The sequence below is a fragment of the Nitrospirillum amazonense genome (assembly GCF_007828035.1).
Taxonomy (GTDB): domain Bacteria; phylum Pseudomonadota; class Alphaproteobacteria; order Azospirillales; family Azospirillaceae; genus Nitrospirillum; species Nitrospirillum amazonense.
The window spans coordinates 113827-225343 of sequence record NZ_VITV01000003.1 but is presented as its reverse complement, the minus strand read 5'-3'; the positions used below and the strand labels follow the sequence as shown (position 1 = coordinate 225343).

The window sequence follows — 111517 nt, the reverse complement described above, 5'->3', positions numbered from 1 at the left end:
CTGTCAGCCGCCACCGGAACGGTAGAACCTCATAAGGCGCCCGCAGGGACCCGGCCAAGCTGCCGATCAAGGTGCCGGCAATGACATCCGCATGCAGCGGGCCCTGGCCGGCCAGGCGCAACAGGCCGTTGAAGATCATCAGGCCCACGGTTACACCTGCCAGGGTGCCGACGCTGTGACACAGCAGTTGGCGCAGGGACTGGAAGATCAGGACCTGACGCCATCGGGGCAGAAGGCACTGCATGTTCGACCTGCCGTTCCTTTCAGCCGGTGCTTACGTCATGGATAGCCGAACCTAATAGGTTTTGCAACTATACCGTTTATAGAGGCTTCTAGAACACCTGCCTGATCCCCACCGGGCCATACCTTGATATGATGGTTTTAGCGGGCGCGAGGGGCCATGGATGGCGGCGCGGGCATCACGCCAAACAAGGGGGCGGGCTATGACAGGGTCGGTTGCGGCATCGGCGGAAAGCCTCATCTGCGTCATCGACGATGATGCGGAGGTGCGGGGCTCGCTGGAAAGCTTTCTGAGGTCCTGCGGCTATGCCGTGCGCACCTTTGCCAGCCCCGACGCCTTCCTGACCTGCGACGCCGCCGACGCCGCCGCCTGCCTGGTGCTGGATGTCCAGCTGGGTGACGCCAACGGCCTGGATTTCCAGGAGCAGCTGCTGGGCAGCGACAGCCACCTGCCCGTCATCCTGATCAGCGGCCATGGCGACATTCCCATGACGGTGCGCGCCATGAAGGCCGGCGCCGTCACCTTCCTGCCCAAGCCCTTCGAAGAAGACGACATGCTGCGGGCCATAGCCGAAGCGGTGGCCCGCGATCGCGAGCGGCGGGCCAAGCGGAACGAAAGCGCCCTGCTGCGCGCCCGATATGACGGCCTTACGGGGCGCGAGCGCGATGTTATGGGCCTGGTCACCGCCGGCCTGATGAACAAGCAGATCGCGGGCCGGCTGGCGCTAAGCGAGATCACGGTAAAAATCCATCGCGGCAATCTGATGCGCAAGATGGAGGCGGAATCGCTGGCCGACCTGGTGCGCATGGCGGAGGCGTTGGGCGTGCGCGAGGCCGTGTCCCGCTACAACCACGGCTGACACGTCCGGCACCGCTGAAACGTCAGGCGTTCTTCAAGGCGCGATGCAGGTGCCGCACGGCGATACGGGCGCCGATGATGGTGACGTCAGCGCCATGCACGCGTACCTCCACCCTGCATTCCCGCCAGCGCAGCCAGGGGAGCGATGGGGCGGGAGCGAGGCGATAAAGGATCCGCCCGTCCGCGCGTTCCGCCGGCAGATAGTCGATGCTGGCCAGAAGCACGGCGGCCCTGTCCGCGAACAGGCCGGGATAGGCACTGCTGACGCGCCACTGCACCGGCTGCACCTCATAAGGAACGCGCAGGGAGATGGCGATGGCGAGGGCCAGCGTTCCCGCCAGGACGTCGGGCGGGATGGCACCATAGCCCATCAGCCGCGGTAGTCCGATGAACAGGCATAGGCCGGTCGCGGCGGCCGCCAGGGTTCCGGCCCCATAGGAGGCCAGTTGGCGGGGGGACTGGAACAGCAGGATCTGGCGCCAGGCGGGCAGCACGCTATGCATGATGACGCATCCCAAAAGGCCGCCGACGGATCGGGGCGACACGGGGGCCCCTGGATGTCGGCGGCAAGTTTGTGGGAGGGGTAAAGAGGCGCTATCGGCCTCAGGCCGGAAGGATATCCCAGCGGGCCTTGTTGAATTGCCGGATCAGGTTGGGATCCATGTTGGTATGTTGGGCCACCAGTTCCGGCGGGGTACAGGCCAGCCACTGGGCCAGCGAGACCTCCTGGAAGCGGTCGGCCTTGAAGATTTCCAGGAACACCAGATCTTCGGTGCCGGTGTTCTGGACGTAATGGCCGAAGCTTTTCTTCACGTAGCCCAGGTCGCCGGGGCGGAAGTCCGCCGTCTGGGCGCGGGGGCCGGTGTTGAACACCGTCATGCGGCCCTGCCCCTTCAGGTAGTACTGCCACTCGTCGGCGTTGGGGTGCCAGTGCAGTTCCCGCAGGCCACCTGGTTTGATGGTGACCAGGGCGGCGGCGATGGTCTTGCTGACCGGGAAGTTGCGGGTGTCCACCACCTTGACCGAGCCGCCCTTGGTGACGCGGGTGGGCTTCATGGTGCCCATGGAGAAGGTGAACTCGAACTCCGGCTCACCATCCGGCGAGCGCACGGCCTTCTGCACCTCCTCCAGCGGCGGAATGGGATCCTTGGCCTGATAGATCCACAGGTCGTCCACCGGGATGTTCTTGAAGGCGCTCTGCGGCAGGCCGAAATTCTCGGCCAGCACTTCGGGCGGGGTGTGGGCCATCCACTCGGTCAGCAGCAGGGTGTTGAACTCCGACGCGCGGCCGTTGTCGAACACCAGGGTAAATTCGGCCCCGCTGGTGCCGATGCCCTGCAGGGAATGCGGCAGGCCGGGCGGGAAGTACCAGAGATCGCCCTCCTTCACATCACGCACGGCGGGCCGGCCGTCGGCATCGATGACGGTGATGCGGCACTTGCCGTCGGTCATCACCGCCCACTCCGCCTGCTGGTGCCAGTGCAGTTCCCGCACGCCCCCCGGCCCCAGGCGCATGTTCACGCCGGACACCGCCTCGGAAATGGCGAAGTCGGCCTGGGTCACCTCGCGCGCCCAGCCACCGTCCTGGATGCGTTTGTGGGCGTTGTTGAACGAGGCCCAGAACAGGTCCATGCCGGCGACGTCGGTGGCGGGCGGATCCTGGAAGGACGGAAACTGGCTGGCCAGCGCCGGGTTCTGCGGCCCCGGCTCCTGCCCGGCGATGGGGTTGGACAGGTTGACGCGGCCCTGGGCCGGCCGATCGGGATTGCCGAAGGTGGCGGCGCCGGCGGAGTTCGCGGCGGCAGCCGCCGCGGCCACGGCGCCGGCCGCGATGATGTTGCGCCTGGTGAAGTCGGTCATGACGGATACCTCGGGCAAGGCACGGCTGGCCCCTCACCCCGGCTCATACCTGAGGATGATTTTCAAAGAGGGTCGGGGCTGCTGTGATCTTCTGGGACGATTTGCCGCCGGGTGGCCTGCCATTAATTCCAATGACTTGGTCCCGACACACCCAATATGGCTAAGGCACCGGACGATGTGCAGAAATAACAGTTATTATTGGATGCAATGACGGTGTTCGATCTCAATCAACTGCGGACCTTCCTGGCCGTGGCCGACGCGCGGCATTTCACGGCGGCGGGGGCGGCCCTGGGCATCAGCCAGTCCACCGTCAGCCAGCATATCCGCCGGCTGGAGGCCGCCTGCGGCCGGCAATTGTTCGAGCGCGACACCCACACCGTGGTGCTGACGGCCGATGGCACCGTGCTGGCCGAACTGGCGCGCGATATCGTGGGCCTCAGCCGGCAGGCGGCCGATTATTTCACCGACAGCGCACCGCGCGGCCGCGTGCGCCTGGGGGTCTCGGACGACCTGACCCTCACACGCCTGGCCGACCTGCTGCGCGACGTGGGTCGCGCCAATCCGACTTTGAGCGTGGAGCTGACGGTGGGCCTGACCAGCCTGCTGTACCAGAAGCTGGACGCCGGCCGGCTGGACCTGGTGTTCGCCAAGCGCCAGCCGGGCGACGATCGCGGCACGCTGATCCACCGCGAACGTCTGGCCTGGCTGGCCCACCGAGACCTGGCGCTGGGCGCGAACGAAGCCGTGCCCCTGGTGCTCTACCCCAACGCCTCCATCACCAGCACCCTGGCGATGGAGGCCCTGAACGGCGCCCGTCGACCCTGGTTCGTCGCCTGTTCCAGCGAAACGCTGGCCGGCTTGCGCGCGGGTGCGCAGGCGGGCCTGGGCGTGATGGCGCAGTCGCCCCTGCTGATGCGGGCACCGGGATCCGAACTGGTGGAGATCGACGACCGCGCCGCCCTGCCCCCCTTGGGGGAGGTGGAGTTCGTCGTGCTGGGTCGCAGCCGCCGGCTGCAGGGTGCGCCGTCGGCCCTGGCCGACCTGATCATCAGGAAGGGCCCCGGACTTTGGGCCTAGTCAATTGCGTGCGGTGACCCGCAGGCGTCCATCGGCCGCCACCGTCGCTTTCAGCGGCTCATAGTTGGGCACCAGCGGGTGTCTGGTTTCCAGGGGTTGGTGGTGCGTGGCGGTGATGACGGCCACGGCGGCGCCGGCCGCCTCCCCCGCCGTGATACCGGCGGGCGCATCCTCCCACACCAGGCAATCCCGCGGCGCCACTTCCAACTGGCGGGCGGCCAGCAGGAAGGGATCGGGCGCCGGCTTGCCCCGGCTGACATCATCGGCGGTGACCATGACCGGCGGCGGGGTCAGGCCGGCGGCCATGAGGCGCACTTGGGCCAGGGCGCGGGGGGCCGAGGTCACCACCGCCCAGCGCGCGACCGGCAAGTCCGCCACGAAGGCTGGCGCGCCAGGGATGGCTACGGTGCCCGCCACGTCGTCGATCTCGTCCCGCGTCAGCTGGGCCACCTCCGCCTCCACGTCCGTGCCGGGCGGTGCCCAGCGGCGGATGGTCTCCACCGCGCGCACGCCGTGCATGGTTGCCAGCAGGGGTGCCGGGTCCAGACCGTGGCGCAGGGCCCAGCGGGACCATGCCCGGTTGGCGGAGGCGATGCTGTCGATCAGGGTGCCATCCATGTCGAACAGGAAGGCGGCGAAGGTGCGGTCGGCATGGGGAATGGCGGGCATGGGTCCAGCGGCGTGGTCGGGGTGCCGACATCCTGCGATAGGGAGGGCAACCCTGTCGATGCACGCGGACGCAAGGCACCGCCGATGCCGGCGGGCTTGTTTTCTCACATCGGCAGTGGGTTGCCCGGCGACATCCGTTCCCGGCCATGCGGCTTGCCATAGTCCAACGCCGGGCCTACGGGCACGATGCCGGTGGGATTGATGGAGCGGTGGCTTTCGTAATAGTGGCCCTTGATGTGCGTCAGGTTGACCGTCCCGGCCACGCCCGGCAGCTGGTACAGATCGCGCATGTAGGGGGAAAGGTTGGCATAGTCGGCGATGCGGCGGATGTTGCACTTGAAATGGCCGACATAGACGGGGTCGAAGCGCACCAGGGTGGTAAACAGACGAATGTCCGCCTCGGTCACATGGTCGCCGGTCAGGAATCGGCGGCTGGCCAGGCGGTCGTCCAGCCAATCCAGGGTCTCGAACAGGGGGGCGATGGCCTCCTCATAGGCGGCCTGGGTGGTGGCGAAGCCCGCCTTGTAGACGCCGTTGTTGACGGTGTCGTAGATGCGGGCGTTCAGCGCGTCGATCTCCGGCCGCAGCGCCTGGGGATAATAGTCGCCCGGCTTGGCGCCCACCCCGTCGAACGCGCCGTTGAACATGCGGATGATCTCGGAGGACTCGTTGCTCACGATGGTCCGCTGCTGCTTGTCCCACAGTACCGGCACCGTGACCCGGCCGCTGTAGCGTGGATCGGCAGCCTGGTAGACCTGGTACAGCACGCGGGCGTTGTTCACCGTATCGGGCACTGTGCCGGGGCCCTCGGCGAAGGTCCATCCCTCCTCCAGCATGCGCCAATGCACGACGGAGACGCTGATGGCGTCTTCCAGCCCTTTCAGCGTCCGCATGATCAGGGTGCGGTGGGCCCAGGGACAGGCGAGGCTGACATACAGGTGGTAACGGCCGGCTTCCGCCTTGAAGCCCCCGTCCCCGCTGGACCCGGTGGATCCGTCGGCCGTGACCCAGTTGCGGAAGGCGCTGTCCTTGCGCACGAAACGGCCGCCCGTCGACTTGGTCTCATACCAAACGTCGCGCCATTCACCTTCAACCAGCAAACCCATGGTCCGTCTCCTGTGGTCCGGGCCGGCGTTTTGGCGCCGGCCGTCGGATGGTAGATAGCGCCGACGCGAGCCGGGCGGCAGGCCCTTAATTGTGCGGCTATCATTCAGGAAACCGGAACGGTGCGGCGCGGTTCCGGAGCGCCGCTGCCGCGCGCGCGATCTCATCAATGCGCGCCGCAAGGTGGTTGAGGAATCCCGCCTTGATTTCTTGGAGACGCCGCTGGATCGAAGCTTGAATCCCGCTGGAACCATCTATGTTGATGGCCATGCCCAACCCCTGTTTCCGCGGATCAGTAATCAAGTAGGCTTTGGCCGTTGGAAAATATGGCCTTCAGATTAGATCATTGTCAGGCTTCAGTTTGACCAAGAATCAATCGGGTCGGAGCCATACACCGTAAATCACGTGCCACCATGGAAATGTAATTATTCGCACCCGGGGTGCGAATGGCGCCGGGTGGCGGGATTTGGCTGGGGGACGTCATGGACAAGGCGCAGATACTTCCGCTGATTCTATCGGGAGGCTCCGGAACGCGGTTGTGGCCGCTGTCGCGCGAACTCTACCCCAAGCAGTTCCTGCCCCTGACCGGCGAGGTGTCGCTGTTGCAGCAGACCCTGCGCCGCTGCCACCAGGCGGGCTTGGGGGCCGCCATGATCATCGCCAGCCATGAGCACCGCTTCGTGGTGGCGGAGCAGGCGCGCGCCATCGACCTGCGACTGGACAGCCTGTTCCTGGAGCCGCTGGCCCGCAACACGGCGCCGGCTATCGCCGCCGCTGCCGTGGTCGCCGCCGCCACCCGGCCCGACCGGCTGATGCTGGTCCTGCCGGCCGACCATTCCATCATGGATGAGGCCGCCTGGCGTGCGGCGCTGGACATCGCCATCCCGGCGGCGGTCGATGGCGCCTTCGTCACCTTCGGCATCGAGGCGACGCGCGCGGAGACGGGCTATGGCTACATCCGCAAGGGTGACGGATTGGCGGGGTGCGCCGGCGGCTTCCGGGTCGCGGAGTTCGTGGAAAAGCCGGATCGCGTCACGGCGGAGCGCTACCTGGCCGGCGGCCAGCACCTGTGGAACAGCGGCATGTTCCTGTTCCGCGCCGACCGCCTGGTGGAGGAACTGGGCCGGTTCGAGCCCAAGCTGATCGAGGCGGTGCGCGCGGCGGTGGAGCGCCGCGCCGGTGATCTGGACTTCCAGCGCCTGGACGCCGACAGCTTCGCCAAGGCGCCTTCCATCTCCATCGACGACGCCCTGTTCGCCCGAACGGCCCATGCCGCGGTGGTGCCCTGCAGCATCGGGTGGAGCGACGTCGGCTCCTGGAAATCCCTGCTGGACGTGCTGCCCGTGGACGACAAGGGCAATTTCCTGCACGGCGACGTGGTGCTGGAGGATACCACGGGCAGTTATGTCCGCACCGACGGCATCCTGACCACCGTGCTGGGCATGGACAACGTCATCGTCGTCACGACGCCGGACGCCGTGCTGGTGGCCAACAAGGATCGCATGGATGGCCTGAAGGGCATTGTCGCCACCCTGAAGAAGGGCAACCGGCGCGAGGCGCTGGCCCGTCCCCGCGTCTACCGCCCCTGGGGCTACTACCAGACCCTGCATGAGGGGGAGCGTTTCCAGGTGAAGCGCCTGACGGTGAAGCCGGGGCACAAGTTGTCCTTGCAGAAGCATTTCCACCGGGCGGAGCACTGGGTGGTGGTCAACGGCACCGCCACCGTCACCCGCGACGGCGAAACCCACATCGTGCGGGAAAACGAGTCCATTTACCTGCCGCTGGGCTGCACCCACCGGCTGGAGAACGCCGGCAAAATTCCGCTGAACCTGATCGAGGTTCAGTCCGGCCCCTACCTGGGGGAGGACGACATCGTCCGCCTGGAAGACAGTTACGGCCGCGTCTGACGGCCGAGGCGGCCATGCAGGAACCAAGCGCAGGCGCCCCTCTCAGCGCTGGGCGGCTTCGGTCCCATCCGGCGCCACCGCGCGGATGACGGCCCGGGTATCTCGGCCGGCTTGGCGCATGCGGTCGGCCACCAGGCCGGCCAGCTTGGCCTGCTCCGCCGCCGGGGCCTGGCTTGACAGCGCATAAAGGTCGGCGTCCTTGCCATCCAGGTTGGTGGCGGCATCCGAGACGTAGCGGGCGGGGAAACTGCGCTCCACCTGGGCGTCCAGCGCGTCGGCTGCGGCCACTGACTGCACGCTGCTGACATCACGCAGGGTGGTGGGCTGCAGCCGCTGCACCGCCGCGTCGCCGCTGGTGTCGCGCAGCGCCGCCAGCAGCGGGTCAGCCTTGTCGCCCCGGGCCAAAGCGGCCGTCATGCGGTTCTTCTGGTAGTTCTCCAGCGCCGTGTGGCGGTTGGTGACGCGGTTCAGGGCCGCGACCCTGGGCCCATGCACCCCCACCTTGTCCAGCACGCTGGTCCATAGCATGGAAATCGTGCCGACCCCCGGCAGGACGCGGGCGTGGTAGGGCTGCGCCATGTCCTGGACATAGTGGGCGGCCCAGCCGGCGAAGCGCCAGCCCCAGTAGGGGTGGCCCTTGGCGAAGGCGAAGCGCGACAGGGTCATGTACAAATGGACCCGCGCCTCCGGGTAGGTGTGCTGAAGAAAGGGGGCGGCCTTATAGAGGATGCCGGCCTCGTGATAGAATCCCATGTGGAAGGGCGCTTGGCTGCCATAGTCCAGCAGCGGATTGCCGAAGGGCTGAGGACCGAAATTGTAGAGCGCACCCTGCTTCTGGCCATTGTCCTGGAACAGGCCGATATCCAGGCCGAAATCGGGCTCGTCGGTGGCGGTGGCGACCACATCGGCCACGCCCAGCACCTCCCCCTCCTCCACCCGCTCCATCCGCTTTTGGTCGACGTCGCCGGCGTCCTTCAGGATACTGAGCGCCGGCCACGTCATCTCCCGGCCCGCCGCCGCGACGGTGCCAGGCTGGCGCTGCACATAGAGCGCGAAGGGCACGTCCTCGTTGACGCGGATGGCATGGACGAAGGCCTGCTTCAGCGCCGCCGGCCCCGCCCCGTCCGCCGCCTTGAACGCCAGGCTGTCCGGCCGGGGCGCGTAAAACGGCACGTTGGTTCGCGCCCACTGCTCCTCCTCCTCCAACACCTTGGGCAAGGCCGCCGCCTCCTTGGCCAGGAAGGTGGTCAGCGCCTCGGCCGGCACGCTACGGCCGGCCACCTGCGGCATCGCCTCCACCGCGTCCCAGGTGCACAGGGCGTGGCCGCTCCATGCCCATGCCGCCGGCTGGGCGGCGAAGAAGAAGGCGGCCGTGAGGCGCAGGCAGCGGCGGACGGAGCGGAGGTAGCGCATCTAAGACCCTGTTTTCTTGGAACATCAAGGATGGTGGGACCATACCCGGGTTCAGAGTCATTTCCGCGACATCGCGCTTCAAGTTTCCGGGCCTGATGCGCAACCCCACACCGAATTCAAGATTGAAGCGGTGACTCTTGTCGAAGAGGGGGCGTCAGCGCGGCCCAGGCGGCCTCCCATCGGTCTCACTCCTGGCCCCTTCCTCGACGAGCCAATCTCTGAATGCAGCGATCATTGGATCATCGAAGTCCTGTGGTCGACAGACCGCATAGTAGGCCAGCGGTGATTCCAGCGTCGGCCCAAAGGGACGCACCAGGCGCCCCTCAACCAAATCCTGGGTAACAAGAGTGGTCCGGCCCAGCGCGACACCGCCCCCGTCAACTGCGAGGCGGTAGGCTGCGGTGGAATCATTGACCCGCAAACCTCGCGAGGTGTCGGGTGCCTTGCGCCCAATATTCTCGAACCAGTCGCGCCAGGTTCTGAAATCAGGCAACAACGCCAGGGACACGTCATGGATGAGCCGAAAATGTGCCAGGTCTTCGGGCGATCGCAGTGGATGGACGCCATCCATCAGGCCCGGACTGCATACCGGGAAAAAGGAATCGCGCGTAATATATGTCGCCGACAGGCCCTGCCAATTTCCGGCGCCGTAGCGTAGACCGACGTCGATATCGCCCTTCGAGAAATCGCTGAGATTCGTATTCATGTCGATGAGCAATTCGCACGCCGGATACCGGCGGCGGAAACCGTCGAGCCGGGGCATGAGCCATCTGTCGCCGAAGGCGAAGGATACGGTAACGGTCAGGCCTTTGCGTCTGCGCCCGCCCGCCGCGCGGAGCCGAGCCATCCCGCTTGCCAGATGCTCGAATCCGGCGCGCAACTCCGGTAGCGCAGCCTGAGCGGCCTCTGTCAGGACAAGCCTGGCCGCGCCCGATTGTGAGCGATGGAACAGCTCGAACCCGATGACCTGCTCAAGGCGCCGCACGAGCTGACCGACAGCTGCCGGCGTCACGTTCAGCTCGTCGGCAGCCATGGCGAAGCTCAGGTGCCGGGCCGCCGCTTCGAAGGCGCGAAGCGCGTTGAGATGCTCTGGGGCTCGCATGCCGCTAAAGATATTCTATTGCGCGAGCCTAGAACATCTCATTTGTCGGGCAGGCCCTCGAAAAGCGATACATCTTCTTACGGAACGCGCGCTCCGACTTCGTAACACATTCGAAAGTCTGGAGAATTCCAATGTCCAAGTTCAATGGCAAAATTGCACTCGTCACCGGGGGCACGTCCGGCATCGGTCTCGCCACAGTTTCTCTTCTCCGCGCAGAGGGTGCCGAGGTCATCGCCGTCGGTACCAATCCTGAGCGTCTGGCAGCGGCCCGAAAGATCGTCGGCGATAATGGCCTCGTCCTCGCGGCCGATCTGCGGAAGCAGGCCGATATCGACGGCGTGATCGAGGCGGTGTCCCGGAGGTACGGCAAGCTCGATATCGTTCATGCCAATGCCGGTCTCGGCCTGGCGGCGCCGCTGGAAGCGGTCACCGAAGAGCAGATCGATGAGCAGTTCGACGTCAATTTCAAAGGCCTTTTCTTCACCATCCAGAAGGCGGCTCCCCTGTTGGTGGAGGGCGGCAGCATCGTTCTCACGACCTCATGGCTGAACGCAGTCGGCACCCCAGGCCTGTCGATCCTCTCGGCGACCAAGGCCGCCGTGCGCTCCTTGACCCGGTCGCTCGCCGCCGAATTCGCCCCGCGCGGCATTCGCGTCAATGCCGTCAGCCCAGGTCCTATCGCCACGCCGTTCGTCAGCAAGGTCGGTCTCGACGAAGCTACGGTGAAGGCCTTCGCCGATGCCATCGTTACCAAGGTTCCGCTGCATCGCTTCGGCGGCGCCGAAGAAGTCGCTCGGGCGGTCCTGTTCCTCGCTGGTTCGGATAGCGCCTATGTCACCGGCACCGAAGTGGTCGTTGATGGTGGTCTATCGCAAATCTAGGACGAACTAAGGTCCCGGGGGCGGCCCATGGCCGCCCCGGCCCCATCAAACGGAGCCGATAATAATGGCTTCCCCCGAAAACATGCCCAAACGGATATCGTTGACCCGGCGCACCACACTCGGCGCAAAGCCATATCGGCGACGAAGAGCCCCGCTTCGCCGCCGACACTGGCAATGTCAGCGAATAACTCGCTTGGCAGTTGAGCTTGGTTCCGACCTTACGCCGCCGTCTCCGGCTGCTTGCCCCGCTGCTTCACCAACTGGTCCAGGCCGCCCTGGGCCATCAGCAGGCTGATCAGGGCGTCCACCAGGGTGCCATGGCCTGCCTCGCCGCCACCCATGGCCACGGTGGGCACTAGCGGCACCTTGGCCTGGGTGATGGCGCCGCTCAGCATGGCGGCCACCTCCTTGGACAGGGCCATCTCCGCACCACCGAAGGCATCGACCTGGGCCTTGGCCGCCTGAGCGTTGGCGTCGCCGATGGCGGCCACGCGGTCGGCCTCGGCGCGGCCCTCGGTGCGGGTGCGCATGGCGGTCGCCTCGGCCATCACCTTGGTCGCCTCCGCCTCCTGCGTCTTGCGGGCCAGTTCGGCGCGGCCGTGGTTCTGCGCCACCTCGATGGACACCGACGACTTGGTCAGGTCGCCCTGCGCCGCCGCCCGGGCCTCGGCCGCGCGCAGCTCCAGTTCCTTGGCGGCCGCCACCTGCTGGCTTTCATAGGTCTCCACCTTCTCCCGGGCGACCTGGCGGGCGCGCAGCTGTTCAAAGATGGTGTCGATGTGGGTGTCGCCCTTGGCCGCGCGGGGCGTGCCGATCATGACCTCCTTCACGTTCAGGCGGTATTTGGCGAAGCGCCCGGTCATGGCGGCCAGGGCCTCGCGCTGCACCTCGGCCCGCTGGTTCACCAGCTCGATCAGGGTGCGGCTTTGCGCGGCGTCCTTGAACCAGGCGCTGACCATGGGGTCCAGGGTCTGCTCCACCAGTTTCTTGATGTCCGCGAACTGCTGCACTACCCAGGGGGCGTCGTCGTAACCGATGTGCACGACGATGGACAGGGGCAGCACCGGTTCGAACGCGTCCTTGGTGATGAGCTTGATCTCCGCCAAATTGTCGTCGAAGCCGTGGGCCTCGCTGCGCCCTTCGATCCAGCGCAGGACGAAGTTGGTGGTCGGCACCGTGCTGACCTTCACGGCATAGGGGTTGATGGCGTACTTGCCGGGGTGCAGGGCCGTTTGCCAGACGCCGCGCTGGCCCTGCTGCACCAGCTCGCCATGTTTATGATCCGTGCCCGACACGTCGGTGCCGCGCGGGCCGGTGAAGCTGACCACCACGCCGACATTGCCGATTTCCACCTGGGTCTTGGGTCGCACCTCGATGGTGGCGAACAGACGGTTGATGTAGTAGGTGCCCTCCACCAGCACCTGTTCCTGCCGGCCCCGGCGGCCGCCAGCGGCCAGGAAGGTCTCCGGATCCTGGAAGGAATTGTGGAAGGTGGCGCCGTCGGCGGCATGGGTGCCCACCGTGGGGGCGATGATTTCACCATGGTCCAGGGCGGGGCCGTCATGGACGGTGACCACGCCCACCGCGTCCTCATGGTCGCGGATGATCAGGGGGCGGAAGCCGTTACGCTCCTCGATCATCTCGCGCATGGTCTCCACGGCGCGCGCATCGCTGGCATCGCCCAGCACCACGGCGTGGGTGGCCGATTCCGTGAAGACGATGAACTGCGCCGTGTTGATGGCATAGACGCCCTCACGCAGGATGCGACGCTGGGGGCCGCGCTGGCCGCCTTGGCTCACGAAGGCGCGGGCGTTCTCCACCCCCACCCCCGCTGGCCAGCGGGCCAGCGCCTGGGCGTTGGGCAGGGCCTGGCCGCCGCGGGCGAAGATGTAGGCCAGGCTGCCCTGGGGTACCGTCACCAGGTTGGCGCGGTGCACGCGGTATTGCAGCGGCATGAAGAAATGAAAACCGCCGCGCAACGTTTCCGGCCGGAAGCCGGCCTCGCCCGCCAGCGCCAGGAAGCCCTCTTCAACCGAGCCGCCCAGTGCCCAGAGCTTCTCCACGATGCCTACGGCATCGTTGCGGATGTAGACGATGGTACCGGTAAGAAACGCCAGGATGAGCACGCCCAGGACGCCGCCCACCAGATAAAGCGTGGTGAGCGCCCAGGAAGGGAACTCCAGCATGGAAGCCTCGTTCAACGGATCAGGTCGTAGGCGCCCGGTCCGGATCCGTGACGGAATCCGGGCGCAGTACCGCCGTTGCCGACGCCCAAACATAGGGGCATTCCGGCAGGCGGAATAAGGGGAACTGGGGATGTGTCAGGAGGCCGCCGGTGTCAGGGGCGGCGCTGGCTCAAACCGATGTCGATGAAGCCTTAGACACGAGAGCCGATCGCGGCGTGGAAAGGCCGCAGGCGGGAGGGACAGGAACCGGAACGCCGCATTCTTGGGCACCCGAACCGTTTGTCGATGGCAGGGATTTTACCATGACGGCGGTGTGACACAACGCACACTCGCAATGCGGGCATTTTTGCCCAGCACCGCGCGCCGCGCATACCGGTTGCCATGGACAAGGCGGGTGATTGGAGTCCGCCAGGCTGATGGCCGTTGATCCATATCGAAAACAGAGTATTTTGATATGCGCAAGGTATAACTTGCCTCAATATTAGATATTATGATCGAACGATCGTAAAATACTATCAGGCGCATGCAATAAAGATATAAATATAGCGTCTAGAATTGACCCTGCATCCCGATCAGGTGCGATCGAATACAGATGAAGGGTCTCTTAAATGTTCAAGCAAACGCGGACGTCCCCGCATGGGCGAGCCGGCGTGTTCCTGCTCACCGCCGCCTGTGGCCTCATGGCCGGCCTGCCCGCCCATGCCGCCGAAAGCGCTTCCCAAGAAGTCCAGCTCCTGCGCGCCCAGCTGGAAGCGCAGATGAAGGTCAGCCAGGCCATCCAGGCTCGATTGGAAGCGCTCGAGGCGCGCGAGGCCGCCGACGCCAAGGCGCAGGCGGAAACCAAGATCCAGGCGGAACAGGTCGCGGCGCAAGCGGCCACCCAGGCCAAGACCATCGCCAAGCTGGAGGCCAGCAGCGGCGATAACGGCAGCTTCACCATGGCCGGCGGCCGCCCCACCTTCACCGCCTTCGGCGGCAAGGGTACGCTGCAGATCGGCTTGCAGGCGCAGTTCGATGCGGCAGCCTATTTCGAGGACAACGCCAGCGTGAAGCGATCGGGCGTGGATCTGGGCGATGGCGTCAACGCCCGCCGCATCCGCATTCCCTTCGTTTTTCGCTATGGCGATGTCACGGCGACGGTCACGCCCGACTTCGGCGGGTCGCCGGACGGCCGCCAGAACACCCAGTATCTGTATGAGGCCAACCTGGCTTACACGCCCTTCAAGGGATTCACGGCGGCGCTGGGGTACTTGCAGCCCAACATCAGCCTGCAGGACGCGCCCAGTTCCAACGACTTCATGTTCATGGAACGCCCGGCCATCATGGATGTGGAGCGCAACATCGCCGCCGGCGACGCCCGCGCCGCCGTGGGTGCCCGTTATTACCAGGACCGCTTCTTCGTCTCCGGCTTCCTGACAGGCCAGGCGTATGGCGGCCAGTCCACCACCACCGCGACCTCATCCGTCGGCGCCACCGGATCGGTCACCACCGCCATCTCCACCACCCAGCCCTCCAACGGGCAGCAGACGGGTGCCGTGATGCGCGTGGCGGGCCGCCCGGTCTACGGCGAGGACTACGACGTCCACCTGGGCTTCAGCGGGTCCAAGGTGTTCAGCATGAACCAGAACGACAGCAACCGGCTGGCGCAGAACCTGGCCCTGTCGGTTCAGCCGGAATTGAGGGTGGACACCAGCAAGCTGATCAACACCGGTTCCATGCCGGCGACGGGCGTCTACACCTGGAACCCCGAAGTGGGCCTGCGCTACCAGAATTTCCTGGTCCAGGCGGAGTATGTTGAGATCGGTGTGAACCGCCAGCATCAGGCCGGGGCCGGCCTGGGCGGTGCCACCCAGACACCCGACCTCACCTTCCATGGCGCCTATGTGGACGCGTCCTGGGTGCTGACGGGTGAGCCGCGCCTGTACCAGTCGGCCCGCGGCGGCTTCGGCGGGCTCAAGGTTGCCCACCCGTTCAATCCCGAAACGGGTGACTGGGGCGCGTTCGAGGTGGCGGCGCGCTACAGCGATATCAACCTGAACAGCCATGTCCAGCGCTTTCTGGCCCAGTCGGTGACCGGCGGCGTGGCGGGCGGTCAGCAGGATGTCATCCAGTTGGGGCTGAACTGGTATCCCAATGATCACCTGAAGTTCATGGCCGACTACCAGATCGTGGACGTCAGCAAGCTCAGCGGTGCCACGCTGCAGAACCAAGCCGGCCTGCGCTACCAGGCCGTGGGCTTCCGCGCCCAGGTCGCCTACTAAGGCGGCACCTCAGGACGGTCTGGTGCCGGGTGGTCAGGCCATCTCCAGCACCAGGCCGTCATAGGCCGGTTCCACTCCCTGGGGCAGTGTCGCCATCAGGGTGCGGTAGTCCATCTGGTGGTTCATGTGGGTGAGGTAGGCGCGCCGGGGCTTCAGCCGGTCTATCCAACTGAGCGCCAGGTCCAGGTGGGCGTGTACCGGGTGGGGTTCGATGCGCGTGGCGTCCACGATCCAGGTGTCCACGCCCGCCAGCACGCTCCAGGCCCTCTCATCCAGGTGCACTACATCCGTGGAATAGGCGAAGTCGCCGATACGGAATCCCAGGCTGGGGAAGCGGCCGTGGTCCTGGTGGAAGGGAATGAAATCCAGGTCACCGATGCTGAAGGGGCCGGTAATGGTGTGTGGCACCAGGCAGGGGCGCGGGAACCAATCCGGCCTGTCCTGCGGCTTGAAGCAATAGTCGAACCGCTCCTGCAACTGGCCCAGATTGACTGTATCCGCGTAAATGGGCAGCGGCCGGCTATTCATCCAGTTGACCTGGCGCAGGTCGTCGATGCCGTGGGCGTGGTCGGCGTGCGCGTGGGTGTAAACCACGGCGTCGATACGGGTGACCTGCGCGTCGAGCAACTGCTCCCGCATTTCCGGACCGGTGTCGATCAGCACGCTGGTGCTGTCCGTCTCCACCAGGATGGACGCGCGGCGGCGACGGTTGCGCGGCTCATTGGGGTCGCAGTCGCCCCAGACGTTGCCGATCATGGGCACGCCGCCGGACCCGCCGCAGCCCAGGATACGCACCCGCATGCCGTTCCTCACGCCGGGAACCCCGCGACGAGGGTGCCGCACTCGGCGGGGGGGATGCGGTCGAACAGCGTCAGCATGGTGGCGGTGGTGGCCCGGGCCAGGTCCGCCGGATCCATACCCTTCACCTCCGCCAGCAGGCGGGCGGTATGGGCCACGAACGACGGCTCGTTGGTCTTGCCGCGCATGGGCACCGGCGCCAGGAAGGGTGCATCGGTTTCCACCAGCATGCGGTCCAGCGGAACTTCCTTGGCGAATTCCCGCAGTTCGTCCGACTTCTTGAAGGTGACGATGCCGCTGAAGGAGATGTGCAGGCCCATCTCCAGCGCCTGGCGGCCCAATTCGGGGCTGGAGCTGAAGCAGTGCAGCAGGCCGCGCAGCTTGCCCTCGGCCCCGCCCTCCTCCCGCAGGATGCGGATCATGTCCTCATCCGCGTCGCGGGTGTGGATGATGACCGGCAGGCCGGTTTCGCGCGCCACGGTCAGGTGGGCGCGGAAGCTGGCCTCCTGCACCTCTTGCGGGCTCTTGTTGTAGTAATAGTCCAGGCCCGTCTCGCCTAGGCCGACGACCTTGGGGTACGCCGCCAGCTCACGCAGCCTCTCGACGGTGCACAGCTCCTGCTCTTCCAGGGCCTGGTGGGGATGGACGCCCACGGTGCACCAGACGTCGGGATAGGCCTGCGCCACCGCATGCACCTGGGGAAAGCGGCTGAGATGGGTGCAGATGGTCAGCATGGCGCCGACCCCGGCCGCCCGCGCCCGCTCCACCACTGCGTCGCGCTGTTCGGCGAAGTCGGGGAAGTCCAGGTGACAGTGGCTGTCGATCAGGAAGGGCTTCTGGATCAGACCGTCCGGCATCAGGCGGCCCCCTCCGTCTCCTCGACGTGGCGAGGGAACACGCCCTGCGGCGGCGGCAGCGGCGTGCCGGGCACCAGCGCCTGGTCAAGGTGGGCGAAGTCGCGGGCGTCCACCGGCACGGCCAGCAGATCCAGCACCTTGGCCATGGAACCGGGCATGAAGGGCTGGGTCAGGATGGCGACGTGGCGCACGGCCTCCGCCAATACGTACAGCACCGTGGCCATGCGCGCCGGATCCGTCTTCTTCAGCGCCCAGGGGGCCTGTTCGTCGATGTAGCGGTTGGCGTCGCCCACCACCACCCACAGGGCGTCCAGCGCCTTGTGGAAGGCCTGGATGTCCAGCTCCGCCCGCATGGTGGGCAGCAGGCCGCGCGCTGCGGCCAGCAAGGCGTGGTCCGCCTCGGTGAATTCACCGGGCGTGGGCACCACGGCGCCGCAGTTCTTCTGGATGATGGACAGGAAGCGTTGCGCCAAGTTGCCGTAGCCGTTGGCCAGCTCGCTGTTGATGCGGGTGACCATGGCGCGGCGCGAGAAGTCGCCGTCGTTGCCGAAGGGAATCTCGCGCATCAGGAAATAACGGGTCTGGTCCAGGCCATACTTTTCCAGCAGCTCGGACGGCGCCACCACGTTGCCCAGCGACTTGGACATCTTCTCGCCCTCCACCGTCCACCAGCCGTGGGCGAACACGCGGCGCGGCGGCTGCAGGCCGGCGGACATCAGGAAGGCCGGCCAATAGACGGCGTGGAAGCGCAGGATGTCCTTGCCAACCACATGCAGGGCCGGCCAGTAGCGGGCGTACGGCGTGCCCTCCCCCGTCTCGGGATAGCCGATGGCGGTGGTGTAGTTGGCCAGGGCGTCCAGCCAGACATACATGATGTGCTTCTCATCGCCCGGGACCGGAATGCCCCAGTCGAAGGTGGTGCGGCTGACCGACAGATCCTTCAGGCCGCCCTTCACGAAGCTCATGACCTCGTTGCGCTTGCCGGCGGGCAGGATGAAGTCCGGGTTGGCCTCATAGAAGGCGATCAGGCGGTCGGTCCAGGCGCTGAGGCGGAAGAAGTAGCTGGGCTCCTCCACCCATTCGCACTCGGCGCCGGTGGGCGCGAACTTGCGGCCGTCGGCCTCGGTGCGCAGCTCATCCTCGCCGTAATAGGCCTCATCGCGGACGGAGTACCAGCCGGCGTAAGAGCCGAGGTAGATGTCGCCGCTGTCCACCAGCTTCTGCCACAGCGCCTGCACGGACTTGATGTGCCGCGGCTCGGTCGTGCGGATGAAATCGTCGTTGGAGATATTCAGCAGGCCCGTCAGGTCGCGGAAGTTCTGCGACACGCGGTCGGTGAAGGCCTGCGGGTCGACGCCGGCCTTCTCGGCCGACTTCTCCACCTTCTGCCCGTGCTCGTCCGTGCCGGTCAGGAACTTGACGTCATAGCCGTCCAGGCGCTTGAAGCGGGCCATCACGTCGCAGGCGATCGTCGTGTAGGCGTGGCCGATGTGCGGCACGTCGTTCACGTAGTAGATCGGCGTGGTGATGTAGAAGGGCGGGCGCCCGGACATGGCAACTCTCCGGCTAACAGGCTGTCGGTTTATTATTTAGGTCTGTGCGACCGCTTTTCAGCGTTCAGGAGGCCGCCGCCTCGATCGTGCGCAGCGCGCTCAACATCACCTGCTTGCGATCGAGATTGGCGCCTTCCGCCTTGGCGAACAGGCGGTTGACGTTGTCCCATACCTCCATCCAGCGATCAAGCGCACGATCCCGGCGTGCCGCGAAGGACAGACGTTCCATCAGGGCCGCTTCGCCCTCCACGATCTCGGCCGCCGCCTGGTCGCGGGCCAGCGCGCGGTTGAAGCGGGCCAGCCACCACAGCAGCAGGTCGGTCGTCGTCTCCCACACCGTGTCCTGGCCGGCGCGGGCCACCTGGTCGGCCAGGGCATGGGCGGCGGCCAGATCCAGGCGCGGCAGGGTATCCAGCACGCCCAGCAGCACGCGGTAGAGGTCCAGTCCGCCGGCGGCGGCCAGGTCCAGGCCCCGGCCGATGCTTCCGTCCGACAGGGTGGTCAGCGCCGCGGCGTCGCCCATCTCCAGATCCGGCATCATGCGGTTGACCAGGCTGCGCACCGTGGTGGTGGGCAAGGGCTCCAGCATCAGGGTGCGGGTACGCGAGCGGATGGTGGGCAGCAGTGCGCCGGGGTTGTCCGCCACCAGAAGGATCAGCGCGCGGGGCGGCGGTTCCTCCAGGATCTTCAGGATGGCGTTTTGGCCGCTGGGGTTCATCTGGTCGGCGCCGTCCACGACCACGATGCGCCAGCCGCCCTCCGCCGCCGTCAGCCGCAGGAAAGGGGCGATGCGCCGCACCTCCTCCACCGGCAGGTCGCGCTTGAAGCGCTTGCGCTTGTCATCCCAGGTGCGCTGGATGGTCAGCAGGTCGCCGTGCGCGCCGGCGGCCACGCGCCGGGCAATGGGGTTCTCGGGCGAGACGTACAGGCTGGTGGGCGGCGGCGGGGCGCCGAACAAGCCATCATCCTGCGGTTCCGCCCCGCCAGACAGCAGGAAGCGGGCGAAACGATAGGCCAGCGTCGCCTTGCCGATGCCGGGCGGCCCGCCGATCAGCCAGGCGTGGTGCAGCCGTCCGCCGGTGGCGGCCTTCAGCAACGTCTGCTCCGCCGCCGCATGGCCCATCAGGTCGTGCGTGGCGATGGGGGCCGGCACGCTTTCCCGGTCGAACGCCGGCGCCGGCATCAGGCGGCCCTCCCGAGCGGGCCCAGGCGCTGCTCCACCACCGCCAGCAGTCGGGCCTGGATGGCGGCGATGTCGCCGGTGGCGTCGATCACGGCGCAGCGGCCGGGGTCGTGGGCGGCGATGTCCAGGAAGCCCTGGCGCAGGCGTTCATGGAAAGCCCGGCCCATGCGCTCATACCGGTCTTCGGCGCCGGGCCGTGATCCAGCACGCGCCAGACCGGCCTCGACCGGCAGATCCAGCACCAAGGTCAGGTCGGGCATAAGGCCGCCGGTGGACAGGCGGTGCAGATCGGCCAGGACGCGCCGGTCCACGCCCATGGCGTAGCCCTGATAGGCCACGGTGCTGTCGACATAGCGGTCGCACAGCACCCAGGCACCCCGGGCCAGGGCCGGGCGCACCAGCGCCTCGACATTTTCATGCCGGGCGGCGTTATGCAGCAGTGCCTCGGTCAGGCGCTGCCAAGGCGTGTCACCGGCCACCAGCAGACCCCGGATGGCGGCGGCGCCGTCGGAACCGCCGCCTGGCTCGCGGGTGGTCACCACCTCCAGCCCCCGGTTGGCCAGGGCCTGGGCCAGCAGGCGGATCTGGGTGGACTTGCCCGCCCCCTCCCCGCCCTCAAGGGTGATGAACCGGCCGGTCGCCATCAGCCGCCTCAGCTGCCGAAGATCATGCGGTGCAGGCCGGCGCCCATGCGGCCGAACAGGCCCAGGCGCGGCACATCGTTGGCCGCCTGCAACGGGATCTCCAGGGTCTGCAGGTCCGGCGCCGTCACCTTCAGGGTGGCGACGGTGGCGCCCTTGGCAACCGGGGCGGCCAGCGGCAGCTGCGTCACCACGGCCACCTTCATGGCACGGCGCTGTTCGGCGGTCAGGGTGATCTTCAGGGCGTCGGGGAGGACCACCGGCACGGTGTCGGCGGTGCCCAGCGACACCGGCAGTGTGTCCACGGTCTCGCCCGCCTTGAATAGGGCATAGTCGTCGAACTCGTGGAAGCCCCATTCCAGGATGCGGGCGGGTTCATCCGCGCGGCTCTGCATGCTGGTCAGGCCGTTGATCACCAGCACCAGGCGGCGGTCGCCGCGCTTGGCCGAGGCGATCAGGCCGTAGCCGCCCGCTTCGGTATGGCCGGTCTTCAGGCCGTCCACGCCCATGTTGCGGTACAGCAGCGGGTTGCGGTTGCCCTGCTTGATCTTGTTGTAGGTGAACTCCAGCTCCGAGAAATAGTGATAGTACTCGGGGAAGTCGTGGATGGTGCGGATGGCCAGGATGGCCAGGTCGTGCGCGGTGGAATAGTGGTTGGCGTCCGGCAGGCCGGCAGCGTTGGTGAAGTTGCTGTCCTTCATGCCCATGTCGTGGGCGCGCTTGGTCATGTTGCGGCAGAAGGCTTCCTCCGTGCCGCCCAGGCCTTCCGCCAGAACGATGGTGGCGTCATTGCCGGACTGCACCAGCACGCCGCGGATCAGATCCTCCACCTTCACGTTGGCGCCCAGCGGCAGGTACATGGTGGAGCCTTCGGTCTTGGCGCCGCCCAGTTCCCAGGCGCGGCGGCTGACCGGCAGACTATCCTCCAGCGACAGCTTGCCGTTCTTCAGCCGGTCGAAGACCATGTACATGGTCATGACCTTGCTCATCGACGACGTCGGCATGTGCTGGTCGGCGTTCTTGGCGAACAGGACGGTGCCGGTGTCGGCATCCATCAGGATGGCCTGGCGCGCCTCGGTATCGATGGTGGCCGCGTGCCCCACGCTGCTCAACAGACCGCCCAGCAGCCCTATAACCAGGGCGGCCTTAACCGCGCCGCGCGACGCCAAAACCTTCAGTTCCATGTCTCTTCTATCCCGACTGCGTGTCCGATAGCTCTAATAGCCTTAAAGCATGCGGGGGCACTGATGCCCCATGAATGGCCGTCCATGCCAGTCTCCAGACGGCCTATGGCCAAAATGTCCCAACCGGCGGCGACCCTGGTGAACAGGGTGCGGCGGCCGGCGGCGACATTTCAAGCTTAACCCGCGCCTTACTCGACGATCACCCGGGCGCCGTTGTTGCCGGCGGCCACCACCTGGTCCAGCACCTGGTCGGCCTGTTCGGGCGTGTCCAGCGGGCCGACGCGGACGCGGAAGAACTGCGTGCCATTGACCATGCTGGGCGCCAGGAAGGACGGGCCGATGCTGGCCAGCCGGGCGCGCAGCTTGTTGGCGTTGTCGAACAGGGTGAAGGACCCGGCCTGTACATAGATGCGCTTCGGCCCCGGGCCGACAGCGACCTGTTGCACCACCGGCGCCGGCAGGAAGCGGCCGTCCGGCTCCGTCGTGCCGGGAACGGTGGTGGGAGCCGGGACGGGCCGCGCCGGGGCCGGATTAGGCCCTTGCGCCGGCGGCAAGGCCTGGCCCTGCACCGTCACGCTAGGGCGCGGGGCGGCCTTGGGCACCGGGCTGCCATCCGCCATGGTGGTGGGCACGGGTGCCGTGCTGCTGGGCGGCGCGTTCAGGGCCACCTGGCCGCCGCCGGCCTGCATGGCCGCCGCCGCGATGGCGCGGCTTTCATCCGCCAGGATCTGCACCCGCACCTTGGCCGTTCCCTGCTGCTCCATGCCCAGCAGCTGGGCGGCACGACGGGACAGGTCGATGATGCGGCCGGCGGCGAAGGGGCCGCGGTCGTTGATGCGCACAACGATGGAACGGCCGTTGTCCAGGTTGGTCACCCGCACCAGGCTGGGCATGGGCAGGGTCTGGTGGGCCGCCGTCAGCTCGTTCTGGTCGAAGGTTTCGCCGTTGGCGGTGCGTTCCTGGTGGAACCCCGGGCCGTACCAACTGGCGATGCCGGTCTGGTCGTAATCATAATCGGCGCGCGGATAGTACCAGATGCCGCCGATCTGATAGGGGTTGCCCACCTTGTAAGTGGGCTGGCCCGCGCCGGCGGTCGACGGCGCCTGGGTCTTGATGGTGGCGGCGGGGCCGGGCGCCTCCTGCTTGTGGGCGCAGCCGGTCATCAGCAGCCCCGCCAGCGACGCCCCAGCCAGGGCGGACGCTTTCCAGGGGAACTGCCACGTCGATTCGTTGGCGGCGGCGGCCATCGCCGTCCGCCTCACCAGATTTGCCCGGCTCATCACTTGCACACCGCTATGGATTGTGGCTGCACCCTACAACATCTCACGGCGCCGCGCCAAGTTGATCGGCCAGCAAACCAACGGTGGTCGCGAAATAAGTGGACCGGTTCCAGTTCATGATGGTGCGATAGTTGTCATAGACCAGGAAGGCGCGACCGTCCGGCCCGTCAGGAATGACCAGCGAGGCCGACAGCGCGCGGGCCGGCAGTGGCTTGCCGTCCAGGGATCGCACCCCGGCCTTGGCCCATTCCGTCAGCGTGCGCTTCTTGTCCAGGCCGGCGGCCGCAGCCGCGTCCAGGCCTTTCGCGGGCAGCTTCACCTCACGGCCCCAGGTGGTGCCGGCGTCCCAGCCCACGGTGGACAGGTAGTTGGCGGCCGAGGCCAGCACGTCCGGTGTCCTGGTCCAGATGTCGCGCCGGCCGCAGCCGTCGAAGTCCTGCGCGAACTTGAAGAAGGCGCTGGGCATGAACTGCACCTGGCCCATGGCGCCGGCCCACGACCCCTTCATCGTGGCGGGGTCGACCTTGTCCTCCTCCACGATGCGCAGGGCCTGGATCAGCTCCTTGCGGAAATAAGCCGGGCGGCGGCCATCATGGGCCAGGGTCGCCAGGGCGTCGATGATGCGGAAACCGCCGGTGACACGGCCATAATTGGTCTCCAGCCCCCACAGCGCGACGATATACTGCGGCTGCACATGATACTTGGCGCTGACCTGGGCCAGCAGGGCCGCGTTCTGGCGCATCATGTCCCGCCCGCGCTGGATGCGGTCCTTGGTCAGGACGCGGTCGGCGTAGGTGGCGAAGGTGACCGTGCCTTCCGGCTGCTTGCGGTCCAGGTCGATGACGCGCGGCAGTTCCTGCACATTGGCCAGCGCGAGGTCCAGGGTGGCCTTGGAGATGCCCTGGGCCTGCGCTTCCTGCCGCACGCCGTCCAGCCAGCGCGCGAAGTCCGCCTGCTGTTCCGGCGTGATGACGGTGGGGGCGGGCGCCGGGGGGGCCGGGGGTTGCGCCGGCGCGGGCGGGGGTGCCGGTGGCTGCTGGGCGTTCGCCGCCGCCGGCGGCCCGCCGGCGCACCCTGTCAGCAACAGCGCCGACAGCAGGCCGATGCCGGCGCTGCGGGACAGGAGGGGGCGGCTGGCGGGAAAGCGGGTCACAGGCGAAATCCTCGGGCAAGCGGGAAAGGTGGTCGAAAACTAGAAATGAAATCAGGGCGTTTTGGTGGCGCCGTCCGGCGCCGGGAACAGGCTGTCGGTACGGCCCAGCAGTCGGTAGGCCAGCAGTCCGATGTATTCGTGCACCGACTGCGACAGCAGTTCCAGCCCGCGCAGCAGATCGAAGTCCGGCCGGTACAGCAGGGTCTTGGGCGCCCGGATGTCCACCGGGTAGGCCACCACCGGCCAGCCGACATGGCGGAAGATGCCCACCGAGCGCGGCATATGGAAGGCCGATGTCACCAGTAGCCAGGTCTGACCGGGCTGCGGATGCATCAGGTCACGGCTGAACAGCGCGTTTTCCCAGGTGTTGCGCGACTCCCCCTCGAAGGTCACGCGGGTGATGTCCATACCGATCTCTTCCAGGGCGGCGCGGGCCACCGGCGCCTCCTTCTCATCGGGATCGCGCAGTTCCCCAGAACCGCCGGAGAAGATGATGCGGGCGTCGGGATAGCGGCGGGCCAGGTCGGGGATCACCATCAGCCGCTCCGCCGCGGCGTTCACCTCGGGCTGGCCCGTCTCGGCCGTCGCCACCTGGTCGACGGACCCGCCCAGGACGATGATGCCGTCGACATGGGCGGGCAAGCCCGCAGGCGCCGGAAAGCGCTGCTCCAGCGTGCGCATGCTCCACGCCCCGACGGGCAGCACGGCGATGATGGCCAGCCCCACGGCCGCGGACCGGGCGCAGAGCAGGGACCGGCGCGCCCTGAAGCCGCCGGTTGCAAAAAGGCCAACCAACAAAAACAAAAGCAATAGGTTGCCGGGCGCCGTCAGCGCCCAGAAGATCTTGGACAGGGCAAAACTCAAGGCATTTGCCTCCCATAATCATTGAGCGGGAAAGCCTAGGCCTGGCAGGCCTACTCCTGTAACCGCCCTACCCCTGTAACCGGCGCTTCAGGCCAGAGCTGCCCGGATACCGTCAGATTCCATCGTATTTTTCGAATATTGCATGGATGGCGCAGTTTCCTCATGCGGTCGGGACAGAAAATGGTCTAAGGTCAAACCCAATCGAGAACAAGCCGGCCTAGCCCTGATCGTGACCGATGCCTGCCTGACCGTCGTCGCCAGAACCGACGCTGCACCTCCCGGTGCCGGTGCCATGCAGGATATTTCCGTCTTCACCCGCCGTATCGATGATCATTTGGCCAGCCACAGCGGCCCCTGCGCAGTGCTGGTCATCGAGATCTCCCGCATGGCGGAGCTGTACAAGCTGCTGGGCCAGCAGGCGCTGGACGCGTCCATGGCGGTCATGGCCGAGCGGGTCCTGGGCCTGTGCGGCAGCGCTGACGCCGTCTGCCGAATCGCCCGGGCACAGTTCGCCCTGTTCCTGCCCAACCTCAGCCATGCCAGCAAGGCGCTGTTCACCGCCTCCGCCCTGGCCGCCCGCATTGGGGAGCCCATCCTGGTGGAGGGGCGGCTCCTGTACATGGTGGCCAAGATCGGCGTGGCGGTGTCGCCCGACGACGGCACCAGCGGCCAGGCGCTGCTGCGGAACGCGGCCATCGCCCAGGGTGAGGTGGCGAAGTCCGGCTCCGCCCATTACCTGCACTATACCGAACAGATGCGGGAGCGGCTGCGCCACCAGCTGATCACGGAGACGGAGCTGCGCCAGGCCATCCTGGATGAGGCCTTCGTCCTGCATTACCAGCCCAAGGTGGCCATCGCCGACGGCACCCCCATTGGGGGGGAGGCGCTGATCCGCTGGCGCCATCCCACCCGCGGCCTGATCTATCCCATGGAATTCATTCCCATCGCCGAGGAGACGGGCCTGATGGTCCCCATCGGCGAATGGGCCCTGCGCGCCGCCTGCCGGCAGATCCAGACCTGGATAGAGGCCGGCCGCCAGCCGCTGCAGATCGCCGTCAACGTCTCGGAACGTCAGTTCCGCTGGGGCCACCTGCCTGCGCTGATCGACGTGTTGCTGCGGGAAACCGGCATCCCGCCCCACCTGCTGCAGCTGGAAATCACCGAATCAGTGCTGCCGGAGGATCTGGAGGGGGCCCTGCGCCAGATGGCGTGGATCGCCGATTGCGGCGTGGCCCTGGCGCTGGATGATTTCGGCACCGGTTATTCCTCGCTGTCCTACCTGCGCGAGTTGCCGCTGGATTGTTTGAAGGTCGACCGCAAGTTCGTGCAGGACATGGAACAGGACAGCGGCACCCGCCATATCGTCCAGGCCATCGTGGCCATGGCCAAGGCCATGGGCCTGAAGGTGGTCGCGGAGGGCGTGGAGACGGAAGGGGAGCGCAGCCTGCTGCGCGGGATGGGTGTGGAGGAAGGCCAGGGCTATCTGTTCGCCCGCCCCCTGCCCGTCAAGGAATTCGAGCTGTTCTGCGGGCTGTAGGCGCCGCAGCCGCGCCACCGGCGATCACTGTCATAGTTCGGGGCCAAATCGGGGCCAAGGCCCCTCAAGTGGGGGTGTGCGCGGCATCATCCCGGGCCGCCGAACCCGTGCCGCTGACGGCGCGAACCCAGCCGGCGACGATGGCGCCCACGCCGTCGCGCAGGAACTCGATGCCCACGCCGTTTTCGGTGCGGCGCACGATGCGGACGGCGGCGGCCACAGGCGCGCCCGGCAGGCGCAACACCCCCTCCGTTCCGATGGGCAGGTCAGGGTCTGGGACAAGAAAGGCACCGCCGGCGGAAACATCGGCGATACGGCAAGATACAAGGACGTCACCGCAACTCAACTGCACCTGGCTGTCAACGGACAGGCGGTCGTAGGTCCGGCGGTTGCTGGGCCGAACCAGATTGGACAGCACGCGTCTGATACCGCCCCAGGCCATTAACCCCTCCCCTGCAAAGTCAGGCGGGCCGACGGTTTCCCGAAAATAGGGTAGCGTAAGCCATACCGTGGCTGAAGTGTGCCGCCAAAGGCGTCGCGATACAAATGCCCGGGCGGAATGCCTTTCCCGCGAGGTTCTTGCACGGCGCGCATCTTTTGGTTCAGCGCCTGGGCCGTTGCTGTTGCGGAATGAGCGGGGTGATTGGGATTGAGCGCCAAGGTCAACCGAGATGCGCCCGCGCGGGGTGGTTCACGGGCCGTCCGTCGACCAGCTCCAGAACATAGGACTCAAGTTCCAGCCGTTCCTCAGGAGTGGCGTCGGCATACGCCCGGGTGCCGCGGATGCCCAGAAGCATTTCCGCTGCCCGTGTCAAGGCGATATCAGCCGCCATGCACGGATGTGCCGATCGGTTCTTGGGGGAGGTGCTCCCTATCGTTGCTGTGGGACCACCCCCGCGACCGTCATGAAGATCGGACATGGTCCACGGTCTCCTAGACAATTGTGGGCACTGATCTACAACGAAAGTTATTTATACAGGCTGCGAAACGGCCATGGAATTGTGACGGGCGGGCTATCTCCAAAGTGGCGCGGGGACGGGACCGCGCAGCAGCGCCGACGCCTCAGTTGGGCCGGGCCGCGGTTTCCACGGGCCCCAGCGCATACGGGGACGGATCGGCGTCGCCGTGATGGGCCTCCAGCACCTTGTGCACGGACTGGCCGATCATGCGGATCTCGTCGAACTGGGTGACCAACTCGAAACAAAACAGGAATGCCAGGGTATAACAGGGGGCGGGAAAGCGCATCATGACCCGCAGGATAGGGGTGGTGTACAGCGGCCGGACGGCGTCGCGGGTCATGACCAGGGTGATCAGCACGCCGATGATGGCGCCACCCAGCACGTCCGTGGGGTAGTGCAGCCCCAGATAAACCCGCACCGTGCAGACGAAGATGGCGGTGTAGGCCATGGCCAGCACACCGATCCGGCGCCAAACCAGGAAGATGCCGGTGGAAACCGCCATCCACAGCATGGCGTGATCGCTGGGAAATGAACTCCAGGTTCGCAGGATGGCTTCGCTGGTGCCGCTCAAGGGAAAGTGGAAGGGCACGGCGGGGTCGTAGATCGGGCGCTCCCGGAAAGGCAGGAAGTGAGCCAGCAGGCGCCCAACGCCCAGGGCCAGCAAGCCGCTGACGAAGGTGGCGATCACCATTTCCTTTTCCCACAGCCCGCGCCGCCCCCCCCGGAACCAGATCCACCAAAGGATGGCCACCGGGAAAAGGCCCTTGAACATCGAGAAGTCGGCGATGGTGCGGATTGCGTGGTTCACCACGTCCGAGGTGAAGGCGTGGGTGGTCAGGAATTCCTGGATGGCACTGTCGAAGCCGTTCATTTGTACGTTCTTCCTCCCTGGCCCCAATCGCCTCCTGCGGCGATCAGGCAAATCTCGGGCGTCGCCGGCCGCGATGACGGCCGGACGCGCGCTATTCCCCCTATTGCCCCGGAAATACCGGCGATGTCGGTCAGGCGACCCCGCGCCACCTCGACTCGCAACTGCCAACAAAATGTAACAAAAACTTTATATGGCGCGCGCAGCGTCGCCAAAGACGTTCTTTGGCAATAGGTCGTGGGTCACAGATTGGTCGCGCCGAACGACCTAGCGCGCCAAGGGCGCCGCCAGGGGCGTGTAGCTGCGCTGGGCGGCCCAGGCGTCCAAGGCCAGTTCCACCGGGCGGAACAGCGGCCGGGGTAGAGCGTCAAAGCCGTACCAGCCCCAATCCGCAATCTTGTGCGGTTCCAGCACCTGGGGCTCGCCCGGTTCCACCTCCTCGGCGATGAACTGGATGTCCACGTAGTGCTTGTCGTAGGCCAGGATGTTGTGCAGGCAGAGGAAGCGGAGGCGCCGCACCACCAAGCCGCATTCCTCCTTCACCTCGCGAATGGCGCATTCCTCGAAGGTCTCGCCATATTCCAGGTGGCCGCCGCACCAGGAATAGCTGCCGTCGCCATGGCTGTTGCGCCGACGGCCCAGCAGGATGCGGCCCTCACGCTGGATCAGGACCCCGATGCCGACCTTGGGCACGCCCGCAGCAGCGGAGGCTAGCGATTGGGTCATACTATAGCTCCGGATACTAGCTGTGGCGCATTTAGCCTTGGCAGCGGTATCATGCCGCCGCCCCGGTGCCAAGCGCCCGCCCACATTCCGGAGTCGTCCCCGCCATGTGCGGTCGTTATGCCGCCGTCACCCCGCCGCAGGCTATGGAGGCGCTGTTCCAGACCCTGGGCGCCCTGCCCAATTTCCCGGGCCGCTTCAACATCGCGCCGACGCAATCGGCGCCGGTGGTGCGCTGGAACGCGCAGACGCGGGAACGGCGTCTGGACATGCTGCGCTGGGGCCTGGTGCCGTCGTGGGCAGCGGATATGGCGGGGGGCGCCAAGATGATCAACGCCCGCTCGGAAAGCGTGACGGAAAAACCCACGTTCCGGCAGGCCTTCGCCCGGCGCCGCTGCCTGGTGCCGGTGACCGCCTTCTATGAATGGCGGGTGGAGAACGGTGCCAAGCAGGCCTATGCCATCGCCCCAGCCAACACGGATACCGCCGCCTTCGCCGGGTTGTGGGAGGGTTGGAAGGATCCAGCCAGCGGGGAGTGGGTGCGGACCTACACCATCCTGACCACGGCCGCCAACGATGCCATCGGCCACATCCACCACCGCATGCCGGTCATCCTGTCGCCCGGCCACTGGCCCGCCTGGCTGGGAGAGGCGGACGCCGATGCTTCCGCTCTGCTGGATTTGCTGCGCCCTTACCCCGCCAATGAGACCCGCTTCTGGGCTGTGGGGCCGCGCGTCGGCAACGTGCGCAATGACGACGCCGATCTCCTGGCCCCACAGGTCGCCGCAACCCTGTTCTGAGATCAGAGCCGCAGGCCCAACTGCATCCACAGGTTCTCGCCCTGGGCGCGATGTTCGGCCGCGAACTCGTGTTGCCAGGTGAAGGTCGCCTGCAGTGGCCCGATATCATGACTGATGGCGGGCCCCACCGCGAAGGCCTTGCCGCGATAGCCGTCGGTACCGATCTTCAGGCCATCCTGGGTGTCATCCTCATACTGGACGTAGAAATAGCCGGAGACGCCGAAGCGCCAGCCATCGACATTGCGCGCCACGGCGAAATCCAGATCGAAGTCCGACCCGGAGTGATAGCGCGTGGCGTCGTTGGTGGTGTTGAACGCCAGGCGCGGTGAAACCTGCGCCTGCCAGCCCTGCGGATCGATGTAGGCCAGGCCCAGCGTCGGCTGGAAGGACCAGACGTTGCGGCCGATGTTGGCCAGGGCGGCGGCGTTGTATTGGCCCACCGGCATGAAGATGTCGGTGCCCCACACCAGGGACAGGTTGGGACCCAGGCGCCAGCCCAGCATCAGCGGCGTGATGCCGATGTCCCCGAAGCCTAGCTTGCTGGTCTTCTGCCCTGCCACCTCGGCATGCAGGTCAACGATGGGCAGGATCACCTCGGACGCCACCTGCGCGCCGAATAGCCGATAGGGCGTGACCACGAAGCCGCGAAAGGTCTGCGAGACGGATTCGACACTGAACTCCAGGGGCAGCTTGTTGCCCGCGCCATCGTTCATCCGGTCGGCGGTGTAATAGTTAGGCTGGAATAGGATGTACTCACCCGGCGGCGGCATCGCGCCGGCCAGATAGATGCTGGCACCCGGCGGATAACTGTTGCCACCACTCTCGGTAGCCTGCGCCAAATTCACATTTGCAAACAAAACCGCGCACAAAAATGATGCGCACACCGCCCAGTTCTTCACAGAGCATATCCTCCTCATTTAACAGCCACATAGATGGCCGCTTTTTATTTTGATGAGGAGCAAATCAGCGGAAATATTGCCACCGGACAAGGTGCTTTATTCAATATGGCTTTATCGGTTTGACCGATACACCGTGCGGTTGCCAACGCGTGACGCCAATAGAAAGGGCTACGCACGCACGAGCCCGCCCGTCCAAAACTCGGCTAAGTCGTTGAAGATTGGTGATCCCGGTGGGATTCGAACCCACGACCCCATGATTAAAAGTCACGTGCTCTACCGGCTGAGCTACGGGATCGACCGCAGGGAAAACGCGTTGGTTTTCCGCGAACGAAGACGGAGCCTGGGGGCCCGTCCCGGTGTGGCGCGCACCATAATGACGGGTATGGGCGCGGTCAATGGAAAGCGGCGGGGCCCGGCACATCAACCGTGCATAGGGCCCCTGTCCGCAAAAAATCTTGGCGCTTATTCGCCGGCGCCGCCGGTGGCAGGCTCGACGCCCCCGCCCACCCCTTGCCGGGCGTCCTGAGCGAAACGCTCAGCCAGGCGATGGGCGACGCGCGGGCTGACGAAGTGGGCAATGTCGCCGCCCAGCCGCCCAATCTCCTTCACGAAGCGGGAGGAGATGAATTGATGCCGGTCCGACGCCATCAGGAACACGGTCTCAACCTGCGGGTTAAGGCGCGCGTTCATGCCGGCCATCTGGAATTCGTATTCGAAGTCCGAGACGGCACGTAGGCCGCGGATGATCACCTGGGCCTGACAGCCCACGGCGAAATTCATCAGCAGGGTGTCGAAGGGCCGCACCTCGACCGAGATGCCCTTGGCGGCCAGCGGCCCCAATTCGTCCTGCACCAGGGCCACGCGCTCCACCGTGGAGAACAACGGCCCCTTGCCGGCATTGCTGGCCACCCCGATGATCAGGTGATCGACCAGCTTGGCCGCCCGCTGGATGATGTCGAAATGCCCATTGGTGATGGGGTCGAAGGTGCCGGGATAAACCCCGATGCGACGCTCGCTCATCCTCGCCCCCGCTGATCCCATCCACCCATCGTGTCAGCTCCCTCCGCCGGCTTTGCCAAGGCGAGGTTCGAATCCCGGTGGGATTCGAACCTCCGGCCCTCAGTCGCCGGTTCCCTCGTTTGAACCATCCGGGGCCGAACCATCCGCGGCCGGGCCCGCGATGGCTTCAGCCGGCATGGCATCATCCGCCCCGCCGTCCTCCGTGCCGTCGTCCGCCAGCCGCGCGACCGACACCACGCCCTCGTCCGCCGACAGGCGGAACAGGGTGACGCCCTTGCTCTTGCGCGCGGTGATGCGCACGTCGTGCACCGGCATGCGGATGACCTGGCCGCCGTTGCTGACCATCATCACCTGGTCGGTCTCGGCGATGGGGAACACGGCGGCGATGGCCCTGTTGCGGGCCCCCATGTCCATGTTCCAGATGCCCTGGCCGCCACGTCCCGTCAGGCGGTACTCATAGGCCGAGGTGCGTTTGCCGAAACCCTGGACCGATACCGTCAGCAGGAACTCCTCGCGCGCCTTCATCTCGGCATAGAGCTCAGGCGGCAGGGTTCCGACATCCCCGATGACCTCGGGGTCGACGTCGGCGGCCTCCTCGACCTCCTCACCCTGCTGGCGGCGCTCAGCGCTGGCCTGCTTCAGGTAGGCGGCGCGATCCTCCGCCGTGTACTCGGTGTGGTGCAGGATGGACAGGCCAATGACCTCGTCCCCCTCGGCCAGGCGGATGCCGCGCACGCCGGTGGAGGTGCGGCCGGCGAAGACGCGGACGTCCACCACCGGGAAGCGGATGCAGCGGCCCAGGCGCGTGGCCAACAGCACGTCGTCCGCCTCGCCGCAGGTGCGCGCGGCGACCAGCAGCTCACCCTCTTCCTCCAGCTTCATGGCGATCAGGCCATTGGCGCGGATGTTGGTGAAGTCGGACAGCTTGTTGCGGCGGACGTTACCGTGACTGGTGACGAACAGCACGTTCAGGTCGCCCCAGCTGGCCTCATCCTCAGGCATGGGCATCACGGTGGTGATGACCTCGCCATCCTCCAGCGGCAGCAGGTTCACCAGGGCCTTGCCCCGGGTCTGCGGCTGGCCCAGCGGCAGGCGCCAGACCTTCAGCTTGTAGACCATGCCGCGGTTGGTGAAGAGCAGCATGGGCGTGTGGGTGTTGGCGACGAACAGGTCGCTGACCGTATCCTCCGCCTTCAGCTGCATGCCGCTGCGGCCCTTGCCGCCGCGTGCCTGCGCCCGGTAGGTCGAGACCGGCACGCGCTTGATGTAGCCGCCCTGCGTGACGATGACGACCATGTCCTCGCGCTGGATCAGGTCCTCTATGTCCGCTTCGAACTCCAGGTCCTCGATCTTGGTGCGACGGGGCGTGTCGAAGCGCGCCTTCACCTCCACCAGTTCATTGCGCAGGATGTCCAGCAGCAGCGGACGGGAAGACAGGATTTCCAGGAAGTGGCGGATCTGCTCCACCACCGCCGTCAGGTCGGCGCCGATCTTGTCGCGCTCCAGCCCGGTCAGGCGGTGCAGGCGCAGTTCCAGGATGGCCTTGGCCTGGGCCTCCGACAGGCGGTAGGTCCCGGCCTCCGACAGGCCGCGGCCCGGCTCGTCGATCAGGGTGATCAGCGGCGCCACGTCGTTGGCCGGCCATTCGCGGGCCACCATTTCCTCGCGCGCCGACTGCGGATCGGGCGCGCGGCGGATCAGGGCGATCATCTCGTCCAGGTTGGCCACGGCCACGCCCAGGCCCACCAAGGTGTGGGCGCGCTCGCGCGCCTTGCCCAGCTCGAACTCGGTACGGCGGGTGATGACCTGCTCGCGGAACTTCACGAAAGCCGCGATGATGTCCTTCAGGTTCATCAGCTCCGGCCGGCCGCCGTTCAGGGCCAGGGTGTTGACGCCGAAGGAGGTCTGCAGCGGCGTGTGGCGGAACAGCTGGTTCATCACCACGTCGGCCACGGCGTCGCGCTTCAGCTCCACCACCACGCGCACGCCGTCGCGGTCGGACTCGTCACGGACGTCGGAGATGCCCTCGACCAGCTTCTCCTGCACCACCTCAGCGATGCGCTCGATCAGCTTGGCCTTGTTCACCTGGTAGGGGATCTCAGTGAAGACGATGGCCCAGCGGTCCTTGCGGATCTCCTCGATCTCGCTCTTCGCGCGCATGACGACGGAGCCGCGGCCCGTCTCGAACGCGGAGCGGATGCCCGAACGGCCCAGGATCAGGGCGCCGGTGGGGAAGTCCGGGCCGGGGACGATCTCCATCAGCTCCGGGATGGTGATGTCCGGGTTGTCGACATAGGCGCAACAGGCGTCGATCACCTCGCCCAGGTTATGGGGCGGGATGTTGGTGGCCATGCCCACGGCGATGCCGCCGGCGCCGTTGACCAGCAGGTTGGGGAAGCGCGACGGCAGGACGGTCGGTTCATCCTTCGACTCGTCGTAGTTCTTCTGCCAGTCGATCGTGTCCTTATCGATATCGTCCAGCATCGCCTCGGCCGACTTGGCCAGGCGGGCTTCGGTGTATCGCATGGCCGCGGCGCGGTCGCCGTCCATGGAGCCGAAGTTGCCCTGGCCGTCGATCAGCGGCAGGCGCATGGAGAAATCCTGGGCCATGCGGACCATGGCCTCGTAGATCGAGCTGTCGCCATGGGGGTGGTAGTTACCCATGACGTCGCCGACCGCCTTGGCCGATTTGCGGTACGGCTTGGTGCTGTCGTAGCCGCTTTCCTTCATCGCGTAGAGGATGCGGCGGTGCACCGGCTTCAGGCCGTCCCGCACGTCGGGAAGCGCGCGGCTCACGATCACGCTCATGGCGTAATCGAGATAGCTGCTGCGCATCTCCTCTTCGATGGCGATGGGGGTGATGTCGCTGGCGGGAGGGGCCGCGGGGGGCGTCGGAGTCGTGACCAAACCAGAATCCAAAAGCAAGGAAAACCAAGCCTCACGGGTGGCTGCACAGCCGCCCGCAGGCGATGGGGATCGGCCGCTTTTCTAGCATCATTCGCGCATGCGAACAATGAAACCGGCACGCCGCGTATCTCTATGGTACCCGCGTACGCGCGCGACTCGGCTGCGGGGTTCCGCAGCCCCCACCCCGGCGCTACAGTGCGCGGGCGTTTCCCCCCGCTCACGGCCCCGCCCCATGACTCCGCCCTTCACCCCGCGCGGCTTCGACCATCTGGCCCTGCCCGTCACCGACATCGCCGCCAGCCTGGCCTTCTACCGCGACATCCTGGGATGCCCGATGACGGCGGAATGGCCGGAGGATGCGCTGGTGCGGCTGCGGGTGGGCGACGCCGACCTGTTCCTGGTGGACGTGACGGTGCCGGAAGGGGCTTGGGCCCAGCCGCCGGCGGGGCCGGGCCGCAACCTGGACCACCTGTGCATCGCCCTGGCCCCCTGCGACGAGGCGGCGGTGCGTGGGCATCTGGCCGCCCATGGCCTGGACATCATCGAGGAGCGTGTGGGCGACAACCGCCATGGGCCCACCCTTTCGCTCTATGTCCGCGACCCCCAGGGCACGCAGGTGGAATTGCTGCTGCCCCGCTGAAAGTCGCTAAAGAATCCGACAGCGCGCCCGTCAGCTTTCCGGCTTGCTTCCACCCACCTGGAGACAAGCTGGAAAGCCCATCATGCGCCCGTTCCCGCGCCTTATCCCGCTGCTGGCGGCCCTATTGCCCCTTGGGCTGCCGCCCCTCAGCGGGCCTGTCCTCGCGTCCGACCACCTGGACACGCCCGCTGTCATCGCCGACCCGCGCGCCGATATCGGTGACCTCTACGCCTGGATGAGCCAGGACGGGCGCCAGCTGAACCTGGTGATGACCATTGTCGGGCACAGCCTGTCCGATCGGCTGGACTACACCTTCCACATCGACAGCGCCCGCCGCTTCGGCAAACCCTGGAACGCCTCGGTAAGAAGCATGGACCTGACCTGCCGCTTCCCCGGCCCGCAGCAGGCGGATTGCCGCCTGGGCGGCATTGACCGCGTCCAGGGCGATGCCAGCTCGACGGAGGGGCTGTGGGGCGAACATCATCGCTTCCGCCTGTACGCCGGCCTGCGCGACGACCCATTCTTCAACAATGTGCGTGGCACCCGCCAGGCCTATCAGGTGGCGGAGGCGGCCCTGGCCCGGGGCGTGGCCAAGGATAAGGCCGGCTGTCCCGCCTTCGACGCCGCCACCTCGGCCGAGATCCTGGACAGGTGGCGCCACACCGACGGCGGTTCGGCCAAGAACCTGCTGGCCGGCTGGACGCCCATGGCCATCGTGGCGTCGGTGGATGTGGACGCGCTGAACCAGGGCGGCCCGCTGCTGACCGTCTGGGCGGCGACCAGGGGCGCCAAAGGCCAGGTGGACCGTGCCGGCCGGCCGCTGACCGGCAATGCCCTGCTGGGCCAGTTGCGTTCCGATGAGGAAGGCGACCGGTGGAAGGAGGCGTACAACGCCGCCACCCCCGCCGACGGCGCCCGGTTCGAGGCGGAGATCACCAGGGGCCTTGCCTATTACGACAGCTTCGACGGCCAGTGCGGCAACCAATGGCTGGCCGGTGCCAAGTCATCGCCGGCGCGGCGCTATCACCGCCTGGCGGCCATGCTTGCTGATGACAGGCTGTGGGTGAACAGTGCCACCGGCATCTGCACACAGATGTTCGCCGTGGAGCTGGCGGCCCTGTCGGACGAACGGGCGCTGCGGTCCGACTGCGGCGGCCGGACGCTGACCTACGACGCCTCGAACATCTACCGCTCCTTCCTGGTGAACGGCACCGCCGCCGGTGTGGCCGACGGCCTGACGCGGGATGAACACCCGCCGTCCAACACGATCTTCCCCTTCCTGGTGGCGCCGGAGGTGCCGCCGTCATGAAGCGCTGGATCCTTGTCGCCGCCGCGCTGGCTATCAGCCACCCGGCGGCGGCGCACAGCGGCACCGGCCTGCCGGGTGGAGTCGGACCGGGATTCCTGCATCCCTTCAGCGGCCTGGACCATCTGCTGGCCATGGTGGCGGTGGGCCTGTGGGGCGCCGTCCTGGGCAATCCCCTGCTGCTGGCCCTGCCCATCCTGTTCCCCGCCATGATGGTGGTGGGCGCCGTCGCCGGCATGGTGGGGATGCCGCTGCCGCCGGTGGAGCTGGGCATCGCCTGCTCCGTCCTGGTGCTGGGCGGCTGCGTCGCCGGCGGGATCAAGGCGCCGGTCTGGCTGGCCCTGGCGCTGGTGGCCGTCTTCGCCCTGTTCCACGGCTACGCCCATGGGCGGGAGCTGCCATCGGCCGCCGATCCCGCCGGGTACAGCGCCGGCTTCGTCCTGGCCACCGGCCTGCTGCATCTGGCGGGCGTCGCCATCGGCCATTTGAATAGCCGGCGCGGCGGGATGCGCCTGACTCGGGGGCTGGGCGGGGCCATAGCCCTGTTGGGCATAGGCTTCCTCGCCCGCGCGGTGCTGCCATGAGAAGCGCCCTGCCGCCCCTGTTGCTGCTTTACGCGGCGCTGGCCTTGTCCCTGGCCTCCGCCCCCCGGCGCGCCTGGTGGCTTTGCCTGGGCCTGGTTATCCTGGCGGCGGGTGTTGCGGCCACCTATCCACCCCCTTGGCATGACGGGGTGTTCGTCGGCTGCTGGATCAGCGTGGCTGTAACGGCGGCCGGCGGCCTGGTCTGCCGCACCGACCGGCATCTCGCCTGGGGCCTGGCGGTCAACACCGGCCTGTGGTCCGGCGCGCTCGCCGCCGTGACGGACGCGCCGCTGGATCTGCTGGCGGCATTGCCCGCCCTGGCCCTGCTGCCGGCCGCCGCCTGGGCAATGCGCCACCTGTCCTTCCCCGCCGTTCGGGTCATGTCCAGCTGGCTGGTCGCCATGGCCGTCCTGGCGGTCACCCTGGCCTGCCTGCCAGTGACGCCCGGCTATCTGCCGGATCATCTGGAATGAGGTGCGCAATGATGAGAACGCTAGCCTTGCTGGCGATGCTGGTGGCCCTGTCCGCGTCGGCCCATGACTTCTGGGTGCAGCCACAGAGCTTTCATCCCGCCCCCGGCGCCCTCCTGCCCCTGACCTTGCAGGTGGGGCACGGTCCCTACCGCCAACGCTCCCCCTTGCCCGTGCGCCGCATTGTCCGCTTCCTGGACGTGGCGCCGGATGGGACGGCGTCCGACCTGCGCGCCGCCCTGCACCCCGGCGAGGCTGATGAGGACGGCGCCGTCCGTCTCACCGCCCCCGGCACCCATATCCTGGTGCTGGAGACGGACGATAGGGCGCAGAGTCACCTGCCGGCCCTGCGCTTCAACGACTACCTGACCGTGGAAGGGCTCACGCCCGCCCTCGAACTGCGCCGCGCCGGCCATCGCATGGACGCCGATGGGGCGGAGAATTACAGCCGCCGGGCCAAGGTGCTGGTGCGGGTAGGTGATGGCAGCAGCGGCGCGCCGGTGACTCGTCCCCTGGACCTGACGCTGGAGATCGTGCCGGAGGTCGACCCCTATGCTCTGCCCCGGCCGGCCGACCTGCCGGTGCGGATCTATTATGAGGGCCGGCCCCTGGCGGGCGCCCTGGTCAAGCTGACGGACCTGGCCCATGACGCGGAGCCGCTGGAAACCCGCCGCACCGACGGCGACGGCCGCGCCCGCTTCCCCCTGCCCGATGCCGGCAATTGGCTGCTGAACGTCATCTGGACCAAGCCGCAGCCGCCCATGGCGGAGACGGATTTCGAAACTGTCTTCTCCAGCCTCAGCTTCGGCTTTCCCCGGCGCTGAGCTTTCCAAACAAAAAGGGCGGAGCCGCCAGACCCCGCCCTTTCTGGCTTTCCGCCGGCTCAGTCGCCGCCGCCGGTGGCGGCCTGGGCCTCACGCAGCTTGTCGGCGCATTCCTGGCAGCAGGCTTCCACAGTGCGGCCGCCGATGGTCACGCTGATGGCGTTCTCATCCAGCGGGTAGTCGCAGGCGGCGCAGGTCTTCTCGCTCATGGTGGTTCTCCTCCGTCTCACTCCGGGACCGGTCGTTCCGGCCGAGGGGAAGAAGACCACTTGGGCCTGCACCGTCGCTGTCGGAATCTTTAGCGACTTACCGGGCGCGGACGGAGCGTTGGAACTCCGCCGGGGTACGGCCATAGGTCTGGCGGAAGGCGGCGCTGAAATGGCTGTGGCTGGAGAAGCCCAAGTCCATGCTGAGCGTAGTGATGTCGTCGTATTCGCCCAGCAGATCCAGCGCCCGGCCCAACCGCAGGCGTAGCTGATAGCGATAGAGGGGCACCGCCTCCACCTGCTGGAACACCTGGGTGAGGTAGACGGGGGAGACGCCGACCTCGCCCGCGATCTCCGCTAGGGTCCAGCGGCGGGTGAGGTCGCCGCTGAGCGCCAGTTTGGCCCGGTCCACCAGTTTCCGATGGCCGATGCTGGCCTGGGGCACGTGCGACGTCCGCTCCCCCAGCGCCCGGCGGATCAGCGTCAGGGTCAGCGCCTCCGCCTCCAGCGTCTCGGCCGCACCCTGGGCCAGGCTGTGGCGCAGCAGGGCGGCCAGCACTTGGGCGCGCGGGTCGATGCGCAGCCGCTGATGGCGGAAGGCCAAGTCGCCCTGGTCACGGACATGCTCGCGCGGCGCCAGTTCCCGCAGCAGCGCCTCGTCCACGGTGATGGACAGGCAGGCGTCGCCGCCCGTCACCGGGTGGCTGACGCTGTATTCATCGCCCTTGTTGAAGAACAGCACCTGATTGGCCTCGGCCACCGCCTCATCTCGACCCAGGTGGCGGACATAGATGCCGCGATAGGGAAAGACCAGAGTGGTGGCATCGGCGCACTCCTCGGCGCTGCGATGCCGGCAGGTGCCGGCGCAGACCACGTCGCGGATGCGCGCCGTGTCCGTGTCCAGCAGCGCCTGCACCGACAGTTCCGTCATGATCCGCAGCCTTGGTTTCTTAAGCCGCGAGGATAACAGAAGCGGTTCAGCACCGCGACAGCAGGTGGAAGCGGACCATCAGCACCGTGACCGCCACGATGCTGGCCACCAGGATGCCCTGGAAGATGCCCATGATGCCGTGCCCCAGGTGGAAAGCGGCATAAGCCGCCGTGGGGATCATGACGCCGTAATAGCTGAAGAAATGCAGGGCGGTGGGGATCCAGCTGTCACCTTGGCCGCGCAGCGCACTGGCCATGACCGTCTGTCCGCCGTCCGCCACCACGATCCAGGCCATGAAGGCGATGGCGGGCACCAGCACGCGGATGAGGTCCGGATCGCTGGCGTAGAGGGTGGCGATGCCCTCCGGCACCGACGACAGCACCACGCCGACGACGACCATGATCAGGGCGGTCAGGGTCAGGCCCGTCCACCCGGCCAGCGTGGCCTCCCGCCGGTTGCCGGCACCATGCGCCTGCCCCACCTGCACCGCGGTGGCCGAGGCCAGGCCCAAGGCCGCCATGAAGATAAGGGCCAGCAGGTTCAGTCCCACGGCGTAGGCCCCCAGGCCCAAGGCGCCCAGCCAGCCGGCGAAGATGCCCATGGTGCCGAAGGCGGTGGATTCAGCACCCTGGCTGAGGCCCGCGGCATAGCCCAGGTGGCGGTGGCGCCGTCCCTCCCGCCATTCCAGGAAGGATCCGCGCACGCCGTAATGGGCATGGTCGCGCATGGTCCAGACGTACAGGATCAGGCCCAGCGCCGTGAGCCAGCGGATGGTGGTGGTGGCGATGGCCGACCCGACGGCGCCCAGGGCCGGCGCGCCGAAATGCCCGAACACCAGGGTGTAATCCAGGGCGAAGTTCAGCAGGTTGGCCACGATCATGGAGACCATGGCCGGGAACGGCCGCTTGATGCCCTCCAGGAAGAAGGAGGTGCTGATCTGCATGACCGCCGCCGGCATGCCCAGGCCCAGGACGGCGATGACCGGGGCCGCCCCGTGGGCGATCCCGGGCTCCTGCCCCGTCAGCAGGAAGAAGGCCTCGCCGAACTGGCAGAGGATGGCGACGACACTGCCGATCAGCAGAGCGTAGGGCAGCGAGCGGCGCCAGACCGCGCCGGCGTCACGCGGACGCCCCGCCCCCACCGCCTGGGCCACGAGGATGATGGTGCCCATCATCAGGCCGACCACGGTGGCGAAGGCCGTGCCCACCGGGGTGCCGCCCAGGCTGAAATAGGCCAGTTCCTCCGCGCTATGGCGGCCGACCATGGCGGTGTCGACCGTCTGCATGAACAGCTGGCCGATGCGGGTCAGCATTAGAGGCGTGGCCAGCAACACCAGGTCGCGGGCATGGACCAAGATGCGGCGCAGCAGGCGCTCATCGGGGGTCCGGGGCGGCAGCCCGGGACAGGCCTTCTCCACCGCCGCCTCGTCCAGGGGCGGCAGGGGCGTCACCGCCGCCGACAGTTCCGGCGGCACGGGGGTCTCGTACTGGGCCATGGTGAGAGACGCTCTGGCGGCTTTATCGTTGCCCCGACGATCGTCCGGGCGGCCCCCTTGCCTACCGCGCCGCCCCCGGCGCCGCAACCCTCAGGGGTGCACGGCTGCCGGTCGTTCAAAAGCTGCCCGTCACCCGCACCCAGGCGCGGGTATGGCGGCGCAGGCCGTCGCTATCGGCGCCAAGGATGCGCCCCGGGTTGTCGCCCACGACATGGGCCAGGCTGGCGTCGAACAGCAGGGCGTCCACCGGCCGCCAGGAGACGGCGATACCGACGCCCTGCAAGCCATAATCGTTGGGCACATCCGTGCGCCGGTTCCAGCCGGCCCAAGGGCTGACGAACTGGCGGATCCAGCCCCCGTCCCAGAAGGCTGCCAGCCGAAGGTCATCCACGGGGCGCCAGCGTAGTTCCAGGGTGCCCAAGGCCCCCTCGGCCCCCTGTCCTTCGTTCACGGGATAGGCGCGGATGGCGTCGGGGCCGCCCAGGGCCAGGCGTTCGGAGCTGTCGAGGTTGCCGCTGGCCCATTGACCGGCCAGCCTGGCCACCAGATCCACCCCCTGCGCCAGGGGGTGGGTGTGGCTGAGCGTAAGGGCCAGCTTGGCGTAGCCACCCTGGGTGCGGGCGGTCGCGCCATCGACCGCCTGGTTGTCCGGCACGCCCCCCAGGTCGACGTTGCCGGCGGTCATGGTCCCATCCACCTGGTCGACACCATCCCAACCGTCGCGCGCCACCGCGCTCACGCCCACGGTGGCGGCGTCGATGACGTTGATGCCCGTCACGATCTCCGCCGTGCGGTTGACCAAACGGCGATGCTCATAGACCAGGCGGCCGTCCAGGGCCGCATCCTCCGTCCGCCACAGCGGCAGGGTGGCCACCGCCCCGCCGGTGGCGCCCCACCCATCAGGCGTGCCGGCGTTGAAATCATGGGCGACGCGATAATCGAAGGCGCTGCCATTGACGCCCAGGCGCAGGCCGGAGTAGCCCACGGGCAGGGTGGCGGCCAGGCGACCGTAGGTGCTGCCCAGGCTGCGCACGCCGGTCAGGACGGTCTGCTCTCCAATGCCGGCCAGGTCGTTGGCCGACAGCACGGCGATGCCGCGCCAGCCACCGCTGGCCCGCTGCGCCTGGTTGTCCACCAGGGCGACGCCGCTGAACCGCGGCCCCTCGGTCAGCTTCAGGCGGATGTCGGTCTGGTCGGCCGCCTGGCCCGCCTCCGCCGTTGCCGTGGCCGTGATGCCCGGCAGGGCGTCCAGTGCCGCGACACCCCCCTCCAGCGCGTCCAGGCGCAGGGCCTCGCCCGCCGCCTGCCGGTCCAGCAGGTAACCGGCGGCGGTGTCGGCATCCAGGCGCGTGTCGCTGCTGGGATCGACCACCACGCGGCCCAAGCGGCTTTCCTGCACGGCGATGGTGACGACGCCGTCGCGGATTTCCTGCCGGGGCAGGTAGGCGCGGGCGAGATAGCCGTGCTGGCGGTAATAAGCGCTGACGGCGGCTGCGGCCGACTGCAATTCCCCCAGGGTCAGGTCGCGGTCACGGAAAGGCGCCAGCACCGCCTGCAATTCCGCCTCCGGAAAAAGCGTGGCCGTGACGTGGAAGGCGGTGACGTGGACGGTGGGGCCTTGGGCCGGGCGCGCCGAGGGTGGCGCCTCCGGTACCAGCGGGCGCAGGGGCGCGGGCGGTGCGGTCAGGCGCGGGGTGGTGCGTTCGGTATCGCGCAGGATGCTGCCGGCATCTGGCGTTTGCTGGGCCGAAGCCTGGCCGGGAACCAGGGCAAGGACGGCAAGCGCCGCGCCGGACCACGCTGGAAACGATCGACACATTCGAGACCAGCCTGCAGGCCTGTTTCCGCACCGACAGGTTGCATCCTACTGCGGTAGCGGGCCGGCCGCACCGGCGCGATGCCACCGCTACAGAAAGGTCACGGGAGGGGCGCGATCAGCCCGTGAAGCGCGCCGTCAGGGGGAAGCGTCGGTCCTTGGTGGTGGGCGACTTGCGGTGCACCTTGGGGCCGGGCGGGGACTGGAATCGCTTGAACTCCGCCCGGCGGACGCGGCGGCGGATGTCCTGCACGAATTCCAGCGGCTCACCCAGCTTTTCCGCGATCTCCGCGTCGGTCTGGCGCTCCTTGGCGTCCTCCATCTCCCACAACACCGCGTCCAGGCGGGGATAGGGGGGCAGGCTGTCGGTGTCGCGCTGGTTGTGCTTCAGCTCGGCGCTAGGCTCCACATCGATGACGGCGCGCAGCGCGGCCTGGGCCTTGGCGTCATAGGGCTCCAGCGGCCTGCCGAAGGCCCCTTCCCAGATGCGGGCGAACAGCGGGTCCGGGTTTTGCGCCTGGGCCAGGCGCATCTCCAGGATGGGGAAGACATCGATGGCCTTGTACAGGTCCTTCAGCGGGTTGAAGGCGCCGCGCATGTCGCCGTAGAGCGTGCCGTATCCCATCAGGATCTCGCTCTTGTTGCTGGTGCCCAGGATGGCGCGGCGGCCATGGTCGTTGGAGATGGCGGACAGGGTGTTGCCCCGGATCTGCGCCTGCAGGTTTTCGTCGGCCAGGCTGCCCATGTCGCGGCCGAAGGCGTTGCGGAACTTGGCCAGCCCGGCCTCATACTCCACGGTGATGGGCAGGCTGATGGCACTGAAGCCCTCCCCCACGCCCGCCGCGAACTCCGCCGCCCGGGTGTTGGAACCGGAACTGGTGTAGGGCGAGGGCATCATGACGGCATTGACCTTGGCGGGGCCGAACACGTCGGCCGCCAGGGCCGCCACCAGGGTGGAATCGGCGCCACCGGACAGGCCGAAGACCACGTCCTGGAAGCCATTCTTCTCGATGTAGTCGCGCAGGCCCAGGCCCACGACCAGATAGCGTTCCTGCGGGTCGGTCAGTTGGACAGGCGCCTGCGTTTCGGCCAAGCGGAAGCCCTGGCCCTGATCCGCCAGGGTCACGGTGGCGCCCCCTTCCCCGCCGATCGCCATCTCATAAATGGCGCCCGCCGGATCCATGATGGCGGAACAGCCCTCCCACACCAGCTCGTCATTGCCGCCCACCTGGTTGACGTAGACCAGGGGCAGGCCCGTTTCCTGGATGCGCTGGGCGAACAGGCGGCGGCGGAAATTGCCCTTGGCGATGGCGTAGGGGCTGGCGTTGAGGGAGACGATGACCTCCGCGCCCATCTGCCTCAGGTCATGGGTGACGTCGTCGAACCAGATGTCCTCGCAGATGCAGAAGCCCAGGGTGACGGGGCCGCCGGCGGCCTGGAACCGCAGCACGCCCATTTCGGCATCGGCGCCCATCTGTTCCCCCCGCGCCTCGAACCAGCGCACGTCGTCGAAGACGTCATAGTTGGGCAGATGGGTCTTGAACTGGCTCAGCACCGCGCGGCCCCGCTCGAACACCACCAGGCCGTTGCCCATCTTGCGCCCCTGCACCTTGCCGCGCAGGGGGGTGCCCACGACGATGGTGGTGCCGGCCTGCTCAGACAGCAGGCGGTACTGCTCCGTCCAGTGGACGATGGCCTGCTGGTAGTCGGCCTCCAACAGATAGTCGCCGGCGGCATAGTTGGCCACGGCGCACTCCGGCAGAACATGCAGGTCGGCCTGCCGCTGCGCCAGAATGCTGGCCTTGGTCCGCTCGAAATTCCCCCGGAAATCGCCCGTGGTGTAGTTCATCTGGTGCAGGGCGACCTTCAGCGTGCGCATGGTCTCAGTCTCGCTATGCCGGGCGCCGCCGCTACAAGGCCAGCGCCGCCGTTAACCTGTTGGCGGCCAGCCTACCATTCCCGGACCGGTCGGCGGCAATCCCCCGAAAGCGAAGATGGCCCATGCCCAATCCCCAAACCGGCGCCCCAAACTGGCGCCGAAGCGACCGGGGGAACGAATGTCCGCTCTCGAGCCTTAAGAATGTGCCGGGTAGCCCGGCCGTAGCGAATGAGCCGCACGATGACCGCCGGAGGACAGCATGCCCCAGCATCACCACGACCACGCCCGCCAACAGGCCGCGCAGCCGGACCAGCGCGGCGCCGCGGACAAAAAGCATGATGTGCGCGAGGCCAGCGACCCGCAGCGTCTGAAGGATGAGTGGGCTATGACCGGCCACGCCGCGACCAAGAAGTCGCGCGGGATGGAGGGGCCGATCGCCGGCCATGATGCCCCGCCTAAGACCGGCGGCACCGGCGGCGCCAGCGGGTCAAAGGGGGACTGGGACGCAGCCGGCAGCGGCCAGCGAGGGCCGCAGGGCGACCGGTCGGAAAGCACTGCCGGCACGGCGACGACCGGCAACAGCAGCCGGGGGCGGGGCCGCACGTCCTAATGCTGTTGGAACCTAGCGAAAGGGCCGCGCTGACGCGGCCCTTGGCTCTTATGGTCTGAATGTCAGAACGGGATTTCGTCGTCCAGGTCATCGGCCGGCTTGCCGCCGCCGCCGAAGCCGCCGCGCGAACCACCGCCGGAGGAGGAACCACCCCCACCGTAGCCACCACCACCGGAAGACCCGCCGCCGTAGCCACCACCCCCGCCGCCGCCGCCGCCGTAGCTGGACCCACCGCCGCCAAAGTCGCCACCCGACTCGTAGCCGCCACCGCCACCGCCGCCGTCACGGCCCTCGAGCATGGTCAGCTCCCCCCGGAAGGGACGCAGAACCACTTCGGTCGTGTACTTCTCCTGGCCGGACTGGTCGGTCCACTTGCGGGTTTCCAGCTGGCCTTCGATGTAGACCTTGGAGCCCTTCTTCAGGAAGCGCTCGGCAACACCGATCAGCGCCTCATTGAAGATCACCACCTGGTGCCACTGGGTGCGTTCCTGCCGCTCCCCACTGTTGCGGTCCTTCCACGTCTCGGACGTGGCGATGCGCAGGTTGCACACCTTGCCGCCGTTCTGCATGGACCTGACCTCGGGCTCCTTGCCCAGGTTGCCGATGAGGATGACTTTGTTGACGCTGCCAGCCATGTCCGATCCGTCCTGAATCCAAATGAGGGCGAAAAACGCCCCGCCGTTGATGGGGAGAGCCTACACCGCCGGCCGCAGTCAACGCCACAGCCATGGTGGTCGAGGCCCCCGGCATACCCAAAATATCGATCCAGGCGCCCCTTTGGGGCACCCTGCCCCCCGTCACGAAATCGTCCTTAAGGGGGTGAATCCTGCTGTCGCCTTTTGACACGGGCGTCCCCATATTAAGGCGCTGTCGCCGGCTGGCCGGTGGGAGGGCGCCCTACCCGCGTAATCCCCCTTGCCAGCGCCTGCCCCGATCGATTATTCAGAACATACCATGAACAAATATATCAGCGTCCGCGGCGCGCGGGAACACAATTTGAAGAACGTCGACGTGGACCTGCCGCGCGACAAGCTGGTGGTCATCACCGGGCTGTCGGGGTCGGGCAAATCCTCGCTGGCTTTCGACACCATCTACGCCGAGGGGCAGCGGCGCTATGTGGAAAGCCTATCGGCCTATGCGCGCCAGTTTCTGGAGCTGATGCAGAAGCCGGACATGGACAGCATCGAGGGGCTGTCCCCCGCCATCTCCATCGAGCAGAAGACGACCAGCCGCAATCCCCGCTCCACCGTCGGCACGGTGACGGAGATTTACGACTATATGCGCCTGCTCTTTGCCCGGGTCGGCATCCCCTACTCCCCCGCCACCGGCCTGCCCATCGAAAGCCAGACGGTCAGCCAGATGGTGGACCGCATCATGGCCATGCCCGAGGGCACGCGCCTCTACCTGCTGGCTCCGGTCGTGCGCGGCCGCAAGGGTGAGTACAAGAAGGAACTTCAGGAGCTGCGCAAGCGCGGCTTCCAGCGCGTGAAGATCAACGGCGAGATGATGGAGATCGACGAGGCGCCGGCGCTGGACAAAAAGCTGAAGCATGACATCGAGGTGGTGGTCGACCGCATCGTCGTGAAGGAAGGCCTTGGCAACCGCCTGGCGGATTCGATCGAGACGGCGCTGGAACTGGCGGACGGCCTGGTGTTCGCGGAGAACGCGGACGGGGGCGAGCGCACAGTGTTCTCCGCCAAGTTCGCCTGCCCGGTCAGCGGCTTCACCATCGAGGAGATCGAGCCGCGCCTGTTCTCCTTCAACAATCCCTTCGGCGCCTGCCCCGCCTGCGACGGCCTGGGCCAGAAGCTGTATTTCGATCCTGAACTGGTGGTGCCGGACACGCGCCTGTCCCTGAAGGACGGCGCCATCGCTCCCTGGGCGGGCTCCACCTCCCAATACTATGCCCAGACCTTGGAAAGCCTGGCCCGCCACCACAACGCCCGCATGGACACGCCGTGGAGCGACCTGCCGGAGGATTTGAAGAACCTCATCCTGTTCGGCTCCGGCGGCAAGCCGGTGACCCTGCGCTATGACGACGGCTTGCGCTCCTACGAGACCAACAAGCCCTTCGAGGGCGTGGTGCGCAACCTGGAGCGCCGCTGGAAGGAGACGGAAAGCAACTTCATGCGGGAGGAGCTTTCCAAGTATCAGTCGGCCCAGCCCTGCGAGGCCTGCGGCGGCGCGCGCCTGAAGCCGGAGGCGCTGGCCGTCAAGATCAACGGCCTGAACGTCGCCGAGGTCAGCCGCATGTCCATCCAGGAAGCCGGCGCCTGGTTCCTGGGCCTGGACGGCCACCTGACGCAAAAGCAGAAGGACATCGCCAACCGCATCCTGAAGGAAATCAACGAACGGCTGGGTTTCCTGAACAACGTCGGCCTGGAATATCTGGCCATGGACCGCGCCTCCGGCACCCTGTCGGGCGGCGAAAGCCAGCGCATTCGCCTGGCCTCGCAGATCGGCAGCGGCCTGACCGGCGTGCTGTACGTGCTGGACGAACCTTCCATCGGCCTGCACCAGCGCGACAACGACCGCCTTCTGGCCACGCTGAAGCGCCTGCGGGATCTCGGCAACACCGTGCTGGTGGTGGAGCATGACGAGGACGCCATCCGCACCGCCGACTATCTGGTCGACATGGGGCCAGGCGCCGGCATCCATGGCGGCACGGTGGTGGCCGCCGGCACCCCGGCGGAGGTCATGGCGAACCCGGCCAGCGTCACCGGCGACTACCTGACCGGCCGGCGCCGCATCGCCCTGCCGGACCGCCGCCGCGCCGGCCACAAGGGCCAGTTCCTGGAGGTCATCGGCGCGCGCTCCAACAACCTGAAGGACGTGCACGCCCGCATCCCCCTGGGCACCTTCACCTGCGTCACCGGCGTGTCCGGCGGCGGCAAGTCCACCCTGATCGTCGAGACGCTGTACAAGGCCTTGGCCAAGCGCCTGAACGGCGCGCGGGAACATCCGGGCGCGCATGACGACATCCTGGGCCTGCAGCACCTGGACAAGATCGTCGACATCGACCAGTCGCCCATCGGCCGCACGCCCCGCTCCAACCCCGCGACCTACACCGGCGCCTTCACGCCGATCCGTGACTGGTTCGCCGGCCTGCCGGAGGCCAAGGCCCGGGGCTACGGCGCCGGCCGCTTCAGCTTCAACGTCAAGGGCGGCCGGTGCGAGGCCTGCCAGGGCGACGGCGTCATCAAGATCGAGATGCACTTCCTGCCCGACGTCTACGTCACCTGCGACGTCTGCCACGGCAAGCGCTACAACCGCGAGACGCTGGAGGTCCTGTACAAGGACAAGAGTATCGCCGACGTGCTGGACATGACGGTGGAGGAGGCGGCGTCCTTCTTCCAGGCCGTGCCCGCCATCCGCGACCGCATGCAGACATTGGATGAGGTCGGATTGGGCTACATCCATGTCGGACAACCGGCCACCACCCTGTCGGGCGGCGAGGCCCAGCGCGTGAAGCTGGCCAAGGAACTGTCGCGCCGCGCCACCGGCAGAACCCTCTACATCCTGGACGAGCCCACCACCGGCCTGCACTTCGAGGACGTGCGCAAGCTGCTGGAGGTGCTGCACGCCCTGGTGGACCAGGGCAACACCGTGCTGGTGATCGAGCACAATCTGGAGGTCATCAAGACCGCCGACTGGATCATCGACATGGGGCCGGAGGGCGGCGCCGGCGGCGGCCGTATCGTGGCCGAAGGCACGCCGGAGCATGTGGCAACCGTGCCGGAAAGCCACACCGGCCATTACCTGAAGCCCTACCTGTCGGAAGTGCCGCCGGCGGTGGAGGCCGTGGTGCCCAACAAGAAACGCAAGGCCAAAGGGGCATGACGCCCATCGTCCTGATCCCCGGCCTGCTGTGCACGGCCGAGGTGTTCGCCCCGCAGGTCGCGGCGCTGTGGCCCCACGGCCCCGTCACCGTCGCCAACACCCTGACGGGGGAGACGATGGCGGACATGGCGGCCGCCATCCTGGCTGAGGCCCCGCCCCGCTTCGCCCTGGCGGGCCTGTCCATGGGCGGCTACGTCGCCCTGGAAATCATGCGCCAGGCGCCGGAACGGGTGGTGAAGCTGGCGCTGATCAGCACCCAGGCACTGCCCGACACGCCTGAGCAGTCAGAGCAGCGCCGGACCTTTGTCGCCCTGGCGCGCAAGGCCAAGTTCGCCACCGTGCTGCGCCATGCCATATCCGCCATGCATCATCCCGACCGCCGGGATGACGCGGACTTGGCGGCGGTCAACCTGCGCATGGGCCTGACGGTCGGGGTGGAGGGGCTGGCGCGCCAGACGGCGGCCATCATCGGCCGTCCCGACAGCCGCCCCACCCTGCCCGCCATCCGTGTACCCACCCTGGTGCTGGTGGGGGACAGCGATCCCCTGATGCCGCCGCAACGGTCCCACGACATGGCCGCCGCCATCCCCGGCGCAAGGCTGGTGGTCGTGCCCCAATGCGGCCACGCCACCACCCTGGAACAGCCGGCGGCGGTGAACCAGGCGCTGGTGGAGTGGATTAAGGATTAAGATTCCCGTGGGCTGGTTCTAACGACCCCTGAGGTATATACCTTGTCTATATGATCGGAGGTGCCTCGTGGCCAAGGAAGCAATGTTCACGCTGAAATTGGAAGCGGACCTACGCGACCAATTCATGGCTGAGGCTGAGGCCGTCCATCGTCCGGCCTCACAAATCGTTCGCGATTTCATGCGAGACTTCGTCCGCCAGAGGCAGGAAGCCCGGGAGCATGATGCGTGGTTCCGCGCTCAGGTGGAACAAGGCCTGCGGGAATCGGATGACCCGTCGGTGGCACGAATTCCCCATGAACAGGTCAAAGCCGATTGGCATCTACAGCGGGCTGAGCTGTTGAAGCGTGCCCTGAGGCTGGCGAATGAAGATTGAATGGTTGCCAGCGGCCCAGCGCGAGTTCGGCAATCAGATCATTTATATCGCGGATCGTAATCCCACTGCTGCCGTCAGGATCGGTGATGCGGTGGAAGCCGCGGTGGAGCAGTTGGCGCAGTATCCGCGTAGTGGCCGCCCCGGTCGGGTGGCTGGCACCCAGGAACTGGTCGTCACCGATACGCCGTACATTGTCGTCTATCGAATCAGATCAAATACCGTAGTGATCCTGCGTGTTCTGCACGGCGCTCAGCGATGGCCTTGACCCGCCCCCTACCACCGCAACGCCATACGCCCAGCCACGGCGCCCACCGCCGCCATGATGGCGATGGCGGCGCTGTACCACAGCAGCACAAAGGTGCCGGCGTCGTTCTCGCAGGCCAGCGCATAGGCCATGGCCCCCAGCGCGCCGGCCAGGCCACCGGCCACGGCGGCGGCGCGCACCGGCTCCGTGGGCGCGCCGTGGCGCAGCAGCAGGATCAGGGCGGCCAGGGCCGGCAGGGAGGCCGCGATGATGATGCTCATGCACGTCAGGGCGGAATAGGTGTGCAGGCCCAAATAGGAAAGGCCGGAGCGGTCGGTGGCTGCTCGGAAGGTCATGATCAGGAAGCCGGGCAGCAAAGGGGCCAGGCGCGGTAGTCCCCGCCCCGGCGCCGCCGACCGCAGAACCAGCCAGGCGCCGGCCAGTGCCAAGGCGCCGGTGCCGGCCACCTTGAACAGGAAGGGCGCCTGCGTCGCCGCCGTGCCGATGTCCGGCCGCACACCCGCCAGGGCCAGAACCACGGCAATGGCGATAGCCAGTGACAGGGTCAGCGCCAGGACCAGAACGGCGGGGAAGGCCTCCATGCGCAAGCCGGAACGGCGCCCCGCCTGCCCCGACAGCTGCGCGATCAAGGTCTCGGTCGAGCGGTTCATGGCTTCCTCCCTCTTTCATCCCCAGCGGGCGGATCGGCGGCGTTCCACAGGGCCTTCAGGGCGCGGTGGAACAGCACGCGGACGGAGCCTTCGCTGAGGTTCAGCTGCCGGGCCGTGGCCTGGGGTGAGAGCCCCTCCACGGCCAGGGCCCGCACCACGCCCCGCTGGCCGGCCGGCAACTGGGCGATGTGGCGATCCACGTCCACCAGGGCGCGCTCCCGCTCCTCCTCCGGCGCCGCCAGGGCGTCCGCCAGGTCGTCGATGGTGAGGTCGGCGGTGCCCGACGCCTCCCGCCGCAGCTTGCGGGCCGCGTCCAGGAACTTGTAGCGGGCGATGCCGTGCAGCCAGGGCATGAGGGGCCGGCCAGGGTCCCAGGTATGCCGCTTGGTGTGCAGGCCGATCAGTATTTCCTGCACGATGTCTTCCGTCTCCGCCGTGCCCAGGCCGAAGCGGCCCAGGCGGTTATGGACCACCCGCCGGAACAGCGTTGCCGCCTCGGCCAGGAAGCGCTGATAGGCGGCGGCATCGCCACGCCGTTCCGCGCGCATCGCCGCCGCCCACCGCTCTTCCAACGGGTCCATATCCATCCTTCGCCGGCGGGGGCCGGATTGTTACGCGGCGGCTCGAAAAAATTTTCTCAAAAAAAATTCCGCGGGCGCTGTTACGCCCGGGGCCGGGCCGCCGAAGACAGGAAAGAGGCCACAGCGCTTCCCCCTGTTCGATCCCATGCTAGGAGACCCGCCATGTTTCGCAAGCTGTCCTTTGTCGCCGCCCTCGCCCTGACCGCGTCCACCGTTGCCCTGCCTGCCGCCGCGGCCACCACCCCGGCGGCTCCGGCCCCCGTCCATAACGTCGTGCTGGTGCACGGCGCCTGGGCCGATGGATCCAGCTGGAACGAGGTCATCAAGATCCTGCAGGCGAAGGGACTGCATGTCACGGCCGTGCAGAACCCGTTGACCTCGTTGGCTGAGTCGGACGCCGCCACCCGCGCTGTGCTGGCGCAGCAGGATGGTCCCACCGTGCTGGTGGCCCATTCCTGGGGCGGCACGGTGATCAGCGATGTGGGCACCGACCCGAAGGTCACGGCCCTGGTCTATGTCGCCGCCCGCGCCCCGGATGCGAACGAGGACTTCGTGGCCCTTTCGGCCAAGTTCCCCACCATGCCCGTGCGGGCGGAGGTGCAGAACCATGACGGCATGACCGTCATCTCGGAAAAGGGCTTCCTGGACTACTTCGCCAACGGTGTCGCCCCGGCGCAGGCCAAGGCGCTGTATGCCGAACAGGGCCCGACGGCCGCCAGCATCTTCGCGGGCCGCACCACCGCCGCCGCCTGGCATGACAAGCCCAGCTACTATGCGGTGTCCAAGCAGGACCTGACCATCTCCCCCGACCTGGAGCGTTTCCTGGCCAAGCGCATGAACGCGGACACCATCGAGGTCGACGGCGGCCATCTGACCCTAGTGTCGCACGCGCAGGAAATCGCCGGCCTGATCCTGAAGGCCGCCGGCCAGGGCTGAGGTGTGGATGCCGTGAGGCTAGCGGCTGTGGTGCCCCGGCGCATCCGGCCGCTTCCTCGGGGACTCACGTTCCTCTTCCCGCTTGTCCACCGACGGGGCACCCTCGGGCTGAGGCACCTCGTGCGGGATGGGCGGGAAGATGTCCGGCGTGGGGGAGCGCGCCTCTTCGATCGCCTCCACCACCTCTTCCAGGATGATGTTGCCCAGGATGCTGCCGGTATCGGCGTCCTTGTCCGTCTTCTTGCTCATCACCGTTCCTCCTCAAGGGGACATCCTTGACATAAGGATAGGCGCCCCGAGGTTCAAAGGGGCTGAGCTGGGTCAGCCTTCCTTCTTTTTCCCCTGTCCGATGCGGGGTTCCGTCCCCGCCAGCAGGCGTCGGATGTTGGCGTGATGGCGAATCCACACCAGCACCGCGATGGCAAGCGCCAGGGCGGCTTCCGCTCCACCGGCGCCGAAGTCGGCGGCGTCCGGCCACACCGCCGGCAGGAACCACGCGACCAGCGGCGCCAAGGCCAGGGCCACCAGGGCGGAGAGGGAGGAGATGCGGAACAGGACGGCCACCAGCAGCCAAGTCAGGCAGGCAATGACGCCCACCGGCCAGCAGGTGGCCAGCAGCACGCCCAGCGCCGTGGCCACACCCTTACCGCCCTTGAAGCCCAGCCACACCGGGAAGGTGTGGCCCAGCATGGCGCCGCCGCCGGCCACCAGGGCGGCCAGGTGCGGCGCGTCCGGCGACGGCAGGAAGCTCATGGCCAGGCAGTGGGCGACGCCCACGGCGATGGCGCCCTTGCCGCTGTCCAGCACCAGGGTGGCGGCGGCCAGGGGCTTGTTGCCGGTGCGCAGCACGTTGGTGGCGCCGATGTTGCCGGAGCCGATCTTGCGGATGTCGCCATAGCCGCCCAGATAGGCCAGCACCAGGCCGAAGGGGATGGAGCCCAGCAGGTAGCCGCCGGCCAGCGTCAGCAGCAGGGGCATCAGGGGCAGCGCCGCCGTGTCCATGGGCATCAGGCCGCCAGCTGGAAGACGGTGCGGCCATCCACCAGGGTGCGCAGCACGCGGCCCTGCACCGGGTGCTTGTCGAAGCAGCTGTTCTTGGACTTGCTGTGCAGCGCCTCGGCATCCACGCGCCAAGGCCGCTCGGCATCGAAGATGACCAGGTCGGCGGCGGCACCGGTGCGCAGGCGGCCCAGCCCCAGGCCCAGCACGGCGGCCGGCTTGACCGTGACGGTGGCCAAGGCGTCCAGCAGGCTCAAGTGCCCCTTGTGCACCAGATCCAGCGTCAGGGGCAGCAGCGTCTCCAGGCCCACGGAACCGAAGGCCGCCTGGGCGAAGGGCACGCGCTTGGCGTCCTGATTCCAGGGCAGATGGTCGCTGGTGATGCAGTCGATGGTGCCGTCGGCCAGCCCTTCCACGATCGCCTGGCGATCGTCCTCGGTGCGCAGCGGCGGCGACAGCTTGAAGAAGGTACGGTAGTCGCCGACATCCCGTTCCGTCAGGGTGAAGTACGGCGGGGCGGTGTCGCAGGTGACCTTCAGGCCCTTGCGCTTGGCGGCGCGGATGACGGCCACGGACTCGGCGGTGGAGATGTCGGCGGCGTGGTAGCGGCCGCCCGTGGCCTCCACCAGGCGCAGGTCACGCTCCAGCATGATGACCTCGGCCACGGCGGGAATGCCGGACAGGCCCAGCCGGGTGGCGATCTCGCCCGAATTCATGGCGCCGGTGGCCAGTCGCGGCTCCTGCGGGTGCTGCATGATGGGGCGACCCCAGATGCTGGCGTAGGCCAGCGCCCGCTGCATGACCAGGGCGTCGGCCACGGCCTTGCCGCCATCGGTGAAGCCCACCGCGCCGGCCTCGGCAAGCAAGCCCATCTCGGTCAGTTCCTTGCCGCCCAGGTCGCGCGTGATGCCGGCATAGGCGAAAACCTTCACCAGCTTCACCTCCCGCGCGCGGCGGGCGATGAACTCCAGGCCCGCCACATCGTCGATAACCGGGTCGGTGTCGGGGAGACAGGCAAGGGCGGTGATGCCGCCGGCCGCCGCCGCCTGGCTGGCGGTCTTCAGCGTCTCATTATCCTCGTGCCCCGGCTCGCCCACCTGGGCCCGCAGATCGACCAGGCCGGGGGCGACGCAGGCGCCTTCGGCGTCGATGATCTCGATACCGTCCGGCACGCCGTCCCGGAACAGGCCGGGGCCGTGATCGGCGATCTTGCCCCCGTCGATCAGCAGGGAACCGCGCTGGTCCAGGCGGCTGTCCGGATCCAGCAGGCGGGCGTTCAGGATGGCGGTGCGGGCGTGTGTGGCCATGGGGATGGTCCCGGAAGGTCGAGAGGCGGTGAGGCGGGGCGGAGACGGGGGCGCGCGTCAGGCAGGGTCGTTGCGGCCATGCCGGGTCAGGAGATCCAGGCAGGCCATGCGCACGGCCACGCCCAGTTCCACCTGTTGCAGGATGACGCTGCGGTTGATGTCGTCGGCCACCAGGCTGTCGATCTCCACACCGCGGTTCATCGGACCGGGATGCATGATCAGGGCGTCCGGCTTGGCCGCCGCCAGCTTCTCATAATCCAGGCCGAAGAAGCGGTAGTACTCCCGCACCGAGGGCACGAACTGCCCCTGCATGCGTTCCAGCTGCAGGCGCAGCATCATGACGATGTCGGCATCCTTCAGGCCGGTGGCCATGTCGTGGTGCACCTCCACGCTCAGCTCGCCGATGGCGCGGGGCAGCAGGGTGGGCGGCGCCACCACGCGCACGCGCGCACCCATGATGTTCAGGAGCTGTATGTTGGACCGGGCGACACGGCTGTGCAGGATGTCGCCGCAGATGGTCACCGTCAGGCCATCCAGGCGGCCCTTGTTGCGGCGGATGGTCAGCGCGTCCAGCAGCGCTTGGGTCGGATGCTCGTGCGCGCCGTCGCCGCCGGAGATCACGGCGCAGTTCACCTTGTCGGCCAGCAGCTTCACCGCGCCCGACTCCGGATGGCGCACCACCAGCACGTCCAGGTGCATGGCGTTCAGCGTGGTGGCGGTGTCCAGCAGGGTTTCGCCCTTCTTCACGCTGGAACCATCAACCGACATGTTGATAGCGTCGCCCCCCAGCCGCTTGGCCGCCAGCTCGAAACTGGTGCGGGTGCGGGTGGAGTTCTCGAAGAACAGGTTGACCACGGTCTTGCCGCGCAGCACGTCCGACTTCTTGTTGGGGCTGCGGTTCTGTTCGACGTAGGTGTCGGCCAGATCCAGGATGGTGTTGATCTGGGCCTGGCTCAGGCCTTCGATGCCAAGCAGGTGCCGGTGCGGAAAGCGCATGGGATCCCTAGGGCGGTCAGGGGGGACGGATACGCCCCCGCACGGGGGACGCCGCCGTATCGGGGCCGGACTATGGCCCCGCCGCCGCCCGCAGGCAAGAACGGGATGGCTGCCCGGCGGCGGACGCGGGGCGCGACCGCGCCACGGCCCCGCCCCTGCCCTCGACCATCCGCCCATTCAGCCACATAGGGCGCCCACTTACCTACGGGAAGCGATGAATTGTGACGAGTAATTATATTGGATTTGATGTAATTATTGCCGACAACACTAAAAATGGAGCAAACGCGTCCCCCACTCGCCCCACCCATTGAGTTAGTACTTTACTAGTACTCAATTGGATTTATGTTGATTGCCGGAAACAGGGTGGCAGCCCGGTTCCGCCCTTTCCATCGGCCGTCCAATTCGGGTGACGGACCGCATTACGGCTTTCAGGACGACCATATGCCGCTTGCAGTCCACGATGCGTCACCAGGCGCCGACCCCATGGCTTCGCCGCCGCCCCCCGCCCTGCCCCGTGCCATGCCGCTGCGCCCGGTCACGCTGGAGCCGCCCCGCGCCGACGGCATCTCCCACGCCGCCGCCGATCGTCCTGTTCGTGACACCGCCGCCTGGTCGGATGAAACCGACGCCCTGCATCTGCTGCCGCTGCACCTGCTGCCCTTGACCGTCAGCGGTCTGAAGCGCGCGCGCCTGGTGAAGACGGCGCGGCTGGAAACGATGGTGGAGCTGTTCCGCGACGCCCGCGCCGGCACCGGGCTCATCCAGATCGAGGGCCTGGGGCGGGAATTCGCCGCCGACAAGGCCTCGTTGGAACGCGATATGGCCCTGCTGCTGAAACTGGGCGCCGTGGCGTCGTTCGACGTCTACTCCCTGCGCATCGAGCTGCGTGCCCTGGGCATCGCGGTGGATGAGCACCAGCACCTGGTGCTGTCCCCGGAGAAGCAGGAAGAGCTGACCCATTACATGCAGGGCTTCACCCGCCCCCTGTTGCGCCGCGTCTATGGCGAGCAGGCGGCGCGGGTTGAGAACATGGGCGACCTGACCGCCCTGCTCTCCAGCCCCGACCGGGCGGAGACCCTGGCCAACCTGCGCCACATCGCCGGGCGGCTGGGCCTGAAGCTGACCGAGATTCCCGAATTCCTGGCGCAGTATGGCGACATCTTCCTGTCGGTCGCCTATTTCCGCAGCTGCCGCGACGGCGCCCATGCCCTGCTGGAGGAGTTCGGCCGCTGGCTGGTGGATCTGAAACGCGCGCCCCTGGTGCAAAGCGACAGCGCCGCCCAGCGCCTGATCACCACGGTGGATACCAGCCTGGACATCATCATGGCCCAGCTGGAGGGATGCTTCCGCAGCTTCGACCGCATGACGCGGCAGCTGTGGGATGACCTGTCCGCGGACGGCTTCCAGGCCATGCGGCGTGAGATCGAGGCGCATCACACCAGCGTCGGCGCCCTATGCTGCGGCCTGGCGGTGAAACTGGGCGGCTGGAAGCGCGCCTTCCCCACCGCCGGCCGGGGCGCCCCGGGGCAGAAGCTGGACTGGCTGCGGCAGGAAATGGTGCCGGGCATGGCCCAGCTGGTGGAAACCGGCCTGGCCGCCAACAGCCGGCGCACGCCCGTGGCGACCCAGGCCCGCCCGACCTGAGGTCAGGCCGGGTCACACGGGATCCGCCGTCCCTTAAACCGGGTCGGGCACCTTAGTCCGCAGGGTGACGAACTCTTCCGCCGCCGTGGGGTGCAGGCCGATGGTGCTGTCGAACACGGCCTTGGTGGCGCCGGCGTTCATGGCCACGGCAACGCCCTGGATCATCTCCGGCGTGTCGTCGCCGACTAGGTGACAGCCCACCACCCGGTCGCTGGCGCGTTCCACCACCAGCTTCATCAGCATGCGCTGGTCCCGGCCGGAGATGGTGTGCTTCATGGGCTTGAAGTTGGTGCGATAGATGTCGACCGCCGGATAGACGGCGCGGGCCTGTTCCTCCGTCAAGCCGCACGTGGCGACAGGGGGAATGGAGAAAACGGCGGTCGGGATGTTGTGATAGTTCACGCTGCGCGGCTTGTTGCCGTACAGGGTGTCGGCCAGCACATGCCCCTCCGCCGTGGCCACCGGCGTCAGGTTCACGCGGTCGGTCACGTCGCCCAGGGCATAGATGTTGGGCACGGTGGTGCGGTACTGGTCGTCCACCTTGATGGCACCGCGCTCGTTCAATTCCACACCCACGCGCTCCAAGCCCAGGCCGCGCACGTTGGGTCGGCGGCCGGTGGCGTAGAGCACGGCGTCCAATTCCAACGTCGTACCGTCGGACAGGGTGGCGACCAAGCAGCGGCCGGTCTTCTCCAGGCGTTCGATGGTGGTGCCGGGGCGCAGATCGACGCCGGCCTTGACCATCTCTGCGCCCAGGAAATCCCGCACATCCTCGTCAAAGCCGCGCAGCAGCTTGTCGCCCCGATAGATTTGCGTGGTGCGGGAGCCCAAGCCGTTGAACACACCGGCGAATTCCGTGGCGATATAGCCCGCGCCGACGATGGCGATATGTTCGGGACGCTTATCCAGGTGGAACACCTCGTTGGAGGTGATGGCGTAGTCGCGCACACCGGGCTTCTCCGGCAGTTCCGGCCAGCCACCGGTGGCGATCAGGATGCGCTCCGCCGTTACCCGCTTGCCGCCCACGTCCACCGTGTGCTCATCCACGATGGTGGCGCGCGCCTCGAATATGGTGGCGCCGGAATTCTCCAGCAGACGGCGGTAGATGCCGTTCAGGCGGGTGATCTCCGCATCCTTGTTGGCGATCAGGCGTTGCCAGTCATGGTCCTTGGCTTCCACGTCCCAGCCATAGCCGGCGGCGTCCTCGAAACCGGCCGAGTACTGAGCGGCGTAGACCAGGAACTTCTTGGGCACGCAGCCGACGTTCACGCAGGTGCCGCCCAGGTATCGTTCCTCCGCCACCGCCACGCGGGCGCCGTGACCGGCCGCGATTCGGCTGGCGCGCACCCCGCCGGAGCCGGCGCCGATGGTGAAAAGGTCGTAGTCATAGGCGGCCATGGCCGGAATCCCTGTGGTGGAAAGGGGGTGTTGCACGAACGGGCGTGCCCAGATGTCGTATCTTTTCCCATTCCGCGCAAGGGACGGCGACACATTGGAGTTGTGGCGCCAGGTGCGTGCTACCTTCGGCTCGGAACAGGGCGGGCCACCCATTGGGGTAGGGCCGCCGGCATCGGGAATGGGGGAATGGTGGCATGGTGCGCATGAAGGACCGCGTCGCGGCGATCGCGATCATGGTGGCGGCTGGCTTGTGGGCGGGCGCCGCCCGCGCCGAGATCAAGCTGGGACTGGCCGGCCCGCTGACCGGTCCTAACGCCGTGGTGGGTGAGCAGATGCGCCGCGGCACGGAACAGGCCATCGCCGACATCAACGCCAAGGGGGGCGTGCTGGGCGAGAAGCTGGTGCTGTCCAAGGGCGACGACGCCAGCAACCCCAGCCAGGGGGTATCCGTGGCCAACAAGCTGGTGACCGAGGGCGTGGTCGCCGTGTTCGGCCATTACAACTCCGCCGTCTCCATCGCCGCCGCCAAGGTCTATGCCGAGGAAGGCGTCATCCAGATCTCCCCCAACTCCACGAACCCGCGCCTGACGGAGATGGGCTACGCCACCACCTTCCGCACCTGCGGGCGCGACGACCAGCAGGGCCAGGTGGCGGCCGCCTACATCGCGCGCGTCTTCCCGAAGGCCCGCATCGCCATCGTCCAGGACCAGACGACCTATGGCAAGGGTTTGGCCGATGCCACGCGCGAGGCCTTGAACAAGCTGGGCAAGAAGGAAGTGTTGTATGAGGCGGTGACCGTGGGCGACCGCGACATGTCCGCCATCATCACCCGCATGAAGGACGCCCAGATCGACGTGGTGTTCTTCGGCGGCGTGCACACCGAGGGCGGCCTGCTGGTGCGCCAGATGGCCGACAAGGGCCTGAAGGCCCAGTTCGTGGGCGGCGACGGCATCATCTCCAACGAGTTCTGGGGCATCACCGGGCCCAGCGGCAACGGCGTGCTGAACACCTTCGGCCCCGATTACCGGCTGCGGCCCCAGGCCGCCGACGTGGTGAAGAAGTTCCGCGATGGCGGATACGAGCCCGAGGCCTACACCCTTTATTCCTACGCCGCCGTGCAGGCCTGGGCACAGGCCGCGACGGAAGCGAAGACCACCGATCCCACCAAGGTGGCGGCCGTCCTGCACAAATCCACCTTCCAGACTGTGATCGGCCCCCTGGCCTTCGATGCAAAAGGAGATCGCACCACTGCTGATTACACAGTTTACCAGTGGCGCGATGGATCCTATACCGAGGTCAAGTAGTGTGAATTAGCTTTCCCTCGGTTCAGGAATCACAGTTCAATGCGTGTCCCTTCCTTCGCGCGTGCCGCCGTCTTCGCCCTGCCCCTGCTGTCGATCAGCCTTCCCGCCCTGGCGGATATCAAGATCGGTGTCGGCGTCCCCTTGAGCGGCCGCCTGGCCGCCGTGGGTACCCAGCTGCGCCGGGGCGCGGACCAGGCCGTGGCCGACATCAACGCCAAGGGCGGCGTGCTGGGCCAGAAGCTGGTGGTGGATGCGGTGGATGACGGGGGGGAGCCGACGCAGTCGGTCGCCGCCGCCAACCGCCTGGTGACGGACCGCGTCGCCATGGTCATGGGCCACATGACCACCGGCACCACCATGCCGGCGGCCCAGGTCTATGCCGATGAGGGCGTCATCGTCATCACCCCCAGCTCCACCAGTCCGGAGCTGACGGCCCAAGGCTGGGACACGCTGTTCCGCACCTGCGGCCGCGACGACCAGCAAGGCCAGGTCATCGGCGCCTATCTCGCCGAGCATTACAAGGGCGGCAAGATCGCCATCGTCGACGACCAGACCACCTACGGCAAGGGCCTGGCCGACGCCGTGCGCGCCACGCTGAAGGCCAAGGGTGTGGCCGTGGCCCTGAACGGCACCCTGACCGCGGGTGAGAAGGACTTCAGCAGCATGGTCACCCGCCTGAAGTCGGCGGATGTCGACGCCGTGTTCTACGGCGGCCTGTATCCCGAGGCCGGGTTGCTGGTGCGCCAGTCCCGCACCGCCGGCCTGAAGGCGGCCTTCCTGGCGGGCGACACCCTGGCCAGCGATGAGTTCTGGACCACCGCCGGCGCCATGGGCGAAGGGGTCATGATGGCCTACAACGCCGACGTGCGGCAAAGCCCGGCCGCCAAGGAGGCGCTGGACAGCTTCCGCAAGAACGGTGGGGAGCCCAACATCTTCTCGCTCTACTCCTACGCCGCCGTCCAGGTCTGGGCCCAGGCCGCCGCCAAGGCGGGCAGCACCGATCCCAAGAAGGTGGCCGCTGTGCTGCACAGCGGCCAGGAGTTCATGACCGCTGTCGGCCCCGTCTCCTATGACGCCAAGGGCGACCGCAAGCAGAACGACTACGTCATCTACGCCTGGCACAACGGCGCCTACGCCCCGCTGGCGAAGCCGTAAATCCCGCGCACAAAGCCAGGATGGACAACATGGAGTCTGTTGCCCTTATCGATGCGGATGGAACCGTCACGGTAAGCGGCACACTGGATCCCGTGCCGTGGTGGAGCGTCACCAAAACCGTCCTGGCGATTGCGGCATTGCGCCTGGTTGAGGATGGCTCGCTTTCCTTGAATGGAAAAGTCGCTGGAGAGCCGTACACATTGGCGCACCTCCTGCGGCACGAGGCCGGGCTTCCCGACTATGGCGGCCTGGCCCGTTATCATGAGGATGTCCAGGCCGGCAAATCGCCATGGCCGGTCGGGCGCCTACTCCAGGCCCTGGATGTGAAGCGATCACGCTACCAACCTGGAAACGGCTGGGCATATTCGAACATCGGCTATCTTAAGGTACGGCAATTGATTGAGGAGGCCACCGGCCTATCCCTGGCCGACGCCCTCGATCGTCTGGTGTTCACGCCGGCGGGATTGACGACGGCGCGGTTGGCCACCCAACCGGCGGATCTGCACGACGTTGAGATGGGGCCCGCCGGGGCGGATTATCATCCGGGTTGGGTCTATCATGGCCTCGTCACTGGAACCGCCGCGGATGCGGCCAGACTGCTTAAGGGCTTAGCGGCAGGCGGCCTGCTGCGACCCGCAACATTTGCGTCGATGCTTGACCATCGCGCCCTTCCGGAACACCGGAATGAGATTTTCAAGGACCCGGCCTACGGGCTCGGCCTCATGTTGACTGCGGGTACGCCGCTGGACCATCCCATAGGACACCGGGGGGCCGGTCCCGGCAGCACCGTCGCAGCCTACGCCTACGGTCAAAGGGCGTGCGCCATCTGGCATGCATCGACCCAGAATCCCGACTTGGTGGTCGATATGGTCTTCCGGCGCCTGACACAGGGATAAAAGGTTCCCCGGCTGGTTTGGCCGACTGAGCCGGGACGGGTGGGGCTCAGTCAGCCGCCACCGGCAACCCCAGCGCATGCCGCACCTTGCCCTCCGCCGTGGTGGGCGGTTCGAAGGGGTTGATGGTGCTTCTAAGGTGGCCGTTGGGGTCCATCAGGAAGATGGCCGCGTTGTGGTCCATGCCGTAGTCCGTCGGGTGGGCATCGGGGGCCAAGGGCGTGCCATCGGTCGAAACCTTGCGGTACTCCACCTTGTAGCTGCCGGCGGCCTGGGCGATTTGCTCGGGCGTGCCGGTCAGGGCGGCGATGTGCGGGTTGAAATTGGCCATGTAGTCCTTCAGCACCGCCGTGGTGTCGCGCGCCGGATCGACGGTGATGAACAGCCCCTGGACCCGGTCGGCATCCGGCCCTAGGGCGTCCAGGATGACGCTCATGGACGCCAGGCCCGTGGGGCAGACGTCGGGGCAGTTGGTGTAGCCGAACATGACCATCAGGATCTTGCCGGCATACGTCTTATCCGTGACCGCCCTGCCGTCCTGGTCGGTCAGGGCGAAGGGGCCGCCGATGGCGGCCAGGCTGGTCACACCGTCCGGCTTGGGCGTCGTCAGCGGCCGGCCGATGACGCCCCAGGCGCCGATGGCGACGGCCCCCAGCACCAGGACGGGGCCCGCCCAACGCAGGATGGCGAAGCGGCGGGACGGTTCGGTCGGGCGGGACATGGCAGGCTCAAGGCAACCCAGGGCCAGGCCATTTGGAACCCGGCCGGGCGCCAGGTCAAGGTTCTCCGCCATAAGGTTCGCCGACCTCACGGTTCCCGGTGGCCCTTGCGCCTTTACAAGGGTGCCCCACACGACTATCCCGGCGGGAAAGGTGGCGGCCAGCCGGCGCGCAGCGAAAGGAAAAACGAATGGCCAAGGACTATATGCCCCCGTCGGACTTCCTGCGGGATCTGATCGACGAGGATGTGGAGATCGAGACGGACGACACGGCCACGATCAAGCGCCTGCTGTCCTTCTTCAAGGACCCCGACGCCGCCAACCGCGACTGGGCGGTCTTCCTGCTGGGCCAGTCCGAGGTCGATACCAAGGCCGTCCGCGACGCCCTGATCGGTGCCTTGAACGATGAGGATGACAGCGTGCGCGCCGAAGCCCTGGTGGCCCTGGCCCAGCGCGACGGCGACCTTGCCCGCCCCCACGTGCTGGAGGCGCTGAGCGCCGAGGGCGTCTACCCCACCGTGTTCGAGGCGGCGGCGCTGTGCGCCCATCCCGACCTGATCAAGCCCCTGCGCGGCTGGCTGAAGGCCACCGGCGACAAGGAGGTGGACCAGATGGTGGCGGAAGCCGTGGCGGCCTGCGAGGCGAGCGCGAAGTAAGGAGGGGCGCGCCGAGCAGGGGCTCAGGCGGTCTCGACGACGAACATCGTCGCCTGCTGGGCCTCCCGGCGTTCCGCCTTGATGGGGGCGTAAGCCTCGGACTCGTAGAACGCCAGCGCCTGGGCCAGCGTCGGAAACTCCAGCACGCCCGCCATCGGCAGCGGCATGTTATCGCCTTCCAGCACCTGCGCGACACGACCGAAGTACAGGATCCGTCCGCCAGCCTCCTGCAAGGCGGTCTGGAAGCGGGGGGCGAGAGCCGCCTGCTTGGCGGGGTCGATGATCCGTAAATTGATATGCACGTAAGCGGGCATGGCGCATCTCCCAATAATGCATATACATTATATGGCGCTGCGCGATTGTACAGGGGCCATTGGAGATGAGCGACCTCGACCGGGACGCCTTCCGGACCATCGCGGCGGAATGTCCGGGCTTTCAGGCCCGGGCAACCGCACGGGCGATCACGCGCTATCACAACGCCTGCTTCAGGCCCCTGGGGCTGACGGCCGAGCAATTCAGCCTGATGCTGGGAATCGGCGCGGCCGAGGGCGCCACATTGGTTGAACTCGCGCTCAACGCGGGGGTCGATACGACAACCCTTAGCCGGAATATCCAGAACCTGGAAAAGCGGGGCTGGGTCTGCGCCGATGGCGGGCGCGGCCGTGCGGGAAAGCGGCTCAGCCTCACGGCCCTAGGGCATCGTCTGCTGGCGGAGGCCATCCCGCTATGGCGGCAGGCCCAAGCGGAGTTGTCGCGGCGCCTGGGCAATGACCAACTTCAATTGGTGAGGCGGGCGATGGTAGAACTGGCCGTTGCCGTGGAGCCCTTACCGCCCAACGCTCCCGACGGCGCTGAACAGCCCGTGTCCTAATCCTCCGCGCTGTCCTCCACCGCCCGGGGCAGCGCCGCGTCGTCGCCGCGGGAGAACAGGGTGGTGATGGCGGGGCGCGCGTCCAGCAGGCCGGCGGCGCGCAGATCGTCCACGCCCGGCAGGTCGCGCAACGATTCCAAACCGAAATGATCAAGGAAAGCCGGGGTAGTCAGCCAGGTGAGCGGCCGACCCGGCGTCTCGCGCCGACGGCCCGGCTTGATCCAGCCCGCTTCCATCAGGATGTCCAGGGTGCCCTTGCTGGTGGCGACACCGCGGATGCTTTCGATCTCGGCCCGCGTCACCGGCTGGTGGTAGGCTATGATGGACAGCGTTTCCACCGCGGCGCGGGACAGGCGGGAGGTGACCTCCGTCTCCCGCTGCAGCAGGGGCGCCAGGTCCGGCGCCGTGCGGAAGGCCCAGCGGCCGGCCGCCGCCACCAGATGCACGCCGCGATGACTGTAATAGGCCTGCAGCTCATCCAGGATGCCACGCAGGTCGGCGCCCTCGCCCAGACGGGCGGCCAGCGCGGCCTCCTCCACCGGCTCGGCCGAGGCGAACAGCACCGCCTCCACCAGGCGCAGCTGTTCGGCGCGGCGGTCGAAGCTCTCTTCCAGCTCGGCGGGCGCCTCGGTGACGGTTTCGGCGGTCATGGCTCTTTATCCGGGGTCGGCGGTGCGGCGGGCGTATCGGTGCGGCGAACGTACAGGGGGCCGAAGGTCCCGTCCTGCCGCACCTCCAGCTGACCGGCCTTGGCCAGCTCCAGGGTGGCGACGAAGGTCGCCGCCAGCGCGGACCGGGCCTTCAGCTTGTCCTCCCGGCTGGTGCCTCCGCCGCGCCAGTCCGGCGGCAGGAAACGGTCCAGGCGGGTCCAGTCCGGCAGGCGGCCCAGCATGGCCTCCACCCGACGGATGGCGTCCTCAATGGTGAACAGATCCACCGGCGGCAGGTGCAGCGGACCAGTCTTCTGCTGCCGGCGCTTGATGTCGCCATAGGCCCGCAGCAGGTCGTAGAGCGTTACCTCCGTGACCCGGCGTTCGAACACCGGCAAATCTTCGGGTGCGCCCCGGGGAAAGACGTCGCGGCCCAGGCGCGGCCGCGCCATCAGGCGGGCGGCCGCGTTCTGCATGGCCTCCAGACGCTGCAGCTGGAAGGCCAGGGCCTGGGCCAGCTCCTCGCCCGTCGGCTCCTCCGTCTCGGGCGTGGGCAGCAGCAGGCGGGATTTGAGATAGGCCAGCCAGGCGGCGGTCACCAGATAATCGGCCGCCACCTCCAGTCGCAGGCGCCGCGCCTCCTCGACGAAGGCCAGATACTGTTCGGCCAGGGCCAGGATGGAGATGCGGGTGAGGTCGACCTTCTGGTCGCGCGCCAGGGTCAGCAGCAGGTCGATGGGGCCTTCGAATTCCCCGAGGTCGACCAGCAGGGCGGGCTCCCCCTCCCCCGCCGGGTCAAGGGCGGGGGCGGCGCTCCAGTCCTCATCCGGGCCCCGCGCGTCGGCCATCAGCTCAGTCCCGTCACCGTGGCGATCACGTTCCACAAGCCGCTGGTCGGCCACCGCACCAGCCACATATAGGGGTCGTAGGCCGACAGGCCCATCTTACTGAAAAGATAGGGCAGCAGGAAAAAGATCGTCAGCAGGATCATGTTGCCGCGCACCTCCTGCGCCGCGAACCACTGCGCCTGACGATAGGGCAGCATCTGCTCGATGACCTTGCCACCGTCCAGCGACGGGAAGGGCAGCATGTTCAGCACGCCCAGCATCAGGTTGATCTGGATGCCCGCCACGAAGTTCTGCCCCACCCAGTCCGCCACTGAGGCCGGCAGCAGGAAAAGGGTGTGCAGCAGCAGAGCGAAGACGATGGCCAGCAGGAAGTTCATGCCGGGCCCGGACAGCGCCACCAGCGCCATATCGCGGCGCGGGCGGCGCAGCCGGCTCTGGGTGATGGGCACGGGCTTGGCCCAGCCGAAGACGAAGCCGGTGAACAGGAACAGCGTCGCCGGCATCAGGATGGTGCCGATGGGGTCGATGTGCTTGCCCGGGTTGAAGCTGACCCGCCCCTGGGAATAGGCGGTGTCGTCGCCCAGCTTCCACGCCACCCAGGCGTGGGCCGCCTCATGCAGCGTGATGGCTAGCACCATGGGGATGGCCATCACGGAGAGGCGGACGATCAGTTCCTGAATCGAGGTGTCCAAGGGGGTCAGTCCCAATTGCCGGCAAGGTCGATAAGGCGCGCGCGCCAGGCGGCGACGGTGGCCGCGTCGGCGTCGGTCGAGGCCGGTCGGCGGGCCTGGGCCCGGGCCCAGCGTTCCTGCGCCTGTTGCGACAGGCGGGGCACCACGGCGGCCACGGCGGCCATATCCTCCACCGTGCCGTTGCAGTGCAGGGCCACGTCGCAGCAGCCGTCGGCCACCACGGCGGCCGCACGCTCCGCCACCGTGCCCGACAGCGCCTGCATGTCGAGGTCGTCGCTGAACAGCAGACCGTCGAAGCCGATGAGCCCGCGCACGATCTTGGTGATGACCAGGGCGGAGGTGCTGGAGGGATGCCGGGCGTCCACCGCGGGGAACAGGATGTGGGCCACCATGCCCGCGGGCAGGTCGGCCAGGGCCTTGAAGGGGGTGAAGTCCACCGCCTCCAGCGTCGCCAGGTCCGCCGTCACCGTCGGCAGCTCCTTATGGCTGTCGGCCGTGGCGCGGCCGTGGCCGGGCAGATGCTTCACGATGGGCAGCACGCCGCCGGCAAGCAGGCCGTCCGCCTGGGCGCCGGCCAGCAGGGCGACCCGGGCCGGGTCGCGGCTGAAGGCGCGGTCGCCGATGACGTCGTGGGCGCCGGCCTGCGGCACGTCGGCCACCGGGGCGCAGTCCATGTCGATGCCCAGCGGCGCCAGGGTGGCGGCCAGCAGGCGGCCGTGCAGCCAGGCGGCCTCCTTGGCCACATTGTCGTCGGCGATGGCGCCGACGCGGCCGGCCGGCGGCAGGGACGGCCAGTGCGGCGGACGCAGGCGGGCTACGCGGCCGCCCTCCTGGTCGATCATGATGGGCGCGTCAGGCCGGCCCACGCTGTCACGCAGGGCCGCCGTCAGGGCCATCACCTGCTCCGGCGTCTCGCAATTGCGCCGGAACAGGATGAAGCCCAGGGGATTGGCCGCCGCGAACAGCGCCCGCTCCGCCTCGGTCAGGACGGGACCGGTGCAGCCGAAGATGACGGCCGCTGGAACGTTGGGGGTGGTCATCGCAGGCACCGCCTTAATGTACGGGGATGCAGCCGTCCTTGGCCGCCTTCACCGCCTCGCAGATGCGCTTGGCCTGGGCCTCGTCCACGGGGCCCGCCTGGACGCGGTAATAGATGCCCTTGGCCCCCAGATCCGCTTTGACCAGGCGCAGACTGAGCCCGCCCAGGACACTGGCATGCTTGCGCTGGATGCGCTGCATCTCGGCTTCCGCCTGCGGTTCCGACGGAATGGAAGCGAACTGCAATTTCACCGACCCGCCGCCGGTAGCGGTCGGCGCAGCCGTGGGCGCAGCGGCGGCCGGTGCCACCGGCTTTTCCACCGGCTTCGGCGCCGGCGTGACCGGGGCGGCGGCAACAGGCTTGGGCGCGGCCGGCTGAGGCGCAGGCTGCGGGGCCGGCGGCACCAGCGGCGTGGGCGCGTTGGCTTGCGCCGTCTGCTGTGCGGGAGGCTTCGCGGCCGGCGCCGGCGTCATCGGCTTCGCGGCGGTGGTGCCGGCCAGCGTCGGGGGCAGCACGGTGGGCGGCAGGACGGTCGGGGCCGCCGGCTGGGCGGCCGGGGTTTGCGCCGGCGCCTGGGCAGGAGCTTGGGCAGCGGTCTGAGCCGTCTGCGGGGACGCCGGCTGCTGGACCGCGGCCGGCGGCGGGGCCGTGGGCCGTTCCATGGGCGCTTCCGGCGGCGGCAGCAGACGTTCCACACCGGGGTCCGTCTTGGTGTCGGCGCGCAGGCGGTCGTAAATCAGCCGGTCCTGGTTGGGCACGTCCATTCCGCCCGGCGTCTCCGGCTTCACCTTCGTCGGCCCGGGATCGGCGTGGATGATGGGGGCGATCGCCTCCGTCCCCGCCCGCTGGCCCTGGGTATAGACGAAGTAGATCAGCCCGCCGAAGCTGCCGACGGCGGCCACCACCACGCCCAGGCTCAGCAGTCCGCGCCGGCGGGGCGCCGGCTGGCGCCGCCCCTGCCAGTCATAGCCGGGATCGTAGTCGTAGTCGGGGTCGCCGTGATGGTCGTGCATGTCGCTCATGGGATCAGCGCAACTCCTCGGCCGGCACCACGCCCATGATGGCGAGGCCGGACGCGATGACCAGGGACACCGCCGTCACCAGGGCCAGGCGGGCCCGGGTCAGGGCGTCGTCCCCCTCGATGATGAAGCGCAGGGTGGCGTCGTCCTTGCCCTGGTTCCAGAAGCCGTGGAAGGCAGCGGCCAGATCCTGCAGGTAATAGGCGACGCGGTGCGGCTCGTGCGCCTCCGCCGCCGACTCCACCGTGCGCGGCCAGTTCAGCATGAGACGGATGAGGTCGACCTCGGCCGTGGACGCCAGGCCGTCGAACGACACGGCCGACAGCGCTTCACGCGACAGATCCCAGTCGGCGTGCAGACTGGCGGCCTGGCGCAGGACGGAGCGGCAGCGGGCGTGGGCGTACTGCACGTAGAAGACGGGGTTGTCCTTGGACTGCTCCGTCACCTTGGCGTAGTCGAACTCCAGCGTCTGGTCGTTGCGGCGGGTCAGCATGATGAAGCGCACGACGTCGCGGCCCACGGCGTCCATGACGTCACGCAGGGTGACGAAGGTGCCGGCCCGCTTGGACATCTTCACCGGCTCGCCGTTCTGCAGCAGGTGCACCAGCTGGCACAGCTTCACGTCCAGCGCGGCCTTGCCGTCGGAGATGGCCTTGGTCGCCGCCGCCATGCGCTTGACATAGCCGCCGTGGTCCGCCCCCCACACGTCGATCAGCACGGGGCAGCCGCGCCGGTACTTGTCGTAGTGATAGGCGATGTCGTTGGCGAAATAGGTCCAGGAACCGTCGGACTTCTTCAGCGGGCGGTCGACGTCGTCGCCGAACTGGGTGGCCTTGAACAGGGTCTGGGGCCGCGGTTCCCAATCGTCGGGCTTCTTGCCCTTGGGCGGCTCCAGCACGCCGACATAGATCAGGCCGGCGTCCTCCAGGGCCTTGAACGCCTGGTCCACCGCCCCGTTGTCCACCAGCGCACGCTCGCTGCTGAACAGGTCATGGTGGATGTTGAGGGAGGCCAAATCCTCCTTGATGCCGGCCATCATCTGGTCGATGGCGAAGGCGCGCACCGGGGCCAGCCATTCCTCCTCCGGCAGGTCGCGCCACTTGGCACCGTCCCGCTCGGCCAGGGCCTGGCCCACGTCCTTCAGGTACTCGCCCGGGTACATGCCGGCCGGGATCTCGATGCCCGTCTCGCCCAGGGCCTCGCGATAGCGCAGGTGGGTGGAGCGGGCCAGGACGTCCACCTGGGCGCCGGCGTCGTTGATGTAGTACTCGCGCGTGACGTCGTAGCCGGCCTTTTCCAGCAGGGCCGCGAGCGCGTCACCCACCACGGCGCCGCGGGCGTGCGCCGCGTGCAGCGGGCCGGTGGGGTTGGCGGAGACGTATTCCACGTTCACGCGGGTGCCGTTGCCGATGGTGCTGGCGCCGAAGCCCACGCCGGCCGTCAGGACGTCGGCCAGGCGGGCGCGCCAATAGCTGGGCGCCACGCGCAGGTTGACGAAGCCAGGGCCGGCGATGGTGACCTCGGTCACGTCCGGCAGGGCCCGCAGATGCGGGGCCAGCGCCTCGGCGATGGCGCGCGGCGGCTTGCCCGCCGGCTTGGCCAGCACCATGGCGGCGTTGGTGGAGATGTCGCCATGCGCCGCCTCGCGCGGCGGCTCCACCGTCACGCGGGAGAGGTCCAGCCCGGCGGGAATGCCGCCATCGGCCGCCAGGGCCTCCAGCGCGCGGCGAACCAGGGCTTCGAATTCCTTGTAAACGTTCATGGCGATAGAACCGGCACAATCCAAAAGAGTCGCGTTCGCCGATCCATGGTGACCGGCGGCGGCGCACCTTACAAGGTTCCTGCGGTGCAGGTCACGGGCGGAGTTGGGAGGGCTGGTGTCCAAAGCTGCCGCAGCCCGCTGCTTCCAGCACTCAGGCCATGGGATCGGCCCCGAAGCGGTTGGCGCCGCGCTTGCCTGGTAGGAAGCCTACTTGGGCAGCTACCCAGTATTCCCCCAGGATGGGGATGATGCCTAACAGGATGAACCAGCCGCTGAAGCCCCGGTCATGCAGTCGCTTCACCTGTACGGCGATGCCCGTCCAGAGCGAAATGATGAACATCAGAACCAGCGTCCAGCCGGCCACGGCGTTATGGCCGGTGGAATCGGCCGTCAGGCTGCCGGCGATCATGACCAGCAGAATCATGCCCAACAGCGGAAGGGTGTATTTCAGCCAGTACTCCCGCCGACTGACCCTTCCTTGGATCGAAAACAGGAACCAAGGCCAAGTGAAGGCGGGGCGCGGCTGAAAGGATACGACGCTCAGGTCCGCTCCGCCGCTCAGGATCTCGACGGCCATGCCCGCGACCGGTAAACCTTCACCCCGCCACTGCGCGGCGGTGAAGAAATGGGACAAGCCCTCCACGTCCACGGCCTCACCTGCACCGGCGACCTCGTCAAACGCTACAACCGTTCCCCGCATCCCATTCCCCACCCCACATGCGCAACAGCCTCAATCTTGTGGGGTGTCAGGAATCTTGCAACCCCAAGACGCCGGCGCCTCACCCCGCGATCAGTTGCGCCTGACGGATGGCGAAGCGGTCGGTCATGCCGGCGACGTAGTCCAGCAGGCCGCGCACCCAGCCCGCGCGCTCATAGGGCAGCTGGCGCGACTCCGGCATGGTTTCCAGCAGGGAGGCCCAGCGGCGGGGCAGCTTGGCGCCGGGGCCCAGCTTCTCCCGGTCCAGCAGCGCCTCGCCATAGGCGTCCAGCAGGGTGGTGATGGTGCGGGCGGCGATGATGTCGGTCTCGCAGCGCTGCTGGCCGCGGTAGATGCGCTCATGGCTTACCTGCTCGATCCTGCGCAAGGCGGGCGCGCGCGCCGACAGGGTCAGCAGGGGGTGGCAGAACTCCCCGGCCATCAGTTGCGGCAAGCGCTCCAGGAAAATCTCCGCCGCATCGCGCACCAGCCGGTCGATGGCCTGGGCGCGCAGGAAGATCAGCTTGCGGTCCTCATCCTCCAGCGTCTTGTAGTCCGCCTCCCAGTCCTTGCCCGTGGCCGTGTCAGGCTTGTCGTCGCGGATGAAGGCCAGCAACAGGTCTTCGGCATGCTCGAAGCTCAGCATGCGCATCTTGGCCGCGTCCTCGATGTCCACCACGTGGTAGCAGGCATCGTCCGCCGCCTCCACCAGGTAAGCCAGCGGGTGGCGGCACCAGGCGCCCGGTCCCTTTTCCACCAGGCCCACCTCCGCCGCCACCTCGGCGAAGACCGCCTGTTCGCTCTCGAAGAAGCCGTACTTGCGCTTGTGCGGGCGCTTGAGGGGGCCGTTCGGCACCTCCACCCCCCAGGGATATTTGGCCCCGGCGCCCAGTGTGGCCGCCGTCAGCTGCAGGCCGCCCACGCCGCGCCAGCCCTGCAGCCGGGTCAGCACGCGGAAGCCCTGGGCGTTCGCCTCGAACTTGCACAGCTCCGCCTGCTCGACATCGCTCAGGCCCGCGCGTATGCGCCGGCCGATGTCACTATCGGCGAACCAGTCGGAGATCACATCCTCACCCGTGTGGGCGAAGCAGGGGGTGCCCACGTCGTGGGCCAGCGAGGCGGCGGCCACCACGTGGCCGATGTCCGCCGGCGTCGCCTTCACCTCATAGTCAACGCTGCGCAGGATGGCCGGCCCCACCCACATCCCCAGCGAGCGCCCCACCCGCGCCGCCTCCATGGAGTGCGTCAGGCGGGAACGGACGTAGTCCGACCCGCCGATGCCGTGCACCTGCTGCTTGTCCGCCAGCCGGCGGAAGCTGGTGGTGAAGGTGATGCGGTCTATGTCGATCTCATAGGCACTGCGGTGCGGCAGCTCCGCGTCGGCCGTCGTCTTGGCCAATCGCTTGCGCGACAGCAGACTGTTCCAGTTCATCATCGCCGCATACCTCATGCCAGATCCGTGCGGGCGCCGAATGGTTCCTGGTCCTTTGACGGAACCGTTTGGAGCGCCTACATACTATGGGCGTTACAGAGGAACGCCGCCCCTGTCCAGTCGCCTTTTCAACAGGTACGTGGGTTTGGACGGCCCATTCCACAACTGGGAAGACACCGTCGATGAGCATCACCGACATCACCGCCGACACCGCATCGCCCGCTGGCACGCCCGCTCTCGCCCGGGCGATGAGCCTGAGCGCCAGCGCCGCCAAACGTGTGCGCAAGCTGGCGGAAATGGAGGGTGGCCCCGACATCATGATGCGCCTTTCCGTATCTGGCGGCGGCTGCTCCGGCTTCCAGTACGGCTTCAGCTTCGACGCCACCACCAACGAGGACGACCACGTGTTCGAGCGCGACGGCGCCCGGCTGGTGGTGGACGACACCTCGCTGGATCTCCTGGCCGGCGCCGAGGTGGACTTCGTCGAGGAATTGGCCGGGTCCTACTTCAAGGTCAACAATCCCAACGCCAGCTCCTCCTGCGGCTGCGGGCAGAGTTTTTCTTTGTAAGATTCCCTCAGGCGCCGGGCGGCCGCATCCGCGGCCTTGGCTTCCCCCTTTGCGGTCCGCTACGCTCCCCACAAAGGTCCGGCGGACGCGGTCGCGTCCTAAGCTGCATGAGGGGATCTCGTGCAGATGGTCTGGAAATGGCTTCCAAGGTTCTCGCGTTGGCGCGGCCTTCGCTCTAAGGTGCGCGCGAACCGCCGCCTGATGAGAGCCTTCCCATGCGCATCGCCACCTGGAACGTGAACTCGGTCAAAGCCCGCTTAGGGAACGTGACCGAGTGGCTGGACAGCGCCAAGCCGGACGTCGTGCTGTTCCAGGAGATCAAGTGCGAGACGGCCGCCTTCCCGCTGCAGGCCTTCCAGGATCTGGGCTATCACTGCGCCGTCGTGGGCCAGAAGGCCTACAACGGCGTGGCGCTGCTGTCGCGGGAAGAACCCACCGACATCATCACCCGTCTGCCGGGTGAGCCGGAGGATGAGCAGGCCCGCTATGTCGAGGCCACGGTGGGCGGTATCCGCATCGCCAGCCTGTACCTGCCCAACGGCAACCCGGTGGGCACGGAGAAATACCCCTACAAGCTGCGCTGGATGGACCGGCTGAAGGCCCATGCCAGCAGCCTCCTGGCGCAGGAAGTGCCTTTCGTGCTGGGCGGCGACTACAACGTCATCCCCGAAGCGCGCGATGTCTATGACCCCGCCGCCTGGATCACCGACGCCCTGTTCCGCCCCGAGACCCGCGCCAAGTTCCGCGAGATCACCCACCTGGGCCTGGTGGAGGCCTTCCGGGCTGTGCACCCGGATGCCGAGCGCGCCTTCACCTTCTGGGACTACCAGGCCGGCGCCTGGCCGCGCGACAACGGCCTGCGCATCGACCATTTCCTGCTGTCGCCCCAGGCCGCCGATCGCCTGGTGGGCTGCGCCATCGACAAGGGCCCACGCGGCCAGGAAAAGGCGTCCGACCATACGCCGGTAGTGCTGGAACTCGCGGTGTGAGTCTTCAAGCACATCCTCAAACGCCGGGCGGCCACATCCGTGGCCTTGGCTCATCCTCACGTTTCAGTCCGCTGACGCTCCCCGAAACGCTCCGGCGGCCGCAGTCGCGGCCTACAAGGGCATGAGCGTCCTTGGCACTACCCTTCCCGCTTGCCGGTCAGCAGCTCCACGGGGCCGCTGAACGGGTAGAGGAATTGCTGGACGAAACCGCCGGGGATGGGCTTCACCGTGCCGTACTTCTCTGGCCAGCGGTCCTTGGGCTGATGGTAGGTGCGGAACACCAGATCCCAGAACGGGGTGTGGGCGCAGTAGTTGCGGTCCAACGCCTCTTCATCCGAGGCATGGTGCCAATGGTGGAACTGCGGCGTCACGATGACGTAGCGCAGCCAGCCCAGATCCATGGCGATGTTGGAATGGATCAGCACCGCCTGGATGGACACGAAGATCAGGTAGGCGAACACCGTGTCCTGGGGGAACCCCAGCAGGAAGATGGGTACCAAGATCAGCGACCGGGTAATCAGCACCTCCAGCACATGCAGGCGGGAGCCGGACAGCCAATCCATATGCTGGGGCGAGTGGTGAACGGCGTGCAAGCGCCACAGCCAGGGGATCTCGTGATAGGCGCGATGGCTGGCATACTCCGCGGCGTCGGCCGCCAGGATGACCAGCAGGAAGCGCACAAATCCAGGCAGCGCCGCGACCTGCGCCTGCACCCAGCCATTGACCGCCCAACCGAAGACGTCATGGGCGAAGTGGTTGGAGGTCAGCAGAAAGGCGCCGATCAGCAAATGGTTCACGGTGAAATAGCTGAGGTCCAGCCGCCACCCTTCCCGCAGCACGGGCTGGTCCGGCGCCACGCGGGGCAGCAGGCGCTCCAGCAGGATGAAGGCGCTGCCGGTGAAGAACAGGTCCAGCACCAGCCAGTCCAGCCCCACCCAGGTCCGGGCCTGGTCGAAATCCTCATACGGCACATAGGGCCCGCCCAGCAACAGGGCCAGCACCACGCCACTGATGCCGATGACACCCGCCCGCCGGCGCCGGTTCAGGACGCACGCCCCCAGTCCCAGGAACACCCCCACGCCCATGGACAGCGCCAGGATCAGACGCAGCAGATCCATGTCGTAGTGCGGCCGCAGCTCCGGCGTCGTCAGCCAGGCGGGATAGCGCAGGCACAACACCGCGCCGATGCTGAGCAGGCCGACCGCCAGGGAGATGGTGCCGGCCGCCTGGCTGGACATCAGCCGGTGCCAGAGGCCGGGCGCCGACGCGGCGGAATTGTTCATGTCTGCGGTGTGGTTGTTCGCAGGGGCCATGCCCCCCTCCTGCGGCGGTGGAACCGTATGTCACAAATCAATCAAGAATGAGGTCAGGCCGCAACCGTCATGGTGTAAACGGCTGGCATCACCTCCGCCCCGGTTAATTTGCTGATGGCGTAAAATGTCCCATCTTTGTCCGCCAGCCTCATTATGCCGTGGTACGCTGCAGGCTAGCATCCACGCCATCACCCCACACTGATGGCAGGAGATAGCCCCTATGAGCACCGTGACCGCCGGTATCCAGACCACCGCCCTGATAGTCATCGACGCTCAGGAGTCCTTCCGTCACCGGCCCTATTGGGTGCAGGCGGAGTATGATGCCTATCGCCCGGCGCAGCAGGCGCTGGTGAACCAGGCCCGGGCGCGCGGCATTCCGGTCATCCAGGTCTTCCATGTGGATGGCGACGCGCCGTTCACCCACGAGTCCGGCACCATCCGCACGCTGGAGGGCCTGGACATCACGCCGGACGCCACCTTTCACAAGGCGCGGCACAGCGCCCTGGTGGGCAGCGGGCTGGATGTCTGGCTGATCAGCCATGGCATCCGCCGCGTCGTCATCTCCGGCGTGCGGACGGAGCAGTGCTGTGAGACGACGACCCGCCATGCCTCCGACCTGGGCTTCGACGTCACCTACGTGACGGAGGCGACGCTGACCTTCCCCATGATCGATGCGCACGGGCGCATTTGGCCCACGGCGGAGATCAAGGCCGCCACCGAGTTGGTGCTGGACGGCCGCTTCGCCCGCATCGCCACCGTCGCCACGGCGTTCGACGCATGACGAAAACCGGCCCCCGCGTCCTGCCCGTCTATGTGGTGCTGCCGCCCCGGACGCTGCTGCTGGACGTGGCGGGGCCGGTGGAAGTGTTGCGCCGAGCCAATGTGGAACAGGACGGGCTGCGCTTCGTCGTCCGCTATGTCGGCCCGGCGGCATCGCTGCTCACATCCATCGGGCTGACGGTGACGGGCATCGAGCCCCTGCCCCGGGCACTGCCGGACGAGGCCATGGTCATGGTCGTGGGCTCGGTGGAACAGATGTTGGGGGATGAGGGGCCGGACGCGGCGGAAACGGAAAGCGGCAACCAGGCCATCGTCGAGTGGCTGCGGCGCCGCGTCCGGCCCCGCCACCGGCTGGTCAGCATCTGCGCCGGCGCCTTGCTGGCAGGCCGCGCCGGCCTGCTGGACGGCCGGCCCTGCACCACCCACTACAGCGATTGTGAGACCCTGGCGCGCCTGGCACCCCGGGCGCGGGTCCTGGAGAACCGGTTGTATGTCGAGGATGGCCTGGTGGCGACCAGCGCCGGTGTCACCGCCGGCATCGACCTGATGCTGCATCTGGTGGCGGAGATGGTGGGGCCGGCGGTGGCCTTGGCCGCGGCGCGTGCCCTGGTGGTCTACCTGCGGCGGGCGGGCGGCGATCCGCAGCTGTCAGCCTGGCTGGAGGGACGCAACCACGTGCATCCGGCAGTCCACCGCGTGCAGGACGCCATCGCCGCCGACCCGGCCCGCCCCTGGACGCAAGAGTCCCTGGCCGACGTGGCGGGCGCCAGCCCCCGCCATCTGTCGCGGCTGTTCAACGAGCATACGGGCATGACCCTGCCGGACTATGTGAACCGGCTGCGGGTGGCGCTGGCGGCCCAGTTGCTGGGCCATACGCGGCTGGACATGGAAAGCGTGGCGGAGCGGGCGGGCTTCGCGTCCACCCGCCAGATGCGGCGCGTCTGGCGGGTGTATCACCCCACGTCGCCCAAGGCGGCCCGGGGATTTGGGAACGCCTAATTCAACAGCGGAACGACGGGCACCGATCTCAGAAACTGTGGATGCGGGCCACGGCAACCTGATCGTTGGCGTTGGCCTGGCGGGTGGCCAGGCAGGCGTTCAGGTGATCGGCGCGCAAGGCGCCTTGCTCGACCCCGGGATAGAGGTCGAAGGCGGACTGGGAGCAGCTGGAAAAGGCGGGGTTTTCGTCGGCCACCTGGACGTAGTCATGGTCCGGTGCGCCGCTGCAGGCGGCGATGGGCAGCAGCACGCCCAAGGTGGGTAGCAGGCGGGCGGGTAGCAGGCGGCGCACCCAGTGATTGATCTGCTTGGTCATGGTGTCATCCCCAAATTTCAGCGTCGTTCCGTATCGCAAAGCTAGCGAAGCGAGGCGCGGGCGGGAGTGACGGGCATCATAAACGCGTCACCACTCAGGCATGGACAGCCTGCGTGAACCGCATAACAGGCAGAACCGGGAGACAATCTAACCGTGGGCGGTTTGTTAACCCTGCACGTCCTGGTGCGCCCGCCAGGCGTGGGCCAGGCGCACGAAACCCGCCACGTCCACCTCCTCCGCCCGGGACGTGGGAAGGATGCCCGCGGCTTCCAGCAGGGGTTCGGGCTGGGCCACCAGGCCCTTCAGCCCGGCGCGCAGCATCTTGCGCCGCTGGTTGAAGCATGCTGCCACCACCCGCTCCATATCCTTGAATGACGGGGCGTCGGCCGGTAGGGCGCGCGGGGTGATGTGCACCACCGCCGACATGACCTTGGGCGGCGGGGAAAAGGCCTGCGGCGGGATGTCGAACACCAGCCGCGCGTCGGCCAGCCACTGGCTCATGACCGCCAGGCGGCCGTAATCCTTGGTGCGTGGCGTGGCGACGATGCGGTCCACTACTTCCTTCTGGAACATCAGCGTCAGGCTGCGGAATTCCTGGATCTGGCGTAGCCAGCCCACCAGCATGGGCGTCCCTACGTTGTAGGGCAGGTTGGCGACGATGGCGCGCGGCGCCGGGGCGATGGCGGTCATGTCGACCTCCAGCGCGTCGCCCTCCACAATGGTCAAGCGGCCGGCAGCGGCCTCCACCACATCGGCCAGGGCGGCGACGAAACGGCTGTCCCGCTCCACCGCCACCACCGCCTTGGCCTCGCTTTCCACCAGGGCGCGGGTCAGGCCGCCAGGGCCCGGGCCCACCTCGATGACAGTGACGCCGGCCAGGTCGCCGGCAGCAGCGGCCACCCGCGCCGTCAGGTTCAGGTCCAGCAGGAAGTGCTGACCCAGCGCCTTGCGGGCGCCCAGGTCGAAACGGGCGATGACGTCGCGCAGGGGCGGCAGGTGGACAAGGCTGGTCATGGGGCGGTCTTGATAAGAGAAAGTCAGGCGGCGGCGCGCTGCCGCCCCAGGCGATTGGCGGACAGCAGGGCCGCCACCAGGCTGGACGGGCTGGCCTTGGCCGTGCCGGCCAGGGACAGGGCGGTGCCGTGGTCGGGGGAAGTGCGGATGAAGGGCAGGCCCAGGGTGATGTTGACACCCGTGTCGAAATCCAGGGTCTTCAACGGGATCAGCCCCTGGTCGTGATACTGGCAGATGACGGCGTCGTAGGTGGCGCGCGCGCCGGCATGGAACAGGGTATCGGCCGGCAGCGGGCCGGCGACGGCCATCCCCTCTTCCCGCAAGGTCGCCACAACGGGGGCGATGATCTCGATCTCCTCCCGCCCCATGGCACCGCCCTCGCCCGCGTGCGGGTTCAGCGCGGCCACGGCCAGGCGCGGCTGGCTGAGGCCGAAGTCGCGGCGCAGTGCCTGATACGTCGTCCGCGCCGTGTGCAGCAGCACCGCCGGCGTCAGCAGGCCAGGCACGTCCTTCAGCGCCACATGGATGGTGGCCAGGGCGACGCGCAGGCCGCCCCCCTCCAGCAGCATCACCGGTTCCTCCGTCATCCCAGCCAGGTGGGCCAAGTACTCGGTGTGGCCGGGATGGCGGAAGCCGGCGGCGTAGAGGCTGCTTTTCTGGATGGGATTGGTCACCACGGCCGCCGCCTGGCCCGTCCGCACCAGGGCCACGGCCCGGTCTATGCTGGCGATGACGGCGCTGCCGTTGGCCGGATCCGGCTGGCCCGGGACCACAGGGGCGGCCAGATCCTGGCGCAGGACCGGCAGGGCCTCATCGAAGACGGCGGCGGTTTCCGCTGGGTCGGCGATCTCCCGCACCTGGGCATCAAGGCCGGTGGCGCGGGCCAGGGCCGCCAGGCGGTCCGGACTGTCGATCAGGAAAAAAGGCGCCAGGCCCCGGTCACGCCGCAGCCGCCAGGCCATCAAGGCGATCTCGCCGCCGATGCCGGCCGGTTCGCCCATGGTCAGGGCCAGGGGCAAGGGGGACGAGGAAAGCGACGCGGTCATGAAACGGATCGGGGGCTGTCGCCCCCGCCCCTCAGCTACGGATGTCGATGGTGGCAGCGCGCCGCAGGTCGCGCAGGTTGCGCCGCTGTAGCATGTCCATACGCTCGCCACCGATCATGTTGGCCACCTGGTCGCGCGGCGGGGCGCTGCCCTCCGGCACCTTGCGGTCGCACACCATCAACAGCATCAGGCCGGCCTGGGTTTCCAGCGGGTCGGTGGCCTGCCCCACGCCCAGACGGCCGATCAGCTTTGACAGCTCACCGGGGATGTCACCCAGGCGGGTCATGGGCTGGGCACGGGTGGTGGAACCCGGCAGGTTGGCCTTGGCGGCAGCGGCCAGAGCCTCGCAGCTGTGCGAGGTGTCACCGACCTTCTTCACGGCTTGGCCGAGCGCCTGGACGTCCGTGCCGGGCGGAACGGGCACCACCACCTGGCCCACGGACACCTGGATGTCGGCGGGATCGCCACCGGTCACCGTGCGTTCGTCCCGGACCAGGAAGATGTAGTAGCCACCGGCGCCGCGCAGCGGCACCGAAACCTGGCCCGTGGGCAGGCGCTGCAGCGCGCGATCCAGCGCCGGCTCCAGCTGCCCCTGCTGCACCCAGCCCATGTCGCCGCCGGCCGCGGCCGTGGCGCTCTGCGAGAACTGCTGGGCCACGGCGGCGAAGTTGGCGCCGTGAGTGATCTCACCAACCAACTTGTCGGCCAGCTGGTGGGCGTCCTGGTCCAGCTTGGGATTGTCGACGGAGATGAAGATTTCCGTCAGTAGGTACTCGGGCTTACCGGCGTTCGCGATGATGCGCGAGGTGCGGCTGTCGATCTCCTCGTCGCTCACCTGGATGGTGGGACGGATGCGGCGCTGCACCACCTTGTTCCAGGCGATGTTGGCGCGCATCTGGTCCTTCAGGGCGGCGACGGGCACGCCTTCGCGTTCCAGGTTGGCGGCGAAGCTTTCCGGTGAGGGGGCCTTGTTCTGCTTGGCCAGGCGGGCGAACTCCCGGTCCACCTCCTCGTCCGTCACCACCAGGTTCTGCTTCTTGGCTTCCTGCAGCTCCAGCTTCTCGTCGATCAGCAGGCGCAGCACCTGGGGCTTCAGCTTCTGTTCCACGTCCGGCGTGTCGGGCAGGCCGGTGTTGACGATGGCCAGGCGCATGCGGCCGGCCAGGTCGGTCTGGGAAATGGCCTCGTCATTCACCACGGCGACGATGCGCTCTTCCTGCTGGCCCTGCGGCTGGGCCGCGAGGCGCGGGCCCAGGGCCATGCCGTTGGTGGCGGCGGCCGTCCGGGGGCCGGCCAGCTGCGCCAGCGCGGGCGTGGCCAGGCTCGTGCCCAGGGTCAGGCCGAAGGCAAGCACGGCAGCGGCGGAACGGCGGGAAAGTTGGATCATCTGACCTTACCGGAAAAGCGGGGACCGGGGAGAAACGAAGAACGGAACTTATAGAGCCAAGGGGGGGCGAAGGCAAACGGCCCCCGCAAGCCGGTGTGCGGCGCGAGGATGGTGCTCAGCCATCCTCCAGGTGCAGCAGGGCGGCGGTTCCCAGCATCAGGCAGACGCCGGCCGGCGCCCAGGCGGCCAGGAAGACGGGCAGCACGCCGCTGCGGCCCAGCGCCTGGATGATGTTCTGGCTGACGAACAGCACCAGCGCCGTCACCAGGCCGGTGCCCAGCATCTGCAAGGTGCCGCCCCGGCGGGCATGGCGCAGGGAGAAAGTGCCGGCCAGGAAGACCATGGCGCAGAAGAAGGCGGGCACGGCCAGCATCGACTCGTAGTACATGCGGTGCCGCACCGACGACAGGCCCGCCTGCTCCAGCGTCTGGATGAAGCTCGGCAGTTCCCAGAACGACAGCGTGTCCGGCGGGGCGAAGCTTTCCTGGATGCGGGCTTCCGTCAGGTCGGTCGGCAGGGCCATGCCGTCGACATGCTGGGTCGGGCGGCCCGGCCGGTTCAGCCAGGCGTTGCGCAGCACCCACTGGCCCTTCTGCAGCTCCGCCGTTTCGGAATCGAGGCGGCCCACCGGAATCTGGTCGCTGCCATTGAACAGCAGGATGGTAACGGTGCGCAGGTTCACCGGCTTGCCTGGCCCCACGGATTCTGCGTGGATCAGGTAGTTGCCGTTATCCCCCTCCTGTACCTGGCGCAGCCAGACACCGGAGCGCGCCACGTCCAGGGAACTCTGCTGGCCGCGCAGATAGCGGCTTTCCAGCTGCTCATACCGCGCCAGCATGGTGGCGAACACGGGACTGAGCAGTGTGATGTTCAGGATGCCGACCACCAGGGATGTCAGCAGCACCGGCGTCATGAACTGCCACACGGAAATGCCGGCGGCGCGCACCACCACCAGCTCCGCGCTGCGGGTCATGCGGAAGAAGGTATACATGGCCCCGAACAGCACGCCGAAGGGGAAGATCTGCTGGCCGATCTCCGGCAGCTTCAGCAGCGCCATGCTCAGCACGATCTGGAAGGTGGCGTCCGTCTTGGCGGCGGCCCGGCGCAGCAGCTCCACCGTGTCCAGCAGCAGGACGAGCGCCAGCATGCCCCCGAGGATGATCAGGAACCAGAACACGAACTGGCGAGTGATGTAGACGGACAGCGTGGGCGAGATGCGCATGATTTCAGGCCGCCTTTCCGCCCAAAGGTCCCGTGGCGGGCGGCCCCGCCGGCGGGGTGGTGCCGGACCGGCCCGCCGCTCCCCGGCTCAGACGCCGCCAATTCTCAAGGTACCAGTAGCCGATAGCCACCGGCAGAATGCCCACGACATACAGCACGGCATTGAAGGCCTGGGTCTTCACCGCCAGGTTGGAGATGCCCAGCATCATGGCCTGCAGCAGCATGCCGAAGACCACGGCCAAGGCGATGCGGCGGGCCTGCCCCCGGCGCGAGAATTCACCGGACATCAGCGCCGTCAGCGCGATCATGGCGAAGGCCGGCGCCAGCAGCGGTGTCGCGAAACGCTGGTGCAGCTCCTGGTTCAGGCGCGGGCGCAGCTGGGTGTCGGTCGGGTTGCCGGTGTCGAACAGCAGGTCGCTCAGCGTCCGTTCGCGCGGGTCAGGCCAGCGCTGGGCTTCCCCGGCGTTCAGCACTTTCAGGTCCACCGTGTAGCGTTTGAATTCCAGGTTGGATGCGTGGCCGGTGTCCCGGTCGTATTCCTGGCGCACGCCGTCATAGACGATGACGCGGGGGCCGGCCTCGGCCGTCACCAGGATGCCATGGTCGGCGATGGTCATCACCGGGCGCTGCGGCTTGCTGTTGTCGTAGATGATCAGGCCGTTCAGCATGCCCTCCGCCCCGCGCTGGCGGACATAGACGGTCTTGCCCTCGCCCACGTCGTTGAACGTGCCTTCGCGCAGCAGGACGGAGGAATAGTCGGTGCGGATCTCCTCGCGCAGGCGCACGAACTCGCGCTGCGCCGCCGGCGCCAGGAACAGGTTCAGCAGCAGGCAGAGGAACAGCACGATGGCCGACAGCTGCAGCGCGGGCCGGGCCAGCGTCAGCGGCCCCATGCCGGCGGCGCGCATGACCACCAGCTCGCTGTCCAGCGTCAGGCGGTTGTAGGTGAACAGCGTGGCGATCAGCACGCCCCAGGGCATGACCAGCGCCAGGAAGGTCGGCAGGGTGGAAAACGCAAGGCGCAGGAACATGCTGATCGGCGCCCCGCCCTCGACCACCAGCTGGATCAGGCGCAGGGACTGCGTCATCCAGATGGTCGAGGACAACCCGGCCGTGATGAAAATCATCGCCACGACGAGGTTGCGCGACAAATACCGGCCGATCAGGTTCATCGTGCTCCACAACACACAAGGCGGGACCGGCGCCCGCCACCACGGCGCCCGCGCATCCCGCCGATCCGACCACCGCGGCGCCCCATATCAGGGGCACCGGCGGCCTGGCCACTATAGGGCCCCACAATTTGGCGAAACCAGGGCGCGACACCCCGCCGCCAAGCCGACGACAGCCGGCATGGAACCCCGCCCGACTAGGCTTGGCACGCAGTTCTTATCGACTCCCGTCTCCGGAAACAACCGCCTGGGACAAAAGGTCTGGATTTCGAGCGTTGACGTACAACATTCAGAAATCCTGTATAGGACTTCCAACGCCATAAGGCGAAGCCATCCGGACGGGTCCAGGCGCCCAGAGGCGCCCCCGTTCCAAGGATCCCAAGGGACCGACCAAGAGAGGCAAGATGAAGATCGCTTACGCCCAGAACGCCCTGCCGCAATCCGGCGTCCTGGCCATCACGGTGTCGCAGGGCCGCGGCCTGGGCAGCCTGGGCGCCGAGTTGGACCAGAAGAGCGGCGGTGCCCTGGCCCGCGCTATGGAAGCCGGCCGCTACACCGGCAAGGCGGATGAGACGCTGACCCTGCTGGCCCCCGGCGGCACCGACTATGCGCGCATCCTGCTGGTGGGCATCGGCGCCGCCGAGAAGGTGACGGACCTGACGGCCCAGTCGCTGGGCGGCACCGTGGCCGCCAGCCTGGCCCGCGCCGGCGACCCTGATGCCACCCTGGTGCTGGACGGCCATGACGGCCTGATCCTGGCGCCGGCCACCTTCGCCGCCAACGTCGGCTACGGCGCCCGCCTGCGCTCCTACCGTTTCGACAAGTACCGGACCAAGGAGCCGAAGGACCAGAAGCCGACGCTGAAGAAGCTGACCCTGGCCACGGCCGAGCATGCCGCCGCCAAGAAGGCTTACGGCAAACTGGAGAAGATCGCCGACGGCGTCTTCCTCACCCGCGACGTGGTGTCGGAACCGCCGAACGTCATCTACCCCGAGACCCTGGCCGAGCGCTGCCAGGCCCTGACCGAGCTGGGCGTGAAGGTCGAGGTGCTGGACGAGAAGCAGATGAAGAAGCTGGGCATGGGCGCGCTGCTGGGCGTGGGCCAGGGCTCGGCCAAGCCGCCGCGGCTGGTCATCATGCGCTGGGACGGCGGTGAGAAGGGGGCAGCCCCCCTGGCGTTCGTGGGCAAGGGCGTCACCTTCGACACCGGCGGCATCTCCATCAAGCCGGCCGCCGGGATGGAGGATATGAAGTGGGACATGGCGGGCTCCGGTGCCGTCATCGGCCTGATGGCCGCCCTGGCCGGCCGCAAGGCCAAGGCCAACGTCGTCGGCGTGGTCGCCCTGGTGGAGAACATGCCCGACGGCAACGCCCAGCGCCCGGGCGACGTCGTCACCAGCATGTCCGGCCAGACGATCGAGGTGTTGAACACGGACGCCGAGGGCCGCCTGATCCTGGCCGATGCCCTGTGGTATACCCAGGCGACGTTCAAGCCGCGCTTCATGGTCGATCTGGCCACCCTGACCGGCGCCATCATCGTCTCGCTGGGCAATGAGCACGCCGGCCTGTTCTCCAACAACGACGAGCTGTCGCAGCGTCTGACCGACGCCGGCCTCAAGACGGGCGAGACGCTGTGGCGTCTGCCCCTGGGGGCGGCTTACGACAAGGACATCGACTGCGATGTCGCCGACATGAAGAACATCGGCAGCCCGGGCAAGGCCGGCAGCATCATCGGCGCCGTCTTCCTGCAGCGCTTCGTCAATGACGTGCCGTGGGCCCACCTGGACATCGCCGGCACCGCCTGGACCAAGAAGGACGGCGCCACCGTACCCAAGGGCGCCTCGGGCTACGGCGTCCGCCTGCTGGACCGGCTGGTCGCCGACTATTACGAAGGCTGACAAAAGCCTTCGCAGTCAGGGTAAGATCGGGGCGGCTCGGGTCACGGGCCGCCCCTTTCCTTTGCCGTCGGACGCCCCATGACCGAGGTCAACTTCTACCACCTGCAGCGCAGCAGCCTGGAGCAGACCCTGCCCGACCTGCTGGAACGGTCGCTGGCGCGCGGCTGGCGGGCGGTGGTGCTGTCGACGGTGGAAGAGCGGGCGGAGCAGCTGGCCCAGCACCTGTGGACCTGGCGTCCGGACAGCTTCCTGCCTCACGGCACGGCCAAGGACGGCCACGCCGCCGACCAGCCCATTTGGCTGACGGCGGTGGATGAGCGGCCCAACGACGCCCAGGTGCTGTTCCTGACCGACGGCGCCACCAGCGCCCGCATGGCCGAATACACCCGCGTCTGCGACATCTTCGACGGCATCGACCCCGACGCGGTGGCCGCCGCCCGCCAGCGCTGGAAGGCCGCCAAGGAGGCGGGGCTGGACCTTACCTACTGGCAGCAGACCGACAAGGGTTGGGAAAAGAAGGCTTGAGGCGGCCTTTTTCCGTCCCTTCTGTGCATACGCAGCATGGATCGGCGTTCGCCCCTGGAAAGGCGGCGTACGGCCCTTATTTAAAGGCCGATGAACAGCCTATCCATTGCGCGCATCCTGCTGGTCGAGGACGATCCGGCCATGCGCACCCTGATCTTGCGCGTGCTCAAGGAGAACGGGTTCGAGGCTACCGGCGTGCGCGACGGCCGGGAGATGGCGGACGCGCTGAGCCAGGGCAGCTTCGACCTGGTGTTGCTGGACGTCATGCTGCCGGGCCAGAGCGGGCTGGACATCTGCCGGGATCTGCGGCGCGCCAGCCAGGTGCCCATCATCATGGTCAGCGCCCATGGCGAGGAGATCGACATGGTGCTGGGGCTGGAGATGGGCGCCGACGACTATGTGCCCAAGCCCTTTCGCGCCAAGGAACTGCTGGCCCGCATCCGCGCCCTGCTGCGCCGCGCCGCGAACAACGGCACCAGCGCCGGGTCCATCGGCTCGGCGCCCCAGGACGTCATGGTTTTCGCCGGCTGGCGCCTGGACCGGCGCCGGCGCGAGTTGACCGACCCCGACGGCGTGGCGGTAGATCTGTCGGGGGCGGAGCATGACTTGCTGGTCAGCTTCCTGGAGAACCGCCAGCGCGTGATCGGGCGCGAGCGCCTGCTGGAGCTGTCCCGCGCCCGCCTGGGTGAGGTGAACGACCGCAGCGTCGACGTGCTGGTCAGCCGCCTGCGGCGCAAGCTGGGCGATGAGAACCGCCTGATCCGCACCATACGCGGCGTCGGCTACATCTTCACCGCCGACGTGGCGACGCTGTGACCCGGCTCGGCATTCACCGCTGGGGCCACCTCTGGCCGCGCAGCCTGATCGGCCGCCTGGGTCTGGTGCTCTTCGGCGCGGTGCTGCTGGCCGTCATCGGCAACGCCATCGTGCTGGGCCAGGCGGAGCAGCATTACGGCGACGAGACCCAGACCTGGCACATCGCGGAGCAGGTGGAGACGGCCGGCCATGTCCTGTCCGCCATCGATCCGGCGCGGCGGGGAAATGTCGCGTCCTCTCTCTCCTCACCCTACCTGACCTTCACCTGGGTGGATGCGTCCCAGGCGCGTGAGGCGCAAGGCGACAACCCCGCCAGCTGGCTATTGCGCCATGAGATGATCGAGCACCGGGCCGCCCTGGCCGGCATGGACTTGCGCCTGCGCACGGGGCCCGGGACGCCGGTGAAGGCGTTTGACGGCGACGTGCGCCTTCTGGACGGCAGCACGCTGCGTTTCGGCGTCACCGACCTGCCCTCCACCGTGCCGGTCATCTATGCCCAGTTGGGCTCCATCGCCCTGCTGTCCATCGGTGTGCTGCTGATGGCCCTGTTCCTGGTGCAGACCCTGGCATCCCCCCTCAAGATGCTGGTCAAGGCGGCGGACGCGGTGGGCAACGGCCCCCCGGTCTTCGTCCCCACGCGGGGGCCGCAGGAGATCCGGCACGTCGCCCAGGCCTTCAACGCCATGCAGCGGCGCATCGACCGCCTGATCACCAGCCGGACGGAGGCCCTGGCCGCTGTCTCCCACGACCTGCGCACGCCCATTGGCCGGCTACGCCTGCGCGCCGGTTTCCTGCCCAATGCCGAGGACCGCGCCGCCTTCGACAGCGACCTCGATGAGATGGAAGGCATGGTCAACGACCTGCTGGACTATCTGGGCGGTGAGGAGGATCCGGAAAAGCCGCGCCGCACCGACCTGCCGGCCCTGCTGTCTACCCTGGTCGACAACGCCACCGACGCCGGCCATGTCGCCAGCTATGAGGGGCCGGAGCGCCTGCCCCTGACCCTGCGGCCGCTGGGCATGCGCCGGGCCTTTTCCAACATCATCAACAACGCCATCGCCTATGGCGGCACGGCCCGGGTCACGGTGCGGGACACGGGCAAAAGCGCCGTCATCACCATTAGCGATGATGGCCCGGGCATCCCCGAAGCGCAGTTCGAGACGGTGTTCGAACCCTTCCACCGGCTGGAGGAATCCCGCAACCGGGGGACGGGCGGCACCGGCCTGGGCCTGACCATCGCCCGCCAGGCGGTGACGCGCGAGGGCGGCACCATCACCCTGAACAACCGGGCGGAGGGCGGGCTTTCGGTCATCATTACGATTCCGAAACGGGATGATCCGGCACAAAAGGTCGGCCGACACACTTTGTCATAATCGAAACGTATCCGGGAAAAACTCAGGCCTTAAGTCTTGATGGCCCCCAACGGGGACGGTGGTTCCAGGCGCCCTTCGCCCCCCACCGTCCGGCCAGGGATCATCGACTTGAACGCGAGGGTTTCCATTATGGACAGCATCATCGACGGCGTGTCGCACTTCCGATCTGTTGTCTTCCCCGAACAGCGGTCGCTGTACCGCAAGCTGGCCCACCACGGGCAGCAGCCCAAGGCGCTGGTGATTTCCTGCGCCGACAGCCGCGTTGTGCCGGAGATCATCACCCAGAGCGGCCCGGGCGAGATGTTCGTCTGCCGCAACGCCGGCAACATCGTCCCGCCCTTCAGCCAGGTGAACGGCGGCGTCTCCTCCGCCATCGAATACGCGGTGGTGGGCCTGGGCGTGAACGACATCGTCGTCTGCGGCCATTCCGACTGCGGCGCCATGAAGGCCCTGCTGAAGCCCGAGGCGCTGAAGGACATGCCCAACGTGGCTGCCTGGCTGCGCCACGCCGAAAGCGCCCGCCATGTGCTGCGCGAGGCCTACAGCCTGCTGCCGGAGGCGGAGGCCGCCCGCGTGCTGGCCATGGAGAATGTGGTGGCGCAGCTGAACCACCTGCGCAGCCATCCCTCCGTCGCCGCCAAGCTCGCCGCCGGGCAGCTGAACCTGCACGGCTGGTTCTTCGACCTGGAGAACGGCCACATCCTGGCCCTGGACGGCGAGACGGGGAAGTTTCTGCCCGTGGGCGACAAGAACCAGACCCTTCAGGTGGCCGTGCGCGGCATGCGCCGCGCGGTGGCCGATCCCTGCTGCGCCCAGCACGCCCATCACGTCACCGCGGCCGAGTAAGGGAGCGTGATGATGCAGCGTTTTTTTCCCGCCACGCTGGCGCGGGACCTCCCCGCGTCCATCGTGGTCTTCCTGGTGGCCATGCCGCTGTGCATGGGCATCGCCATCGCCTCCGGCGCGCCGCCTGAAAAGGGGCTGATCACCGGCATCATCGGCGGCATCGTCGTCGGCCTGCTCGCGGGGTCGCCCCTGCAGGTCAGCGGCCCCGCCGCTGGCCTAGCGGTCATCGTCTTCGAACTGATCCGCGATGCCGGCATCGGCGCCTTGGGACCCGTGCTGATCATGGCCGGCCTGATCCAGATGGCGGCCGGCATGCTGAAGCTGGGGCAGTGGTTCCGCGCCATCTCCCCCGCCGTGGTGCACGGCATGCTGGCCGGCATCGGCGTGCTGATCGTGGCGGGCCAGTTGCACGTCATGCTGGACGCCAAGCCACAGGCCGGCGGCCTGGCCAACATCCTGGCCGCGCCCGCTGCGTATTTCGGCCTGTTCCCCTTCAGCGGCGACGCGGCCGAGACGGCGCTGGGCATCGGCCTGCTGACCATCACCACCATGCTGGTGTGGGAATGGGTGCGGCCCCAGCGCCTGCGCCTGGTGCCGGGCGCCCTGGTGGGCGTCGTCGCCGCCACCCTGGCGGCCACACTGCTGAACCTGCCGGTGGCCAAGGTGGCGGTGCCGGAAAGCCTGTGGGCCGCCATCCAGCCGCCGGACGTCGCCAACGGCTTCGGCCTGCTCGAGCCCAAGCTGATCGTCATGGCGGTGGCCATCGCCTTCATCGCCAGCGCCGAAACCCTGCTGTCGGCGGCGGCGGTTGACCGCATGCACGACGGTGTGCGCACCAACTACAACCGCGAACTGACGGCCCAGGGCGTGGGCAACCTGCTCTGCGGCCTGGCCGGCGCCCTGCCCATGACCGGCGTCATCGTGCGCAGTTCCGCCAACGTGCAGGCCGGCGCCGCGGGCCGCACCTCCACCGTCCTGCACGGCGTGTGGATCCTGGGCGCCGTCGCCCTGCTGCCCTGGCTGCTGCAGGCCATCCCCATGTCGGCCCTGGCCGGCGTGCTGGTGGTCACCGGTTATCGCCTGGTCAGCGTGGCCCACGCCCGCCATCTGTTCGAACGCTATGGCGCCCTGCCGGCCGCCATCTGGGCCGCCACCCTGGTCACTGTGGTCGCCACCGACCTTCTGACCGGCGTGCTGGTGGGCCTGGGCCTCAGCCTCATCGAGTTGCTGCCCCAGGTACGCCGCCTGCGCCTGCTGGTCATCACACGCGAGAAGGGGGCGGGCGAGTGGGAGGTGGTGCTGTCCGGTTCTGCCAGCTTGGTGCAGCTTCCCCGCCTGGCCAAGGCGCTGGAAAGCCTGCCCCCCGCCCAGCGCGTCACCCTGCGCCTGCGCTCGCTCTGGTTCATGGACCATACCTGCGCCGAGCTGATCAGCAGCTGGATGGACCGCCGGCGGGGCCAGGGCGAACGGGTGGTCATCGACGACGGCGACGTCGCCCGCCACCAGGAATTCGCCGCCAAGCTGCAGGTCAGCCACGGCTGATCCCTAACCCGACATCATTCATCACAAGGAGGAAAACATGCGCTTTACCAAGACCCTGGCCCTGATCCCCGTGCTGGCCGTCGCCCTGGCCATTCCCCTAGGCGCCGCCCAGGCGTCTGGCACCGCCACGACAGGGACCGCCGCAGCAGGCACCCAAGTGCCCGCCATCACCATCACGGCCGCACAGACCGACGCCGCGCGCCGCGTCTGCCGCGACACGCTGGGCCTGGCCCCGGCCAACGTGGACTTCGCCGCCTGCGTCGACAGCCTGAAGACCCAGGCCGCCGCCGCCCAGCAGCCGGTGCCGGAGGCCCGCGCCTGCGCCGAGATGGGCCACACCCCCGGCGGCACCGACCACCGCCACTGCGTCGCGCACCTGGCATCGGCGGTCAGCCATGCCCAGACGCCGCTGAACTGAGCGGCATCCGCGTCATCCCTTCATCTCAACCTTGAAATCGGGCGGCGTCCTTGACTGCCCGGGTGCGGCTCCCATCCACCCGGTCCCTACCCTAACGTCCGCCCGTGCCCATCCCCCTTTCCCGGGGGATGGGCTTTTTTCTTGGTCCGGAATCACCCTTCTCGACTTGAGCAGTAGTCGTTCCAGGAAATTGTCCAGCAAAGCCATTCAATTACCGGCCATCACCCCAAACCGGGGCGGGCCCGTCATTTAATGTTTCATTTACATGTTTCATGGCTCTCTTGAGCGAAGCAACGCCATCATTTCCGCCGCGACCCGATTCCGGCGAAGCCCCCCGCAGAGGGGGTCGCCTATGGTGTGACCAATTTGGAGGAACCGTCCGATGACCATTTCCGCCGCCGCCCTTCCGCTCCCTGGCGGGACATCCACAGGGGGACCGTTGGTCCGGGTGACCAACACGGATGACCATCTGGGCGGCGTGGACGCCGGGACCTTTCGGTTTGGAGACAGACCGGCGGCGCTGGCCCTGGCCTTCATCTCGCCGCACCTCGATTTCGCGCGCCAGGCGGAGGCGCTACGCCGCCTCGCCGGAACCACGCCGCTGCTGGCCACCTCCACGGCCGGGGAATTGTGCGACGGTACAGGAGAGCCGGGTCCCCTCTATTGCCCGGCCGGTGACCGGTGGTCCACCATCGTCATCCAGGTCTACTCCCCCGACCTGTTCGCCGGCGTCAGCATACATACAGCGCCGCTGTGCAATGACGACATCCGGCAAGGGAAGCCGTCGCGCACCCGGGAGGAGCGGGTGGCTCGCATCGGCGAGGGCCTAGCCGGGATCAGGCCGGCCTTCACCCTGGATTATCGGGATACGCTGGCCCTCACCTTCATCGACGGCCTATCCAACAGCGAGAACTATTTCATGGAAGCGGTGTATGCCAGCCGCCGCTTCCCCTGTCTGTTCGTCGGGGGATCGGCCGGCGGCAAGCTGGATTTCAAGAACACCTATCTCTACGCCGATGGACGGGTTCTTGAGAACCGGGCCGTCATCGCCTTTCTGAAGCTGGCACCGGGCAAGCATTACGGCGTGCTGAAGAGCCAGAACTTCGAACGCACCCCCACCCGCTTCGTCGTGGCAGAGGCGGACCCCGACCGGCGCACCGTCAGCGCGGTGATCGATCCGGCAACCGGCCGGGTGGACCGCTTCGCCGACGTGCTGGCCCGTGTCCTGAAGACTACGCCAGGGCGTGTGATGGACACCCTGGGCCGCCAGACCTTCGGCATCGAAATCGGTGACGAGCTATTCGTGCGTTCCGTCGCCGCGATCGATGCCGACAGCGGCGTCGTCAGCTTCTTCTGTGACGTCAACATGGGCGATGAGCTGCTGTTGTTGCGCCCGACCGACTTCGTCGATCAGACCCGGCGGGACGTGGCCGCCTTCCTGCGCGGCAAGCCGGCGCCCGTGGCCGTGCTGCTGAATGACTGCATCCTGCGCCGTTTGAACAACGACAAGCAACTGGGTGGCCTGACGGGGCTGTGGACCGCGCCAACGGCGGGCTTCTCCACCTTCGGCGAACTGCTAGGCGTCAACATCAACCAGACCCTGAGCGCCCTGGTCTTTTTCGAGCAAGAGGCAGGACAGCCCTTCCACGACGCCATCGTGGATAATTTTCCGATCCACTATGCCAGCTTCGTCAATTACTTCACCTATACGACGCTGAAACGCGCGGAACTGATGAACAGCCTGCGGTCGGGCATCATTCACCGTCTGATCGACCACTTCAACGCCAGCGCCGGCCTGGGTGACGCGTTCGACCAGGTATTGAAGGAGACGCACGAAATCCGGCAGACCATCAACCGCATCCGTGACGTCGTGATGTCCAGCCAAAAGGCTGCGGAAGACAACGCCGACACCAGCACCCTGGCGGCGGAGTTCAGCCGTATGGCCCAGGCCATGACCGGCCTGCGCGACGTGCTGAAGATCATCGACACCATAGCCGGCCAAACCAACCTGCTGGCACTGAACGCCACCATCGAGGCGGCGCGAGCCGGGGAGGCTGGACGCGGCTTCGCCGTCGTGGCGACTGAGGTCAAGAAGCTGGCCACCGATACCAAGACCACCCTGGGCAAGACACAAGCCAACATCGCGGGCATGGAAACCAATCTGGCCACATTGGGCGAGCACATCCAAAAGGCGCGCGACCAGTTCGCCAACGCCCATGATCGCTATCGCGGCGTCTTCGGGCAAATGAACGAGGTGTTCGACAACACCGCGCGCATCGAGCGTACCCTGGAGTCCTTGGGCACGATGGTCGCCAACCAGCAGCGCAACATGGACGAGGTTTCCACCGACATTGCCCTGCTCAACCGTCTGGAATGAGGCACGGCCGGGTAAAGGCGGCATTCACAACAGGACTGGGGCGTGTTACAGACGGCTCATAAGATGAATAATTAACGCATCTTATTCGCGTCTTTCGTTCCGGTCCCTCCATGCATCCCTACCTGCGTTCCTTCCGCCCCGTCCAGCCGGCGCTGCCGGCGTTGGGTCGGGCACGCATCTTCATCGGCGCCCTGCTGGGCATCCTGCTGACCACGCTGGTCAGCCGCTGGTGGCTGGGCGGGAACGCGGCCGGCCTGCCCTATCTAGTCGCTCCCATCGGCGCCTCCAGCGTGCTGGTGTTTGCGGCCCCCGCCACGCCTCTGGCTCAGCCCTGGGCAGTGTTCGGCGGCAACGTGGTGTCGGGCTTGGCGGGGGTGCTGTGCGCCAGACTGATCCCCGACCCGGTGCTGGCCGGCGCCGGCGCCGTGGCCCTAGCCATCCTGGCCATGTCCTGCTTGCGCTGCCTGCACCCGCCCGGCGGCGCCGTGGCATTGACCGCCGTACTGGGCGGCCCGGCCATCCACGCAGCGGGCTTCGGCTTCGTCGCCGCACCCGTGGCCGTGAACACGCTCCTCCTCATCGCCGTGGGGCTGGCCTTCAACAACCTCACCCGCCATCGCTATCCCCACGTGGCGCCGGCCCAGCCGCAGGTCGCCCGCAACAGTGCCGGCTACACCATCGAGGATTTGGACCAAGTGCTGGCCCATTATGGTGAGCAGCTGGACGTGGACCGCGACGACCTGGACGCCGTATTCCGCCAGGTGGAGGCCCGGGCCTACCAGCGCCGGCATGGCGACATCCGCTGCGGCGCCATCCGATCCCATGTGCCGGTGGCGGTGGGGCCGGAGGACACGGTGGCGACGGTACGCGGCCTGATGGCCGACTATCACCTGCGCAGCGTACCGGTGACCGATGAGGGCGGGCGCCTGCTCGGCGTCATCCCGCCCTTGCCGGCCACCGTCCCCGGCCGCCAGGGCATCCGCCACCTGGTACAACCGGCCGTGACGGCCCTGGCCACCACGCCCGTGGTCAACATCCTGCCCGCCATGACCACCGGCGCACACGAAGCCATGGTGGTGGACGAGACCGGCCGTCTGGTGGGCATGGTCACCACCGCCGATCTGCTGTCGGCGCTCTACGGCAACGAGGCCATCGCGCTGGCCGGATAACCCCTACCGCTGCGCCTTTTCCCGCAGGTCGCGCCATTTGTCGACGTTGCGGTTGTGCTCGGCCAGGGATGCGGCGAAGGCGTGGCCACCGCTGCCATTGGCGACGAAATAGAGGTCGTCGCTGGTCATCGGGTTGGCCACGGCGCGCAGGGCCTCACGGCCCGGGTTGGCGATGGGGCCGGGCGGCAGGCCGGTCACGGCATAGGTGTTGTAGGGTGACGCCACCGCCAGGTCGGCGTGAGTCAGCGTCCGGCCCAGGGGCCCGGCGCCATTGGTCAGGATGTAGATGACCGTGGGGTCGGACTGTAGGCGCATGCCCAGCCTTAGGCGGTTGTAGAACACGGCGGCAATGTGCGGCCGCTCAGCCGGCACGCCCGTCTCCTTCTCCACCAGCGAGGCCATGGTGACCATCTCCTCCGGCGACTTCAGGGCGACACCCGCCGCGCGGCCGGTCCAGATCTCATCCACCGCCTTGCGCATCGCGGCCTGCATGCGCTCCACCATCTGTGCGCGACCGTAGTTCAGCCCGAAGAAATAGGTTTCGGGCAGCAGGCTGCCCTCCGCCGGCTTTTCCGTGACGGTGCCGGAAAGGGCGGGTTCCGCCTCGATCAGCGCCACGATCTGGGCGGAGGTCAGGCCCTCGGGTATGGTCAGGCGATGCACCACGGTCTTGCCGCTGCGCAGCAGGGCAACCGTGTCCTTCAGCGAGACATGGGCCGGGAAGGCGTATTCGCCGGGCTTCAGCACCTGACTGCCCACGCCCAGCACGCTGCTGACGCGCACGGCCGCGACGAAGTCGATGTCGCCACGCACGACGCCGGCCTCCGCCAGCGTTTGCCCCATTGCCTGCAAGCCGCCGCGCGAGGACACGACGACGACGCGATCCTGCGTCAGTGGGCCGGGATCGACATAGCGGTGATAGCCGACCCAGGCCAGCGCGGCCGACACCAGAACGACCAGGGCCGCCGCCTGAAACAGACGGCGGCCCAGGGAAGATGCAGGCCGGGACTTGGGTCCCGGGGCCGGAACCTTGTCGGTCACGAGCCGGTGTATTCCTTGACGATCAGCGAGGCGTTGGTGCCGCCGAACCCGAAGGAGTTCGACAGGGCGGCGCGCACGCGGCGCTTCTTGGACTTATGCGGCACCAGATCGACACCAGCGCACTCGTCGGACGGGTTGTCCAGGTTCAGCGTGGGCGGCACTTGCTGGTCGCGGATGGCGAGCACGGAGAAAATCGCCTCAATGGCGCCAGCCGCCCCCAGCAGGTGGCCGGTGGCCGACTTGGTGGAGGACATGGAGGCGCCGCTGAGGTCGTCGCCAAACAGGCGCTTCACGGCGCCCAGCTCGATCAGGTCGCCCAGGGGGGTGGACGTACCGTGGGCGTTGACGTAGTCGATGTCCGCCGGGGTCATGCCGGCGCGCTTCAGCGCCATGGCCATGGAGCGGTAGCCGCCGTTGCCGTCATCCGCCGGGGCGGTGATGTGGTGCGCGTCGCCCGACAGGCCGTAGCCCACGACCTCGGCGTAAATCTTGGCGCCACGGGCCTTGGCGTGCTCCAGCTCCTCCAGGACGACGACGCCGGCGCCTTCGCCCATGACGAAGCCGTCACGGTCCTTGTCGTAGGGGCGCGAGGCCCTCTCCGGCGTCTCGTTGAAGCCGGTGGACAGCGCGCGGGCGGCGGCGAAGCCGGCCACGCCCAGGCGGTTGATCGCGGCCTCGGCGCCGCCGGCGACCATCACGTCGCAGTCATCCCACATGATCAGGCGGGCGGCGTCGCCAATGGCGTGCGCACCGGTGGAGCAGGCGGTGACGGCCGAATGGTTCGGGCCCTTGAAGCCATGGATGATCGACACGTGGCCGGAGACCAGGTTGATCAGGGCCGACGGGATGAAGAAGGGGGAGATGCGGCGCGGGCCCTTTTCGGCCAGCAGCAGCGATGTTTCGTAAATGGAGGACAGGCCGCCGATGCCGGAGCCGATCATGACGCCGGTGCGCTCACGATCCTCTTCGGTCTGCGGCTCCCAACCGCTGTCCTTCACCGCCTCGGCCGCCGCGGCGACGCCGTAGATGATGAAGTCGTCCATCTTCTTCTGGTCCTTGGTCGGGACCGTCAGATCGGGGTTGAAGGTGCCGTTGGTGCCGTCGCCCCGGGGAACCATGCCGCCGATCTTGGCCGGCAGGTCGGACACGTCGAAGGTGTCGATGGCGCGGATACCCGACTTGCCGTCGAGCAGCTGTTTCCACGAGTGCTCAACGCCCGTTCCCAGAGGGGTAACCAACCCGAGACCGGTGATGACGACGCGACGCATGGGTCAGACCTGTACCTAGTTCCAGAAGAAAGTTGGGCCTGGAATCGGACTCGAGGAGAATCCCGAATATCCGGTGTTCGCCTAGGCCCCACAAAAACCAGCAAGGGCTTTTCCGGTTCCAGACGCCACGCCAGCGCGGTATCGGCGGCGCGGCGTCTGAAGCCCGGGAAAGTAGGGGGTCAGCCCTGCTTGCTGGAAATGAAGTCGATGGCGTCCTTCACGGTCAGGATCTTCTCCGCCGCATCGTCCGGGATCTCGATCCCGAACTCTTCCTCGAAGGCCATGACGAGTTCAACGGTGTCGAGGCTGTCGGCACCCAGATCGTCGATGAAGCTGGCGGTGTCGGTGACCTTGCCCTCTTCCACACCCAGGTGCTCGACGACGATCTTCTTCACCCGTTCGGCGATGTCGCTCATTTCCTATACCTTCCCGAATTTCAAAGTTGGGGTTGTTTGACTGACTTGTTCTGATCGGCGTGGGCACGTCCGGCAGGACGAATTCGAGCGCCCATCCTTTGGAAAAGTGCCGTCAGATACCACAGCTAGGCGCATCTTGCCTAGCGCCCGCAGGCACTGGGACACCTTGTTAAGGCTGGGCCCCGCCGATACTTAGGGGCATCCCGCGAAAGGACAAGCCCCCAAGCCCCACGGGAACCCGATCAGATCATGGCCATGCCGCCGTTGACGTGCAGCGTCTGGCCGGTGACGTAGCCGGCCTCGGTGGAGGCCAGGTAGAGCACGGCGGACGCGATCTCGTCCGGCGTGCCCAGGCGACCGGCCGGCACGCCGGCGGTCAGCTTTTCCTTCTGCGCGTCGGGCAGCACATCGGTCATCGCGGTGGCGATGAAGCCGGGCGCCACGCAGTTGGCGGTGATGTTGCGCGAGGCGACCTCGGCGGCCAGGGCCTTGGTCATGCCGATCATGCCGGCCTTGCTGGCCGCATAGTTGACCTGGCCGGGGTTGCCGGTGACACCGACGATGGAGGTGATGCCGATGATGCGGCCCCAGCGGCGCTTCATCATGCCCTTCACCAGCGCGCGCGACAGGCGGAAGGCTGCGGTCAGGTTCACGTCGATGACCGACGCCCAGTCCTCATCCTTCATGCGCAGGATCAGGCCGTCGCGGGTCAGGCCGGCGTTGTTCACCAGGATGTCCACATGGCCCAGCTTGGCCTCCGCGTCCTTGGCCAGGGCCTCAACGGCCTCCGGATCGGACAGATTGGCGGGCACGACCACAGCGCGATCGCCCAGCTCGGCGGCCAGGGCCTCCAGGGCCTCGACCTTGGTGCCGGACAGGGCGACGGTGGCGCCGGCCTGGTGCAGGGTGCGGGCGATGGCGGCGCCGATGCCGCCCGAGGCGCCGGTGACGAGCGCGGTCTTGCCGGTCAAATCGAACATGGGATGGTCCCTATCGTTCTCTCAGGAGGGGTTCAGGCTCAGGCCTTGAGGAAGGATTCGATGTCGGCGGGCAGGCCCAGCGACACGGCCGTCATGTCCTTGTCAATGCGCTTGGCCATGCCGGCCAGCACCTTGCCGGCGCCCAGCTCCACCAGTTGCTCCACGCCCTGTTCCTTCATGAACAGCACGCTCTCGCGCCAGCGGACGGAACCGGTGACCTGTTCCACCAGCAGGCGGCGGATCTCGGCGGGGTCGGTGACGGTGCTGGCGATGACGTTGGCCACCAGCGGCACGCGCGGCGCCTGGATGGCGGTGCCGGCCAGGGCCTCGGCCATGGCGTCGGCCGCCGGCTGCATCAGCGGGCAATGGAAGGGGGCGGACACCGGCAGCAGCACGGCGCGCTTGAACCCGCGCTCGGCCGCGATGGCGATGGCGCGCTCCACGGCCGTCTTGTGGCCGCTGATGACCACCTGGCCGGGGGCGTTGTCGTTGGCGGCGGTGCAGACCTCACCCTGCGCGGCATCCTGGGCGATCGCGCGGGCGGCCTCGAAATCGGCGCCGATGATGGCGGCCATGGCGCCCACGCCCACCGGCACGGCGCGCTGCATGCTCTGCCCGCGCAGCTTCAGCAGGCGGGCGGTGTCGGCCAGGGTCAGGGCCCCGGCGGCGCATAGGGCGGAGTATTCACCCAGCGAGTGGCCGGCGACGAAGCGGGCGGCCTTGGCCAGGTCCAGCCCGCCGTCCTTTTCCAGCACCCGGGCCACGGCCACGGACACAGCCATCAAGGCCGGCTGGGCGTTTTCGGTCAGGGTCAGCTCGTCCAGCGGGCCCTCGAACATCAGGGCGGACAGCTTCTGCTTCAGCGCCTCGTCCACCTCGCCGAACACGTCGCGGGCGGTGGCGAAGGCGTCGGCCAAGTCCCGGCCCATACCCACGGCCTGGCTGCCCTGGCCGGGAAACACGAAAGCGCGAATCATGTGCGAATACCCTGGAAGCTCAATTCCGGTGCGATGCCCTGTGCCCCATACACGGGCCACGGTGGGAAACCCCGCCGCAGCCTGATGCCGGCACCGCAAGTCGCGCCATGCATACCGCCTGCAATCAATCTGTCAATCATCATTGCAGGAGGTTGCCCCGGGTTTACGTGGGCTGCGCCTGGGGTTTTGGCCTATCCGGACAGCATTCAGGCCGCCGTCCAGGGTATGAAAGGCCTGCCATGCCCCTCCGGTGTCCCGGGATTGAGGAACGTCTCCAACGCCTCCGCCGACACCTCGGCCTCCGCCGCGATACGGCGCGCCAATTCCGCGGCGGCGTTGCGCATGCGTCCCGGCGGGCGGTCCAGCCAATAGCTGGTGGGGTTCAGTGCCGTGCGCGGGTCCACCGGCACCACCCGGCCGCTGCGCAGCTTGGACCGCACCAGCGGCGGCCGGGCCAAAGCGATGCCCAACCCGCAGACGCAGGCGTCCAGCACCAGGTTGTAGTCCTCGAACCGCCGGTCCTGCGGGCGCGGCTTGTAATCCAGCCCATGGGCGGCGAACCACGTGCGCCAGCCCGACGCGTCGGAGTCGTGGATCAAGGGGAATGCCAGCAGGCGTTCGGGATCCCCTTCGCCGATCTGGGCCGCCAAGCCCGGGGCCGCCAGGGGATAGCACCATTCCTCGAACAGCTTCAGCGAAACACGGGCCGGCATGGCGCCCCAGCCACAGCGGATGGCCAGGTCCATGCCCTCATCCGCCAAATCCAGCGCGCGGTGGTCCACCGACAGCAAGATTCGGAGTGCGCCGCCGGGGTCCGCCTCCCTACCCTCCAGGTCTGCGAGCCGGGGCATGAGCCACAGCCCGCAGATCGAGGGCAGCGAGGTCAGCCGCACCACCGCCGTGCCGCGCGGTTCAGTCCAACGGTTGGAGGTATCGGCGATGAGGGCGAAGGCCTCACTGGTGCGTTGGAACAGACGCTGGCCGTCCGGCGTCACCACCACGCCGCGCGCCTGGCGGTGGAACAGGCGCAGGCCCAGCCACTGCTCCAGCTTCGCAATCTGCCGGCTGACGGCGCCATGGGTAACGTTCAGGGACTCCGCCGCGGCGGAGAAACTGCCCGTGCGGGCCGCGGCCTCGAACGCGCGCAGCGCGTCCAAGGGCGGCAAGGGGTGGGAGCTGTGATCCATGCTCACAGTTGGCTGCCGATTCCATCGATTGTCAATCAGCTGCGCCCGGGGCGTACTGATGTCGTACCACCTTCCTCTCCCGGATTCGCGCCCATGTCCACCACCCCGCTCGCCCCAACCTGTGACTCCGCCGCAACCGTCGGCCTTGCGCCCTCCAAGGGAAACCGGCTGGACGGGGGCACCTTGGCCATCGTTGTGGTCACCATCGTCATCTGGGCCTCGGCCTTCGCCGCCATCCGCGCCGGCCTCAAGGCCTTCGGTCCGCTGGAACTGGGGGCGGCGCGGTTCTCCATCGCGGCGGTGCCGGCGGCCCTGTACCTGCTCATCAGCCGGCCTTCCCTGCCGCGCCTGGGCGAGGTGTGGCGCTTCGCCACCGGCGGCCTGCTGTTCGTGGCGCTGTACACGGCGCTGCTGAACATGGGGGAGCGCACGGTGTCCTCCGGTGCGGCCGCCTTCATCATCAACATCAACCCCATCATCACCGCCGTCTTCGCCTCCTTCCTGCTGGGGGAGCGATTCGGCCGCTGGGGGTGGATCGGCACCGCCGTGTCCTTCAGCGGCATCGGCCTGATTGCCCTCAATGAGGCGGTGGGCAGCGGCACCGGACTGCAGCTGGGCTGGGGCGCCCTGCTGGTGCTGGGGGCCGCCCTGTGCAACTCCATCACCACCGTGGTGCAGAAGCCGCTGTTCGCCCGGCACAAGCCGCTGACCGTGTCGGCCAGCAACATGGTGATCGGCGCCCTGGCCCTGTCGCCCTGGCTGCCCGGCGCCTACGCCCAGGCCCAGACCGCTCCCCTGCCCGGCCTGATGGCAGCCCTGTACCTGGGCGTCATGCCCAGCCTGATCGCCTACGCCACCTGGACCATTGTGCTGTCGCGCATGCCCGCCGCCCGGGCCAGCAACTTCCTCTACTGCGCGCCGCCCCTGGCCATGCTGCTGGGCTATGTCTGGCTGGGCGAGGTGCCGACCGTGATGGGCATCATCGGCGGCCTGATGGCCCTGGGCGGCGTCGCCATCGTGAACCTGAAACGCTGAGGCAGCGCGCCAGGCCGCCGGCCCTGAGGTTGGCCATGGCTATGGCCTGTTGGGATATGCCCCTTTCCCGTGCAAGGGATCGTCTTACTTCACCCCCTGGGCCGTGCGGTGGCGCGGCTTGAACGCAGGGGAAGGGGCGGTGCCTGACAGTTTCATCAGCGGCGGCGGCGCGGCCGGCCTGTCCATGGCCGACTGGATGGACGCCGAGACTCCCGAGGGCCGCCTGCTGATCGGCCCCACGCGCGCCATTCCCGCCGGCATGCGGCGCTATGCCCTGGGCGGGCCGACCTGCAGCCCCATTTGGCGGGACGCCCGCGTCATCAAATACCTGCATGGCCTGGATGCGATCGGCCGCCTGCGCCTGCGCCGGGTGGTGCAGGGGTGGACTTCCGCGTCAGCGACACGCAACTCATCGACCAGGCGATGCGCGACCTGGCCATGGGCAGCCTCAGCGCCTTCCTCATCCCCCGTGCCGTCGCCCCGCTCTCGCCCCCACCCGTGGACCCGCCCCGGCACGACCAGGGGGACGAGGATCCTCCGGGCCAGCCCTCGCAATGGTCGGTGACCGACCGCGTCGTCGCCACGCTGCGCCGCTGCGTGCCCCTGCTGCCGCGTGAGATGCAGCAGGCGGCCAAAAGCCTGTTCACCCGCGAGACGCTGTACTGGCTGGCCGGCTTCCTGGTGGTATGGGCCGGCGGACACCTGGCGGGTTATGGCGAGGCCATCGACGTCATCCTGCTGGGCGTGGGCTACGCCATGGTGGGCTGGTCGGTGTTCCAGGGCCTGAACGACCTGGGCCACGGCATCGCCCTGGCCACCACCGCCAAGACACAGCACGATCTGGACGAGGCCGCCAAACGCACCGCCGCCGGCCTCACCATCCTGACCATCAACGCCCTCATCGCCCTGGTCGCCAAGGTGAAGCCGGCGTCGGGCGGTAAGCGCCCGGTGGCGGAGGAACTGCCCCCGCCGCCGGCGGACCCGCCGTTGCCGCCAAAGGTGCCCAAGCCCGACCTGAAGACTTTACGGGAGCAATATGCCGAGCAGATCAAGGATGCTAAAACGTTTGAACCCCAGGGGCTCACTCGTGAAGAGGGAAAGCGGTACTTGGATAGCGAACAGGGGGCGCAGCTCCTGCAAGAACTTAGTGCTGCCGATCCGAAAGCAAGTTTCAGTCAGGTTTACGAACGCGGTTTGGGCATGGTCAGATCAGGATCAGACATTCCAGAGCTGCGCAAAATATCAAGCCCGTTAGTTAAGATCGTTCCCCAGGGGGCTAGCGTTACCCCTTACTCACCATATTTCACCACCATGGAACATTTGGATGAGGCGATAGCGTCGGGAAAAGGATTGGATGAATATTTGGCATTACCGATAACTAGCAGCGCACCCACGTATGACATTTACCAAATATCACCTCTCACTCAGGTGGATTCACCGGCGGTTTTTGTGAATAAAGTGGCACCTACGAGTGAGCTTGGTGGTTTGGTGCAGCACGTTGGCGGTGCGACACAGTACATCGTGCCAAATAGATCATTATGGGGAAGTCCGATCAAAATCGGATCGATAGGAAATTAGAGGAAAAAATGAATCAAGATCTTATAAAGAGACTTGCGACTGATCTAGAAGCGTTGCTGTGGCGTTATGCGAATCAGGAGGCGGAGGCAGCTTCCCTATTGAAGGAATTGGAGCCTATAATTCGAGAGGCGAAGTCGGGAAATATTATAGTACCTCTCGAAGATGTTCCGGGGGCGTGGCTTTTCATTGAGGGAAAGTTGAGAAAATATAGTGACCTCGAAGATGTGTACGCGCAGTTCAAAATTCAGGTCGTGGAAGCGGAAAATCCGACATTCAAAAGAATACGGGACGAATTTTTTAGAAGGAAGGCTGAACGGGAGAAAACCTGATATCGGATTGAAATTTCCATTGGCGGCCATGGCTGTGCAGCAGCGGTGTCAATCACGCCATCCGGATGCAGGGAAAGCGTGGCTGGCATTGCTCCCTATCAAGCCGCCTCCTACGGGAGAAGGACAATGGATCAGGAGCGCCTCAAGCAGTTCGCCCTCGAACTGGAAGACGCGGCACGCCGCTATGCCGCAATGGACCCGGAGGTGAGATCCTTCGCTGGTTCGGTCGAGGGTGTCAGCGCCGACGCAAAAGCGGGAAGGATTCTGACGCCGCTCGAACATATACCTGGGGACTATTATTTCAGTGAAGGTACTCTGCGGAAGTATCGCGACCTCGAGCACGCTTACTCCAAATTCCAGATAGAGGTCACAGGTGGTGAACCGCCAGCATTGATCGCTTTCAGAAATAGGGTGAACGCCCAGAAGAATTAGCTCCTTATGGTAAGGATCTATTGGGATTCAATCATCCGTGCCCACCGGTATCATCGGTAAAACTGAAACATGGGTCATTCCGCCTTCGGTAGCGCATGAAGCGATTGCCAAACCCATCGGAGACGTTGGAAAACTCGAGCAGTTACTGGGCTTGGATCCAGGATATCTTGGCAGTTCTCCAGTTCGAGTGGACATTCCGGCATCTGCCGGATACCGCATCCCCACAGGAAATAAGTTCGCGGCAAATAATTTCTGGCGTCCGGGTGGGCTCACGTGGCTAGGAGGCCTACCTGAAGCTGTTATATATCCCGTGACACCGATTATCTCCTGAAAGCCGCCCCTCTGGCGAGACCGTCGGGCGGCGGGTTTGAGGTTAGCTTCAGGCGCACCTTCGGCGGCTTGGAAATTCCGTTTCGGCGGGGCCGGCGCGACGGTAGAATGCGTCCGTCCAGCCTACCCTGCCGCCCGTCCCCCTCCCATGCCCCTGCCCAGGCCCCGGATCCTTCTGGCCGCCCTGTTCCTGATCTGCGCCGGCGCGGCGGCCGCGGGCCTGATGCCGTCCCACCCTGCGCCCCATTTGGGTCCATTGCCTACCCCCTTGCCCAACGACATCTATGTCTGGCAGCGCGCCTGGACGTCCGCGCTGGGTCAGGCCATGGACCAGGCGGCGCCCGACGTCGCCGCCTGGCGTGTGCTGGCGTCGGAGGTCTCGGCGGAGGGGCGCGTGGCCCCCGCGCTGCTGAACGATGCGCGGTTGGAGGCCCTGCGCGCGCATCTGGCCGGCCGGCCGGTCATCCTGGTGGTGCGCATTGACGGCCGGTTGAGCGATACCGATTCCGCCCCCCTGGTGGCGGCGGCCCTGGCGCCGCTGGAACGCTGGCGCGAGGCCGGAGTCGCGGTGGCGGGGCTGGAGATCGACCATGACTGCCCGACAGCGCGTCTGCCCTTCTATGCCCGCTTCCTGACGGACCTGCGCGCGCGGCTGGGCGGCGGGGGACCAAGTCGCGGGGACTTGGGCGGCACGCGCCTGTCCATCACCGCCCTGCCCACCTGGCTGCCGGCCCCTGCGCTGGCCGACGTGGTGGCGGTGCCCGATGAGGTGGTGCTGCAGGTCCATGCCGTGGCCGCCCCCACCGACGGGCTGTTCAACCCGGCCCAGGCCGCCCGCTGGGTCGCGGCCTACGGGCAGCACTTCGGCTCGCCCTTCCGCGTGGCGCTGCCCGACTATGGCGCGCGGGTCAGCTGGGACGCCGACGACAGCCTGGCGACGGTGGAAGGGGAAACGCCCCTGCTGGGCGGCGGCGCGCATGCCGCGGAGCTGATGGCCCGGCCCGCTGACGTGGCCGCCTTCCTGAAGACCTTACGCGCCGAGGCGCCGCCCAACCTCAAAGGCATCGCCTGGTTCCGCCTGCCCACCGCCGAGGATCGCCGCGCCTGGTCGCTGGTCACCTGGGCAGCCGTGGCGCGGGGGAAGACGCCCATCGGCCATATCGTCGTGCGGGCCGAGGCCACGGCGACGCCCGGCCTGTCATCCCTGGTACTGGTCAATGACGGTGCCGCCGATGCCGAGGTGCCCGCCGGCCTGGACCTGCCGGCTGCGTGCCCCCTGGGCGACGGTGCCAACGGCTATGCCCGCGATCCCCTGGCCCCCCAACCCCGCCTAGTGCGCCTGTCCCCCGGCCTGCTGCCGCCCGGGGAGCGCCGGGCGGTGGGCTGGCTGCGCTGCCCCGATTCCCCCTCACCGCTGGTGATCCATGTCCGCCCCTAGCCCTCGCGTCCTCACCCTGTCCGTCCTGTTGCTGACCGGTGTCGCCGGCATCGCCATCGCCTGCGGGCCGGACTTCCCCTGGCAATTGCTGGACCGGCGTGAGGTGACGCTGGCGGAGACGCCGGCCAACCCCTTCGCCTGGGAGGCGGCGCATCTGGTGGCAGCGCCCACCGACACGATGAAGGCGGTGGAGAACCGCTGGGCGACCGATGATACCCGGGCCAAGCTGCGCACCGACGCCGAAACGGCCGGCTTGCCGGCCGACGCGCCGGCCCAGATCGCCGCCCTGCGCGCGGCCGGGAACGGCGACAAGGCCTATGCCCTGGGGGAAAATCTGCCGGCTGCCGTGCGCCTCTACACCGCCGCCGCCGTGGATTATAAGGCCGGCCGGCTGGACCAGGCCGCCGCCCGCTTCCAGGCGATCCTGGACCTGCCGGCGGCCGATGGCGCCCCCCGCGCCGTCTGGGCCGCCTACATGCTGGGCCGGGTGGCGGCGAAACGCGAGCAGGCGGACACGGCGGTGGCCGCCTTTGCCAAGGCCCGCGCCCTGGCCCAAGGCGGCGCCCCCGACCCCCTGGGCCTGGGCGTGGCCAGCCTGGGTGAGGAAGCGCGCGTGCGCCTGGCGCAAGCGGGGCTGTCCCTGGTGACGACGGCTGAGACGGATGACGACACGGTGGCGGGCAGCCTGCCGGCCACCCTGCGGCTTGAGGCGACCGGACCGCTGGACGTGGCGGCCCTGTCCCAGGCCATCGGCCTCTACGCCCAGCAAGCGGCCCATGATTCCTATAATGGCGTGTCGTCCCTCAACATCATCGCCCTGCACCTGCTGGAACATGCCGAGCCCCTGAAGGCCGCCATCACCGATCCGCTGGTGCAGCGTCTGCTGGCCGCCCATGTGCTGGCGTTCGAAGAGGATCCGCCGCGCCAGGCCAAGGCCTGGGACGCCAGCCGCCATGATCCCGGCGAGGCGTACAAGGCCCCACCGACCCCGCATCTGGCGGCGCTGACCACCGCCTTGACGGAGGCCCGTATTGGGGACGCCGGGGGCCCCGCGCCAGCCGCCGCCGACCAACTGGCGGCCCTGGCCTACCGCAAGGGCGACTATGACCTGGCCGGCCGCCTGGCGGCGATAAAGCCGGGGCCGCTGGCCAACTGGGTCCAGGCCAAGCTGGCCCTGCAGAAGGGCGACCTGGCGCAGGCAGCCAAGTTCTACGCCCAGGCGTCCGCTGCCTTCCCCGCCACCGGCCCCGCCACCGGCCCCGCCACCGGCCCCGCCACCGGCGACGACCCCCAGGGGGGTGCCCTGTCGGCGGCCGAACGCGGCCGTCTGGCCGGTGAAGGCGGCACCGTGGCCCTGGCGCGGGGCGAGTACGTGGCGGCGCTGGACCAACTGATGCCTATGGCCGACACCTATTGGGGCGACGTGGTTCACATTGCAGAGCGGGTGCTGACCGTCGATGAGCTGAAGGCCTATGTCGATGCCAAGGTGCCGGCCAGCGTCGTCGCCGGCTGGACGCAGACGGTCGACAACAAGCAGTGGCCCAACACCCTCCTGGACACCATGGGCGTGGGCTACAAATACGATGAGGAGGCCGACCGGCTGCGCTACCAGGGTGCGTCCCTGGCATTGCGCAGCCTGCTGGCCCGCCGCCTGATGCGGGCGGGGCGGGGCAAGGAGGCGCTGGCCTATTATCACAACCCGGCCGTTGCCAAGGACGCGCGCGCCTACCTCGATGCGCGGGACGATGCCGGCAACGCCTGGTGGGCCGCCAGCCGCGCCCGCGCCTGGTTCCAGGCGGCGCAACTGGCCCGCACGAAGGGCATGGAGATCATGGGAACGGAGGGCGTGCCGGACGAGGCCGCCCTGCAGGGCGCCTACGATGCCGGCATCGGCCAAGCCATGCTGCCGCCCGCCGGGGCCCCGTATGTCACGGATGGGGAGCGCAAGCGTTTCGCCGACAGCGCGCCGCAGCCGGACCAGCGCTTCCACTATCGCTTCATCGCCACCGATGCCGCCGAGCATGCGGCCGACCAGTTGCCGCACACCAGCCAGGCCTATGCCGCCACCCTGTGCTGGGCGGTGACTTATGCGCAGGATCAGAGGATCGCCACCTGGACCGACGATCCCGCCACCATCGAGGATCCCTACTGGCAATCCGTCGTCCGCCGCATCATCGAGCGCGACAGGCAGGCGCAGGGCCGGGTGGCGGCCCTGTATCAGCGCTACCTGAAGACCGGCCCCTACCAGCCCTGGGCGGCCCATTTCGGCCGCGCCTGCCCGGCGCCGGACTTCGACGCCGCCGCCAAGGAGTGGTGGCGGGCGCCGGCCCGGCAGGCACATCACTGGACCCGGCAGAACCACCGCAAGGCGCTGATTGGCGGTGCGGCGGTCCTGGCCGTGCTGGTGGCCGGGACCGCCCTGCTGCTGGTTCGCCGCCGGCGCTCCCCTCCCGCCAAGGGCGTCAGCTGAGGAAGTAGTCCAGCTCCTTGCCCTTGTCCCCGGACAGGTAGGCGTCCTGCCACTGGTCGTTGGTGGACAGGAAACCGCCTTGCGGGGTGCTGGGGGCCGGCTGTCCCTTCAGCAGGGCGTCCCGCTCCCGCTCTTCCAGGATGGCGCGCTGGCGGTAGTGCTCATAGACGTCCAGGACATGCACGGCATAGGCCTGGGCCAGCGGCTGGTTGCCCTGGATGATCAGCAGGTTGTCGTCGTTGGCGTAGGAGGCCTTGTAGCCCAGGTTGTGGCTGCCGGTGATGACAACGCAGTTGGGGGAGAAGGGGTCGATCACCACGATCTTGTCGTGGATGATGGCGGCCCCGGCGGTCAGCAGCTCGGGCTGCAGGTCGCCCGTGGGCATGTCGACGGCGGCGGCGCGCACCACCAGCACCTGCGGCGCGTCCTTGGGCGCGTAGACGGAGGGCTTGGGGATTTTCGCCCCCTGGGCGCCCTGGGCATCCGTATCGTCGCCCGTGTCATCGCTGCCGCTGGCATCCCCCTCGATGGGCAGGGCCTGCGGGCTGCTGACAGCGCCCATGACCATCAGCTCGGGCCGCTGCTTGCCCAGGTCCACCGCCGCCTCGATGATGCTCTGCTTGCCTTCGACGGAGGGGTAGAAGGTCAGGAACAGGATGGCGTGCTGCGCCTGGTCCATCAGCTGGAAGACGTCGGCCAGATCCGGCGGCGTGGCCGACGTCTTGGTGGTAGCCAAGGTGGTCGGCGCGCACCAGACGCGGGGGTTGCTGGTAGAATCCGGATAGGCGTGGCCGTCGGCCCGGCGCAGGGGCTTTCGCTGGACATTGTGGTTGGGCGCGCCGGTGTCCGCCTGCACCGGGAAGCTGGCCGTGTCCGCCTTCAGCCGGTTCCAGTAATCCAGGTAGACCTGCGCCAGGGTGGCGTTGTGGGTGATGATGGTGTTGTTGGACTGGGTGCACAGGCCCGTGGGCGTCCAGTTGGTGCTGCCGGTCAGCAGGGCCAGCGGCCGGTCGCCCGCGTCGGTGCGCACCAGGAACTTGTTGTGGCCGATATGGGCGCTGTTGTTGAACAGCCGGTCGATGACCTCCCCCGCCGTGCCGCGCAGGGTTTGGCGCGCCGCCTGGTTGGTGCGGTCCCAGACGGGGTTGGTCTTCGTCGCCTCCCCCGCTGTCGACAGGATCGGGTGCAGGCGGTCGCCCAGCCCGGTCAGGCCCGCCACCAGTTCCTGGTCCGACAGTTCATAAAGGGCGGCATAGACCTTGTCGGTCGGTCCCACCTGTTCCAGGAAATCGGTCAGGGTGGGCAACACGTCCCCGGTCAGGAAGGTGCGGATGGCGTTGCCCGGCTGCCGCACCTGGTTCAGGACATAGCCCTTGCTGGGCGCCTGGCCGGCGGGGGTGTGCAATTGCTGGCGCAGATTCTGCGTCGACAGGATGCCGTTGGTGAAGACGGCGGTGAAATCATCATAGGTCCAGGTGACGGTGATGGGGTTGGTCACCACCGCGTCGCCGCAGATGAACAGCGGCCGCGGCGTCCCCGTATAGGCACCGGGCTGCGCGCTGCTGAACGTCTCCGTCCGCTTGACCCAGTCGGCCACCGGTTCACGGCCTGGTGCCTCAAAGCCGACGGGGATGATCTCATAATGGCAGGTGAAGGGCTGGCGTATCGACAGGCTGTCGCGGCTGCGCCGCAGGGTCAGGTCGCGCCAGGAGAATTTCTGAATGGGCCAGACGCTGGTGTCCTGCTGCTGCCAGTTCGGGTTGGACTGGTCCGTGAACGCCACCCAGGTGGGCAGCAGCCGGCGCTCCCCATCGGCATGCACGCGCGTGACCATGAAGCCCAGCAGGCCGTCGATGCGCGTGGCCGGGCGCCACGCCAGATAGGCCACTTCGTTGTTGCACCAGGCGCGTGCGGGAACCTGAGACATGGGCGACCTCCGTCACGTTAGGAGAGGTCATGGTGCGCCCGGGATGTGACGGTCACGACCATAGCGTGCACGCCTGTCGATGTACTTCCTCGGGTAGAGTTTGGAGGGTTGGGCCTGGAAACCGCGGCGCCATCGACGGGGGGGCCGTCGGCAGGCTAGTCTGCGGCCTGTCATCGCGTGGGGAAACGACATGAACCGCAACCAGCGCCGCCTGGACAAGAAGCAGGGCGCGCCCGCCGTGCCGGCGGTGGCGCAGATGCTGTTCAGCCAGGCGACGCAGTACCACCAGGCCGGCCGCCTGGCGGAGGCTGAGGCGGCCTACCGCAAGGTGCTGGCGCAAGCCCCCCGCCATGCCGACGCGCTGTACCTGCTGGGCGTGATCCACCACCAGACCGGCCGGCATGCCGACGCCGCCGACCTGCTGGGCCAGGCCGTGGCCGCGAAGGGCGACGCCCCGCACATGCAGGCCGCGCTGGGCACCGTGCTGCTGACCCTGAACCGGCCGGCCGACGCCGTGGCGGCCTTGCGCCGCGCCCTGGCGCTCAAGCCCGACCAGCCGGAGGCGCACACCACCCTCGGCAACGCGCTGAAGAACCTGGGCCGCCTTGACGAGGCCGTCACCCATTATGAGAGCGCCATCGCTCTGAAGCCGGACTATGCCAACGCCCACAACAGTCTGGGATATGCCCGCCAGGCGCAGGAACGGCTGGATGAGGCCGCCGGCCATTACCGCCGCGCCCTGGCGCTGAACCCGCGCCTGATCCTGGCGCAGGTCAACCTGGGCAAGACGCTGATGGCCATGGGCGACCTGGCGGGGGCGGAGACGGCGTTGCGCCAGGCCCTGGCGCTGGACGCGGCCCATGCCGACGCGTTGAACAATCTGGGCGCGGCGCTGCAGGCGCAGGATCGGACGGATGAGGCCACGGCCTGCCTGCGCCAGGCGGTAACCCTGGCGCCCGACGACGCCGACGCCCACCTGAACCTGGCCCGCGTGATGGCCAGCGACCTATTGGTGCGCGACCCCGGTCTGTTGCGCCAGGCACTGTCGCATGCCGAGCGGGCGCTGGCGCTGCGCCCCGGCCATGGCGCCACGCTGGATGTGCTGGGCACCATCCTGCAGCGCCTGGGCCGCCTGACGGAGGCGGAGCGCCATTTCCGCGCGGCGCTGGCCGTGACGCCCGATGACGCGGAAATCGTCCACAACCTGGCCACCACGGTGCAGGCCCTGGCCCGCCAGGATGAGGCGGAGGCCTTGTACCGCCAGGCGCTGGCCCTCAACCCCGATCATGCCGACGCCCGCTATTGCCTGGGCACCACCCGCCTGGCCGCCGGGGATCTGGCCAGCGGCTGGCCGGATTACGAGGCGCGCTGGCGCGGGCGGC

Annotated in this window: 106 protein-coding genes and 1 tRNA gene (2 of these 107 running past the window's edge); 44 read left to right on the top strand and 63 right to left on the bottom strand. The window is 67.7% G+C overall.

What is annotated here, in order from left to right; translation table 11 throughout:
- A protein-coding gene (locus FBZ87_RS08980; RefSeq protein WP_145610011.1) for a hypothetical protein crosses the window boundary here: on the bottom strand, positions 1-244 show its beginning. It extends 269 nt beyond the left edge of the window; the window shows 244 of its 513 coding nt (coding positions 1-244); it begins with the start codon at positions 242-244; the stop codon falls past the left edge of the window.
- Positions 245-443: 199 nt separating this feature from the next.
- Here FBZ87_RS08980 and FBZ87_RS08975 point away from each other — a divergent pair, with 199 nt between their 5' ends.
- Entirely contained in the window at positions 444-1100 is a 657-nt protein-coding gene (locus tag FBZ87_RS08975) for a response regulator transcription factor (protein WP_145610010.1), read from the top strand.
- Between the two features lie 22 nt (positions 1101-1122).
- Here the strand turns inward: FBZ87_RS08975 and FBZ87_RS08970 are convergent, their stop codons facing one another.
- Positions 1123-1602, bottom strand: coding sequence for a hypothetical protein (locus FBZ87_RS08970; protein WP_145610009.1), 480 nt, complete (start codon positions 1600-1602; stop codon positions 1123-1125).
- Positions 1603-1702: 100 nt separating this feature from the next.
- Entirely contained in the window at positions 1703-2959 is a 1257-nt protein-coding gene (locus tag FBZ87_RS08965; RefSeq protein ID WP_145610008.1) for a cupin domain-containing protein, read from the bottom strand.
- A 213-nt stretch (positions 2960-3172) separates the two neighbouring features.
- Between FBZ87_RS08965 and FBZ87_RS08960 the strand changes: the two genes are divergently transcribed.
- The gene (locus FBZ87_RS08960; RefSeq protein WP_186454707.1) at positions 3173-4036 is read left to right on the top strand and encodes a LysR family transcriptional regulator; all 864 of its coding nucleotides are present in this window, start codon (positions 3173-3175) and stop codon (positions 4034-4036) included.
- On the opposite strand, the gene FBZ87_RS08955 is transcribed toward FBZ87_RS08960, so the two are convergent.
- The 3 genes from FBZ87_RS08955 to FBZ87_RS29140 all read right to left on the bottom strand — a co-directional run bounded on the left by FBZ87_RS08955 (position 4037) and on the right by FBZ87_RS29140 (position 6079).
- Positions 4037-4705, bottom strand: coding sequence for an HAD-IA family hydrolase (locus tag FBZ87_RS08955; RefSeq protein WP_145610006.1), 669 nt, complete (start codon positions 4703-4705; stop codon positions 4037-4039). It abuts the gene before it with no gap.
- A 104-nt stretch (positions 4706-4809) separates the two neighbouring features.
- On the bottom strand, positions 4810-5811 hold the full coding sequence (locus FBZ87_RS08950; protein WP_145610005.1) for a glutathione S-transferase family protein: 1002 nt from the start codon (positions 5809-5811) through the stop codon (positions 4810-4812).
- Between the two features lie 100 nt (positions 5812-5911).
- Complete coding sequence (locus tag FBZ87_RS29140) at positions 5912-6079, bottom strand: hypothetical protein (RefSeq protein WP_186454665.1); 168 nt, start codon at positions 6077-6079, stop codon at positions 5912-5914.
- Between the two features lie 212 nt (positions 6080-6291).
- Between FBZ87_RS29140 and FBZ87_RS08945 the strand changes: the two genes are divergently transcribed.
- Positions 6292-7716 (top strand): mannose-1-phosphate guanylyltransferase/mannose-6-phosphate isomerase, encoded by a 1425-nt coding sequence (locus tag FBZ87_RS08945; protein WP_246134310.1) that lies wholly within the window; start codon positions 6292-6294, stop codon positions 7714-7716.
- Between the two features lie 42 nt (positions 7717-7758).
- Here the strand turns inward: FBZ87_RS08945 and FBZ87_RS08940 are convergent, their stop codons facing one another.
- Positions 7759-9129, bottom strand: a complete 1371-nt coding sequence (locus FBZ87_RS08940) for a phospholipase (protein ID WP_145610003.1) — start codon at positions 9127-9129, stop codon at positions 7759-7761.
- Positions 9130-9283: 154 nt separating this feature from the next.
- Entirely contained in the window at positions 9284-10231 is a 948-nt protein-coding gene (locus FBZ87_RS08935) for a LysR substrate-binding domain-containing protein (RefSeq protein ID WP_145610002.1), read from the bottom strand.
- Positions 10232-10362: 131 nt separating this feature from the next.
- Here FBZ87_RS08935 and FBZ87_RS08930 point away from each other — a divergent pair, with 131 nt between their 5' ends.
- Positions 10363-11112 carry an SDR family oxidoreductase gene (locus FBZ87_RS08930; protein ID WP_145610001.1) on the top strand — a complete coding sequence of 250 codons (750 nt, stop codon included), beginning with the start codon at positions 10363-10365 and terminating at the stop codon, positions 11110-11112.
- 218 nt (positions 11113-11330) lie between these two features.
- Here FBZ87_RS08930 and FBZ87_RS08925 read toward each other — a convergent pair whose 3' ends face one another.
- Positions 11331-13298, bottom strand: a complete 1968-nt coding sequence (locus FBZ87_RS08925; RefSeq protein ID WP_145610000.1) for an SPFH domain-containing protein — start codon at positions 13296-13298, stop codon at positions 11331-11333.
- 650 nt (positions 13299-13948) lie between these two features.
- On the opposite strand from FBZ87_RS08925, the gene FBZ87_RS08920 reads away from it, so the two are divergent.
- On the top strand, positions 13949-15559 hold the full coding sequence (locus FBZ87_RS08920; RefSeq protein WP_145609999.1) for an OprO/OprP family phosphate-selective porin: 1611 nt from the start codon (positions 13949-13951) through the stop codon (positions 15557-15559).
- Between the two features lie 33 nt (positions 15560-15592).
- Here FBZ87_RS08920 and FBZ87_RS08915 read toward each other — a convergent pair whose 3' ends face one another.
- The 9 genes from FBZ87_RS08915 to FBZ87_RS08875 form a co-directional block, all read right to left on the bottom strand.
- On the bottom strand, positions 15593-16360 hold the full coding sequence (locus FBZ87_RS08915; RefSeq protein WP_145609998.1) for an MBL fold metallo-hydrolase: 768 nt from the start codon (positions 16358-16360) through the stop codon (positions 15593-15595).
- An 8-nt stretch (positions 16361-16368) separates the two neighbouring features.
- Entirely contained in the window at positions 16369-17214 is an 846-nt protein-coding gene (locus tag FBZ87_RS08910) for a TatD family hydrolase (RefSeq protein WP_145609997.1), read from the bottom strand.
- Positions 17214-18767, bottom strand: a complete 1554-nt coding sequence (gene metG / locus FBZ87_RS08905; RefSeq protein WP_145609996.1) for a methionine--tRNA ligase — start codon at positions 18765-18767, stop codon at positions 17214-17216. The genes FBZ87_RS08910 and metG overlap by 1 nt, the downstream gene beginning before the upstream one ends.
- Positions 18768-18831: 64 nt before the next feature.
- The gene (locus FBZ87_RS08900) at positions 18832-19950 is read right to left on the bottom strand and encodes a DNA polymerase III subunit delta' (RefSeq protein ID WP_145609995.1); all 1119 of its coding nucleotides are present in this window, start codon (positions 19948-19950) and stop codon (positions 18832-18834) included.
- The gene (gene tmk, locus FBZ87_RS08895; protein WP_145609994.1) at positions 19950-20594 is read right to left on the bottom strand and encodes a dTMP kinase; all 645 of its coding nucleotides are present in this window, start codon (positions 20592-20594) and stop codon (positions 19950-19952) included. The genes FBZ87_RS08900 and tmk overlap by 1 nt, the downstream gene beginning before the upstream one ends.
- An 8-nt stretch (positions 20595-20602) precedes the next feature.
- Entirely contained in the window at positions 20603-21775 is a 1173-nt protein-coding gene (locus FBZ87_RS08890; RefSeq protein ID WP_145609993.1) for a D-alanyl-D-alanine carboxypeptidase family protein, read from the bottom strand.
- A gap of 188 nt (positions 21776-21963) precedes the next feature.
- Complete coding sequence (locus tag FBZ87_RS08885; protein ID WP_145609992.1) at positions 21964-23055, bottom strand: septal ring lytic transglycosylase RlpA family protein; 1092 nt, start codon at positions 23053-23055, stop codon at positions 21964-21966.
- A gap of 43 nt (positions 23056-23098) precedes the next feature.
- On the bottom strand, positions 23099-24208 hold the full coding sequence (locus FBZ87_RS08880) for a lytic murein transglycosylase (RefSeq protein WP_246134309.1): 1110 nt from the start codon (positions 24206-24208) through the stop codon (positions 23099-23101).
- A 51-nt stretch (positions 24209-24259) separates the two neighbouring features.
- Positions 24260-25072: a YdcF family protein gene (locus FBZ87_RS08875; RefSeq protein ID WP_145609991.1), complete on the bottom strand. Its 813-nt coding sequence runs from the start codon at positions 25070-25072 to the stop codon at positions 24260-24262.
- Between the two features lie 292 nt (positions 25073-25364).
- Between FBZ87_RS08875 and FBZ87_RS08870 the strand changes: the two genes are divergently transcribed.
- Positions 25365-26609 (top strand): putative bifunctional diguanylate cyclase/phosphodiesterase, encoded by a 1245-nt coding sequence (locus FBZ87_RS08870; protein ID WP_186454664.1) that lies wholly within the window; start codon positions 25365-25367, stop codon positions 26607-26609.
- Positions 26610-26673: 64 nt separating this feature from the next.
- Here FBZ87_RS08870 and FBZ87_RS08865 read toward each other — a convergent pair whose 3' ends face one another.
- The 4 genes from FBZ87_RS08865 to FBZ87_RS08855 all read right to left on the bottom strand — a co-directional run bounded on the left by FBZ87_RS08865 (position 26674) and on the right by FBZ87_RS08855 (position 29162).
- Positions 26674-27051, bottom strand: a complete 378-nt coding sequence (locus FBZ87_RS08865; protein ID WP_145609989.1) for a PilZ domain-containing protein — start codon at positions 27049-27051, stop codon at positions 26674-26676.
- A 220-nt stretch (positions 27052-27271) separates the two neighbouring features.
- Entirely contained in the window at positions 27272-27406 is a 135-nt protein-coding gene (locus tag FBZ87_RS30035; protein ID WP_281288945.1) for a hypothetical protein, read from the bottom strand.
- A 265-nt stretch (positions 27407-27671) separates the two neighbouring features.
- Positions 27672-28439, bottom strand: coding sequence for a phosphatase PAP2 family protein (locus tag FBZ87_RS08860; RefSeq protein ID WP_145609988.1), 768 nt, complete (start codon positions 28437-28439; stop codon positions 27672-27674).
- Positions 28440-28703: 264 nt separating this feature from the next.
- Entirely contained in the window at positions 28704-29162 is a 459-nt protein-coding gene (locus FBZ87_RS08855; protein ID WP_145609987.1) for a nucleotide triphosphate diphosphatase NUDT15, read from the bottom strand.
- Between the two features lie 104 nt (positions 29163-29266).
- Between FBZ87_RS08855 and FBZ87_RS08850 the strand changes: the two genes are divergently transcribed.
- On the top strand, positions 29267-29959 hold the full coding sequence (locus tag FBZ87_RS08850) for an SOS response-associated peptidase (RefSeq protein ID WP_145609986.1): 693 nt from the start codon (positions 29267-29269) through the stop codon (positions 29957-29959).
- 2 nt (positions 29960-29961) lie between these two features.
- Here FBZ87_RS08850 and FBZ87_RS08845 read toward each other — a convergent pair whose 3' ends face one another.
- From FBZ87_RS08845 to gyrA, 4 genes are all read right to left on the bottom strand, one after another.
- Entirely contained in the window at positions 29962-30798 is an 837-nt protein-coding gene (locus FBZ87_RS08845; RefSeq protein WP_186454663.1) for a SphA family protein, read from the bottom strand.
- 279 nt (positions 30799-31077) lie between these two features.
- Positions 31078-31153: transfer RNA gene (locus FBZ87_RS08840), tRNA-Lys, on the bottom strand.
- 167 nt (positions 31154-31320) lie between these two features.
- Positions 31321-31878: a pantetheine-phosphate adenylyltransferase gene (coaD, locus tag FBZ87_RS08835; RefSeq protein WP_145609984.1), complete on the bottom strand. Its 558-nt coding sequence runs from the start codon at positions 31876-31878 to the stop codon at positions 31321-31323.
- Positions 31879-31977: 99 nt separating this feature from the next.
- Positions 31978-34785 (bottom strand): DNA gyrase subunit A, encoded by a 2808-nt coding sequence (gene gyrA / locus FBZ87_RS08830; protein WP_145609983.1) that lies wholly within the window; start codon positions 34783-34785, stop codon positions 31978-31980.
- Between the two features lie 232 nt (positions 34786-35017).
- Between gyrA and FBZ87_RS08825 the strand changes: the two genes are divergently transcribed.
- The 5 genes from FBZ87_RS08825 (at position 35018) to FBZ87_RS08805 (ending at position 38609) form a co-directional block, all read left to right on the top strand.
- Positions 35018-35425, top strand: a complete 408-nt coding sequence (locus FBZ87_RS08825) for a VOC family protein (protein ID WP_186454662.1) — start codon at positions 35018-35020, stop codon at positions 35423-35425.
- An 82-nt stretch (positions 35426-35507) separates the two neighbouring features.
- Positions 35508-36734, top strand: a complete 1227-nt coding sequence (locus tag FBZ87_RS08820) for a DUF4331 domain-containing protein (protein ID WP_145609981.1) — start codon at positions 35508-35510, stop codon at positions 36732-36734.
- Positions 36731-37315: a HupE/UreJ family protein gene (locus tag FBZ87_RS08815; RefSeq protein ID WP_145609980.1), complete on the top strand. Its 585-nt coding sequence runs from the start codon at positions 36731-36733 to the stop codon at positions 37313-37315. The genes FBZ87_RS08820 and FBZ87_RS08815 overlap by 4 nt, the downstream gene beginning before the upstream one ends.
- Positions 37312-37788, top strand: coding sequence for a hypothetical protein (locus FBZ87_RS08810; protein ID WP_145609979.1), 477 nt, complete (start codon positions 37312-37314; stop codon positions 37786-37788). The genes FBZ87_RS08815 and FBZ87_RS08810 overlap by 4 nt, the downstream gene beginning before the upstream one ends.
- Positions 37789-37796: 8 nt before the next feature.
- Entirely contained in the window at positions 37797-38609 is an 813-nt protein-coding gene (locus FBZ87_RS08805; RefSeq protein ID WP_186454661.1) for a DUF4198 domain-containing protein, read from the top strand.
- A 59-nt stretch (positions 38610-38668) separates the two neighbouring features.
- Here FBZ87_RS08805 and FBZ87_RS29135 read toward each other — a convergent pair whose 3' ends face one another.
- The 5 genes from FBZ87_RS29135 to nadE form a co-directional block, all read right to left on the bottom strand.
- Positions 38669-38818 (bottom strand): hypothetical protein, encoded by a 150-nt coding sequence (locus FBZ87_RS29135; RefSeq protein WP_186454660.1) that lies wholly within the window; start codon positions 38816-38818, stop codon positions 38669-38671.
- Positions 38819-38915: 97 nt separating this feature from the next.
- Positions 38916-39746 (bottom strand): helix-turn-helix transcriptional regulator, encoded by an 831-nt coding sequence (locus FBZ87_RS08800; RefSeq protein WP_145609977.1) that lies wholly within the window; start codon positions 39744-39746, stop codon positions 38916-38918.
- Between the two features lie 46 nt (positions 39747-39792).
- The gene (locus FBZ87_RS08795) at positions 39793-41241 is read right to left on the bottom strand and encodes an MATE family efflux transporter (RefSeq protein WP_145609976.1); all 1449 of its coding nucleotides are present in this window, start codon (positions 41239-41241) and stop codon (positions 39793-39795) included.
- A gap of 115 nt (positions 41242-41356) precedes the next feature.
- On the bottom strand, positions 41357-43060 hold the full coding sequence (locus tag FBZ87_RS08790) for a ShlB/FhaC/HecB family hemolysin secretion/activation protein (protein ID WP_145609975.1): 1704 nt from the start codon (positions 43058-43060) through the stop codon (positions 41357-41359).
- Positions 43061-43175: 115 nt separating this feature from the next.
- On the bottom strand, positions 43176-44936 hold the full coding sequence (gene nadE, locus FBZ87_RS08785) for an NAD(+) synthase (protein WP_145609974.1): 1761 nt from the start codon (positions 44934-44936) through the stop codon (positions 43176-43178).
- Positions 44937-45195: 259 nt separating this feature from the next.
- Between nadE and FBZ87_RS08780 the strand changes: the two genes are divergently transcribed.
- The gene (locus tag FBZ87_RS08780) at positions 45196-45546 is read left to right on the top strand and encodes a hypothetical protein (protein ID WP_145609973.1); all 351 of its coding nucleotides are present in this window, start codon (positions 45196-45198) and stop codon (positions 45544-45546) included.
- 62 nt (positions 45547-45608) lie between these two features.
- Here FBZ87_RS08780 and ssb read toward each other — a convergent pair whose 3' ends face one another.
- Positions 45609-46181: a single-stranded DNA-binding protein gene (gene ssb, locus FBZ87_RS08775; RefSeq protein ID WP_145609972.1), complete on the bottom strand. Its 573-nt coding sequence runs from the start codon at positions 46179-46181 to the stop codon at positions 45609-45611.
- 319 nt (positions 46182-46500) lie between these two features.
- Here ssb and uvrA point away from each other — a divergent pair, with 319 nt between their 5' ends.
- The 4 genes from uvrA (at position 46501) to FBZ87_RS08755 (ending at position 50713) form a co-directional block, all read left to right on the top strand.
- Positions 46501-49386: an excinuclease ABC subunit UvrA gene (gene uvrA / locus FBZ87_RS08770; RefSeq protein ID WP_145609971.1), complete on the top strand. Its 2886-nt coding sequence runs from the start codon at positions 46501-46503 to the stop codon at positions 49384-49386.
- Positions 49383-50075 carry an alpha/beta fold hydrolase gene (locus tag FBZ87_RS08765; RefSeq protein WP_145609970.1) on the top strand — a complete coding sequence of 231 codons (693 nt, stop codon included), beginning with the start codon at positions 49383-49385 and terminating at the stop codon, positions 50073-50075. The genes uvrA and FBZ87_RS08765 overlap by 4 nt, the downstream gene beginning before the upstream one ends.
- Before the next feature lie 67 nt (positions 50076-50142).
- Positions 50143-50448, top strand: a complete 306-nt coding sequence (locus FBZ87_RS08760) for an antitoxin of toxin-antitoxin stability system (protein ID WP_145609969.1) — start codon at positions 50143-50145, stop codon at positions 50446-50448.
- Positions 50438-50713, top strand: a complete 276-nt coding sequence (locus FBZ87_RS08755) for a type II toxin-antitoxin system RelE/ParE family toxin (RefSeq protein ID WP_145609968.1) — start codon at positions 50438-50440, stop codon at positions 50711-50713. The genes FBZ87_RS08760 and FBZ87_RS08755 overlap by 11 nt, the downstream gene beginning before the upstream one ends.
- 8 nt (positions 50714-50721) lie before the next feature.
- On the opposite strand, the gene FBZ87_RS08750 is transcribed toward FBZ87_RS08755, so the two are convergent.
- Together FBZ87_RS08750 and FBZ87_RS08745 are read right to left on the bottom strand one after the other, a co-directional pair.
- Positions 50722-51363: an NrsF family protein gene (locus tag FBZ87_RS08750; RefSeq protein ID WP_145609967.1), complete on the bottom strand. Its 642-nt coding sequence runs from the start codon at positions 51361-51363 to the stop codon at positions 50722-50724.
- On the bottom strand, positions 51360-51944 hold the full coding sequence (locus tag FBZ87_RS08745; RefSeq protein WP_145609966.1) for a sigma-70 family RNA polymerase sigma factor: 585 nt from the start codon (positions 51942-51944) through the stop codon (positions 51360-51362). The genes FBZ87_RS08750 and FBZ87_RS08745 overlap by 4 nt, the downstream gene beginning before the upstream one ends.
- Before the next feature lie 162 nt (positions 51945-52106).
- On the opposite strand from FBZ87_RS08745, the gene FBZ87_RS08740 reads away from it, so the two are divergent.
- Positions 52107-52880, top strand: a complete 774-nt coding sequence (locus FBZ87_RS08740; protein WP_145609965.1) for an alpha/beta hydrolase — start codon at positions 52107-52109, stop codon at positions 52878-52880.
- Between the two features lie 18 nt (positions 52881-52898).
- Here FBZ87_RS08740 and FBZ87_RS08735 read toward each other — a convergent pair whose 3' ends face one another.
- The 4 genes from FBZ87_RS08735 to FBZ87_RS08720 form a co-directional block, all read right to left on the bottom strand.
- Positions 52899-53129: a hypothetical protein gene (locus tag FBZ87_RS08735; protein ID WP_145609964.1), complete on the bottom strand. Its 231-nt coding sequence runs from the start codon at positions 53127-53129 to the stop codon at positions 52899-52901.
- A gap of 72 nt (positions 53130-53201) precedes the next feature.
- A complete protein-coding gene (plsY, locus tag FBZ87_RS08730) occupies positions 53202-53888 on the bottom strand; it encodes a glycerol-3-phosphate 1-O-acyltransferase PlsY (RefSeq protein WP_246134308.1) in 687 nt (228 codons plus the stop codon).
- On the bottom strand, positions 53888-55186 hold the full coding sequence (gene pyrC / locus FBZ87_RS08725; protein WP_145609963.1) for a dihydroorotase: 1299 nt from the start codon (positions 55184-55186) through the stop codon (positions 53888-53890). The genes plsY and pyrC overlap by 1 nt, the downstream gene beginning before the upstream one ends.
- A 57-nt stretch (positions 55187-55243) precedes the next feature.
- The gene (locus FBZ87_RS08720) at positions 55244-56182 is read right to left on the bottom strand and encodes an aspartate carbamoyltransferase catalytic subunit (RefSeq protein ID WP_145609962.1); all 939 of its coding nucleotides are present in this window, start codon (positions 56180-56182) and stop codon (positions 55244-55246) included.
- Positions 56183-56665: 483 nt separating this feature from the next.
- Here FBZ87_RS08720 and FBZ87_RS08715 point away from each other — a divergent pair, with 483 nt between their 5' ends.
- A complete protein-coding gene (locus tag FBZ87_RS08715) occupies positions 56666-57826 on the top strand; it encodes a hypothetical protein (RefSeq protein WP_145609961.1) in 1161 nt (386 codons plus the stop codon).
- A 33-nt stretch (positions 57827-57859) separates the two neighbouring features.
- On the opposite strand, the gene gor is transcribed toward FBZ87_RS08715, so the two are convergent.
- Entirely contained in the window at positions 57860-59224 is a 1365-nt protein-coding gene (gor, locus tag FBZ87_RS08710; RefSeq protein WP_145609960.1) for a glutathione-disulfide reductase, read from the bottom strand.
- 194 nt (positions 59225-59418) lie between these two features.
- Between gor and FBZ87_RS08705 the strand changes: the two genes are divergently transcribed.
- The 3 genes from FBZ87_RS08705 to FBZ87_RS08695 are packed head-to-tail and all read left to right on the top strand — an operon-like array spanning position 59419 to position 62579.
- A complete protein-coding gene (locus FBZ87_RS08705) occupies positions 59419-60528 on the top strand; it encodes a branched-chain amino acid ABC transporter substrate-binding protein (RefSeq protein WP_145609959.1) in 1110 nt (369 codons plus the stop codon).
- Between the two features lie 39 nt (positions 60529-60567).
- Complete coding sequence (locus FBZ87_RS08700; protein WP_145609958.1) at positions 60568-61683, top strand: branched-chain amino acid ABC transporter substrate-binding protein; 1116 nt, start codon at positions 60568-60570, stop codon at positions 61681-61683.
- 29 nt (positions 61684-61712) lie between these two features.
- Entirely contained in the window at positions 61713-62579 is an 867-nt protein-coding gene (locus FBZ87_RS08695; RefSeq protein WP_186454659.1) for a serine hydrolase domain-containing protein, read from the top strand.
- 46 nt (positions 62580-62625) lie between these two features.
- On the opposite strand, the gene FBZ87_RS08690 is transcribed toward FBZ87_RS08695, so the two are convergent.
- Positions 62626-63297: an SCO family protein gene (locus tag FBZ87_RS08690; RefSeq protein ID WP_186454658.1), complete on the bottom strand. Its 672-nt coding sequence runs from the start codon at positions 63295-63297 to the stop codon at positions 62626-62628.
- Positions 63298-63485: 188 nt separating this feature from the next.
- Here FBZ87_RS08690 and FBZ87_RS08685 point away from each other — a divergent pair, with 188 nt between their 5' ends.
- On the top strand, positions 63486-63950 hold the full coding sequence (locus tag FBZ87_RS08685) for a HEAT repeat domain-containing protein (RefSeq protein ID WP_145609955.1): 465 nt from the start codon (positions 63486-63488) through the stop codon (positions 63948-63950).
- 23 nt (positions 63951-63973) lie between these two features.
- Here FBZ87_RS08685 and FBZ87_RS08680 read toward each other — a convergent pair whose 3' ends face one another.
- Complete coding sequence (locus tag FBZ87_RS08680) at positions 63974-64264, bottom strand: DUF1330 domain-containing protein (RefSeq protein WP_145609954.1); 291 nt, start codon at positions 64262-64264, stop codon at positions 63974-63976.
- Positions 64265-64329: 65 nt separating this feature from the next.
- On the opposite strand from FBZ87_RS08680, the gene FBZ87_RS08675 reads away from it, so the two are divergent.
- Entirely contained in the window at positions 64330-64821 is a 492-nt protein-coding gene (locus FBZ87_RS08675) for a MarR family winged helix-turn-helix transcriptional regulator (protein ID WP_145609953.1), read from the top strand.
- Here FBZ87_RS08675 and scpB read toward each other — a convergent pair.
- From scpB to dgt, 8 genes are all read right to left on the bottom strand, one after another.
- A complete protein-coding gene (gene scpB, locus FBZ87_RS08670) occupies positions 64818-65471 on the bottom strand; it encodes an SMC-Scp complex subunit ScpB (RefSeq protein ID WP_246134307.1) in 654 nt (217 codons plus the stop codon). The two genes, FBZ87_RS08675 and scpB, sit on opposite strands and share 4 nt — an antisense overlap.
- Complete coding sequence (locus tag FBZ87_RS08665; RefSeq protein ID WP_145609952.1) at positions 65468-66319, bottom strand: segregation and condensation protein A; 852 nt, start codon at positions 66317-66319, stop codon at positions 65468-65470. Before FBZ87_RS08665 ends, scpB begins: the two co-directional genes overlap by 4 nt.
- On the bottom strand, positions 66319-67011 hold the full coding sequence (locus FBZ87_RS08660; RefSeq protein WP_145609951.1) for a site-2 protease family protein: 693 nt from the start codon (positions 67009-67011) through the stop codon (positions 66319-66321). The genes FBZ87_RS08665 and FBZ87_RS08660 overlap by 1 nt, the downstream gene beginning before the upstream one ends.
- A gap of 5 nt (positions 67012-67016) precedes the next feature.
- Complete coding sequence (nagZ, locus tag FBZ87_RS08655) at positions 67017-68051, bottom strand: beta-N-acetylhexosaminidase (protein WP_145609950.1); 1035 nt, start codon at positions 68049-68051, stop codon at positions 67017-67019.
- A gap of 13 nt (positions 68052-68064) precedes the next feature.
- Positions 68065-69072: an SPOR domain-containing protein gene (locus FBZ87_RS29130; RefSeq protein ID WP_186454657.1), complete on the bottom strand. Its 1008-nt coding sequence runs from the start codon at positions 69070-69072 to the stop codon at positions 68065-68067.
- 4 nt (positions 69073-69076) lie between these two features.
- Positions 69077-70831 carry an arginine--tRNA ligase gene (gene argS, locus FBZ87_RS08640; protein ID WP_145609949.1) on the bottom strand — a complete coding sequence of 585 codons (1755 nt, stop codon included), beginning with the start codon at positions 70829-70831 and terminating at the stop codon, positions 69077-69079.
- A gap of 151 nt (positions 70832-70982) precedes the next feature.
- Complete coding sequence (locus tag FBZ87_RS08635) at positions 70983-71480, bottom strand: DUF805 domain-containing protein (protein ID WP_186454656.1); 498 nt, start codon at positions 71478-71480, stop codon at positions 70983-70985.
- A 130-nt stretch (positions 71481-71610) separates the two neighbouring features.
- Complete coding sequence (gene dgt, locus FBZ87_RS08630) at positions 71611-72963, bottom strand: dGTP triphosphohydrolase (protein WP_246134306.1); 1353 nt, start codon at positions 72961-72963, stop codon at positions 71611-71613.
- Between the two features lie 179 nt (positions 72964-73142).
- Between dgt and erpA the strand changes: the two genes are divergently transcribed.
- Positions 73143-73529, top strand: coding sequence for an iron-sulfur cluster insertion protein ErpA (erpA, locus tag FBZ87_RS08625; RefSeq protein WP_145609946.1), 387 nt, complete (start codon positions 73143-73145; stop codon positions 73527-73529).
- A gap of 215 nt (positions 73530-73744) precedes the next feature.
- Complete coding sequence (gene xth / locus FBZ87_RS08620) at positions 73745-74518, top strand: exodeoxyribonuclease III (RefSeq protein WP_145609945.1); 774 nt, start codon at positions 73745-73747, stop codon at positions 74516-74518.
- Positions 74519-74655: 137 nt separating this feature from the next.
- Here xth and FBZ87_RS08615 read toward each other — a convergent pair whose 3' ends face one another.
- Positions 74656-75831 carry a sterol desaturase family protein gene (locus FBZ87_RS08615; protein ID WP_211106899.1) on the bottom strand — a complete coding sequence of 392 codons (1176 nt, stop codon included), beginning with the start codon at positions 75829-75831 and terminating at the stop codon, positions 74656-74658.
- Positions 75832-76051: 220 nt separating this feature from the next.
- On the opposite strand from FBZ87_RS08615, the gene FBZ87_RS08610 reads away from it, so the two are divergent.
- Positions 76052-76612 (top strand): cysteine hydrolase family protein, encoded by a 561-nt coding sequence (locus FBZ87_RS08610; RefSeq protein WP_145609944.1) that lies wholly within the window; start codon positions 76052-76054, stop codon positions 76610-76612.
- The gene (locus FBZ87_RS08605; RefSeq protein ID WP_145609943.1) at positions 76609-77610 is read left to right on the top strand and encodes a GlxA family transcriptional regulator; all 1002 of its coding nucleotides are present in this window, start codon (positions 76609-76611) and stop codon (positions 77608-77610) included. Before FBZ87_RS08610 ends, FBZ87_RS08605 begins: the two co-directional genes overlap by 4 nt.
- Positions 77611-77638: 28 nt before the next feature.
- Here FBZ87_RS08605 and FBZ87_RS08600 read toward each other — a convergent pair whose 3' ends face one another.
- The 6 genes from FBZ87_RS08600 to lptF form a co-directional block, all read right to left on the bottom strand.
- A complete protein-coding gene (locus FBZ87_RS08600) occupies positions 77639-77926 on the bottom strand; it encodes a hypothetical protein (protein ID WP_145609942.1) in 288 nt (95 codons plus the stop codon).
- Between the two features lie 165 nt (positions 77927-78091).
- The gene (rsmA, locus tag FBZ87_RS08595) at positions 78092-78940 is read right to left on the bottom strand and encodes a 16S rRNA (adenine(1518)-N(6)/adenine(1519)-N(6))-dimethyltransferase RsmA (RefSeq protein ID WP_145609941.1); all 849 of its coding nucleotides are present in this window, start codon (positions 78938-78940) and stop codon (positions 78092-78094) included.
- Between the two features lie 23 nt (positions 78941-78963).
- Positions 78964-79986, bottom strand: a complete 1023-nt coding sequence (gene pdxA, locus FBZ87_RS08590; RefSeq protein ID WP_145609940.1) for a 4-hydroxythreonine-4-phosphate dehydrogenase PdxA — start codon at positions 79984-79986, stop codon at positions 78964-78966.
- Between the two features lie 31 nt (positions 79987-80017).
- Positions 80018-81373: a peptidylprolyl isomerase gene (locus FBZ87_RS08585; RefSeq protein WP_145609939.1), complete on the bottom strand. Its 1356-nt coding sequence runs from the start codon at positions 81371-81373 to the stop codon at positions 80018-80020.
- Between the two features lie 115 nt (positions 81374-81488).
- Complete coding sequence (gene lptG, locus FBZ87_RS08580) at positions 81489-82595, bottom strand: LPS export ABC transporter permease LptG (protein ID WP_145609938.1); 1107 nt, start codon at positions 82593-82595, stop codon at positions 81489-81491.
- Positions 82596-82599: 4 nt separating this feature from the next.
- Complete coding sequence (gene lptF / locus FBZ87_RS08575) at positions 82600-83766, bottom strand: LPS export ABC transporter permease LptF (RefSeq protein WP_145609937.1); 1167 nt, start codon at positions 83764-83766, stop codon at positions 82600-82602.
- Between the two features lie 401 nt (positions 83767-84167).
- On the opposite strand from lptF, the gene FBZ87_RS08570 reads away from it, so the two are divergent.
- The 9 genes from FBZ87_RS08570 (at position 84168) to FBZ87_RS08530 (ending at position 94727) form a co-directional block, all read left to right on the top strand.
- Complete coding sequence (locus FBZ87_RS08570; RefSeq protein ID WP_145609936.1) at positions 84168-85661, top strand: leucyl aminopeptidase; 1494 nt, start codon at positions 84168-84170, stop codon at positions 85659-85661.
- Between the two features lie 78 nt (positions 85662-85739).
- A complete protein-coding gene (locus FBZ87_RS08565) occupies positions 85740-86186 on the top strand; it encodes a DNA polymerase III subunit chi (RefSeq protein ID WP_145609935.1) in 447 nt (148 codons plus the stop codon).
- A gap of 90 nt (positions 86187-86276) precedes the next feature.
- A complete protein-coding gene (locus FBZ87_RS08560; protein WP_145609934.1) occupies positions 86277-87002 on the top strand; it encodes a response regulator transcription factor in 726 nt (241 codons plus the stop codon).
- Positions 86999-88375: an ATP-binding protein gene (locus tag FBZ87_RS08555; RefSeq protein WP_145609933.1), complete on the top strand. Its 1377-nt coding sequence runs from the start codon at positions 86999-87001 to the stop codon at positions 88373-88375. Before FBZ87_RS08560 ends, FBZ87_RS08555 begins: the two co-directional genes overlap by 4 nt.
- A 129-nt stretch (positions 88376-88504) precedes the next feature.
- Positions 88505-89221: a carbonic anhydrase gene (locus tag FBZ87_RS08550; RefSeq protein WP_145609932.1), complete on the top strand. Its 717-nt coding sequence runs from the start codon at positions 88505-88507 to the stop codon at positions 89219-89221.
- A gap of 9 nt (positions 89222-89230) precedes the next feature.
- Entirely contained in the window at positions 89231-90763 is a 1533-nt protein-coding gene (locus FBZ87_RS08545; protein WP_145609931.1) for a SulP family inorganic anion transporter, read from the top strand.
- A 37-nt stretch (positions 90764-90800) separates the two neighbouring features.
- A complete protein-coding gene (locus FBZ87_RS08540) occupies positions 90801-91181 on the top strand; it encodes a hypothetical protein (RefSeq protein ID WP_145609930.1) in 381 nt (126 codons plus the stop codon).
- A 448-nt stretch (positions 91182-91629) separates the two neighbouring features.
- The gene (locus FBZ87_RS08535; protein ID WP_281288942.1) at positions 91630-93558 is read left to right on the top strand and encodes a methyl-accepting chemotaxis protein; all 1929 of its coding nucleotides are present in this window, start codon (positions 91630-91632) and stop codon (positions 93556-93558) included.
- Between the two features lie 110 nt (positions 93559-93668).
- Positions 93669-94727, top strand: a complete 1059-nt coding sequence (locus tag FBZ87_RS08530; protein ID WP_145609928.1) for an HPP family protein — start codon at positions 93669-93671, stop codon at positions 94725-94727.
- 3 nt (positions 94728-94730) lie between these two features.
- Here the strand turns inward: FBZ87_RS08530 and mltG are convergent, their stop codons facing one another.
- The 6 genes from mltG to FBZ87_RS08500 all read right to left on the bottom strand — a co-directional run bounded on the left by mltG (position 94731) and on the right by FBZ87_RS08500 (position 100596).
- On the bottom strand, positions 94731-95768 hold the full coding sequence (gene mltG, locus FBZ87_RS08525) for an endolytic transglycosylase MltG (RefSeq protein WP_145609927.1): 1038 nt from the start codon (positions 95766-95768) through the stop codon (positions 94731-94733).
- Positions 95765-97036, bottom strand: a complete 1272-nt coding sequence (fabF, locus tag FBZ87_RS08520; protein ID WP_145609926.1) for a beta-ketoacyl-ACP synthase II — start codon at positions 97034-97036, stop codon at positions 95765-95767. The genes mltG and fabF overlap by 4 nt, the downstream gene beginning before the upstream one ends.
- 179 nt (positions 97037-97215) lie before the next feature.
- Positions 97216-97452 carry an acyl carrier protein gene (locus FBZ87_RS08515; RefSeq protein ID WP_004272228.1) on the bottom strand — a complete coding sequence of 79 codons (237 nt, stop codon included), beginning with the start codon at positions 97450-97452 and terminating at the stop codon, positions 97216-97218.
- 242 nt (positions 97453-97694) lie between these two features.
- Entirely contained in the window at positions 97695-98432 is a 738-nt protein-coding gene (gene fabG, locus FBZ87_RS08510) for a 3-oxoacyl-[acyl-carrier-protein] reductase (protein WP_145609925.1), read from the bottom strand.
- Between the two features lie 38 nt (positions 98433-98470).
- The gene (fabD, locus tag FBZ87_RS08505; RefSeq protein ID WP_145609924.1) at positions 98471-99409 is read right to left on the bottom strand and encodes an ACP S-malonyltransferase; all 939 of its coding nucleotides are present in this window, start codon (positions 99407-99409) and stop codon (positions 98471-98473) included.
- A 206-nt stretch (positions 99410-99615) separates the two neighbouring features.
- On the bottom strand, positions 99616-100596 hold the full coding sequence (locus FBZ87_RS08500) for a LysR family transcriptional regulator (RefSeq protein WP_145610424.1): 981 nt from the start codon (positions 100594-100596) through the stop codon (positions 99616-99618).
- A 183-nt stretch (positions 100597-100779) separates the two neighbouring features.
- Between FBZ87_RS08500 and FBZ87_RS08495 the strand changes: the two genes are divergently transcribed.
- The 6 genes from FBZ87_RS08495 to FBZ87_RS08470 all read left to right on the top strand — a co-directional run bounded on the left by FBZ87_RS08495 (position 100780) and on the right by FBZ87_RS08470 (position 108208).
- Complete coding sequence (locus FBZ87_RS08495) at positions 100780-101631, top strand: DMT family transporter (RefSeq protein ID WP_211106897.1); 852 nt, start codon at positions 100780-100782, stop codon at positions 101629-101631.
- A gap of 381 nt (positions 101632-102012) precedes the next feature.
- A complete protein-coding gene (locus FBZ87_RS08490; protein WP_145609922.1) occupies positions 102013-103209 on the top strand; it encodes a hypothetical protein in 1197 nt (398 codons plus the stop codon).
- An 8-nt stretch (positions 103210-103217) separates the two neighbouring features.
- On the top strand, positions 103218-103538 hold the full coding sequence (locus FBZ87_RS08485) for a hypothetical protein (RefSeq protein ID WP_145609921.1): 321 nt from the start codon (positions 103218-103220) through the stop codon (positions 103536-103538).
- Between the two features lie 126 nt (positions 103539-103664).
- Positions 103665-103970 carry a hypothetical protein gene (locus FBZ87_RS08480; RefSeq protein WP_145609920.1) on the top strand — a complete coding sequence of 102 codons (306 nt, stop codon included), beginning with the start codon at positions 103665-103667 and terminating at the stop codon, positions 103968-103970.
- Positions 103971-104556: 586 nt separating this feature from the next.
- Positions 104557-105738 (top strand): DUF3142 domain-containing protein, encoded by a 1182-nt coding sequence (locus FBZ87_RS08475; protein WP_211106896.1) that lies wholly within the window; start codon positions 104557-104559, stop codon positions 105736-105738.
- Positions 105725-108208, top strand: coding sequence for a hypothetical protein (locus tag FBZ87_RS08470; RefSeq protein WP_145609918.1), 2484 nt, complete (start codon positions 105725-105727; stop codon positions 108206-108208). Before FBZ87_RS08475 ends, FBZ87_RS08470 begins: the two co-directional genes overlap by 14 nt.
- On the opposite strand, the gene FBZ87_RS08465 is transcribed toward FBZ87_RS08470, so the two are convergent.
- A complete protein-coding gene (locus tag FBZ87_RS08465) occupies positions 108201-110135 on the bottom strand; it encodes a phospholipase D-like domain-containing protein (protein ID WP_145609917.1) in 1935 nt (644 codons plus the stop codon). The two genes, FBZ87_RS08470 and FBZ87_RS08465, sit on opposite strands and share 8 nt — an antisense overlap.
- Before the next feature lie 190 nt (positions 110136-110325).
- Here FBZ87_RS08465 and FBZ87_RS08460 point away from each other — a divergent pair, with 190 nt between their 5' ends.
- Positions 110326-111517: the 5' portion of a tetratricopeptide repeat protein gene (locus tag FBZ87_RS08460; protein ID WP_145609916.1), read on the top strand. Its footprint extends 929 nt past the window's final position; the window shows 1192 of its 2121 coding nt (coding positions 1-1192); its start codon is at positions 110326-110328; its stop codon lies beyond the right edge, outside the window.

What these genes read in the sequence shown, in the direction of transcription:
- FBZ87_RS08975 (WP_145610010.1), top strand. Translation starts at nt 444, where the DNA reads ATGACAGGGTCGGTTGCGGCATCGGCGGAAAGCCTCATCTGCGTCATC.
- FBZ87_RS08970 (WP_145610009.1), bottom strand. Translation starts at nt 1,602, where the DNA reads ATGCATAGCGTGCTGCCCGCCTGGCGCCAGATCCTGCTGTTCCAGTCC.
- FBZ87_RS08965 (WP_145610008.1), bottom strand. Translation starts at nt 2,959, where the DNA reads ATGACCGACTTCACCAGGCGCAACATCATCGCGGCCGGCGCCGTGGCC.
- FBZ87_RS08955 (WP_145610006.1), bottom strand. Translation starts at nt 4,705, where the DNA reads ATGCCCGCCATTCCCCATGCCGACCGCACCTTCGCCGCCTTCCTGTTC.
- FBZ87_RS08950 (WP_145610005.1), bottom strand. Translation starts at nt 5,811, where the DNA reads ATGGGTTTGCTGGTTGAAGGTGAATGGCGCGACGTTTGGTATGAGACC.
- FBZ87_RS29140 (WP_186454665.1), bottom strand. Translation starts at nt 6,079, where the DNA reads ATGGCCATCAACATAGATGGTTCCAGCGGGATTCAAGCTTCGATCCAG.
- FBZ87_RS08945 (WP_246134310.1), top strand. Translation starts at nt 6,292, where the DNA reads ATGGACAAGGCGCAGATACTTCCGCTGATTCTATCGGGAGGCTCCGGA.
- FBZ87_RS08940 (WP_145610003.1), bottom strand. Translation starts at nt 9,129, where the DNA reads ATGCGCTACCTCCGCTCCGTCCGCCGCTGCCTGCGCCTCACGGCCGCC.
- FBZ87_RS08935 (WP_145610002.1), bottom strand. Translation starts at nt 10,231, where the DNA reads ATGCGAGCCCCAGAGCATCTCAACGCGCTTCGCGCCTTCGAAGCGGCG.
- FBZ87_RS08930 (WP_145610001.1), top strand. Translation starts at nt 10,363, where the DNA reads ATGTCCAAGTTCAATGGCAAAATTGCACTCGTCACCGGGGGCACGTCC.
- FBZ87_RS08925 (WP_145610000.1), bottom strand. Translation starts at nt 13,298, where the DNA reads ATGCTGGAGTTCCCTTCCTGGGCGCTCACCACGCTTTATCTGGTGGGC.
- FBZ87_RS08915 (WP_145609998.1), bottom strand. Translation starts at nt 16,360, where the DNA reads ATGCGGGTGCGTATCCTGGGCTGCGGCGGGTCCGGCGGCGTGCCCATG.
- FBZ87_RS08910 (WP_145609997.1), bottom strand. Translation starts at nt 17,214, where the DNA reads ATGCCGGACGGTCTGATCCAGAAGCCCTTCCTGATCGACAGCCACTGT.
- metG (WP_145609996.1), bottom strand. Translation starts at nt 18,767, where the DNA reads ATGTCCGGGCGCCCGCCCTTCTACATCACCACGCCGATCTACTACGTG.
- FBZ87_RS08900 (WP_145609995.1), bottom strand. Translation starts at nt 19,950, where the DNA reads ATGCCGGCGCCGGCGTTCGACCGGGAAAGCGTGCCGGCCCCCATCGCC.
- tmk (WP_145609994.1), bottom strand. Translation starts at nt 20,594, where the DNA reads ATGGCGACCGGCCGGTTCATCACCCTTGAGGGCGGGGAGGGGGCGGGC.
- FBZ87_RS08890 (WP_145609993.1), bottom strand. Translation starts at nt 21,775, where the DNA reads ATGGAACTGAAGGTTTTGGCGTCGCGCGGCGCGGTTAAGGCCGCCCTG.
- FBZ87_RS08885 (WP_145609992.1), bottom strand. Translation starts at nt 23,055, where the DNA reads ATGAGCCGGGCAAATCTGGTGAGGCGGACGGCGATGGCCGCCGCCGCC.
- FBZ87_RS08870 (WP_186454664.1), top strand. Translation starts at nt 25,365, where the DNA reads ATGCAGGATATTTCCGTCTTCACCCGCCGTATCGATGATCATTTGGCC.
- FBZ87_RS08865 (WP_145609989.1), bottom strand. Translation starts at nt 27,051, where the DNA reads ATGGCCTGGGGCGGTATCAGACGCGTGCTGTCCAATCTGGTTCGGCCC.
- FBZ87_RS30035 (WP_281288945.1), bottom strand. Translation starts at nt 27,406, where the DNA reads ATGCTTCTGGGCATCCGCGGCACCCGGGCGTATGCCGACGCCACTCCT.
- FBZ87_RS08860 (WP_145609988.1), bottom strand. Translation starts at nt 28,439, where the DNA reads ATGAACGGCTTCGACAGTGCCATCCAGGAATTCCTGACCACCCACGCC.
- FBZ87_RS08855 (WP_145609987.1), bottom strand. Translation starts at nt 29,162, where the DNA reads ATGACCCAATCGCTAGCCTCCGCTGCTGCGGGCGTGCCCAAGGTCGGC.
- FBZ87_RS08850 (WP_145609986.1), top strand. Translation starts at nt 29,267, where the DNA reads ATGTGCGGTCGTTATGCCGCCGTCACCCCGCCGCAGGCTATGGAGGCG.
- coaD (WP_145609984.1), bottom strand. Translation starts at nt 31,878, where the DNA reads ATGAGCGAGCGTCGCATCGGGGTTTATCCCGGCACCTTCGACCCCATC.
- FBZ87_RS08825 (WP_186454662.1), top strand. Translation starts at nt 35,018, where the DNA reads ATGACTCCGCCCTTCACCCCGCGCGGCTTCGACCATCTGGCCCTGCCC.
- FBZ87_RS08820 (WP_145609981.1), top strand. Translation starts at nt 35,508, where the DNA reads ATGCGCCCGTTCCCGCGCCTTATCCCGCTGCTGGCGGCCCTATTGCCC.
- FBZ87_RS08815 (WP_145609980.1), top strand. Translation starts at nt 36,731, where the DNA reads ATGAAGCGCTGGATCCTTGTCGCCGCCGCGCTGGCTATCAGCCACCCG.
- FBZ87_RS08810 (WP_145609979.1), top strand. Translation starts at nt 37,312, where the DNA reads ATGAGAAGCGCCCTGCCGCCCCTGTTGCTGCTTTACGCGGCGCTGGCC.
- FBZ87_RS08805 (WP_186454661.1), top strand. Translation starts at nt 37,797, where the DNA reads ATGATGAGAACGCTAGCCTTGCTGGCGATGCTGGTGGCCCTGTCCGCG.
- FBZ87_RS29135 (WP_186454660.1), bottom strand. Translation starts at nt 38,818, where the DNA reads ATGAGCGAGAAGACCTGCGCCGCCTGCGACTACCCGCTGGATGAGAAC.
- FBZ87_RS08800 (WP_145609977.1), bottom strand. Translation starts at nt 39,746, where the DNA reads ATGACGGAACTGTCGGTGCAGGCGCTGCTGGACACGGACACGGCGCGC.
- FBZ87_RS08795 (WP_145609976.1), bottom strand. Translation starts at nt 41,241, where the DNA reads ATGGCCCAGTACGAGACCCCCGTGCCGCCGGAACTGTCGGCGGCGGTG.
- FBZ87_RS08790 (WP_145609975.1), bottom strand. Translation starts at nt 43,060, where the DNA reads ATGTGTCGATCGTTTCCAGCGTGGTCCGGCGCGGCGCTTGCCGTCCTT.
- nadE (WP_145609974.1), bottom strand. Translation starts at nt 44,936, where the DNA reads ATGCGCACGCTGAAGGTCGCCCTGCACCAGATGAACTACACCACGGGC.
- FBZ87_RS08780 (WP_145609973.1), top strand. Translation starts at nt 45,196, where the DNA reads ATGCCCCAGCATCACCACGACCACGCCCGCCAACAGGCCGCGCAGCCG.
- ssb (WP_145609972.1), bottom strand. Translation starts at nt 46,181, where the DNA reads ATGGCTGGCAGCGTCAACAAAGTCATCCTCATCGGCAACCTGGGCAAG.
- uvrA (WP_145609971.1), top strand. Translation starts at nt 46,501, where the DNA reads ATGAACAAATATATCAGCGTCCGCGGCGCGCGGGAACACAATTTGAAG.
- FBZ87_RS08765 (WP_145609970.1), top strand. Translation starts at nt 49,383, where the DNA reads ATGACGCCCATCGTCCTGATCCCCGGCCTGCTGTGCACGGCCGAGGTG.
- FBZ87_RS08755 (WP_145609968.1), top strand. Translation starts at nt 50,438, where the DNA reads ATGAAGATTGAATGGTTGCCAGCGGCCCAGCGCGAGTTCGGCAATCAG.
- FBZ87_RS08750 (WP_145609967.1), bottom strand. Translation starts at nt 51,363, where the DNA reads ATGAACCGCTCGACCGAGACCTTGATCGCGCAGCTGTCGGGGCAGGCG.
- FBZ87_RS08745 (WP_145609966.1), bottom strand. Translation starts at nt 51,944, where the DNA reads ATGGACCCGTTGGAAGAGCGGTGGGCGGCGGCGATGCGCGCGGAACGG.
- FBZ87_RS08740 (WP_145609965.1), top strand. Translation starts at nt 52,107, where the DNA reads ATGTTTCGCAAGCTGTCCTTTGTCGCCGCCCTCGCCCTGACCGCGTCC.
- FBZ87_RS08735 (WP_145609964.1), bottom strand. Translation starts at nt 53,129, where the DNA reads ATGAGCAAGAAGACGGACAAGGACGCCGATACCGGCAGCATCCTGGGC.
- plsY (WP_246134308.1), bottom strand. Translation starts at nt 53,888, where the DNA reads ATGCCCATGGACACGGCGGCGCTGCCCCTGATGCCCCTGCTGCTGACG.
- pyrC (WP_145609963.1), bottom strand. Translation starts at nt 55,186, where the DNA reads ATGGCCACACACGCCCGCACCGCCATCCTGAACGCCCGCCTGCTGGAT.
- FBZ87_RS08720 (WP_145609962.1), bottom strand. Translation starts at nt 56,182, where the DNA reads ATGCGCTTTCCGCACCGGCACCTGCTTGGCATCGAAGGCCTGAGCCAG.
- FBZ87_RS08715 (WP_145609961.1), top strand. Translation starts at nt 56,666, where the DNA reads ATGGCTTCGCCGCCGCCCCCCGCCCTGCCCCGTGCCATGCCGCTGCGC.
- gor (WP_145609960.1), bottom strand. Translation starts at nt 59,224, where the DNA reads ATGGCCGCCTATGACTACGACCTTTTCACCATCGGCGCCGGCTCCGGC.
- FBZ87_RS08705 (WP_145609959.1), top strand. Translation starts at nt 59,419, where the DNA reads ATGGTGCGCATGAAGGACCGCGTCGCGGCGATCGCGATCATGGTGGCG.
- FBZ87_RS08700 (WP_145609958.1), top strand. Translation starts at nt 60,568, where the DNA reads ATGCGTGTCCCTTCCTTCGCGCGTGCCGCCGTCTTCGCCCTGCCCCTG.
- FBZ87_RS08695 (WP_186454659.1), top strand. Translation starts at nt 61,713, where the DNA reads ATGGAGTCTGTTGCCCTTATCGATGCGGATGGAACCGTCACGGTAAGC.
- FBZ87_RS08690 (WP_186454658.1), bottom strand. Translation starts at nt 63,297, where the DNA reads ATGTCCCGCCCGACCGAACCGTCCCGCCGCTTCGCCATCCTGCGTTGG.
- FBZ87_RS08685 (WP_145609955.1), top strand. Translation starts at nt 63,486, where the DNA reads ATGGCCAAGGACTATATGCCCCCGTCGGACTTCCTGCGGGATCTGATC.
- FBZ87_RS08680 (WP_145609954.1), bottom strand. Translation starts at nt 64,264, where the DNA reads ATGCCCGCTTACGTGCATATCAATTTACGGATCATCGACCCCGCCAAG.
- FBZ87_RS08675 (WP_145609953.1), top strand. Translation starts at nt 64,330, where the DNA reads ATGAGCGACCTCGACCGGGACGCCTTCCGGACCATCGCGGCGGAATGT.
- scpB (WP_246134307.1), bottom strand. Translation starts at nt 65,471, where the DNA reads ATGACCGCCGAAACCGTCACCGAGGCGCCCGCCGAGCTGGAAGAGAGC.
- FBZ87_RS08665 (WP_145609952.1), bottom strand. Translation starts at nt 66,319, where the DNA reads ATGGCCGACGCGCGGGGCCCGGATGAGGACTGGAGCGCCGCCCCCGCC.
- nagZ (WP_145609950.1), bottom strand. Translation starts at nt 68,051, where the DNA reads ATGACCACCCCCAACGTTCCAGCGGCCGTCATCTTCGGCTGCACCGGT.
- FBZ87_RS29130 (WP_186454657.1), bottom strand. Translation starts at nt 69,072, where the DNA reads ATGAGCGACATGCACGACCATCACGGCGACCCCGACTACGACTACGAT.
- argS (WP_145609949.1), bottom strand. Translation starts at nt 70,831, where the DNA reads ATGAACGTTTACAAGGAATTCGAAGCCCTGGTTCGCCGCGCGCTGGAG.
- dgt (WP_246134306.1), bottom strand. Translation starts at nt 72,963, where the DNA reads ATGATGAACTGGAACAGTCTGCTGTCGCGCAAGCGATTGGCCAAGACG.
- erpA (WP_145609946.1), top strand. Translation starts at nt 73,143, where the DNA reads ATGAGCATCACCGACATCACCGCCGACACCGCATCGCCCGCTGGCACG.
- xth (WP_145609945.1), top strand. Translation starts at nt 73,745, where the DNA reads ATGCGCATCGCCACCTGGAACGTGAACTCGGTCAAAGCCCGCTTAGGG.
- FBZ87_RS08615 (WP_211106899.1), bottom strand. Translation starts at nt 75,831, where the DNA reads ATGGCCCCTGCGAACAACCACACCGCAGACATGAACAATTCCGCCGCG.
- FBZ87_RS08610 (WP_145609944.1), top strand. Translation starts at nt 76,052, where the DNA reads ATGAGCACCGTGACCGCCGGTATCCAGACCACCGCCCTGATAGTCATC.
- FBZ87_RS08605 (WP_145609943.1), top strand. Translation starts at nt 76,609, where the DNA reads ATGACGAAAACCGGCCCCCGCGTCCTGCCCGTCTATGTGGTGCTGCCG.
- FBZ87_RS08600 (WP_145609942.1), bottom strand. Translation starts at nt 77,926, where the DNA reads ATGACCAAGCAGATCAATCACTGGGTGCGCCGCCTGCTACCCGCCCGC.
- rsmA (WP_145609941.1), bottom strand. Translation starts at nt 78,940, where the DNA reads ATGACCAGCCTTGTCCACCTGCCGCCCCTGCGCGACGTCATCGCCCGT.
- pdxA (WP_145609940.1), bottom strand. Translation starts at nt 79,986, where the DNA reads ATGACCGCGTCGCTTTCCTCGTCCCCCTTGCCCCTGGCCCTGACCATG.
- FBZ87_RS08585 (WP_145609939.1), bottom strand. Translation starts at nt 81,373, where the DNA reads ATGATCCAACTTTCCCGCCGTTCCGCCGCTGCCGTGCTTGCCTTCGGC.
- lptG (WP_145609938.1), bottom strand. Translation starts at nt 82,595, where the DNA reads ATGCGCATCTCGCCCACGCTGTCCGTCTACATCACTCGCCAGTTCGTG.
- lptF (WP_145609937.1), bottom strand. Translation starts at nt 83,766, where the DNA reads ATGAACCTGATCGGCCGGTATTTGTCGCGCAACCTCGTCGTGGCGATG.
- FBZ87_RS08570 (WP_145609936.1), top strand. Translation starts at nt 84,168, where the DNA reads ATGAAGATCGCTTACGCCCAGAACGCCCTGCCGCAATCCGGCGTCCTG.
- FBZ87_RS08565 (WP_145609935.1), top strand. Translation starts at nt 85,740, where the DNA reads ATGACCGAGGTCAACTTCTACCACCTGCAGCGCAGCAGCCTGGAGCAG.
- FBZ87_RS08560 (WP_145609934.1), top strand. Translation starts at nt 86,277, where the DNA reads ATGAACAGCCTATCCATTGCGCGCATCCTGCTGGTCGAGGACGATCCG.
- FBZ87_RS08550 (WP_145609932.1), top strand. Translation starts at nt 88,505, where the DNA reads ATGGACAGCATCATCGACGGCGTGTCGCACTTCCGATCTGTTGTCTTC.
- FBZ87_RS08545 (WP_145609931.1), top strand. Translation starts at nt 89,231, where the DNA reads ATGATGCAGCGTTTTTTTCCCGCCACGCTGGCGCGGGACCTCCCCGCG.
- FBZ87_RS08540 (WP_145609930.1), top strand. Translation starts at nt 90,801, where the DNA reads ATGCGCTTTACCAAGACCCTGGCCCTGATCCCCGTGCTGGCCGTCGCC.
- FBZ87_RS08530 (WP_145609928.1), top strand. Translation starts at nt 93,669, where the DNA reads ATGCATCCCTACCTGCGTTCCTTCCGCCCCGTCCAGCCGGCGCTGCCG.
- fabF (WP_145609926.1), bottom strand. Translation starts at nt 97,036, where the DNA reads ATGCGTCGCGTCGTCATCACCGGTCTCGGGTTGGTTACCCCTCTGGGA.
- FBZ87_RS08515 (WP_004272228.1), bottom strand. Translation starts at nt 97,452, where the DNA reads ATGAGCGACATCGCCGAACGGGTGAAGAAGATCGTCGTCGAGCACCTG.
- fabG (WP_145609925.1), bottom strand. Translation starts at nt 98,432, where the DNA reads ATGTTCGATTTGACCGGCAAGACCGCGCTCGTCACCGGCGCCTCGGGC.
- fabD (WP_145609924.1), bottom strand. Translation starts at nt 99,409, where the DNA reads ATGATTCGCGCTTTCGTGTTTCCCGGCCAGGGCAGCCAGGCCGTGGGT.
- FBZ87_RS08500 (WP_145610424.1), bottom strand. Translation starts at nt 100,596, where the DNA reads ATGGATCACAGCTCCCACCCCTTGCCGCCCTTGGACGCGCTGCGCGCG.
- FBZ87_RS08485 (WP_145609921.1), top strand. Translation starts at nt 103,218, where the DNA reads ATGAATCAAGATCTTATAAAGAGACTTGCGACTGATCTAGAAGCGTTG.
- FBZ87_RS08480 (WP_145609920.1), top strand. Translation starts at nt 103,665, where the DNA reads ATGGATCAGGAGCGCCTCAAGCAGTTCGCCCTCGAACTGGAAGACGCG.
- FBZ87_RS08470 (WP_145609918.1), top strand. Translation starts at nt 105,725, where the DNA reads ATGTCCGCCCCTAGCCCTCGCGTCCTCACCCTGTCCGTCCTGTTGCTG.
- FBZ87_RS08465 (WP_145609917.1), bottom strand. Translation starts at nt 110,135, where the DNA reads ATGTCTCAGGTTCCCGCACGCGCCTGGTGCAACAACGAAGTGGCCTAT.